This is a genomic window from Paenibacillus durus (assembly GCF_000756615.1).
GTDB lineage: Bacteria > Bacillota > Bacilli > Paenibacillales > Paenibacillaceae > Paenibacillus_AQ > Paenibacillus_AQ durus.
In genome coordinates this window covers 5,185,496-5,300,838 of record NZ_CP009288.1, presented here as the reverse complement: position 1 = coordinate 5,300,838, position 115,343 = coordinate 5,185,496, and the positions used below count along the sequence as shown (strand labels likewise).

The window sequence follows — 115,343 nt, the reverse complement described above, 5'->3', positions numbered from 1 at the left end:
CGAAACGGCTGGTTATCGCAAATATTCATAAGAAGGTCGGTTTGGAGCCGAAATGGTACTTGTCCGCTTTTCAAAATCTGCAAAATGTATTTATTGGCGTTATCTATAAAGAAGCTTTTAATGACGCGGAGCGGTTAAAAATGGTACAAACTCTGACCAAACTTTTGAATCTGGAACAGCAGCTCGTTCTGGAAGCCTACGAAAAAGAGAATATCAGAGAAAAAGAAGAGCAATACGAAACGGTAAAAAGTGAGTTGAAGCAGAAAATTGCCGAATTCAGCGGCGAATTGGTCGATCTCAGTATTGATACAAATGCAGCGATCGAGCAGCTTGTTACAAGCAGCAACGAAGTTAATAATTCATTCCAACGCACCGCTTTTTCAGCCCTTGAATCTCAAGAGAAAGCAAAAGACGGACGTGAGCTGCTAAGCAGACTGAACGGACAGATTGGACATATTTTTGAAAGAACGAATGAAATGGAACAATCGGTAAAAGAGCTTAGCCAATTTTCAAAGCAAATTCAGACGATCGTCGGAGCAGTCCAGGAAATTGCGGATCAGACTAAAATACTATCGCTTAACGCAACAATAGAAGCAGCAAGGGCGGGGGAGCATGGAAGAGGCTTCAGCGTAGTTGCCCAAGAGGTCAACCGGTTGGCGGAAGATACCAAGAGCACGGTTGTACACATCGGAGAATTAACGGCCAAATCCGGTATTCTGACCACACAGGTGGTGGAAGAAATCCGAAAAGTTCAGGAACTGAGTGAAAGCGGCAAGCAGCAATCGGATGAGACCAGCCAACTGTTCTCAGACATCTTGGACACGATGCAGAGCAGCACCCAGGAGATCGTAACGGTTGAAAAAGAGATCCAGACTCTGATCCATATTATAGAAGGAATCGGCTCGACAACTGCGCAAACAGCCGGATCGGCGGAATATTTTAAGTCAGCGACAGCCAATTTATAATCTAAAAAAACTATACAAAATGGCGCATGAATAAAATCATGCGTTGTTTTATTTTTTGCTTGCAATAGGCAGAAAGATTCTATATAATAATAAATGTTGTTCTGCGACGTTGCGATGATGTGAGAGGTTACTGACACACCCGGCTCCTTTGCCATGAAGCCAGTGGTCAGAAAATTTTCACGGAGTATGTCCGATAATAAATTGGGCGATAGAAGGAGGGACTAAAATGGCAAAGCAAAAAATTCGTATCCGCTTGAAAGCATACGACCACAGAATTCTTGATCAATCCGCTGAGAAGATCGTTGAAACAGCAAAACGTTCCGGTGCAGGTGTTTCCGGGCCGATTCCGCTGCCAACTGAGAAGCAAGTTATTACTATTCTCCGTGCGGTGCACAAGTACAAGGATTCCCGTGAACAGTTCGAAATGCGTACTCACAAGCGTCTGATCGACATTGTGAATCCAACGCCACAAACTGTGGATGCCTTGATGCGCTTGGATCTGCCGTCCGGTGTAGATATCGAAATTAAATTGTAATTCTTCTATTAGAAACAGGAAAAGAAAAGAGGTGTCAACATGAAAGGTATCTTAGGAAAAAAACTCGGTATGACTCAAGTGTTTACTCCTGAAGGTAACGTAATCGCGGTTACGGTTATCGAAGCGGGTCCTTGTGTGGTACTGCAAAAGAAAGACCTCAATACCGACGGGTATGAAGCAGTGCAGTTGGGCTTTTCCGATAAGAAAAACACCAACAAGCCTGAACAAGGTCACGCCCAGAAGGCAAATGCAACACCTAAGCGCTACGTTCGCGAAATTCGCGGTGTTGACCTCGGGGCACTCGAGGTTGGACAAGAGCTGAAGGCTGATGTCTTCGCAGAAGGCGAATTTGTTGACGTAACCGGAATTTCCAAGGGTAAAGGCTTCCAAGGCGTTATCAAACGCTGGGGACAAAGCCGCGGACCAATGGCTCACGGTTCCCGCTATCACAGAAGACCGGGTTCGATGGGTTCCATCCAAGCTAACCGCGTTCCTAAGGGCAAACGCCTGCCAGGACATATGGGTCATGATACGGTAACGATTCAAAAGCTTGAAATCATCAAAGTAGACGTAGAGCGCAATGTATTGCTGGTAAAAGGCTCCATTCCGGGACCTAAGAACAGCTTCGTGAAAGTTAAAGAAACCGTTAAAAAATAACTTTTGAAGAAAGGAGGAACATGAAATGCCAAAAGTAACACTTTTCAATATCAGCGGTAACGAAGTTGGTGAAGTTGAACTGAGCGACGCGATTTTCGGTATCGAGCCGAACACTCACGTGCTGAATGAAGCGGTTCTTCTGCAAAGAGCTTCCCTGCGCCGTGGTACACACAAAGTTAAAGGACGTTCCGAAGTTCGTGGCGGCGGACGCAAGCCTTGGAAACAAAAAGGCACAGGTCGCGCTCGTCAAGGTTCGATTCGTTCTCCACAATGGAAAGGCGGCGGCGTTGTCTTCGGACCGACTCCTCGCAGTTATTCCTGGAAACTGCCTAGAAAGGTTCGTCGTCTGGCGATCAAATCCGCTCTGTCCTCGAAGGTTATCGAGAGCAACATCATCGTGCTGGATAGCCTGACTCTGAATGCTCCGAAGACGAAAGAATTCGTAGCCATTCTGAACAACCTGAAAGTAGCTCAAAAAGCACTGATCGTAGCTCCTAGCTATGACGACAATGTGGCTCTGTCCGCTCGCAACATCCCTGGGGTGAAGTTTGTAGCGGCTGATGGCATCAATGTTCTTGACGTGCTGACGCACGACAAACTGATCATCACCAAAGATGCAGTTTCTAAGGTAGAGGAGGTGTTCGCGTAATGAAAGATCCTCGCGATATCATCAAACGTCCGGTGATTACGGAACGTACATCCGACTACATGAGCGATTTGAAATATGCTTTTGAAGTGGACATTCGTGCCAACAAGACCGAAATCAAGCAGGCTGTAGAGGCCATCTTTAAAGTGAAAGTCGTTGCTGTGAACACACTGCGCGTGCCTGGAAAGCTGAAACGTTATGGACGCTACTCCGGCTACACTCCGGAATGGAAGAAAGCCATCGTGAAGCTCAGCCCGGACAGCAAGCCGCTTGAGTTCTTTGAAGCGGTAGAATAATATCCTGTAAAGCAAGGAGGGAAACATAGTGCCAATCAAAAAGTACAAACCGACTTCTCCGGCAAGACGCGGAATGTCCGTGTCTACGTTTGAAGAAATCACAACAAACCAGCCTGAGAAATCGCTGCTGGCGCCGCTGAGCAAAAAAGCGGGCCGCAACAACCAAGGTAAAATTACGGTTCGTCACCACGGCGGCGGACATAAGCGTAAATACCGTATCATCGACTTTAAGCGGACGAAAGACGGCATACCAGGCAGCGTTGCTACGATTGAGTATGATCCGAACCGCACATCCAATATTGCCCTGATTCACTACGCTGACGGAGAGAAACGTTACATCATCGCTCCTAAAGGTCTGAAAGTTGGGGATAAGATCGAGTCCGGTCCTGCAGCGGACATCAAAATCGGCAACACTCTTCCCCTGGCTAACATTCCAGTGGGTACGGTTATCCACAACATCGAGCTGAAGCCTGGCAAGGGCGGCCAATTGGTTCGCGCAGCTGGTACGGAAGCGCAGTTGCTCGGTAAAGAAGACAAGTACGTTTCCGTGCGTCTCTCTTCCGGTGAAGTTCGCAGAATTCTGAGCGTATGCCGCGCTACAATCGGTTCGGTTGGCAATGAAGACCACGAACTGATCAAGATCGGTAAAGCCGGCCGTAGCCGTTGGCTGGGTCAACGTCCTGAAGTTCGCGGTGTTGTTATGAACCCGAATGATCACCCTCACGGTGGTGGTGAAGGACGCGCTCCGATCGGACGTAAATCGCCATTGTCTCCTTGGGGCAAACCGACTCTTGGATACAAAACGCGTAAGAAAAACAAAGCTTCTGATAAATATATCATTCGTCGCCGCACGAAATAAGACGCTTCAAGGCAAGCTTGAACCCGCGAAGCGTCAAATCGCGGCTTGAACATTTGATGAAGGGAGGATTCATACATGAGTCGCAGTTTGAAGAAGGGGCCTTTTATCGACGGCTACCTGCTGAAAAAAGTTGAAGACTTGAACGTTTCGGGCAAAAAAGTAGTCATCAAAACTTGGTCCCGCCGCTCAACCATTTTCCCTCAATTTATCGGACATACGTTTGGTGTGTATGACGGCCGTAAACACGTGCCTGTATACGTAACGGAAGATATGGTAGGTCACAAGTTGGGCGAGTTCGCGCCGACGCGTACTTACAAAGGCCACGCGGGTGACGATAAGAAGACGAGAAGATAATAACAGGTTCTCTGTTCGAGAGGAGGGAAAACAATGCAAGCAAAAGCGCATGCAAGATCGGTGCGGATTTCCGCTCGTAAAGCGAAACTGGTTGTTGACTTGATTCGCGGCAAGCAGGTGGGAGAGGCAATCGCCATCCTTCGCCACACTCCGAAATCCGCTTCCCCGGTAGTTGAAAAGCTGCTGAACTCGGCGATCGCCAATGCCGAGCACAACTATTCTATGGACGTAAACAACTTGTTTATTAGCGAAGTTTTCGTTAACCAAGGTCCAACGATGAAACGGTTCCGTCCGCGCGCGATGGGTCGCGCCAGCCGGATCAACAAACGCACCAGCCACATTACTTTGGTGGTATCTGAGAAATAAGGAGGGATAACGTGTGGGTCAAAAGGTAAATCCAGTCGGACTCCGGATCGGGATTATTCGTGACTGGGAATCCAAATGGTATGCAGGCAAAGATTTCGGAACACTTCTTCTGGAAGACGTCAAAATTCGGGAATACCTCAAAGGCAAGCTGAAAGATTCCGCTGTTTCCCGTATTGAAATTGAAAGAGCGGCTAGCCGCGTGAACGTTACAATTCATACTGCCAAACCGGGTATGGTTATTGGCAAGGGCGGCGCTGAAGTTGAAGTGCTTCGCAGCGCGGTTACACAAATCGCCGGCGGCAAAAAAGTGCACATCAATATCAATGAAATCAAACACCCTGAGCTGGACGCTATTCTGGTTGCCGAGAGCATCGCACAACAGCTGGAACGTCGCGTATCGTTCCGTCGTGCGCTTAAGCAGGCTATCCAAAGAACAATGCGTTCCGGTGCAAAAGGGATTAAAACTTCTGTTAGCGGACGTCTTGGCGGCGCCGAGATCGCTCGTACGGAAGGCTATAGCGAAGGAACAGTTCCACTTCATACGCTTCGTGCCGATATCGACTACGGAACGGCTGAAGCTCATACAACTTACGGCCGGATCGGCGTAAAAGTATGGATCTATCGTGGAGAGGTACTTCCTACGGCTAAGAAACAAGCTGCTAAGGAAGGAGGCAACTAATCATGTTGGTACCAAAACGTGTTAAGCACCGCAAACAACAACGCGGTCACATGAAGGGCCTGGCAAAAGGCGGCACCGAACTGAACTTCGGCGAATTCGGTCTGCAAGCTCTGGAGCCATCTTGGATCACTAACCGTCAAATCGAAGCGGCTCGTATCGCGATGACCCGTTACATCAAACGGGGCGGTAAAGTATGGATCAAGATTTTCCCTGACAAGCCGATTACTCAAAAGCCTCTCGAGGTTCGGATGGGTAGCGGTAAAGGTAACGTTGAGAAATGGGTAGCCGTAGTTAAACCGGGCAAGATTATGTTCGAACTCGGAGGCGTGTCGGAAGAAATCGCTCGTGAAGCGATGCGTCTTGCCTCTCACAAGCTGCCAGTTAAGACTAAGTTTGTGAAACGTGAAGAATTGGGTGGTGAAGCAAATGAAAGCTAATGAACTTCGCAACTTGACCACTGCCGAGATTGAACAAAAGATTGCTGGCTTCAAAGAAGAGCTTTTTAATCTGCGTTTTCAACTGGCAACAGGCCAACTGGACAACCCGACTCGGATTCGTGATGTGCGTAGAGAAATAGCTCGTGCTAAAACCGTTATCCATGAGAGAGTACTTGGGATCAGCTAAGTGAAACGGATGGAATGATCCGCATCAGGAAGGAGGCTAATTATGAGCGAAGAACGCAACGCGCGCAAAGTGCAAATCGGTAAAGTTGTCAGCGACAAAATGGACAAAACGATCGTAGTTGCCGTTGAAACTTACAAAAAGCATAATCTGTACCACAAGCGCATCAAATACACCAAGAAATTCAAAGCGCATGATGAGAACAATACCGCCCAAATCGGCGATACTGTAAAAATCATGGAAACTCGTCCGCTCTCCAAAGACAAACGCTGGAGACTGGTTGAAGTGGTGGAAAAAGCGGTTATCATCTAATGCGTCACATGACAGTTTGTCCGAAAGGAGGAAATATTAATGATTCAACCATTTACACGTTTGCATGTAGCTGACAACTCCGGTGCGAAGGAACTGATGTGTATCCGCGTATTGGGCGGTACTGGCCGTCGGACGGCAGCTATCGGCGATCTGATCGTTTGCTCGGTAAAACAAGCAACACCAGGCGGCGTTGTCAAAAAAGGTGATGTAGTAAAAGCGGTAGTTGTGCGCACGAAGCGCTCTGTACGCCGTAAGGACGGATCTTACATCGCATTTGACGAAAACGCAGCAGTTGTTGTAAAAGACGACAGAAGCCCGCGCGGAACACGTATTTTCGGACCAGTTGCCCGCGAACTTCGCGACAAGGATTACATGAAGATCGTTTCCTTGGCACCGGAAGTTATCTAATAAACTCCCCAAAAAGTGACGAGAAGCTCCGAAGCTGATACCGGGTACTTTTCGGGGGTCCCGATAGAGAACGTTTATAATCATGCTTGCAAAGGCTAGTCATAGGAGGTGTAACAAATGCCTAGAGTGAAAAAAGTTCTGGAATCCCATAACAACAAACTGCACGTGAAAAAAGACGATGTGGTTATGGTGATCAGCGGAAAAGATAAAGGCAAGAAGGGTCGCGTCATCGCTGCTTATCCGCGTAAAAACCGCGTACTGGTAGAAGGCGTGAATATGGTGAAGAAGCACCAGAAGCCTAACCAGCTAAATCCGCAAGGCGGCATCATCGAGCAGGAAGCTGCGATCCACGTATCCAACGTTATGCACATCGATCCGAAGAGCGGCAAAGTAACCCGTATCGGTTATAAAGTGCTGGACAACGGCAAGAAGGTTCGCGTAGCGAAAAGATCCGGAGAGATCATCGACTAATATATCGCTTAAGAAAGGAGGTTAACTCTTCATGGCAGCAAGAATGAAAGAACGTTTTCTGAACGAGATTACGCCGGCTCTGATTCAGAAGTTTAACTATAAAACGGTTATGCAAGTGCCGAAAATCGAGAAGGTTGTTATCAACATGGGCGTAGGCGACGCCGTGCAAAACTCGAAGGTACTTGATTCCGCTGTGAACGATATGCAGCTGATCGCCGGTCAAAAACCGGTAATCACGAAAGCCAAGAAGTCTATCGCCGGCTTCAAACTGCGCGAGAACATGCCGATCGGCGTTAAGGTAACCCTTCGCGGTGAACGCATGTACTACTTCCTGGATAAATTGTTCAACGTAACGCTTCCGCGCGTTCGTGACTTCCACGGTGTATCGACCAAAGCTTTCGACGGCCGCGGCAACTACACACTGGGTCTGAAAGAGCAATTGATTTTCCCTGAGATCGAATATGACAAGGTGGACAAAGTCCGCGGTATGGATATTGTAATCGTAACGACGGCAAAGACGGATGAGGAATCCCGCGAGCTGCTGGCTCAACTGGGAATGCCTTTCGCGAAGTAAGGTTCGGTCGTCCAATTCTCCGAAACTGTTTAGGAGGTGTCAGGCTAAAGTGGCAAAAACTTCGATGAAAGTTAAACAACAACGCGAGCCGAAATTCAAAGTGCGTGCATACACACGTTGCGAGCGTTGCGGTCGTCCACATTCGGTACTGCAAAAGTTCAAAATTTGCAGAATTTGTTTCCGTGAATTAGCTTATAAAGGCCAGATTCCTGGCGTGAAAAAAGCAAGCTGGTAAGAAGTTTATATACGGGAAGGAGGTTTACACCAAATGACTATGTCTGATCCTATCGCAGATATGCTTACTCGTATTCGTAACGCCAACATCGTGCGTCACGAAACCGTAGAGCTGCCTGCTTCGACATTGAAAAAACAAATCGCCGATATCCTGAAGCGTGAAGGCTTCATCCGTGATGCGGAATTTGTTGAAGATAACAAACAAGGGCTTATCCGTATTTTCCTGAAGTACGGTCCGCAACAAGAACGTGTTATTACCGGTCTGAAAAGAATCAGTAAGCCAGGCCTGCGCGTGTACACAAAGAGCAACGAGGTTCCACGTGTACTCGGCGGACTGGGTATCGCGATTATCTCCACTTCCAAGGGAGTTATGACCGATAAAGAAGCTCGTCAAGCAAAATCCGGCGGCGAAGTTCTCGCCTACGTTTGGTAATCACGTCACAAGATAAGGAGGTGCAACACACATGTCTCGTATTGGTCGCAAACCAATCACAGTGCCTAGCGGTGTAGACGTGACGGTTAACAACACTGTCATCACCGTTAAAGGTCCTAAAGGTACTTTGACTCGTGAACTTCACAAGGATATGAAGGTTACGGTTGAAAATAACGAAATTCTTGTTGTTCGTCCTTCGGACAACAAACTGCATCGCTCTCTTCACGGCACGACCCGCTCCGTTGTCAACAACATGGTAAGCGGCGTGACCGAAGGATTCTCCAAATCTCTGGAACTGGTTGGGGTCGGATATCGTGCAAACAAATCCGGAGATAAAATCGTTCTGAACGTCGGCTACTCCCATCCGGTTGAGATCACTCCGGAACCGGGCATCGAGTTCGAAGTTCCTGCCAACACGAAAATCATCGTTAAAGGCATCGACAAAGAACGCGTAGGCGCCTACGCCGCGAAGATTCGTTCCGTACGCGAACCTGAGCCATACAAGGGCAAAGGGATTAAATATGAGGGCGAACGCATTATCCGTAAAGAAGGTAAAGCCGGTAAGAAGAAATAAGCCGGCTGTCCTTGATTCTAAGATGCTTATTGCGTCTTAACGTGAAGCTGCCTTAAGGCAAACTGAAGGGAGTGAAAAGAAAGTCATGATTACAAAAGAGGACAAAAATAAAGCTCGTGTCAAAAGACACCTGCGTGTACGTAAGAAAATCGAAGGTACTACCGAACGCCCTCGCCTGAATGTGTTCCGTTCTTCCAAACACATTTATGCTCAACTGATCGACGATGTTAAAGGCGTAACGATCGTATCCGCATCGACGCTCGATAAAGAATTGAAAGATTCTATCGGTAATGGCGGCAGCGTTGAAGCTGCAAGCAAAGTCGGCCAACTGGTTGCCGAGCGCGCCAAAGCAAAAGGACATACCGCTGTGGTATTCGACCGTGGAGGCTACCTGTATCATGGACGGATTCAAGCGCTTGCTGATGCAGCCCGTGAAGTTGGTCTTGAATTCTAGAAACATTCTTAAAAGGAGGTTAACGACTTGCGTGTAGATCCAAACACTTTAGAGCTGACAGAAAGAGTTGTTCACATTAACCGTGTTGCTAAAGTTGTAAAAGGCGGACGCCGTTTCAGCTTCAGCGCACTGGTTGTTGTCGGCGACGGCAAAGGCTATGTCGGTGCGGGTATCGGTAAAGCCGGCGAAGTTCCGGATGCGATCCGTAAAGGCATCGAAGACGCCAAGAAAAACCTGATCCACGTTCCACTCGTCGGAACGACGATTCCACACTTGGTTAACGGACATTTCGGCGCTGGACGCGTATTGCTGAAACCGGCATCGCAAGGTACTGGCGTTATCGCTGGCGGACCTGTTCGTGCGGTATTGGAACTGGCTGGCGTAGGCGATATTCTGACAAAATCTTTAGGTTCTTCGAACTCCATGAATATGGTCAATGCAACTTTGGAGGGATTGTCCCGTCTGAAACGCATTGAAGAGGTCGCGAAACTTCGCGGCAAATCTATCGAAGAGCTTCGTGGTTAAGGAGGGGGAACGTCAATGGCTAAATTGCAAATTACCCTCGTTCGCAGCTTGATCGGACGTCCGGAAACACAACGTGTGACCGTTAAGACGCTAGGCCTGCGTAAACTCAATTCGTCTGTGGTTCACAACGATAATCCTGCAATTCGCGGAATGATCAAACAAGTGAGCCATCTCGTATCCGTAACTGAAATTGAAGGCTAAGTTGCCTTTTACCCATTAATAGACATAAGGAGGTGCAAACGATGAAGTTACATGAACTCGCTCCGGCACCAGGATCCCGTAAAGAACGCAACCGTGTAGGTCGCGGTACTTCCAGCGGTAACGGTAAAACATCCGGCCGTGGTCATAAAGGTCAAAACTCTCGTTCCGGCGGTGGTGTTCGTCCGGGCTTCGAGGGTGGACAAAACCCACTCTATCGTCGTCTGCCTAAGCGTGGATTCGTCAATCCTACCCGTAAAGAGTATGCGATTGTGAACCTGGAGGAACTGAACAGCTTTGCAGAAGGAACGGAAGTTACGCCTCAACTGCTGCTCGAAACAGGCGTTGTAAAGAACGCGAAGAGCGGTATCAAAATTCTCGGCAATGGAGAAATCACTGTAAAACTTACAGTTCAAGCAAACAAGTTCTCTCAATCTGCGGTAGAGAAAATCGAGGCTGCCGGCGGTAAAACCGAGGTGATCTAATGTTTAAGACGCTTAAGAATATATGGCATGTTGAAGATTTGCGCAAAAAAATCCTGTTTACCCTGTTTGTATTTATCATCTACCGCATCGGTTCGTTTGTACCGGTTCCCGGTGTGGACAAAACGGTTTTTGAATCGGCCGGCAACGAGGCTGGAAACGGCTTGATGAACTTGTTCAACACGTTTTCGGGCGGAGCGCTTAAAAACTTCTCCATTTTTGCGATTAGCATTTACCCGTACATTACCGCATCCATCATCGTGCAGCTTTTGTCGATGGATGTAGTGCCGAAATTTGCCGAATGGGCAAAGCAGGGCGAACACGGTAAGAAACAGCTGGCGCAAATTACCCGTTACGGTACGGTAGTGTTGGCTTTGATTCAGGGTTTTGCAACCTCTATCGGTTTTAACCGAATGTATGGTACGCAAATGATGCCGAATGCAACGATCGCCGACTATCTGCTCGTGGCAATTATTTTGACGGCAGGTACTTCATTTCTGATGTGGCTTGGTGAACAGATTACTGAGCGGGGTATCGGAAACGGGATTTCGATCCTGATTTTTGCGGGAATCGTCGCAGGCATTCCGGGATATTTTACGGCAACGGCGCAATCGAGTTTTATCCAGCCGGGGCAGACTTTCCTGAATATTCTTAAAGTCGTGGTCATTGCTATCGTGGTTGTGGCAATTATCACGGGCGTTATCTTCGTACAGCAAGGAATTCGGAAGATCCCCGTACAATATGCCAAACGCGTGGTCGGAAACAAAATGTATGGTGGACAAAATACGCACATTCCGCTTAAAATCAATGCGGCGGGCGTAATTCCGGTTATCTTCGCCGTGTCGCTGCTTCAATTTCCGGTTGTCCTCGCCAACTTCTGGTCGACACATGCCTGGGCACAGTGGGTTTCCCACAACCTCTTGATATCCGAACCGCTCGGTATGGTCCTCTATGTGATCATGATCATCGGATTTACGTTCTTCTACACGTTCGTCCAGATGAACCCGCAGCAAATGGCTGACAACATGAAGAAGAATGGCGGATACATTCCAGGTATTCGTCCAGGCAAAGCTACGGAGAAGTATTTAACCCGGGTAATGTCACGCCTGACGATGTCCGGTGCGCTGTTCCTGGCTTTGATCTCCATAATGCCGGTATTCTTCGGTTCTTTGTCCGGTTTGCCGAGGTCGGTGCAGATCGGTGGTACAGCACTGCTGATCGTAATCGGTGTGGCATTGGATACGATGAAGCAGATCGAGAGCCAATTGATTAAACGCCATTACAAAGGCTTCATTAACAAATAGGCGATAGGTTCCGGTGAAGCAGCTCATTTATAGACTTCCCGGCGCCTATTGTGCTGTTTCTTGCCTGGTGGCGATTCAGCTAAAGGGGAGAGACGTAAGGTGAATATCCTTTTCATGGGCCCGCCTGGGGCAGGTAAGGGAACACAAGCTGCCGTTATTGTAAAGGAGCTGGACATACCCCATATCTCGACGGGCGATGCTTTTCGTCTCGCGATTAAGCAGGGAACTCCAGTCGGTCTGAAAGCCAAATCCTTTATCGACCAAGGCTTGCTTGTACCAGATGATGTAACGATTGGAATTGTGGAAGAGCGGCTGCAGCAGTCCGATTGCGAAAAAGGTTTTTTATTGGACGGCTTTCCAAGAACTCTTTCGCAAGCGGAAGCGCTGGATGAGCTTCTTGCCCGCATGAATACTTCACTGGATCATGTTATTAATTTGAACGTGGATCGCGGATTGCTTCTGGCCCGTCTGACCGGACGACGGATTTGTAAGGTATGCGGTGCATCGTATCACTTGATTTTCAACCCGCCGAAACAGGAAGGCATCTGCGACATCGATGGCGGCGAGTTGTATCAGCGTCCGGATGACAATGAAGAAAGTGTTGGCAAGCGATTGGATGAGTACGACAACAAGACGGCGCCGCTGCTTCACTTTTACGAGAATAAAGGTCTTTTGCGTCAGGTAAACGGGGAAAACGAAATCGATGTCGTTTCTGCCGAAATTGTATCTTTACTGCGAGGTTAGTGTAATGATCATATGTAAGTCCGAACAGGAACTTGCCTTTATGAGAGAAGCGGGACGAATTGTTGCCGAGACTCACCGTCTCATGGCACAGGCCATCGAGCCTGGGATTACGACCGGAGAACTCGATAGAATCGCCGATCAATACATTCGCAGTCAAGGTGCTGTGCCGTCATTCAAAGGCTACAATGGTTTTCCTGCCAGCATTTGCGCTTCAGTCAACGATCAGTTGGTGCATGGATTTCCCGGCAAACGCAAACTGGTGGAAGGCGATATCGTATCGCTGGACATTGGAGCGCAGTACAAGGGATATCACGGCGATTCCGCCTGGACCTATGGGGTAGGCAGCATATCCGAAGAAGCCCAGCGGCTCTTGGATGTGACAGAGGGCTCCCTGTATGCAGGCCTTGAGCTGATTAAGCCGGATGTGCGCCTGTTTACAATCTCCCACGCTATTCAAAAATATATCGAAGAAGCCGGATTCTCGGTGGTTCGCGAGTATGTTGGGCATGGTGTTGGGGCAGAACTGCATGAAGAACCGCAAATTCCGAACTACGGCATTGCTGACCGCGGTCCGCGGCTTAAGGCAGGCATGGTGCTCGCCATCGAGCCGATGGTCAATGCGGGCAAACGTTATGTCCGAACGCTGGAAGATAACTGGACGGTCGTGACGGTGGACGGTTCGCTGTGCGCTCACTTTGAGCATACGGTGGCGGTTACGCCTGAAGGCATGGAAATTTTCACGAAACTGAATGCGTAGGTGATCTTTGTTGAATGCCGAGAGCAGCCCGCAGGTCGGTCAATTGGTGAAAATACTCAAAGGCAAGGAAGCCGGAGAGATTGCCGTGGTCATCGCTGTTGTGGACAGCAGGTTTGTGTATATTGCGGACGGAGACAAACGCAAGTTTGACGGACCGAAGAAGAAGAACATTCTTCATCTGGAGTTCACTCCGGTCGTCAGCAGCGAGGTTGTGAACAGTCTGAATGAAACCGGCCGGGTAACAAATGGAAAGCTGCGTTATGCAGTGATGAATTATGTGCGTTCCGCCGGAATAAGCGCTATGAAGAAAGGAGAATAGCTGTGGCCAAAGAAGATGTCATTGAGGTGGAAGGCACCGTCATTGAACCGTTACCGAATGCAACGTTTAAGGTTGAGCTGGAGAACGGTCATCAGATTCTTGCCCACGTATCCGGTAAGCTGCGGATGCACTTTATCCGTATTTTGACCGGTGACAAAGTGGTCGTACAGTTATCGCCTTATGATTTAACTAAAGGTCGTATAACTTACCGTAAATAGATCTGCTTTATGCAGAGCATGCACGTATGCTTTTGAAGCCAGTTTTACTACCTGTAAAACTGACGGGCGTTTTCGAACCTAGTTTTACTGCGTAAAACTTTGAGGAGGTAATAAGCATGAAGGTAAGACCTTCTGTAAAGCCCATTTGCGAGAAATGCAAAGTCATCCGCCGCAAAGGGACTGTAATGGTAATTTGTGAAAATCCGAAGCACAAACAAAAACAAGGTTAAAGAAGGGGGTGTAGCGTAAAATGGCTCGTATAGCTGGTGTGGATTTACCACGTGACAAACGCGTTGAGATCGCCTTGACTTATATTTTCGGAATCGGTAGAACGACTTCCCAGAAAATTCTTAAAGAAACAGGGATCGATGTTAATACACGTGTCCGTGATTTGACGGAAGATGAAGTCAGCAAACTACGTGAAACGATCGACAAATCGGTCAAAGTGGAAGGCGACCTGCGTCGTGAAATTTCCTTGAATATTAAACGTCTTACCGAGATTGGCTGCTATCGCGGTGTTCGTCACCGTCGCGGTTTGCCGGTTCGCGGTCAACGTACCAAGACGAATGCCCGTACCCGGAAAGGCCCGCGTCGTACGGTAGCAAACAAGAAGAAATAATAAGGGGGGATAAGAGACAATGGCTAAACCGAAAAAAGTCGTACGTACGAAACGTCGCGACCGTAAAAATATCGAATCCGGCGTGGCACATATCCGTTCCACGTTCAACAATACCATCGTTACCATCACGGATCCTCACGGCAACGCTATTTCCTGGGCAAGCTCCGGCGGCCAAGGATTTAAAGGTTCCCGTAAGTCGACTCCGTTCGCAGCCCAAATGGCAGCAGAAGTTGCAGCTAAGGCAGCTATGGAGCACGGCATGAAGAATGTTGAAGTTATGGTTAAAGGACCGGGCGCGGGCCGCGAAGCAGCCATCCGTTCCCTTCAAGCCGCAGGCCTTGAAGTTAACCTCATTAAAGACGTCACTCCGGTTCCGCACAATGGATGCCGTCCGCCGAAACGTCGCCGCGTATAGTGAATCAGCGATGTAAATGTGGTATAAATCCGGCACCATCTGCTAATAATGGTTGTTTAGGCATACTACATGATACACCTGATGGGGTGACAGTTTCATATAGGAGCGACGTTGAAGGAGGGTTACACTCGTGATAGAAATCGAAAAGCCGAAGATTGAGACCGTAGAAGCTAATGATGAAGGAACCTATGGGAAATTCGTAGTAGAACCGCTGGAACGTGGATATGGCACGACTCTGGGGAATTCGCTTCGCCGGATCCTGCTGTCCTCCCTTCCGGGAGCCGCAGTGACCTCGGTCCAAATTGACGGCGTTCTGCATGAGTTCTCCACCGTTCCCGGCGTAATGGAAGACGTGACCGAAATCATTTTGAACCTCAAAGCTCTTTCCCTGAAGATTCATTCAGACGAAGAGAAAGTGTTCGAGATTGATGCTGAAGGGGAAGGCGTCGTAACCGCAGGTGACATCCGTGCGGACAGCGATGTTGAGATCCTTAACCCGGACCTTCATATTGCAACGCTGGGACCTGGCGCGAGACTTCACATGCGTATTTTTGCAGGCCGGGGTCGCGGCTATGTCCAAGCGGACCGTAACAAGCGCGAAGACCAGCCGATCGGTGTCATTCCGGTAGATTCCATCTACACTCCGATTTCCCGTGTGAATTACACAATCGACAACACCCGCGTCGGTCAAGTGACCAACTACGACAAGTTGACGATGGAAATCTGGACAGATGGCAGCATCAGACCGGAAGAGGCCGTCAGCCTTGGAGCCAAAATTTTGAATGAGCATCTTGTTTTGTTCGTAGGTCTTACGGATGAAGCGAAGGATGCCGAAATTATGGTTGAAAAAGAAGAAGACAAAAAAGAAAAAGTGCTTGAGATGACAATCGAAGAGCTGGATCTTTCGGTTCGTTCCTACAACTGTCTCAAACGTGCCGGCATCAATACGGTGCAGGAGCTTACTACGAAAACGGAAGAAGATATGATGAAGGTCCGCAACCTGGGCCGCAAATCTTTGGAAGAAGTTCAAGAAAAGCTCGAAGAGCTCGGTTTGGGTCTTCGTACCGAAGAATAAGCGTAAGATTGACGAAGTAGAGGAGGGAAAAACATGGCATACCAAAAGTTGGGCCGTGATTCCAGTGCGCGTAAAGCATTGTTCCGCGACTTGGTAACGGACCTGTTCTTATATGAGCGCATCCAAACCACGGAAGCGAAAGCTAAAGAAGTTCGTACCATCGCCGAAAAACTGATCACGAAAGCGAAGAAGGGCGATCTGCATGCCCGTCGTCAAGTAGCTGCATTCGTACGCCGCGAAACTGCCGACGGAGAGCAGGATGCAATCCAAAAACTGTTCGCTGAAATCGCACCGCGCTATACGGAACGTCCAGGCGGATACACTCGTATCCTGAAGCTCGGACCTCGTCGCGGCGACTCGGCACCTATGGTTTACCTTGAACTGGTAGACCGTGCTTAGTTAATAGTAGCAAGCTTGATTTCCCGATTGCCCCTGTTATTCATCTCTTATTGGAGAAGGGTAGGGGATGATCCGTGTTATTGTATCAGTGGAATATGGCCCGGCTCTTCTTTAGGAGAGGCGGCGTCATGTCCCGGCTCCTACCGACGGCGTGATCTACCGGATATCTGCATAGGTGTCCGCCAGTCGTGCAGTAAACCGCGGAAATCCGCTTGTTCAATGGAAGGAGCTCCCGAAGGGGCTTCTTTTTTTTGGGAGGAGAGCCGAAATGCGCAATCTATTCATGAAAGTCACCTATGACGGTACGAACTACGACGGCTTTCAGACTCAGCCCGGAGGCAATACAGTTCAGGATAAGCTGGAACAGGCTATTGCCCATCTGACAGGTGAAGTGTTGAAGATTACCGCTTCCGGACGTACGGACGCCGGCGTTCACGCATATGGACAGCCGTTTAATTTCGAAACAGCCTCGTGTATTCCGCTTGAGCGTTGGTGTCTGGCGCTGAACGCGCGTCTGCCGGAAGATATCGTGGTTACGGAAGCGCACGAAGTGCCGCTCTCTTTCCATTCCCGCCGGGCAGCCAAGCGGAAGACCTATCGATACACGATCAATGGCAACCGGTTCCCGGATCCGTTTCAGCGGCGTTTTCAGTTTCATCATCCCGTAGCGCTTGATGTGAAGGCCATGGAGGAAGGACTCGTCCCTCTGGTCGGTACCTATGATTTCACCTCCTTCGCATCGCGGAAATCGACGAAGACCTCTCATGTCCGTACGATTTATGAGGCGTATATGGAGATTGACCGAAGCATGTGCAGGCCCGGCTCGTCCGATCAGGGAGTCATTCACACTTACATTACCGGCAGCGGGTTTTTGCAGCATATGGTACGGATCATTATGGGGACGCTTATTCAAGTGGGAGAGGGCAAACGCAAACCGGAGACCATAGCGGACATTCTGGCGGCATGCGACCGGGCGGCCGCCGGCCCGACCGCAGTGGCCAAGGGATTGGCGCTTTGGAATGTAAGCTACCAGGATGTAGAATGAGATTCACGTAATTTTACTGAAAAAAAAGACAATTTAATGATCGAAAAACTCTTGCACTTGGTATGGTTATCCTGTAAAATAAAAGTTGTGTTTTCTTGATGGCTATCCCACAGCCCCGATCAAGAAAGCCCTGAAAATGCTTTACCCAACAACCAAAAATGTAATTTCGATGAGAAATCAGATATACGAGATTTTCGTACGAGAACAAGGAGGAACTATTCATGCGTACCACCTACATGGCGAAGCCGAACGAAGTTGAACGCAACTGGCATATTATTGATGCCGAAGGCAAAACACTCGGCCGTCTGGCAAGTGAAGCCGCTGCTTTGATCCGCGGCAAACACAAACCGCAATTTACCCCTCACGTGGATACTGGCGACTTCGTCATCGTTATCAACGCCGAGAAGATTCATTTGACTGGCAAGAAACTGCAAAACAAGAAATACTACCGTCACTCGCTGCATCCGGGCGGTCTGAAAGTAACCACAGCTGAAACCTTGCTGAACAGCAAACCTGAGCGTGTAATTGAATCCGCCGTTCACGGCATGATTCCGAAGACCCGCCAAGGTAACGCGATGAAGCTGAGATTGAAAGTTTATGCCGGCGCCGAGCATCCACACGCAGCACAAAAACCTGAAGTTTACGAACTTCGCGGATAAGAATAAGGGAGGACAGTTTCATGGCACAAGTACAATACTATGGGACAGGTCGTCGTAAACATTCGGTAGCACGTGTTCGCCTCGTACCGGGTGAAGGACGCATTGTCATTAACAAACGCGACATCAACGAATATTTTGGTTTGGAAACACTCAAACTGATTGTTAAACAACCTTTGACTCTGACTGAAACACTGGGCAGCTACGATGTTCTGGTTATCGCTCACGGCGGCGGAATTTCCGGCCAAGCCGGCGCAATCCGCCACGGCATTTCCCGCGCTCTGCTGAAAGCAGATCCGGAATACCGTTCTTCCTTGAAGAAAGCCGGATTCCTGACTCGTGACCCACGTATGAAGGAACGTAAGAAGTACGGCCTCAAAGCCGCTCGTCGCGCTCCTCAGTTCTCGAAACGTTAATTCCCCTTGTGTATCAAGGAATTCAAGCCTCTGGCCCTCGCAGCCGGGGGCTTTTATATTAGATTACCAAGCTCCTACAGTACGGTAACTGAATCACCCAAGCAAATTTTTTTAAATTTATAGGGAAATGTCATTTTGCAATGTTTTAATGCTGAAATATCATTGACATCCCATGGGAAAGTTATATACTTATTTCATATTAACTTAGTTGGAATTTAATCTAAAGTTTTATTTTGGGATGGAGGAATATGCAATGAATTTGCTTGAAAAAGAAGAGCTAATCAAAGTGAAGGCTGAAGAATTAGAGCATGCCACGCCGGAGGAGATTATTCGCTGGGCGGTGGAAACTTTTCCAAATATAACGTTTGCCTGCAGCTTTGGAGCCGAAGACGTTGTGTTGGTTGATATGCTGCAGAAGGTAAGTCCATCTACCGATATTTTCTACTTGGACACGGATTTTCACTTCCAGGAAACCTATGAAACTAGAGATAAGATCGAAGCGAAATATAACTTGGAATTTGTACGGGTATCCCCACAAATCACTCCTGAGGAGCAAGCCCAGCAGTATGGCGAGGAACTTTGGAAAACAGAACCGAACCAATGCTGCAATATCCGCAAAGTAGAGCCTTTGACGCGGATTCTGTCCAAATACGATGCATGGATTACCGGTATTCGCCGCGACCAGGCCCCAACTCGCGCCAATACGAAGAAGATCGAATATGATTATAAATTCGGTCTGGTAAAATTCAATCCGATTGCGGACTGGACGAGCGAAGATGTATGGAACTACATCCGAAGCAACGACGTGATCTATAACCCGCTGCATGACCGTCATTTCCCAAGCATTGGCTGCGAGCATTGCACGCGCGCCGTTATGCCTGGTGAAGACCCGCGTGCGGGACGCTGGTCCGGCTCCGATAAGACGGAGTGTGGGCTGCACAAGTAAGACATATTAATCGTTACAACAGAGAAGGGAAGAAAATAGATGACTGCAATCCTTCCGCATGGCGGAACGTTGATTAATCGGATAGCTGAGGGCGAGGAGAGAGAACGGCTGCTTAAGGAAGCGGCAGGATTCAAGAAGATACCCATTAATACATGGACGATTTCCGATTTGGATTTGATTGGCGTCGGCGCATTTTCGCCGCTGACCGGTTTTCTGAACGAAGAGGACTACCATTCCGTAGTTAAGAATATACGTCTTGCGAACGGAACGGTGTGGAGTATTCCGATTACACTGTCTCTCAGCGATGAGGAAGCTGCCGCTTTGGCGATCGGCGAGCGAGTGGCTTTGGTCGGTGAAGAGGACGGCGTAACATACGGGCTTCTGGATGTCGAGAGCATTTACAGTGTCGATCAGCAGGTTGAAGCGCAAAATGTATTTAAGACAACCGATCCGGAGCACCCGGGCGTAAGTAAGCTGCTTGCCCGTAATGCAACTTATGTCGGCGGTTCGATTACCGTACTGAACCGTCCGCAGCCGGAGAAATTCGGAGAGTTTTATTTTGATCCGGCGAAGACCCGTAAAATTTTTGCGGAAAAAGGCTGGAGAACAGTTGTAGGCTTCCAGACCCGGAATCCCGTTCACCGAGCGCATGAGTACATTCAAAAGTCTGCAATGGAGATTGTAGACGGACTGTTCCTGAACCCGCTGGTGGGCGAGACGAAGTCGGATGATGTGCCGGCAAATGTCCGCATGAAGAGTTACCTGGCCCTTCTTGAAAATTATTATCCGCAGAACCGGACGTTCCTTGGCGTATTCCCGGCAGCCATGCGTTATGCGGGTCCGCGTGAAGCGATTTTCCATGCCATGGTCCGCAAAAATTACGGCTGCACCCATTTTATCGTAGGCCGTGACCATGCCGGTGTCGGCGATTATTACGGCACGTATGAAGCGCAGGAGATTTTCTCGAACTTCACTGCTGAAGAACTGGACATTACGCCGCTGTTCTTCGAGCACAGCTTCTTCTGCAAGAAATGCGGAAACATGGCTTCAAGTAAGACATGCCCTCATACCAAAGAAGATCATGTAGCTTTGTCGGGTACCAAAGTTCGCGCTATGCTGCGTGAAGGAGTATGCCCGCCGCCGGAATTCTCCCGGCCGGAGGTTGCCCAAATCCTCATTGAAGGCATGAAGGAAGTTACAACCTCATAAGATCATGGATTAAAGGTACTATTTGACCCTCTTGTCCCATATAGATGAGTAGAATCTATCGGGACGAGGGGGTTTTTTAATATGTCCGGCCGTAAGAGTAAAAAGGTCTCGGTCTGGATCTCTTGGAGCGGCATGAAAAAGGGAATTTGGGGTATCGCCCTTATGGCCCTGCTGCTGGGCATTATTTCTTATGATATGCCTACCGCGAGAACGTGGAACTACTGGAGCCTGCCGCTGTCCGGCAAGGTCATTGCGATTGACGCGGGACATGGCGGTCCCGACGGAGGAGCAGTCAGCCGGGAAGGCTTGATTGAAAAAGATATTAATTTAGCCGTCTCGCTCTATTTACGCGATTATCTGCAGCAGGCAGGCGCCGTCGTTATCATGACGCGTGAAGGCGATTATGATCTTGCCGGATCGGACACAAGGGGCTATGCCAAGCGCAAGACAGAAGACCTTAAACAGCGTGTCAGAACGATTGAGGATAAGAGAGCCGATCTTTTTATAAGCATACACATGAACAGCATGCCTTCAAACCGCTGGAGCGGCGCCCAAGTCTTCTACTATCCGAATCATACGGGCAACGAAGCACTGGCCAGGCTGGTACAGGAAGAGATCCGGACAACGCTTGCGAACACGGACCGAACCGCGAAAACGGTAAATACCGTATATCTGCTGCAGGCACTGCGAATACCATCCATTTTAGTTGAGGTGGGATTTTTGTCTCACCCGCAAGAATCGGTTCTGCTTGGCGACGACCTGTACCAACGAAAAGTGGCGACAAGCGTTTACAGAGGCATTCTGCGGTATGAAGCGGGCGAACAGGCGAAGGACTACTCTTCCCCTAAACGGTAATGCTATAATAGACAGAAATGAGATCCGGTCAATAAACTGCCGGCTACAGAACAGGAGTGTTTTCCAATGCTGTCCAGGGAACAAATACAAGAATTACTGCTGCCGATTACCGACCCGGAAACCGGAAAAAGCCTGGTAGAACAGCAGTTGATCCGCGATATTATGATTAAGGAGGACCATATTTCTTTATCGTTGGTATGCCTCGAAACGGATGAAACAAAGCGGATGGAGCTTGAGCAGGAGGTGAGGGATCGTCTGCGGGAAGGCGGCGCTGAGAATGTCCATATCCGTTTGCGGGACGCAACCGACCATGAACGGTCTTTATTGAGCCAGAGAGAGACAGCCGGCGGTGAAGAGAAGCTCAAAGGTCACGCGGCGGGTCTGGAAGGGCTTGAGCTGCTGAATGAGAACTCAGGTGTTCATTTTATTGCCATAGCGAGCGGCAAGGGCGGAGTCGGCAAATCGACGGTTACGGTTAATTTGGCTGCTGCTCTCGCGCGAAAAGGCAAAAAGGTCGGTCTGATCGATGCTGACATTTACGGCTTCAGTGTTCCGGACATGATGGGAATCGAGGAAGGGCCAGTCGCCCGAGACGGAACGATTATTCCTGTTGAGCGCTTCGGTGTGAAAGTGATGTCGATGGGCTTTTTTATCCGTGAAAATAACCCGGTGATCTGGCGCGGTCCGATGCTGGGCAAAATGCTCCGCCAATTCTTCAGCGATGTCGCTTGGGGAGAGCTTGACTATATGCTGCTGGACTTGCCTCCGGGAACGGGCGATGTGGCGCTTGACGTCCACCAGATGCTGCCGCAGAGCAAAGAGGTTATTGTGACCACTCCTCATGCAACAGCGGCGTTTGTGGCGGCGAGAGCGGGCTCTATGGCGCTGCAGACGGATCACGAAATTCTCGGAGTTATTGAAAATATGGCTTATTATCAATGCTCTGCCTGCGGCCAGAAAGATTACATCTTTGGTCGTGGCGGGGGAGCAAAATTGGCTGAAAACCTTCATACGAACCTGATCGGGCAAATTCCGCTTGGAGCGCCGGACAACCATGTCTCCGACCCCGATTTCTCACCATCTGTCTATAAAGCAGGAACGGATACTGCGCGGTTGTTCGACGAAATTGCAGATCGGCTTATCATCAAATGTGAGTAAATAATAATAAGCCAGGCCCCTACATTAGGAGCGCCTGGCTTATTAGCGAGCTCAAGTCCGTTATATCCTGTCCTCAAAGATTCGCCTTCGTCCTTATTCTTATTGCTATTGTCCGCTGCCTCCACTATCTCCGCCGCCACCGCTATCTCCACCACCGCTATCCCCGCCTGAACTTTCCTGGCCGCCGCTTTTTTTCTCAACTTTTGGCTGAAGCTCTTCCTGAACGACGGTTTTAAGCAGTGCAAGCACTTCCATCCGGAACAGAGGATTTTGCATCGTTTCCTGCATTACAGTCATTGTCTGCTTCCGATAATCCGGTGTTTTGGTAAGATCAAGGAACATTTTCATCATTTCGGGAGATTTCATGATTTGGGCAACCGATTTCTGATAAGTCGGGTCTTTGATCAGTTGAAGGTGCAGCTGCTTACTCTGGGAGCTGATAGCTTTGGCAAAATCCCCGGCAAACTGCGGGTCCGTCATAATTTTCTCGATTTCCTTCTGATACTCGGGAGCTGTAATTGTATCCTTTACGGCCAGACGAATCTGCTCATTTGTCTGCGGCAGCATTTTCATGCTCATTGTACCGTTCCCGCCGCCCCCGCCACCGCCTCTACTGGGTGTGGAGAGTGCTTCCTCAACCGCCTTTTTACCTTCTTCACTTTTTAATATATCGACGACCATTGTTTTCATTTCCTTGTAGCTGAACTGTTGTGACGAAGAGCCGCTCTGCTCGCTTCCGCAGGCCGTCAAGACAAGAATTAGGCCGAGGGCAATTCCGCTATTCCGTAATACCGCCCGTCTCATTGGTGCCGTCCTCCTTTTTTGGGGATACTGATATGTAGTAGTATGCCGTAGAGAAAACACATTTATGTTGCGGCGGTCATGGTTTTTTGTCGGCAACCTTGGTAAAATAAATCTGTCACGGGGGTGAGCGGCCTGAATATTAGGAAATGGTTTCATCTGTTCTGGACAACGCTGTTGGTCGGTTCCGCAGGAGCTGTCGCAGCCGGGCTGGCCCTTCAGGGAATCGGCGGCGCCGTTCCATTCACAAGCTTAACGGACTTCTTCCTTTATGCGCTTATCTTATTTGGCTACGGGATGCTTGTAAGCGTCTACTCTCAGCTTGGTTTTTTTGCGTATTTGATTCTGAACTATATGGGATTTGGCGTGTTTCCACGAAAAATATGGCAGTACATACAGCTCGCGCTGGCGGTTATCGCCTTGTTTGATTTAATTTTTCTCCGTTCGTTCGTCGGGGGGGAGCGGAGCCTGATATCCGATTTGACTCTAGGGCTTTCCATTTTGATAGCAGCTATTGCTGTTGCTTATTTCAAAGTGCGGGATACCAACGCTTCAGCCTGGATTCCGACGTTCTTCTTCATGACCGGCATTACCATCGTGGAAATGATCGGTGTGCTGCGGATTGGTGTGGATAATGCAACCTTATTTATAGTGGTTCCTCTGATTGCCTGTAATGCATTCCAAATTTTGCGACTTCACCATATTGTGCGGCCGGCTGCCGAATCATCCGGATGAACTGCCTATACTCCGTTCCTGAGGGATCAGGAAGCGGGGTTATTTGTGTAAGGTTCGATTGAGTTTCGGTGGATGGGGTTAAACAAAAAGAAAGACCTTGATACGTTTTGGGAGGGGTATATGTGAACATCGACCGCTATATGATAAAAGACACAGACGGCAAAATACTGCCCAAGCTTAACCCCGACGAAACGGGAGGCTTCACAAATAAAGAAGAGGCCGAGGCGAAAATGGGTCCACTAAAGGAACGGCTTGCCGAACTCCAGGACATTTTTTTCGCTCAAAAGAAGCATGCGCTGCTGATCGTCCTTCAAGGAATGGATTCGAGCGGTAAGGACGGCACGGTAAAACATGTTTTTTCGGGAATCAATCCACAGGGTTTTACGGTGACCAGCTTTAAAAAGCCGACCCTGGATGAGTCGGCCCATGATTTTTTGTGGAGAGTGCATAAACAGACCCCGGCAAAAGGATATATATCAGCCTTCAACCGCTCCCATTATGAAGAGGTACTCGTACCCCGTGTTCATGGAGGTCAGGATAAGGCTGAAACCAAACGCCGCTTTCGCCACATCCGGCATTTTGAAGAGATGCTGACGGAGGAGAACACGATTATCATCAAGCTTTTTCTTCATATATCGAAGGATAAACAGCTGGAAAAAATCCAGGAGCGGCTCCAGGACCCGGCCAAGCATTGGAAGTTCGATGTCAGCGATCTCGAAGAACGGAAATACTGGAACGATTATCAGGAGGCTTACGAAGATATTTTTAAAGAGACTGCTAAAGATAACGCGCCATGGTACTGGATTCCGGCCAATCACCGCTGGTTCCGCAACTATTTGGCATTGAACATCGTAGTTAAGACACTGGAGAAGCTGAAGCTCTCTTATCCCAAGCTGAACACGCTGACTCCAGATATTTCCGAACTGATTTCCCCGCGGCATTAATCGGCCGAAAGTCCCTGCCCACAAAAAGGATTACAGACCAGCGGCATCCTCCAGACGATCACTAAGCCACGCCGAGTCCCTTACTTCCTTGCCTTCGGTGCTGCCTTGGCTGATTAGCTCGGAGACGGTCACAAATTCATAGCCTTGACTCCGGAGTGCATCGATAATTTGAGGCAGTGCCTCATGGGTTTGCTTGCAGGAGTCGCTGGCATGGAGCAGCACGATATCACCGGGATGAGCTTTGCTGGTCACGCGCTTCACTATATTTTCTACGCCGATATTTTTCCAATCAAGAGAATCGGTATCCCATTGGATGACTTTATAGCCGAGGTCGTTTGCCACCTGCAGGACTCTTTTGTCAAAATCACCGTTGGGCATGCGGATCAGCTTCGGTTCTTTCCCGGTTAATTCATTCAGAATCGTACCTGCTGTCGTAATCTGAGTCCGAATTTCCTCGCTGCTCAGCGTGCTGTAATTGACATGCTTGTGGCCGTGGCTGCCAATCTCATACCCTGCATTTTTAATATTCGCCACAATGTCCTGATGGGTCTTGCTCCATGGGGAAGACAGGAAGAACGTAGCTTTGTCGACTTTCTTGTCCTCCAGTACTTTAAGAATGGGCCCCGGACGTTTTTCTCCCCAACTGATATCAAAGGTCAGGGCGATCAGCTTTTTCTCCGTAGGCACACTGTAAATGGCGGAAGGAGGCGATTCGGAAAAGACGGTAATATTGCCACGCTCTACATAAATGACTCCGGCAGCAAGCAAAGCAGCGGCGCAAATATAGAAGAAACGCTTTATTTTTTTGCCGCTGAATACATAGAAGGAATTCATTCACTCAAGACTCCTCTCCCATACGAAAGCTTGTTTGTTATAAATGTATGCTCGTACGGAAAGGTTATGACTTGGTATAAAACGAAACTCCTAGGAGGTAAGACATGTTCTCTATATTTACTTTTGGCCGTGATATCTACACAATACGCAAGGCGCTCATGCTCTCATGTCTGTTATTCATAGTCGGCGTTGCAGCCGGATGGATTGGAACGGGCAGTCTGGAACGGCTGCTGATGCAGCAGCTACGGGGACTGGGCAGCATTAGTGAAAAATTACGGGACTCATCCAATCCGCAGTTGAGCTTTTTTGTGTTTATCTTTTTGAACAATAGCATTAAAGGTGTTCTGATAATTTTTCTGGGAGCCTTGTTCGGCATTCTTCCGGCTATCTTTCTCTTGATCAACGGAGCAGTTATCGGTTATTTGGTGCACACCTTTGTTCTTCAGGGAAGGGATGTATTCGAACTGATTGTCAAGGGGCTGCTGCCGCATGGGATTATTGAAATCCCCGCCATCATTATAGCTTGTGCTTTCGGCCTTCAGTTTGGCGCTAACGTGGCGGCAAGCATGGTGAGAAGAACCCGAAGCGGGGGAGAGTGGCCATCCTTTATGCGCCAGACACTGACGGCGTCTATTTGGATCGTTATATTGCTGCTTATTGCAGCGGTCATTGAGAGCACGGTAACTTTTGCGCTCTTATCATAAAATTTCGAATAATTGCGCATACCAGTAAAACGCAAGAACGCAAATTCAGGGTAATGAACAGTATAAATAAAATATCAGTTTTTATAGGAAAAAAATATAATTATGGTTATTATTTGGACACTTCGGTTAATCTAGTGTAAGCGGTAGTTCAAGCCGAATCTCCGGTTTAATCAGAGTAAATAAAGGAGGCCAAGCATATGTTGGGTATGTTGTTCAACGAAAAAGAATGCAAAGAACTGGACTATGTTTTGCGTAAAGAGCTGGACGAAATGCTGCTCGACCTAAGCGATCAACGATTGGATCAAAATATCAGGCATGCTATTGCCAACAGATACAAAACTGTTTTTCGCATGTATGCTCGTTTCGCACCGCAAAAGGAACTTTCCAAATACGCTTGGGGCGGCCGCTCTTCCCAAATCAAGCATTAATAAAAAGCGGATGTTTAATAAATAAAAAAAGGGTTGACTAAAGAGGAGGCGGCGTGATACATTATATCTCGCGCTCCTTTTTGTTATATTAAGAAGCCGCAGGCAAGAAAAAATGAGAAAAAGTTTTTTCGAAAAAGTACTTGCCAAACAGATAGACAGTATGATATATTATAAAGGTCGCCGCATGAGACGCGGTGATGTACTGAGAGAGAAATTGATCTTTGAAAACTGAACAACGAGTGAGTGGGAATTCGCTTCAAGCGAGTTCCAAAATTGAGAATGCAAATTCTCGTCAGATGTTTCAAATTGAGCTAATCGCTCTTTCAATACTTTATTGGAGAGTTTGATCCTGGCTCAGGACGAACGCTGGCGGCGTGCCTAATACATGCAAGTCGAGCGGAGTTTCATCGGAAGCTTGCTTCCGATGAGGCTTAGCGGCGGACGGGTGAGTAACACGTAGGCAACCTGCCCCTTGGACTGGGATAACTACCGGAAACGGTAGCTAATACCGGATAATTCCTCTTAGCTCCTGCTGAGAGGCTGAAAGGCGGAGCAATCTGTCACCAAGGGATGGGCCTGCGGCGCATTAGCTAGTTGGTGGGGTAACGGCTCACCAAGGCGACGATGCGTAGCCGACCTGAGAGGGTGAACGGCCACACTGGGACTGAGACACGGCCCAGACTCCTACGGGAGGCAGCAGTAGGGAATCTTCCGCAATGGGCGAAAGCCTGACGGAGCAACGCCGCGTGAGTGATGAAGGTTTTCGGATCGTAAAGCTCTGTTGCCAGGGAAGAACGTCTTGTAGAGTAACTGCTACAAGAGTGACGGTACCTGAGAAGAAAGCCCCGGCTAACTACGTGCCAGCAGCCGCGGTAATACGTAGGGGGCAAGCGTTGTCCGGAATTATTGGGCGTAAAGCGCGCGCAGGCGGCTGTTTAAGTCTGGTGTTTAAACCATGGGCTCAACCTGTGGTCGCACTGGAAACTGGACAGCTTGAGTGCAGAAGAGGAAAGTGGAATTCCACGTGTAGCGGTGAAATGCGTAGAGATGTGGAGGAACACCAGTGGCGAAGGCGACTTTCTGGGCTGTAACTGACGCTGAGGCGCGAAAGCGTGGGGAGCAAACAGGATTAGATACCCTGGTAGTCCACGCCGTAAACGATGAGTGCTAGGTGTTAGGGGTTTCGATACCCTTGGTGCCGAAGTTAACACAGTAAGCACTCCGCCTGGGGAGTACGGTCGCAAGACTGAAACTCAAAGGAATTGACGGGGACCCGCACAAGCAGTGGAGTATGTGGTTTAATTCGAAGCAACGCGAAGAACCTTACCAGGTCTTGACATCCCTCTGAATCGTCTAGAGATAGGCGCGGCCTTCGGGACAGAGGAGACAGGTGGTGCATGGTTGTCGTCAGCTCGTGTCGTGAGATGTTGGGTTAAGTCCCGCAACGAGCGCAACCCTTGACTTTAGTTGCCAGCAGGTGAAGCTGGGCACTCTAGAGTGACTGCCGGTGACAAACCGGAGGAAGGTGGGGATGACGTCAAATCATCATGCCCCTTATGACCTGGGCTACACACGTACTACAATGGCCGGTACAACGGGAAGCGAAGCCGCGAGGCGGAGCCAATCTTAGAAAGCCGGTCTCAGTTCGGATTGCAGGCTGCAACTCGCCTGCATGAAGTCGGAATTGCTAGTAATCGCGGATCAGCATGCCGCGGTGAATACGTTCCCGGGTCTTGTACACACCGCCCGTCACACCACGAGAGTTTACAACACCCGAAGTCGGTGGGGTAACCGCAAGGAGCCAGCCGCCGAAGGTGGGGTAGATGATTGGGGTGAAGTCGTAACAAGGTAGCCGTATCGGAAGGTGCGGCTGGATCACCTCCTTTCTATGGAGAATCGTTTCCCGTAGCGGAAACATTCAAATGCGGAAGCTTGACTTCCGGCAACGCTCACTCGTTGCTCAGTTTTGAGAGAGCAAACCTCTTTCAAGCGTTTGGTGGCGATGGCGGAGGGGTTCCACGCGTACCCATCCCGAACACGACCGTTAAGCCCTCCAGCGCCGATGGTACTTGGACCGAAGGGTCCTGGGAGAGTAGGACGCTGCCAAGCGCAACCTTATGGGTTTCCCATAAGAGTATATGCAAGACTAAGGGCCTTTAGCTCAGCTGGTTAGAGCGCACCCCTGATAAGGGTGAGGTCGGTGGTTCGAGTCCACTAAGGCCCACCACTAATAATTCCATACCTTTTTATGGGGCCATAGCTCAGCTGGGAGAGCGCCTGCCTTGCAAGCAGGAGGTCAGGAGTTCGATCCTCCTTGGCTCCACCAATTGTATCACATGCAACAATCTTGATCCTTGAAAACTGGATACCGAAACGAAAATTGCGTTTTAGAACATCTTTTAGCTGAACTTGTGTCAAGCGATTGATCAAGTGAAGTAAGAGTGCTTAGTTGGTTAAGCTAGTAAGAGCACACGGAGGATGCCTAGGCGCCAGGAGCCGATGAAGGACGTGGCGAACAACGAAAAGGCCTCGGGGAGCTGTAAGCAAGCTTTGATCCGGGGGTGTCCGAATGGGGAAACCCGGCTGTGGTAATGCACAGTCACTTCTCTCTGAATTCATAGGAGAGCTAGAGGCAGACCAGGGGAACTGAAACATCTAAGTACCCTGAGGAAGAGAAAACAAGAGTGATTCCGTCAGTAGCGGCGAGCGAACGCGGAACAGCCTAAACCGAAGAGCTTGCTCTTCGGGGTTGTGGGACGTCTCACATGGAGTTACAAAGGAACGGTTTAAGCGAAGAGGTCTGGAAAGGCCCGCTAGAAAAGGTAAAAGCCCTGTAGCTGAAAAGTCGTTCCCTCCGAGACGGATCCCGAGTAGTGCGGGGCACGTGAAACCCCGTATGAATCCGGCAGGACCATCTGCCAAGGCTAAATACTCCCTGGCGACCGATAGTGAAACAGTACCGTGAGGGAAAGGTGAAAAGCACCCCGGAAGGGGAGTGAAAGAGTACCTGAAACCGTGTGCTTACAAGAAGTCAGAGCCCATTTTAGGGGTGATGGCGTGCCTTTTGTAGAATGAACCGGCGAGTTACGTTTAACGTGCAAGGTTAAGGCGAGGAGCCGGAGCCGCAGCGAAAGCGAGTCTGAATAGGGCGACTTAGTACGTGGGCGTAGACCCGAAACCGTGTGATCTACCCCTGTCCAGGGTGAAGGTGCGGTAACACGCACTGGAGGCCCGAACCCACGAACGTTGAAAAGTTCGGGGATGAGGTGGGGGTAGCGGAGAAATTCCAATCGAACTCGGAGATAGCTGGTTCTCCCCGAAATAGCTTTAGGGCTAGCCTCGGTGATTAAGAGTAATGGAGGTAGAGCACTGATTGGGTGCGGGGCCCGCAAGGGTTACCAAGCTCAGTCAAACTCCGAATGCCATCTACTTGTCGCCGGGAGTCAGACAGTGAGTGCTAAGATCCATTGTCAAAAGGGAAACAGCCCAGACCATCAGCTAAGGTCCCCAAGTGTGTGTTAAGTGGGAAAGGATGTGGAGTTGCACAGACAACCAGGATGTTGGCTTAGAAGCAGCCACCATTGAAAGAGTGCGTAATAGCTCACTGGTCGAGTGACTCTGCGCCGAAAATGTAACGGGGCTAAACACACCACCGAAGCTATGGCTTGATGCTTGCATCAGGGGTAGGGGAGCGTTGTATGCGGGTTGAAGGTTGACTGTAAGGACAGCTGGACTGCATACAAGTGAGAATGCCGGTATGAGTAACGAAAAGATCAGTGAGAATCTGATCCGCCGAAAGCCCAAGGTTTCCTGAGGAAGGCTCGTCCGCTCAGGGTAAGTCGGGACCTAAGGCGAGGCCGACAGGCGTAGTCGAAGGACAACAGGTTGATATTCCTGTACCACCATAATCCGTTATGAGCAATGGGGGGACGCAGGAGGGTAGTGACGCGGACTGATGGATGTCCGTCCAAGCAGCGAGGCTGGTGTATAGGCAAATCCGTACACCGTAAGGCTGGGCTGTGATGGGGAGCGAAAATTGTAGTAGCGAAGGTCATGATCTCACACTGCCAAGAAAAGCCTCTAGCCAGGAGAAGGTGCCCGTACCGCAAACCGACACAGGTAGGCGAGAAGAGAATTCTAAGGCGCGCGGAAGAACTCTCGTTAAGGAACTCGGCAAAATGACCCCGTAACTTCGGGAGAAGGGGTGCCTCGGTAGGGTGAATAGCCCGAGGGGGCCGCAGTGAAAAGGCCCAAGCGACTGTTTAGCAAAAACACAGGTCTGTGCGAAGCCGCAAGGCGAAGTATACGGGCTGACGCCTGCCCGGTGCTGGAAGGTTAAGGGGAGCGGTTAGGGGTAACCCGAAGCTGTGAACCGAAGCCCCAGTAAACGGCGGCCGTAACTATAACGGTCCTAAGGTAGCGAAATTCCTTGTCAGGTAAATTCTGACCCGCACGAATGGCGTAACGACTTGGGCGCTGTCTCAACGAGAGATCCGGTGAAATTTTAATACCTGTGAAGATGCAGGTTACCCGCGACAAGACGGAAAGACCCCATGGAGCTTTACTGCAGCTTGATATTGAACTTGGGTACGATCTGTACAGGATAGGTGGGAGCCTTGGAAGCCGGAGCGCCAGCTTCGGTGGAGGCGCCGTTGGGATACCACCCTGATCGTATCTAGGTTCTAACCTGGTACCCTAAACGGGTACGGGGACCGTGTCAGGCGGGCAGTTTGACTGGGGCGGTCGCCTCCTAAAGTGTAACGGAGGCGTCCCAAGGTTCCCTCAGAATGGTTGGAAATCATTCGAAGAGTGCAAAGGCAGAAGGGAGCTTGACTGCGAGACCTACAAGTCGAGCAGGGACGAAAGTCGGGCTTAGTGATCCGGTGGTACCGCATGGAAGGGCCATCGCTCAACGGATAAAAGCTACCCTGGGGATAACAGGCTTATCTCCCCCAAGAGTCCACATCGACGGGGAGGTTTGGCACCTCGATGTCGGCTCATCGCATCCTGGGGCTGAAGTAGGTCCCAAGGGTTGGGCTGTTCGCCCATTAAAGCGGTACGCGAGCTGGGTTCAGAACGTCGTGAGACAGTTCGGTCCCTATCTGTCGTGGGCGTAGGAAATTTGAGAGGAGCTGTCCTTAGTACGAGAGGACCGGGATGGACGTACCGCTGGTGCACCAGTTGTTCCGCCAGGAGCATGGCTGGGTAGCTACGTACGGACGGGATAAGCGCTGAAAGCATCTAAGCGTGAAGCCCCCCTCAAGATGAGATTTCCCAGTATGTAAGACCCCTTGAAGACGACGAGGTAGATAGGTTGGAGGTGGAAGCACGGCAACGTGTGGAGCTGACCAATACTAATCGGTCGAGGGCTTATCCAAATTCACCCCACAAAGTGAAGATGAGGCTGACGAAGCTGATTCCGAGTACTTTGCGGGGACCCCGGAATGGGGAAGACGCAATGTTTCGTTTCGATCCAGTTTTCAGGCGATCAAGCCTGCCGTTTGGTGGCGATGGCGGAGGGGTTCCACGCGTACCCATCCCGAACACGACCGTTAAGCCCTCCAGCGCCGATGGTACTTGGACCGAAGGGTCCTGGGAGAGTAGGACGCTGCCAAGCGGACAACCATTCCCTGATAGCTCAGTTGGTAGAGCACTCGACTGTTAATCGAGTTGTCACAGGTTCGAGTCCTGTTCGGGGAGCCATGCTCTCATAGCTCAGTAGGTAGAGTGCATCCATGGTAAGGATGAGGTCACCGGTTCGATCCCGGTTGAGAGCTCCATATCTGTTCGGCCCGTTGGTCAAGGGGTTAAGACACCTCCCTTTCACGGAGGTAACAGGGGTTCGAATCCCCTACGGGTCACCAACTACTTCTTTGCCGGGGATGAGAATCCCGAATGGTTCGCCTTAGCATTGACATCGTTAGGAATACATCGCAGTCGACTCGCTTGCGAGGCGTATCCCCTACGGGTCACCATTATTATTAGTTTTTGGGGTTGAGAGACCCGCAGGTTTAATTAACTCAAATGGATTGCCAACATATGGAGGCTTAGCTCAGCTGGGAGAGCATCTGCCTTACAAGCAGAGGGTCGGGGGTTCGATCCCCTCAGCCTCCACCATATCCTTCTGATTATTCGAGGATTATATGGGCATTATATAGGTATCCAGTATTGGGGATTAGCCAAGCGGTAAGGCAACGGACTTTGACTCCGTCATGCATAGGTTCGAATCCTATATCCCCAGCCATTTATATGAGCCATTAGCTCAGTTGGTAGAGCACCTGACTTTTAATCAGGGTGTCGAAGGTTCGAGTCCTTCATGGCTCACTTTTAAGTAACTTGCGCGTGTGGCGGAATTGGCAGACGCACTAGACTTAGGATCTAGCGTCTTTGACGTGGGGGTTCAAGTCCCTCCACGCGCACCATTTAAATGCGGACGTGGCTCAGCGGTAGAGCATCGCCTTGCCAAGGCGAGGGTCGCGGGTTCGATTCCCGTCGTCCGCTCCATATTTTGCGCCCTTAGCTCAGCTGGATAGAGCGTTTGACTACGAATCAAAAGGTCGGGAGTTCGAATCTCTCAGGGCGCGCCATTATATTAACGGGATGTAGCTCAGCTTGGTAGAGCACCTGGTTTGGGACCAGGGGGTCGCATGTTCGAATCGTGTCATCCCGATTTTTTCACCTTTGCGGGTGTAGTTCAATGGTAGAACTTCAGCCTTCCAAGCTGATAGCGTGGGTTCGATTCCCATCACCCGCTCCAGTTTTTAAACAACTACATAAGCAACATTTATGAAGAACAGACACTCTTACTTTGGTAAGAGTTTTTTTGTTTTTGCCTAGCTATGTAATGCTGTTAACGGCAGTGAGAGAGCGTCCATTAGTTCTCGGGCGAAATGAACGTGATGAGAATGTATGATGTGATGAGAATGTATGTTTGGTTCAAGGCTCCAAAAAAAAGCCGACTTCCGGCGGGATGCCTAGACGTGAATAATAGCTCTCCAGCGACTCATCCTGCTCGGGAGAGGCGGCGGCGGTTAACAATAGAACGGCAAATCGATTAGCCTGACGTTCCAGCTTGCCCGGGGCGAAATAAGAGCTCTCCTCCAAAAAGAACCGGTTAATGCCTTTATGTAGCCGGTCATGGCCCAATTCATGCGCACAAACAAATCGCTGCCATTCCAAGGACAGCTCATTATGAATGACAATAAATCTTCTTCGAAGCTTGCGATAGTATAGCCCTTTGGTTCCTTCGCCCAGGTTCATGAATCGGACATGGATACCTAAAGCCCGGCATAGCTCAAACGGACAGTTGGTTTTATATTTTTTTATTAGCTTTTTGACCAGTTCATCCATTATCTTCACCTGCAGCATAGGTATTGGTTAAGGGCATTAATCATCCGATTTGTCTGGTTTGGAAGTTGGCTTGCGTTTATTCATCTGCTTGGCTTCCCAGAATAAGCCTGTCAGCACGTCTTTTATTCTTTGTCTGTCGTCTTTGTTAAGCGGAACTCCGTCAAACATCAGCTCTCCGTCATCCTCCAGCATCTTTTTGAAATCGCGTTTGTCCTTGCTGGTCGCCCATTCCGGTATCGCTTCAGTCATTTGTTCATATTCCTGTAAATATCCTGCCCGCTCCATAAGCTCCTCATAGGAGGCATTCATGGCTTCTGCCAGTCTGCGCAAGGTTGCTGGCTTGGGTACGCCGCGCAGCCCGTTCTCGATGCGTGAGATCTGTGAACCGCTGATACCGGCAGCCACAGCCAATTGGCTAAGGGTAAGACCTTTGCTCTCGCGCAGCCGTTTTAAATATAATCCAAATTCATGTTCCATCCCGCAACACTCCTTGTCATGCAATTGTCTGCTGATATTACTATAATCTATTTTTGCCAAAAGGTAAATAAAGTAATAATAATTTTGCCATAAGACAAGGAAACGGGAGGTATTATGGGATTATCGGCGCGAAATGGCTGAAAACCGGATTTTACGAATACCAATGCGAAGTGGTATATTATAGAAAAATGCGAACAAGATGCGAACACAGAACATTCTATCACATTTTTCATTTGCATCTGAAACAAATTTCTAGAAAACCGTTAAAGGAGCGCTACACGATGATGAATCTATCTTCCTTGCCTGAACTTGACCGGCGCCAAACTCAAATAGCGATTGAAAGCATGCTGGAGAAATACCGGATATTCAAAACGATTACTTTTGAGGCGAGAGAGGCTTCCACTACGTATTCTTACACGGAACGTTTTCATGGACCGACGCATGTTATTGCAGATCCGACCGCTTCACTCGCTGCGCATAATGTGGACGTGCCTGCGGCCCGGAGGGCCTACTGTGCCGCCGTGGAATCGGTGGTAGAGAGACTGGACAGCCGGGAACAGCAGCTGGTTCGCGAAAGGTATTTGAGAAGGGATGAGGTATTCGATTATACGGTTTACAATCATGTATTCGACCCGCCCGTCAGCAAGGATACTTATGTTAAAATCCGGACGCGCGCTTTTTATAAAATGGCTCTGGCTTTCAAGGAGCTGAACATGCTGTCACTGGGTCCGATGCTCAAAGCGGCGTCCAAAACGAAAAAGGCAAGCACCGGCGTGCTTTCAAATATCCGATAATAGGCCAAGCGAATAGTAAGTGAGAAGGAGATTGTCCGAAAAGGGCGGTCTCCTTTTTGTCTTACCATGTGCTCCTCTCAAATTTACTGCGCCCACGACAGATAGGGACCGAACTGTCTCACGACGTTCTGAACCCTTGGAAGGGTTCAATAAGAAGGGATGTATTCGCCACCGAAAAAACGCCTTTTTTCATCGCAATCTTCTTCCGAACTTCGCCCTAATGCCGTCTTCATGCGCTAAAAAAGGAGATATGATTATACCATGGCAAATGAAGCGAAAGAACACCGCGGGAGCATGAATGCTTCAGCAGAAGCCGCAGTTACACCTGTAGAGCCAAGAGAGCGGTGAAAGTTTCTTTCGGTCATTGCCCAAACAAGCGGATGTCATCCCAAAGGATGATGTCCGTTTTGCTTATCGGGAAAAGACGGGAGGGGATGAAGGCATAGGTAAGCATGGGATTACAGAAAGAGCACGGCAATAACCGGCAGACGGCCGGGGCAAGAAAGGAAGGCAATGATGTCTGTACAGCATTTGCGGAGCTGCATTACGGCTGCGCTGGAGCAGCGTTTTGCGGACATTCCCGTTATTTCAAGTGACGATCCGCCGCAGACGCCGGGCTTTCGGCTGTTTCTGGTTTCGGCGGCATATGACCGGCAGCGGGAAGACCGATATGCGGCGGTGTACCGCTTTGGTATCCGCTATGAAGGCGTTCCGGTATCGGAGGCGGAGGTTATGGCGGACGCTTTGCGTGATGCTCTTACCCTTGTACAAGGAGACGGGGTGAGCTACCGCAGTGTACGGCAGACCTGGACGGCTGGAGCGGCAGGAGAAGCGGATCTGTTCACGGCAGAGTATTCGCTGTACCTGCAAAGCGAGCGTCCTGAAGCAGTGACAATGGGTCAATTCACAGAGGAAGGAAGATTGAAATGAGCGCAATAAATGAGAACAATATCGTATTTGGCAAAACACAGATCCTGGAGTCGGCGATTTTTACGCCAAGGGAAAAGGATGCGCTTGACGTGATTTTGCAGCAGGATCAAAGCTACACGCTGGAACAGGCTAGACAAGAGCTGGAGCTCTTTTTAACGAAGGAGGTTATCTAATGGCTGGAGGAACATGGACAACGCAAAACAAGGTACGTCCCGGGGTGTATGTGAATGTATCATCCCAATCGGGCGTAATCGGAAAAATGGGAGAACGCGGCACCGCCGCACTGGCTCTGGCGCTCTCTTGGGGGCCTGCCGGTCAGATCATCGGCATTACGCCTCAGGAAGATATCGCCAAGCTGCTCGGGTATGACTGGACGCATGAAGCGCTGCTTCCGGTACGCGAAGCACTCAAGCGGGCGGGTAAGCTGCTGCTCTACCGCCTGAATACCGGCGTCAAAGCGGAGGCAACAGCCAGTGGTTTAAAGACAACGGCTCAATATGGCGGAGAACGCGGCAATGATCTGTCGTTCGTAATTGCAAGCAATATCGAGGACCCGGCCAAGTTCGACGTAAAGACACTGCTTGATGGGGCGGAAGTGGACAGGCAGACGGTCGCCGCCGCAGCCGATTTGCTGGATAACGCCTATGTCACGTTCGAGGCGAACGGGCCGGAGGGACTGACAGCGTCTGCCGGAATTCCGCTTACGGGCGGAAGCAACGGGACGGTGACCAATCAGAACCACAGCGATTTTCTGGCCGCGCTGGAGGTACAGGATTTTCAAACGGTCGGTCTGGTCTCGCAAGACAACTCGCTTAAAGCTCTCTACACCTCTTATGTGAAACGGCTGCGCGATTCCGAAGGCAAGAAGGTGCAGGCTGTTGTGTCGGATTACGCTACCGCCGGTTATGAAGGGGTCATCAGCGTAAAGAACGGCGTAGTTTTAAGCGACGGCACCGTAGTGGACAAGACGAACGCGGTGGCATGGACAGCGGGAGCGACCGCAGCGGCTGCGGTAAATGAATCACTGACCTATCAGGCCTATGATGATGCGGTGGATGCCGATGTCCGTCTGAGCCATTCCGAGACGACAGCGGCGCTCTTGAATGGTGAACTGCTCTTTACTTACAACGGCGCAAAGGCGGTGGTCGAGCAGGATATCAATACGCTTACGGCGTTCACACCGGCAAAAGACAAGGCTTTTTCGAAGAACCGGGTTCTCCGTGTACTCGACGGTATTGCGGTTGATCTGAAGCGTATTTTTGAAACCTACTTTGTTGGCAAGGTATCCAATAATGAGGACGGCCGAGCGCTGTTCTGGTCGCAGTGTGCCGCCTATATGAACGATCTCCAGGATATCGGAGCCATTGAGAACTTCAACGCGCAGACCGATATTTCCGTCGTTGCCGGCGCCGACAGCGATAGCGTAGTGCTGGAAACGGCTGTAAAACCGGTGGATTCGGTAGAAAAAGTATATCTGAAAGTGAAGGTGGTTTAAGATGGCGTTCTTGAAAGCTAGCGATACGATTTCCGGTCAGGAAGGCCGCGCCTATGCGGTGATCGGCACCCAAATCGAAGAGATGTTCTATGTGAAAAAGCTGGAGGCTACGGTCGAGAAGCAAAAAGCGGAAGTCAAAACACTGGGCCGCCGCGGCGTCCAGCATAAAGCGACGGGGTGGTCGGGAAGCGGTTCGATGACCATTTTTTATATGACCAGCCGTTTCCGTCAAATGATGCTTGATTATATGAATACGGGCGTTGACCAGTATTTCGATATCGAAGTCATCAACGAGGACCCTTCGTCCAGCATTGGCGCCCAGCGGATCAATCTGAAGGGGGTCAACCTCGACAGCGTCATTATGGCTTCGCTCGATACCGAGTCGGACGCGCTGGAGGAAGAGGTCAGCTTCACGTTCGAGGATGTAGAGATTGGCAAGCCGTTCGGTTCGGTGTCTTAAGCCGGCATTTAAGCGTATCATATTAGTTTGCTCACGGGGGAGGGCGGTGTCTCAGCGCCGGCTCCTGCCCTCGGCGGGCCACAATCATCATAGGAGGATTGGAAAATGAGTGAATTTAGTTTGTTTTTTGCACAAAATGTAAGCTGTGACACGACCGAGGAATTTATCGTATCCACGCGCTTTAAAGATAAGGACGGCAAGCCCGCGGCCTGGAAGCTGCGCAGCATGACGGAGGACGAGAATCAGGAATGCCGGAAGGCGGCCACCCGGAAGATCAAAGGCAAGAACGGCGTCTACACGCCGGAAATCGATGCCAATGATTATATGGCCAAGCTGATGACGGCGAGCGTCGTATATCCCGATCTGAAAAATGCGGAGCTGCAGCGTTCTTACGGCGTGCTGGGCGCGGAGGCGCTGCTGCGCAAAATGCTTCTGCCCGGCGAATTCGCCGCTCTCGGCGAGCGGGTGCAGGCGCTTAACGGCTTCGGCACGGATATGAACGAACTGGTGGACGAAGTAAAAAACTGATTAACGAGGGCGACGGAGAGGCCAATCTGGCCTACTACGCCCTCCATGAGCTGCATATTTTGCCCCATGAGCTTATGGCGCTCTCTGTCCGCGAACGGGCCGCTATCTATGCGATGATCGCCGTCCGGGTGGATAAAGAAAAGCGGGAGCGCTCAAGAGGCAAAGGAAGAAAGAGATGAAGGGGGTGGATAGATGAATAACGAGGTAACAAGCACCGCATTGGTGCCGGTACGCGCGCTGACGGTCTGGCGTAACGTGAACGCGGAATGGGAACGGCTCAATCAGAACTTTGAAAGAGCAGCTTATACGCTGAACGACCTTCAGAAAATACTGGAGCGGATTTACGAAGAAAAGAACAAGTCCTTTGTGGAAGGCTTTATGCAGGCCCAGGAAGCGGCGCGGAAGCTCTCTGAACAATCGGGAAGCGCGGACGGCGGCGGCGACGCTGCGAAGGCGAAAAAGGGCTTTATGGACAAGCTCGGCGATGTGCTGGATATCCTGAACATTAATACGTTCGAAGTAGCCAAATATTTTGGCGAAAAGGCCGCAGCCCGTCTCTTTTCCAGAAACCAAGCTGCCTCGGGGGCATCAGTGGGTGGAGCCGGGGGAGGCGCCGCCACAGCCGGAGGAGCGTCCGCATCAAACGGATCGGATAAGGGCGGCTTTTTGTCCAAAACAGTCAGCGCTTTGAAGGGCTTGGATGTTGCTTCTGTCTTTGACAAGGCGAAATCGATGGGTGAGAAAGTGATCAAGGGCGCGGCAACGGATGATGATAAGAAGAATTGGAAAACGCTCCAGGATAATATAGACGGAGCTTATGCATTGATGGGGCAAAAGGCGCTTGTGGCGCTGCGACCTGCGCTTGATGCCCTGAATAATGCTTTTAAATCAGATCAGATGACGGCTGCGATCAATCTCATGGCGAATCTCTTCTTAGTCGCGGCAACCGCCATTTCGATGGTAGTGGATGGCTTGATCTATATGGGCAGCGTTATCCAGCAGAACTGGTCGGTTATCGGTCCGATCTTGGCGGCAATCGCCTTTGTCTATCTGGCTGCCATGATTGTTCAGGTGTATTCGCTCGCAGCCGCTTGGCTTGTGGCCAACTGGCCGATTCTGCTTATCGTCGCCGCGGTCGCGCTGCTGATTTATATCCTGATGCAGTCGGGCGTTACCGTAGGGAAGTTGTTGTCGCCATTGCAACGGGCTTCGGCTGGCTAAAGGGTTTTATCGAGAACATTGTTATCGGTTTGTATAACACCTTTATTATTTTTGCGGACTTCTTCCGTAATCTGTTCATTGACCCCAGCTTTGCCGTGAAGAAATTATTCTATGATCTGGCGATGAACTTTCTGAACTTCATTTATCAAATGGCGCTGGGGACGGAGAACTTTGCCGGCGGGTTTGTGAAGGTGATCGCTTCGGCGGTGAACAAAGTATTAACCAAATTCAAAGACGTAACGGATTTTCTGAGCAATATCCCGGGATTTGAAAAGCTGGCCAATGTAAAAGTCAATCTGCTTGACCCGGAAGACCCGCATGTATTCAGCGGCATGATCGATAACGTGCGGAAAATGATACCGGAGCCTGTAAGCGATAAGCCGGTTATAAACAGCCAGAAGAAGGCTTTTGTCGATCCTTCCATTGCCGCCAAGCAGTACGGCCGGGTAGGAAAAGATATGGTGGACAAATTCAGCACCAAGGTAAAGGAATTAAAAGATGATACCCATACCCAGAAGCAGCCGAAAATGATTCAAAGTCCGGGGCAGGGCAATATGAACAACCTGGGCAACATCAACAACGTTGACCGGGTTGGAGAGGTCGGTTCCGTCAAAAATACCGTGGATATTTCCAGCGACGACCTGGCTATGCTGCGGGAACTGGCCGAAATCCAGGCTATCCAAAATTTTGTCGAGCTTACGCCAACGGTGCAGGTAACAACTGGAAATATTAATAACGCCGGAGATATCGACTCGATTATCAACAAAATCAATCAAAAGCTAAGCGAGGAGTTCGTGTCGACCGCACAGGGGGTGTATACATGAATACGCACCAGGAGTACGGTTTTTTTCTCAGCTACAACAATATGGAGGATATCTTCCGCCTGCCGGTCAATCCCGAGACGCTGGAAATCAAGGAAGTGGGTGAAGGTAAAAGCTATACCATTATCGATTTGGGTGAAATCAACGCTATTTCCTATCCCAAGCTGACCGAAATTACGCTGGAAAGTATCTTTCCGGCGCAGCGCTATCCTTTCGTCCTCGTGCCGGAGACAGGGAAGAACCGGTTGCTTAAACCTTTTGAATATGTGGAGATGATCAAAAAATGGATGACGAGCCGCAGGCCGATCCGTTTTGTTTTTTCCGGTCTGGAGACGCGGGAGTCGGCTCAAACCAGTGATTTACCCGTGAGCATGGCCATGAGCATTGAGAGCTTCAACTGGAAGCTCAGCGCCGGTACTTCAGGAGATATCGAATATTCGCTCTCGCTGAAAAAGTATGTGTTCTACCAGGCGGCCCCCGTAAAAGTCGTTAAGGGAGCGGCCAAAACGCAGCAGCAGAGAGCAGGCGACCGCAAAGCCCCGGCTGTCTATAAGCTGAAAGCGGGCGACAATCTGTGGAGAATCGCGCAAAAGGTGCTGGGCGACGGAAGCAGGTGGAAGGAAATCCAGAAGCTTAACGACATTCCCGACAGTGAGCTGAGGAAGCTTCCGGTTGGCAAGACGATCAAGCTGCCTTGACGCATCCCGGCTATTTTTACAGTAGGAGAGGAGGAAGCCATGGAACTGCTGGTCAAGAACAAGGAAGGAAGGATCTGGGATATAGCTGGGATCGCCTCGGACATTTCCTGGAAAACCGCCCGCTCCGGGAAGCCTTCTACACTGGAACTCACACTCCTGAACGGGGGGATTTACCAGCATCCGAAATTTGCAATCGCTAATGGCGATATTGTGCAGTTCCGTAAGGACGGGGTCAATGTTTTTTACGGATTTGTGTTCAGTCTGGAGACCGGCCAGGACCGGCAGCTCAAGCTGACGGCCTACGACCAGATCCGGTATCTGCTCGGCAACGGCAGCTATGCCCTCGAGAACGTAACTGCTACCGGCGTCATTCGCAAAATCGCGGGCGATTACGGACTCAGGACCGGCGTGCTGGAAGAGACGGAGTACGTTCAGCCGTCTTTAATTGAAGACGATAAGAAGCTGCTCGATATTATTATGGGGGCGATCGAATCCGAGCTTCGGCAGAAGGGGCGGCTGCTGGCCTTTTACGATGATTTTGGCAAGCTTACGCTGCGCGGTCCGGAATCCATGCTGCTGAATGTGGCGCTCGGAGCGGGCAGCCTTTTATATGACTATTCACTCAAGACGAGTATCGACGACGAGACGTATAACACAATTATTTTGTACAAAAACAATGAAGAGACAGGGAAACGCGATTTCTATCCGGCCAGCGACAAGGACAATGTCAAACGGTGGGGGATCTTGCACTTGTCCCAGAAGGCGGACGACAATGCGAACGCGGCGCAAATCCGGGAGAAGGCGGAACAGCTGCTGAAGCTGCATAACCGGGAAAAGATTAGTCTTTCGGTACAGGCCATCGGCGATTTGCGCGTGCGCGCAGGCAGCTTCATTTATGTGCTTCTGGACGAGCTTAAGGTGCAGCTGTTTCTGGTCGATCAGTGTACCCACAATCTGTCCGGGGGAGAGCATACCATGTCTCTTGATATCAAGGTGGTGTAAACCGTGTTGGATATTATTAAAAAAGCAAGCCTTGGAGCGGTGGACAGCAGCAATCCGGTGGCTTTTTTTTATGGAACGGTAATTACGGGAGCGCCGCTGCAAATCCAGATCGATCAAAAATTTATTTTGCCCGGGAACGCGCTCGTTCTGCCCGAATCGGTCATGGAGAGCAAAATCCCGCTGGATGGCGGGGAAGTCGTGCTGCGGCGGGGGCTTGAAGCGGGCGACCGTGTTCTGCTGCTGCGCATGCAGGGCGGCCAGAGCTATGTCGTGCTGGATAGGCTGGTGAAGTCGCCATGATTCCCGAAGCGGGACAGTCCGGTTACATTACAGAGCAGGCGGATGGGGAAGCGAGTGAATCCCCGAGCTTAACCTATGGCATCGACTGGAAAAAGGGGCGGATTACCGGCTATGTGGACGGTCTGGAGGCTCTAAAGCAGGCGGTGGATAAGGCGCTGCGCACGCTCCGCTATGAACAGCTTATTTATAGCTCCAATTATGGAACGGAGTGGAATCTGGTGCTGGGGCAGGACCGGCTGCTCGCTAGACCGGAGATTCGGCGGGTTGTGACGGAAGCGCTGCTTCAGGACGACCGGGTTGAGGGAGTGAATCAGCCGGAGGTTTCGTTTAACGGGGAGAATGTGTCAATTAACGTTACGGCGAGGTCGCGCTACGGAGATATCCAAATCAGAAAGGAGCTGAATGCAAATGGCTGATCAGACATTCGAGGCGATTCTGGAGCGGATGCTGGATCGAGTGCCGGAAGAGCTGGACAAAAGAGAAGGCAGCATCATTTATGACGCCTTGGCTCCTGCGGCTGCGGAACTGGCCCAGATGTATGTCGAGCTTGAGCTGAATACGAATCTGTTCTTTGCCGACACGGCTACGGGCGAGTTTCTGGAACGGAGCATCGTGTGGTCGGGCATCACAAGACGTCCGGCAAGCCCGGCCGAAATTCAAGGGGCGTTCTATGCGGACGGCGGCGGAGGGTTGGACATTCCGCTCGGCAGCCGCTTCTCACTCGATCAGTTGAACTACACGGCGGCGGAGAAGCTGTCTCCCGGAAATTACCGGCTTACCTGCGAAACGGCCGGAACGGCGGGAAACCGTAATTCCGGTGCGCTCCTGCCCATCGACTATATTCCGCAGCTGTCACGGGGCGAGACGGTTCGCCTGCTAATCCCCGGAGAGGATGCGGAAGACGACGAGACGCTGCGGCAGCGTTATTTCGATTCGGCCAGGCGTCCGGCGACAAGCGGCAACAAGGCCCATTATGCGGAATGGGCGCTGCAAATTCCGGGCGTGGGCGGCGCGCGCGTATTTCCGCTGTGGAATGGTCCGAAGACGGTGAAGGTAACGATTACCGACGCGGAGAAAAAACCGGCCTCCACGCTGCTTGTGGATCAGGTGCAGCAATATATCGACCCGGCTCCGGGGCAGGGGGAAGGACAGGCGCCCGTCGGAGCGGTGGTTACGGCAGCTTCGGTTCAGGGAAAGACCATAACCGTCTCCGCTGAGGTCTCGCTGGCTCCCGGATATGAGCTGCAAGAGGTGAAGGAGCGATTTCAAGCCGCTCTTGAGAACTACCGCAAGGAAAAAGGATTTACCGCGACGTATATCAGCCAATCCGTCATCGGCGCTCTGCTGCTTGGCACCGAGGGGGTTGCGGATTATGCAAACCTGCTGCTGAGCAGCGGAGCGGGCAATGTGACACTTGGAGCCGAAGAAGTGCCGCTGTTCGGCGCTGTGACGTTGGAGGTGCAGAATGGCAGCTAATGAGTTGTTTACTGACCTCATGGATTATTTGCCGGACTATTATCGAGGCATCCTGGAGATGGAGACGGTGCAGGGCGTTCATACCGCAGAGTGCGGGGACGCCTGGTCTGCTCTGGAAGACCATCGAGGTCAGCTTAATGTAGATACGGCAACCTGGATGCTGGACCGCTGGGAGAATGAGCTGGGGCTGAACATCGACCGGACCAAGACTTACGCCGCACGCAGGGAACGAATCACAGCGAAGCTGAGAGGGGCGGGGACGACGACGCCGGACATGATCCGGCGGACGGCTTCCGCTTTTTCCGGGGGAGAGGTTGAGGTCGCGGAGGTTCCGGGCGAGTACAGCTTCGAAGTCCGATTCGTCGGCACGCTCGGCATCCCGGCCAATCTGGACGACCTCATTCAAATCATCGAGGAGATCAAGCCGGCTCATCTGGCTTATTCCTTCCAATACACATTCACCTGGTGGACCGCGCTTAAGGCGCTGACATGGAGCGAGGCGCACACCAAGACCTGGGAGGACTTACGAGTATATGAATAGGAGTGTGACTTATGCGAACGACTAATAACCTTGGTTTGAGAAAACCGGAGGGCACCGATATTGTAGACATCGCCGACCTGAACGGCAACATGGATACGCTGGATTCTGCGGTGAAGAGCCTGCAGGACCAGACAGCCGCCTCGGTGCCGCTGACTCAGAAGGGAGCGGCGAACGGTGTCGCTACGCTGGACGCTTCGGCGAAGCTGCCCGCCGGGCAGCTTCCGGCAACTGCCGTAACTACAACTTCCAGTACTTTAACCTACTATGTTAGTACATCGGGCAGCGATAGCAACAGCGGATTGACAAGCTCAGCGCCGTTCAAAACCATCCAGAAAGCTATTAATAGCCTACCTCTTGTGATCAATAATGATGTAACAATCAGTATTGCTGCTGGAACATATAACGAGGATGTTTCTATATATGGAATTATCGGAAAAGGGCAGCTATCCTTGCTTGGTGTAGATGCATCAACCTTTGTAAAATCAGTTACATCCGTTAGATCTCATTATGTATATATTTTTGGACTTACCGCAACAACTACGAGCGGAGTAGCTTTTTATTCGGCGGGTACGTCGTATACTTTATTTTCAAACTGCCGGACGACTGCTGGAGCGAATGATGGGTTTAACGTAGCCTTCGGGCGTGCCATAATTTACAACTGTGTTATCTCCAATGTAGTAAGTGCTGCCGTTTCAGCTAACAACTCGACTATTACAGTTGATACCTGCTCAGGAACGGGTAATGGCTATGTTCTTTACGGAGATAATTCTTCTGTCATTTACACAAAGGGTACTTTGCACAGTGGGGCGGGTATGTATGGAGGGCCATCATTATCTGTGAATCCGTGGGGAGATAATACAACTTCATCTAGACCGCTTGTTTGGGCTAATCGAAGCAGCATCCAGAGTATTTCTGCTGGAGTATGGACTAGGGTTGTTAATGATGTGGTAATTGGGAACCAGCTTAACGGTTATAACCCGCCAACAGGCGTATTCACATCCCCCCAATCCGGATGGTATAGGATCAGTGCGCAGATATATCTTCTTGGAGCACCTTCCAACTCTCAATATATGATCCGTTGTCTGCAGAATTCATCCGTGGGTTATCATATGGACCTTAGAATACCTCCTTTTAGCTTTGATACCATACTGAATGGCGAGGTTATGCTTTATCTTGGATTCGGGGACACACTCGAAATTCAAGCGTACGCAGGATCGGCGGTAAATGTACAACCTGGAGGAGACGCAACCAGACTAGAAATTATAAGAATAGCTTAGAATTCCGAAAGGAGGAAACGAAATTGAACATAACATTAACGCTGCAGCATTTATACCACGGCGCGGACCCGATACGCGATTTTGAAGTATGGGACGACAGTGACGGCAAAGGCCCATACATCGCCGTCTGGAACCTGGATGCCCCGCAGCCGACCGAAGAGGAACTGCAAGCCGCCTGGGAAGCATATCAGAAAGCTGAAGCAGACAAGCTGCCGGCGGAGCTAGGCGAGCTGGAACAGCTGCGTAAGGAACTCGCGGATACCAAGGCTGCTCTGGAAGATACGAACGGTAAGCTGAAAGCCGCTGGGGAAGAGACAACGAATGTGCAGCTTGCGCTGGCCGAGATATATGAACAGCTGCTGGCGCTAAAGGAGGGGAACCCTAATGGCTAAAGTATACGCGGACTTGATCCGCAAGGGCTTAAAGACGGTGGATGAAGTCCCGTCACCCTTACAAGAGGAAGTGCGCCAAATCATCGTAATGGCATGAAGTATTGCTTTCACGGCATAAATCATTCATGACCTAAAACACGCATGACGCACACAAGCATGACGCACAAGCGTTATTCGCCCCCGCCTGACGGGGGTTTTTTACATTAATGAAAGAAAGGGACGGGAAAATGGAACAGGGAGACATTGCGCAACTGGAGAAGCTGCTGCCGTTGGCGGACAAATACGGGCTCGCTTATGTCGTGGCGTTGATTCTGATGATTGTAGTGATTATGCTGCTGCGGGCGATCGCCAAAGGAAGCTTGGTGCCCCGGGAGCTGCTGGATAAGGCTGAGGAGGATCGCGACCGGCTGCAGGCGATTCTCGATAAGGAACGTTCCGATTTCATGCAGCCGACGCTCGATGTGCTCAAAAAATTGAAAGTCGATCAAACGGAAGACAGGGGGGCTTAAAGCATGCGGTTTCCATGGATTTGGCGCTTTTTTCTCCCCCTGCATGCGGAAAAAGAAAGGGAGCTGCGGCAAGCTTCCACCCGTGTTACGCTTACTATCAGCCGCTACCGTGACACTTCGCGGGAGATACAGGAAGAGATCGGGCGCAACCGGTTCGCCCAATACTTGATTTATGATCGAGGGGATGCCCATGAAAGGAATTGATATCGTTCTGCTCGTATTGTACAGCACCGCTATCGGCTGTTCGCTGTATATTATTCATCGCCATAAAGCTTATTTTTTCGAACGTTTCCGAAAGGGCGTGGTCAGCGTGTTCATGCTGGCGATGCTCTTTTTTCTACTGGCGTATACTGTCAAAATGCTGATTGTGCTGGCGGCCCATTTTGCGCAAATATACGGACTCTTCACTCCGGAGCTTGAGACCTGGCTCTTGTATGGCTGGACGCTCACCCAGCTTGGAACGACCGCAGGATTGATTGCCTTGGCTGCGCTGACGTATTCAGGCAGGTACGACCAATTTATCTATTTCAGACGGATTGACCGGAAAGGAGAAGGGCATGCTGACTCTGACACAGGTTCAAAATAAATCATCGGCCAGACTGGCCGGTCTAAATCCGGCTGTGCATTCGGCGGCTGTGGCGCTGATCCAGCGCTGCTATGCCTGCGGCATCCCCATCCTCATTACCCAAGGGCTGCGCACGCTGGCCGAGCAAGAGGCGTTATACGCTCAGGGGCGCACCAAGCCGGGGACCGTTGTGACTCATGCGCGCGGAGGCTACAGCTACCACAATTACGGGCTTGCGGTTGATTTTGCGCTGCTGCTGCCGGATGGAAAGAATGTATCGTGGGATATGCTGCGCGACGGCAACGAGGATCGGATTGCGGACTGGCGGCAGGTTGTGCAAACCGCCAAAATACTCGACTTCGAGTGGGGCGGCGACTGGAGCGGGTTTAAAGATTATCCCCATTTGCAAATGACATTTGGACTGGCTTTGGATCGGCTTCGTGCCGGAGAACGGCCTTCTGGGGCTGCTATGGCAGCCGTAAATGATCTTTTGAAGAAAAATGAAGCCATAAAAAAGGATGATAAAGCTGTCGTGGCGGTTCATGTTAACGGCGTCAAGGCAGCCGACGGTATGCTTGATAAAGGCATTACCTATGTTCCGGCGCGTATGCTCGCGGAGGCGATTGGCGCCAAGATAAGTTATGATCCGACAACGAGAACGGTAGACATTACGCTCCCTGGCGAAAAAAACTAAATTTTTTTCAAATGAATTTCAGTCTTCTCAATGAATAAGTTCCCCAAATGTAAGCCCTATCTCCGGTATTTCATACGTATTTTAGAACGATACCAGCTATTTTCTCGATAATTTAATAAAAATGTAAAAAAATATACCTGTATAAATAATCATATTGATGTATAATCTTAAAAGACTATAGTGCTTTACCGTGAAAGATAGTTGGAGATTTTCGAATCGTTTTATTGTATGATATGAGGAAAGCTCAAACATGACCTGTGATGAGACATTCATACGGAAGAAGGATGGGGGGAACAGCATGACCGAACTTACGACTACCGCAAGCAAAGTCAATTCGAACAATCTGCTGCGGAGAGACGTACGGTTCCTGGGGAACATTTTGGGCGAAGTCTTGGTACATCAAGGCGGTAATGAATTGCTGGAGATCGTGGAGAAGATTCGTGAGACCAGTAAGTCATTGCGCTCAGTTTGTTTGCCTGAACTGCACAGCGAATTTAAGGAGTTAATCGACTCCCTGGATCCGGAGAACCGGCATCAGGTAATTCGGGCATTTGCCATTTATTTTCAATTGGTGAATATTGCCGAACAGAATCACCGGATACGCCGCAAAAGAGACTATGAGCGCTCGGCGGGTGAGACCGTACAGCCTGGTTCTATAGAGAGCGCTATTCAGGAGCTGAGAGAACGGGACTTCTCCCCTAAAGAAGTGTGGGAGATTGTTAACGGCCTGTCGCTGGAGCTCGTCATGACTGCCCACCCGACAGAGGCGATGCGCCGCGCGATTCTTGACATTCACAAGCGGATTGCCGACGATGTTACGGGCCTGGATAACCCGACACTGACCTTTAGGGAACGCGAGCAGCTTCGTGAGAAGCTGTTGAACGAAGTCATTACCTTATGGCAGACGGATGAACTGCGCGACCGCAAGCCCACGGTGCTTGATGAAGTGCGCAATGGAATGTACTACTTTCACGAGACGATTTTTCATGTGCTGCCTGATGTCTATCAGGAGCTTGAACGGTGCCTTAGCAAGTATTATCCGGGACAGAACTGGCATGTTCCGACTTATCTGCGGTTCGGTTCCTGGATCGGCGGAGACCGCGACGGTAATCCTTCGGTTACGTCCTCGGTAACTCTCCAGACGCTGAAAATGCAGCGCATATTGGCGGTACGGGAATATCAGCGGATTATGCGCGAGCTGATGCAGTATTTAAGCTTTAACACAAGCATTGTAAAAGTGACGCCGGAACTGCTGGAGTCCATCGCCAAAGACCGGGCGGCTATTAAACTGGACCGCTTCGATGCTTGGCGCAACGATAACGAACCATATCGGATCAAGCTCAGCTACATGATTTCGAAGACGCAGAACGTGCTGGACGAGGAAAAAAGAGGAACGTCGGAGTACTATACTTCACCGGCAGAGCTCATACAAGACCTGAATATCATTGACCGAAGCCTGCGGCATCACTTCGCTGATTATGTGGCGGACACGTATATTAAGAAACTGATCCGCCAGATGGAGTTGTTTGGCTTCCATACGGCGACGCTCGATATCCGCCAGCACAGCAAAGAGCATGAGAACGCCATGACGGAAATTCTGGCCAAGATGGACATTACGCCGGATTATTCCAAGCTGTCTGAGCAAGAGAAGATTGAGCTTCTGGAGAAGCTGCTCAACGATCCGCGGCCGCTGACCTCCCCTTATCAGGAGTACAGTGAAGGAACCGAGGAATGCCTGGAAGTTTACCGGACGGTATATAAAGCACAGGCGGAGTACGGCAAGCAGTGTATTACCAGCTATCTCATCAGTATGGCTGAGGCGGCGAGCGATATTCTGGAGGTTATGGTATTCGCCAAGGAAGTGGGACTGTTCCGCCGCGACGCTGACGGAACTGTTGTCTGTACATTGCAGGCGGTGCCGCTGTTCGAGACGATCGATGATCTTCACGAGGCGCCGGATATCATGCGTACAATCTTCAATATGCCGATCTACCGCCAGGCGGTTGCGGCAATGAGTGATTTGCAGGAAATCATGCTTGGTTATTCCGACAGCAACAAAGACGGCGGCGTGGTAACCGCCAACTGGGAGCTGCGCGTGGCGCTGAAGGGGCTCACGGCTATGGCAGACGAATATGGCGTCAAGCTGAAGTTCTTCCACGGCCGCGGCGGAGCGCTCGGCAGAGGCGGAATGCCGCTGAACCGCAGTATTTTGGCTCAGCCGGCCTCTACCATCGGAGGCGGCATTAAGATTACCGAGCAGGGAGAGGTTCTTTCCTCACGGTATGCCATGAAGGGGATTGCCTACCGCAGTCTGGAGCAGGCGACTTCCGCGCTCGTGATTGCGGCAATTAACGCAAGAACCCCGCATAGCGATCTTTACGATAGCAAATGGGAAGAGATCTGCAGAGAAATTTCGGAGGTTTCGCTGAACAAATATCAGGATTTGATCTTCCGCGACCCGGATTTCCTGAGCTTCTTCAAGGAGTCTACGCCGCTTCCGGAAATCGGAGAGCTCAACATCGGCTCCCGTCCGTCCAAGCGCAAGAACAGCGACCGGTTCGAGGATCTGCGGGCGATTCCGTGGGTATTCGCCTGGACCCAGAGCCGTTTCCTGCTGCCGGCTTGGTATGCTGCGGGAACGGGGCTGCAAAGCTTCTATCAAGGCAAGGAAGAGAACTTGAAAATCCTCCAGCATATGTACGGGAATTTCTCCTTCTTTACGAGCCTGATCGATACGCTGCAGATGGCGATTGCCAAAGCGGATCTCACTATCGCAAGAGAATACGCGGAGATGGGCAAGAATACAGAGGCCAACCAAAGGATTTACGGACAGATCGAGGAAGAATTCCGGCTGACCTCGGATCTAATCCTGAAGATAACCGGCCAGCAGGACATTTTGGATAATGTACCGGTCATTCAGGAGTCGATCCGGCTGCGCAACCCTTATGTCGATCCACTCAGCTATTTGCAGGTGCAGCTGTTGACCGAGCTAAGAGCGCTGCGGGATAAGGATCAGGACGACCCTGAGCTGCTGCGCGAAGTGCTCCTTACGATCAACGGAATTGCCGCAGGTCTTCGTAATACCGGCTGATACCGCGATCTGGTTCATTTCATAAAGATTCCAGCCTGTCTTCCCTTGCGTGGAAGACAGGCTTTTTTGCATACTGCCTATACCTGGAAATACCGAGATAAAGCCTTGATTTTTAACCGTTGTTGAATTACGATTTAAATGCTTGTTCCGTGAATATAGTGGATTACGACATACCAAGGGCGGCAAGTCTGGGGGAGTTAACTGGTGGAGAATTTGGAAGGCAGGTTGACAAAGCTCGCCTTGAAGGGCGACCAAAGAGCATTTGCCGAACTTGTCGAATTATATAAAGACAGAATCTATCATCTGGGCTACCGGATGCTGAATAACCGCCATGAAGCGGAGGATATTGTCCAGGAGACGTTTTTGCGCGTCTACCGGAATCTGGACCGATACGACGATAATCAGAAATTCTCGACATGGATTTACCGGATTGCGACCAATCTTTGCATCGACCGCCTGCGCAAGCGCAGGCCGACTTATTCGCTGGATGCCGAACTTAGCGATCAAGAGGGAACCGACGGCTACTCTCTTATTCCAAGCGATAATGTAACGCCCGAAAGCGAGCTCCTTGTTTCCGAGACGCAGAGAACGATCTATGAGGCGATTGACGAATTGCCTGTAAAATACCGCTCGGTCATGATCTTAAGGTATTTGCAGGATTTGTCGCTTCAGGAAATCAGCGATGTGCTGGATATGCCAGTTACGACGATTAAGACCCGGGTACATAGGGGCCGGGAATTTTTGCGGAAAAAATTGGGCCCGAGATTATAAAGAAACCAATTATTTTGTGAAACGCATGTTGACCTTGGCGCGTATGTAATTTAGCAAGTATTGTGTACCCGATTTTGTTGGGTAATTAAATAGCACTGATGAAAGGATTGGCTCCTATGGAATGCAAACTGGCCGTCTCTATGATGCATGATTACTTGGATGACGACTTGCCCGGACAGCAGCAGCGGGACTTGAAGGAGCATCTTCTATCCTGTCCGGACTGCCGAGCGAAATTCAAGGAATTGGAACAAACCGATATGCTGCTTTTTTCCCTTATGCACCAGAGTCCCGTTGTTTCTGATGATCTTGTGGGACGTGTTATGGGCGCGCTGCCGCCTTCCAAGAAGGAAAGACGGTTTATTGCCTGGATAAAGAAGCATCCCGCGCTTACCGCGGCCTCGGTGTTTCTGCTGGTCATGCTGATGAGCTCTGTCACCTTATGGAAACAGGATGGACAGCTTGTCGTGAAAGGCACTGATCTCGATCAGGTGGTGATCAAGGGAGATACCGTAATCGTTCCTTCCGGCAAACGGGTTTCCGGCGACCTTACTGTAGAGAACGGTAAGACTCAAGTGTACGGGGAAGTGAACGGAAATGTGACCGTTATTGACGGATCACTGTACCAGGCATCGACCGCCCACATTTCGGGGCAAGTCAAGAGCATCGACCAGGCATTAAGCTGGTTCTGGTATAAAGTCACCAATATGTTCTCCGATGTTGCCTACCGCTAATGCGAAAGGCGGCCTGGACATAACGGACTGCCGCGCCTCTTTTTCTCGGAAAAGACGGCGCTTTTTTGGTGTGTTTATCCCATAAAGTTGAAACTGTGCGTGGAACTTCGAACTTTTTCTGATAAATCGCGGGTTATTCGGTCTGTTTAAGCGTAAACTTGCAACATGGGCGTGAACGTTATAACCTAGATATGTTACAGAATTAACAGATAATTTACATAAACCCAGCTAATATGAATTGACGGGGGTTTTACGGAATGAGTTATTTTACGGACCTTACCTGGAAAGATTCTATTAAAGACATTATCGATATACTGATCGTCAGTTATATTATATATAAAGTGCTCAACATGGTTCGCGGCACCCGTGCGATTCAGCTCCTGAAAGGGATTCTGGTACTCATTGTCATCTGGGCGTTCAGCACGCTGTTTGATCTGTATACGCTGAAATGGCTGATGAATCAAATGTTCACCTTCGGTGTGCTGGCCGTATTTATTATCTTTCAGCCGGAGCTGCGGCGCGGTCTGGAACAGCTGGGAAGGGGCAAGTTCTTTGGCCGGGCGGCGGAGAACGATGAGGAAGTGAGCAAATTAATCGGCGAAGTGATTAAAGCCGTGAATTATTTAGCTCGCAGAAGAATAGGGGCATTAATCGTTTTTGAGCGGGCAACGGGCCTTAACGAATATAAAGAATCCGGAATTCAGATGAACTCCATTGTAAGTTCAGAGCTGCTGATCAATATTTTTATACCCAACACACCGCTGCATGACGGCGCGCTTATTATGCAGAGCAATCAGATCGCGGCGGCAGCCTGTTATTTACCCTTGTCCGAGAATCCGTTCATCAGCAAAGAGCTCGGAACCCGGCACCGTGCGGGCATTGGAATTACCGAAGTGACGGACGCGGTGTCCGTCATTGTCTCGGAGGAGACGGGCCAGATCTCACTGGCGATCAATGGTCAGGTGGTTAGGGATATCAAAGAAGAGTCGCTGATTTCCAAGCTTTACGAAGAGCTGCGAACTCATTCGGCTCTCTCGGAGAAGCGTAACGTCTTCTGGAAATGGAAGGGGGGCGGGACGAATGGATAAATGGATGAACAACAATAATTTCAACAAGATTCTTGCTCTTGCCTTTAGCATCATTCTGTGGGCAATGGTCCATATTGACAGCGCCCCTACCGCTCAATCTACCGCCCGTCTGGAATCCAAGATCATCGAGAATATCCCTATTCAGATGACGGGGCAGGATGATGATAAATATGAATATTCCATGGACGCGGATAGCGTGACGATGGAAGTCATGGGGAAAAGAAGCGATATCACCTATATGTTCTCCGACGCCTATAAAGTAACGATCGATTTGAGCAAAGCGGAGCCGGGAACGAGTGAAATACCGCTGAAATACTCGCTCCCCCGTGGGGTGGAGCTGATTTCAATTACCCCTAAGGAAGTTCATGTCCATATCGAACAACGGATCACGAAATCATTTCCTGTAACAGTTGTCGCCAAAGGGATTCCTGCGCAAGGCTATCAGCCCGGAACACCGGTGGCAGATCCCGGGGCGGTCAAGGTTACGCTTGGTGCCAGTGAGATGGCCCGTGTAGCGAAGGTTCAGGGAACGGTTGAACTGAATGGCGCGAATGAGACAGTAACGGAAAAAAGGATGAAGCTCACGGCCTACGACGCAAACGGCAAAGAGATTAAAGATGCGGTGATTGAGCCTGCAACTGTGTCTGTAGAAGTTCCGGTTACGCTGCCCTACAAAAGCGTACCGCTGAAAATCGGATATACCGGCAGCCTGCCGGATTCGCTTGTGCTGTCAAAGGTAACGCCTGAGGTGGACAGTGTTGTAATCTATGGGCAGGAAGCTGCGCTGGCGTCCGTCGCTTCATATGAAGCCACGATTGATCTTGATTCCATTAACGGCGCCGGAACGTCCACGCTCAAGGTGGATCTCAAGCCGCCTGACGGCATCCAGGATATCGCTCCGCAATCTGTCAATGTCACGGTTGTGGCTTCTGAAATGGCAGAACGGACGTTTCAGGATATACCCATAACGCTGGAGGGAGTACGCAGCGGACTGTCAGCTTCGGTTACAAGTCCTGCGGAGAGGACCATTTCCCTTACCCTTTCCGGGGCAAGCCCACTGCTGAACCAGTTGAACAAGGACGATATTAAAGCGGTCGCGGATTTAAGCGGTCTTAGCGCGGGGAACCACGTGGTGCCGTTGCAAGTATCGCTTCCGAGCTTTATTGAGCTGAGCAATGAGCAGAGGCCGTCAGTGACAGTTCAACTGTACAGTCCAGCTTCCTCAGCTTCTCCATCAGCCACTCCGGCCAGCGGGTCCGCAGCTACACCGGAACCAAGCACGGAGCCCGACTCCGGCGGCGGAAGTGTAGATGAACCGGCTGCGAGTGCCGATAATGGAGCCACGGAGGAACCGACTCCGACAGCTTCCCCGGATGGTGCCGTTAATACGAGCGAAGATAGCGTACCGCCAGCGCAAGCGCAGTAAAGACATTAATTTAGTGCCCGTTGTTAGGTTACAAGTAGACAAGACCTCGCTTCTAGAGGCTCGCCAGAACACAGGGAAACCCGAACTCATATATTATGAATATTAAGCTGCAGCAGCATAGCAAAAGGAGAAAAGAAATGGGAAAGTATTTTGGAACTGACGGTGTGCGCGGAGTCGCCAACCGCGAATTGACAGCAGAGATGGCCTACAGCATTGGCCGCTGCGGAGGATATGTGCTTACCGCCAACGTGGAGAAGCCTAAGGTGGTTATCGGAATGGATACGCGGATCTCGGGTCCGCTGCTGGAGTCGGCGCTCGTAGCCGGTATGCTGTCAATCGGTGCGGAGGTTATCCGTCTTGGCGTTGTGACGACGCCTGCCGTTGCCTATATTACACGTCTCTTGAAGGCGGATGCGGGCGTTATGATTTCGGCGTCCCATAATCCTGTAGAAGATAATGGCATTAAGTTCTTCGGCGGCGATGGCTTTAAACTGTCGGATGAGACAGAACTGCGCATCGAAGAATTGATGGACGCCAAGACCGATGAGCTTCCGCGGCCTGTAGGGTCGGGTCTTGGAACGGTGAAAGAGGATTTTGAGTCCAAGTATCTTTATTTGGATTTCTTAAAGACGACGATTTCCCACAGCTTCAAGGGCCTTAAGGTTGTGCTGGACTGCGCGCATGGCGCGGCATACGAGCTGGCTCCGAAGCTGTTCCGTGAGCTTGGCGCTGAAGTGATTGCGATTGGTGCGGAACCGGACGGACTAAATATTAATGACGGCTTCGGCTCCACGCATCCCCAGAAGCTTCGCGAGGAAGTGCTGCGTCTTGGCGCGGATTTGGGACTTGCCTTTGATGGCGACGCCGACCGCCTGATCGCTATTGACGACCGGGGCGAAGAAGTGGACGGCGACTTTATTCTGTGCATTTGCGGCGACGCGATGAACCGTGCGGGCAAGTTGAAGGATGGAACGATCGTTTCGACGGTGATGAGTAACATCGGCTTTTACAAGGCTGCTGAGAAGCTGTCCCTTAAGACTGCGAAGACGGCAGTGGGTGACCGCTACGTTATGGAAGAAATGCGCCGAGGCGGTTACAATCTGGGCGGCGAGCAGTCGGGCCATGTGATTTTCCTCGATTATAATACAACCGGCGACGGTATTTTGACTGCCATTCAGTTGGTGGATACATTGATGGCTTCCGGCAAAAAGCTTAGCGAGATGAAAAAAATGATGACCAAATACCCTCAGGTTCTTGTCAATGTGCGCGTACAGGATAAGAGAAATTATCCGAATAATTCCGCCATTGAAGCAGCCATCATGGATGTAGAAGACAAGCTGGGCAGTAACGGCCGGGTGCTTGTCCGTCCGTCCGGAACCGAGCCGCTGATTCGCGTGATGGCAGAGGGTCCAGTCAAGGAAGATCTGGATCTGTTTGTGGGACAAATTGTGGAAGTTGTGCAGCGAGAGCTGGTATAAAACGGGCCTCTGAACGAGTGGATTGAGACGGCGTTTGATTAGATTTTTTTGCTGATAATGACCTTGCCTTACTAAATCCGGCCTTTGCGGCATACACTGTGCAGGGGCGGATTTTTCTGTAAATTTCAAAGGAATCTTCATTATGGCTGATTGGTTAATTCATTTGCAAAAGCGGGACGACGTGCATATAATAGACTATGTTCATTATTCGAGAAGGAAAGCGGGGGTCGTGAGGTTACGTATTATAAGCGCCAGAGCTTGAACCTGCGCGGGGGAGAAGGAACAGCTATTAACGCCTATATAGGCCAGAGCTGATCCCGATCACAGCAAACTCAAGCTGACGAGGTGGAGGTGTTCGAAATGTTCGGCGGGGACCTCCCGGTGAAGCGCCAGAGCCGTAAACAGAAACGGAAATCGAACAGGGCAACCGTTCAGACAACGTTTTTGTGGGCGCAACTCAAAAAGAACTTATTCATGGGTGTGCATCTAATGTGGAACGGAACAAATCTGCTCGTGGCAGAGGAAAAGACTGTGCATTTCCGGAAATAAGTCAATGTGACAGGTTATTTTGTTGAGAATCGGACAACAGAATATTTGCTTTTTCTCAGGGCATGCCGCACGGCACGTTTCTTTCCTCACGCCGCCTAAATTATAATCCAATGGACGGAGGAAATTATTTATGTGTGGTATCGTGGGATATATCGGCAATCAGAATTCTCAGGGGATCTTGGTAGAGGGCTTGAAAAAGCTGGAGTACCGGGGGTATGATTCGGCAGGCATTGCTGTGTTCACTAAAGACGGTCTGCAAATCGTGAAGGCACTTGGCCGCTTGGCGAACCTGGAGTCTAAACTGGAAGATTCTCCGCTTGTCGGCAGCGCCGGCATCGGTCATACTCGTTGGGCGACGCACGGTAAGCCTTCGGACGCCAATTCCCATCCGCATACGGATGAGAGCCATAAATTCTCGGTCGTTCATAACGGCATTGTCGAGAATTATCTGGAACTGAAAGAAGAACTGATGGCCGGAGGATGCCATTTTTCTTCCGAAACCGACACCGAGGTTATTTCACACCTCATCGCGCGCGAGTATGAAGGGGATATCGTCAAAGCTGTGCAAAAAGCGATCAAATTCATGCGCGGTGCGTTTGCGCTGGGAGTCCTGACCGAATACGAACCGGATAAACTGGTTGCTGTACGTCAGGCAAGCCCGCTCATTATCGGTCTTGGCGAAGGGGAGAACTTTATCGGGTCCGATATTCCGGCTCTGCTGGAATACACCCGTAACGTATATATTTTGAACGACGGTGAAATGGCCGTACTTACAAGAGATGCTGTCGAATTAATGACCATTGAGGGGAATTTTATTTCTCGGGAAATGATTACTGTCGATTGGGATGCCGTAACCGCAGAAAAAGGCGGCTTTGAGCATTTTATGCTGAAAGAAATTTATGAGCAGCCGAAGGCTTACCGCGACACGATGCTCGGCCGTATGAACCCCGAAGGAACCAAGGTGATTCTGCCGGAGCTGAAGCTCACAAATGAGCAAATCAAGAACATCAAGAACATTCAGATCGTAGCCTGCGGCACCGCGTATAACGCCGGTCTCGTCGGACGCAATCTGATCGAATCGCTGGTTCGCATTCCGGTCGAGAACGATATCGCATCGGAATACCGCTATCGTTCGCCGATCGTATCGCCGGAGACGCTGGTTATCGTAGTCAGTCAATCGGGTGAAACGGCGGATACGCTGGCTGCACTGCGCGAAGGTCATGCCAATGGTGCTCATGTGCTTGCGATCACCAACGTAGTCGGCAGCTCCATCGCCCGCGAAGCGGATGATGTGCTCGTAACCCTGGCGGGACCGGAAATTGCTGTAGCTTCGACTAAAGCCTACACTTCACAGATTATCGCCTTCGGTTTGTTTGCTCTGTACCTGGCTGATGTGCGCGGCACGCAGTCTGAAGCAGAAGTAGCCCATATTTTGGCGGCTATGCAATCATTGCCGGAGCAGGTGGAAGCCATCCTGGAGAAGAAAGACGCGATCAAAGCATATGCCGAGCAAATCGCGAAGCATGATCACTTATTCTACCTTGGCCGCGGCGTGGACTACGCAGTTGCCCAAGAAGGCTCGCTCAAGCTGAAAGAGATCTCTTACATTCATTCCGAAGCCTATGCGGCAGGTGAATTGAAGCACGGAACTCTGGCACTGATCGAGGAAGGCGTTCCGGTTATCGCGCTGGCGACTCAAGAATCCGTTCTGGAGAAGACCGTCAGCAATATCAAGGAAGTGAAAGCCCGCGGCGCAGACGTGCTGGCGATCACGCATGAAGAGCATGTCACCGACCTGCTGAAATCCGTCGACCAGGCCTTTGCCATTCCGAAGACCTTGCCGATGCTGACCGCCGCCCTGTCCGTAGTCGTCCTCCAATTGCTGGCTTACTACGCTTCCCTAGCCCTTGGCCATGACGTCGATAAGCCAAGAAACCTGGCGAAGAGCGTGACGGTGGAGTAAGGGGAATAAAGGATAATTGAACTTGTGTCTGGTGATAAAAAAGTTTGGAACCAGTAATAAAACTCGTGAACCGCTTTGTCAGTCCCGATGAAATTATATTCATCGGGACTTTCTTTCTGAATGGGGTGATACATATCGAAACAATCGGTAGCAGATTAAAAATGATAAGAAAGCTCAATAAGATCAATCAGGTTGATTTTGCTACTAGAATTGGAATATCTCAGGCTACGCTAAGCGAGCTGGAACTAGATAAATATAAGCCTTCAGTAGACACACTATTAGCAATTGCTGAGGCATTAGATACGAATGTTAAGTGATTGTACGAGGGGGAGAAGCTACGGCGGATAAAGCGTTTGGAATCACGAGTATCAGTGAGAAAGAGGCCGAATTACTTTCGCTTTATGAGAAGTTATCAGCGGATACTGGAAGAACTACCGGAAGAATGGACTGCAAGGTCTCGAATTAGGTGAATATCCGGGTGGCTCCAAGCGACTTTCGGATGAGCAAGAGGAACAGCTAAAGCAAGTCATCGCGGAGAAACGTCCGGCCGATGTCGGCTATGAAGCGAAGTATACCTGGACATTAAAACTCATTCGAGGCTAGATTCTTCGGGAATATGGCGAAGACTACACGCTCAAAGGCGTCTCCAAAATGCTGAATCACGCTGCCTGAGCTCAAAGATCAGTTAGATCAATGAAAAGTGGATCACTTGCTATTTGAAGACGAGTCGGCTATTCGGGCCTATCTAGCCTTACAGTACAATTGGTTTCCGAGAGGACAGCAGCGAAAAATCAAGACGTATGGCCAGCATCAGGGTGCCAAGCTGTTCGCAGTGATCGATTACGAAACCGGCCATGTCCTTCACCGGGAAGAAGAAAAGTTGAATGCGAAAGCGTTCCAACGCTTCTTGACCGACATTTTACAGACGTATTCCGGCAAGGTCGTGGTTGTGCTGGATAATGCCCACATTCATCATGCCGATGAAACTCAGCCTTTTCTCAAGGAATACGCCCGATTGCAACCGCTTACTTCTTCAGGTATAAGATTTTCAGTTCAACTTACATAGTATCAATTATTTCTTATCGACTCATCATACTTGTTATTCACATATATATCTAGTTGGGACATATCCTAAATAAATGATTGTATCCCAAATAGTTCTATGGGAATAAATAGATGATTGGTATAATAGACCTATAATATTAGTTTTGGCCTTGTTATCTGGCTGCAAATAAACAAAAAATGCTGGACTTAGTCCAATTAATGTTGTACAGGAGGAGAAACTTCATGTTTTTAGCGAGAGCTCAAGTGCATTCGTTTAAATCTATTGATGACAGTAGGGAAGTATTGATAGATCCAAATGTTACTATACTTGTTGGCCAAAATGAGTCTGGTAAAACGGCATTTTTACAAGCCCTTCATAAATCTGCCTCTGTAGAAGCGAATATTAGTTTTAATATTACTGAGGATTACCCTCGTAGATATTTAAATGCGTATGAGAAGGAGCATGAAAGTAATCCTGCAGTTGTTACAAGGCTAACATATACTTTGGATTCAAAAGAAATTGAGACTATTAATTCTGACATTGGTTTCGAGTTGCTAAGGGAATTATCTTTTACGCTCAATTATACATACGATGAGGACTACACCATTTCTCTTAATGTACCCGAAGGTTTGTTTTTACAGTATCTTATACAAAACTCTAGAGTTTCAGTTGAAGTTAGAGAAGCTCTTTCTAAGGTAGATACCTTAAAAACACTAATTGAGCAACTGCAATCTCTTGATTTAAATGGGGAAGAAAATGAATTTCTTGAATCAATAAATAAAAAGTTCAATTCAAGTAAAAGTACAAGTTGGAGTAATTTACTAGCATTATATATTTGGAGAATACATTTAAAACCATGTGTACCTCGTTTTCTATATTTTGATGATTATAGGGTGTTACCAGGAAAAATTAATCTTCCAGAGTTACAAAGAAAAGTAGAAGTGAGTAAGAATGATGCTAATATCTTAAAGGATGAGGACAGGACTGCTCTTAGTTTGTTAAAAATGGCAGGAGTTGAACTATCTGAACTTAATAATTCTATAGGGTATGAAAATATTAAAGCTAAACTTGAATCTATTTCAAATTTGATTACTGATACGGTGTTTGAATATTGGAGACAAAATCAAGAATTAGATGTAGAGTTTGATATTCGCCAAGACCCCAAGGATCAAGCTCCATATAATAATGGGAATAACCTATATATTCGGATAAAAAATCGAAGACATCGTGTAACGGTTCCTTTTAATCAAAGGAGTAAAGGATTTATTTGGTTTTTTAGCTTTATTGTTTGGTTTGACAGTATTAAAGAACAAATGGACATTAATAGAGATTTAATTCTATTGCTTGATGAACCTGGTCTGAGTTTACACGCTCTAGCTCAAGCAGATTTCTTAAATTATATTGATGATTTAACAAAGAATCATCAAATTATTTATACCACTCACTCACCTTTTATGGTACCTAGTGACCGTCTACATCAAGTGCGAATGGTAGAAGATAAAATAAAAGAAGGGACGAAGGTTACAAGTAATCTCTCCTCCTCCGACCCCAAGACTTTATTTCCTCTGCAGGCTGCATTAGGTTATACGATTGCTCAAAATCTATTTATTTCGAATAAAAATTTACTTGTTGAAGGCCCAGCTGACCTAGTATATTTAAAGTTTTTCTCAGCATTTCTTGAATCAAAAAACAAAACATATTTATCCTCTGACATTACTATTATTCCAACGGGAGGGCTAGATAAACTTGTAACATTTATTGCGCTTTTGGGGGCAAATGATCTAGAGCTTGCTGTGCTTCATGATTACAGCAACAAACCAGATTCAAGAATCGAAACATTAGTTAAAGACAAAATAATCGCTAATAAATATATTTTAAACTACGCTATGTTTAGAAATTCAAAAGGGGCTAATTTGCAAAGTACTGATGTAGAGGATATGCTTTCTCCCAAACTGTACCTCTACATGTTTAACACTGCATATAGTAAAGAACTTAATGGACAGGAGATACTAGAATCAGATTTGCCTGAAGGAGAAAGAATTGTTGATAGAATTAATAGATATTTGAAAAACAATTCAGTGTTATTAAGGCCTAGTGGTGGTTTTAATCACTATTTAGTTGCTAATCACTTAGCTGCAAAGCCACCTGCTGCTAGTAAAGTTGATTCAAAAACTATCGAGCGATTTGAGAGACTATTTGAGAGAATTAATCAACTATTTGAGATATAAACGAAATAAAATACAGGAAGGTAGAACTTAAATGATTGAGGGATATATTAAATGGTATAACTTTATCAAAAAATATGGATTTATAAAGGTGGATAGTGATGAGGATGATTTATTTTTCCATATGTCAGAATTTCAAGATAGATCTATATCGATTAAAGAAGGACAAAGAGTATTATTTGAGAAAGTATTAGAAGATCGAGGAATTGCTGCAAAAAATATTCGGCATTTGGCCGAAGAAACGAATAAGAATCTGGATGAATTAGATGATAATTCTGACTCAGAAGTAATTATCACACCCGGTAAAAATGCTTTCTTAAATATAAAACACTTTACTGATGAGGAAAAAAAGATAATTAATGGATTAAGTAGATTTTTTTATGTTACAAATGGTGGAGGAACGATATATTTAGGAGTCACTAGCGAGTACCGGTACTTTCTTATAAAGCCAATTAATAAATATCAAGAAATGTTTAATTTGAATCGTGAAATTATAGTTATATTTAGTCCTTATCCTGTCTTCCAACCGAGAACATTAGACGCCATAGATATTGCATTTAAAAAACATACGCGTCTCCGAATTGATAGAATATGTAGTGTTGTGGTAAGTAAGGATACGAGCATTGAAACAAAACTGTATGAGATCTTGAGTAAAGATACAGAAATGCAAATTATTATTCCTTTCTCATATTCTGAACTAACCAATGATTTTAGCGAAGGGTTTATCATTAACAGAATCAAAAAACACTTTTATGAACGTGATCTTTTTGAATTTGAGGCTCCAATAAAAAAACAATTATATTTCTTTGGTAGAACAGATGTTGTACATTCATTATTGAATAGACATCTTTCAGGTGAACACTCGGGTGTATTTGGGTTAAGAAAAACGGGGAAAACTTCTATTTTATATGGAGTTGATAGAGCTTTAAAAAGAGAAAACGGTAAATCAATTTGGATTGATTTTCAGCATCATCACTTTAAACGATGGAATCGTTTATTGTACGCCATCATTTCTACAATAATTAGTGATCACAATATAGATCTAATTCGAAGTGAAGATGACTATAGTGAAGAAAAAGCACCTGGTTTATTTGAGTCTGATATGCTGTATTGTTATAAGTCAACGGGGAAGATATTGATTTTTTTTGATGAAATTGAACACATAACTTTCAGCATCTCTATATCTGATCATTGGAAAGAAGGACGAGACTATATAAAATTCTGGCAAGTTATTAGATCTTGTTCTCAAAAATATCCAGAGCTTTTTACTTACATTATTGCAGGCACAAACCCTAAATGTATAGAAACAACAAGAGTTGCTGGTGTAGATAATCCTATCTATAGCCAATTTGATCCTGAGAGTTACATTAAAGCTTTTGATACTAAAAGTACAAAAGAAATGGTTAATAAGTTAGGCGGATACATGGGTCTTGAGTTCGATGATATTGTTTGCGCGGCACTAACTCAGGATTATGGCGGACATCCATTTCTTATAAGACATGTATGTAAGACAGTTAATCAACTAATAAAAGAAAACCATACACTATCGAAGCCATTAAGGGTAAACAAAACAATTTACGACCAATCTAAAAAGGTATTTGAAGAGAAGTATGCTGAACGATACTATGAAATGATATTAGAAGTATTAAAGGAATTTTATTACGATGAGTATCAAGTATTAGTATATCTAGCTTTGGGTGATTTCGAGAATTTCTCTAAATACGCCCAGCGATCAAATAACTACACTAATCATCTACTTGGTTATGGGATTATTGAGAAAACAGGAGAGTATTATGGTTTCAAAATCGAATCTCTAAAAGAGTACATAATTAAAAGTAACCAATATCAGAAGTTAAATATGAATACCGAAGAAAAGAGAAAAGAAATTGATGAACGGCGCGGAAGAATCGAACCTAAACTAAGACAAATAATATACAATCAGCTTCGTTTTACCTACGGAGAAGCAACAGCTAAAAACAAAGTTCTAAATAACTATAATTATGATCAAGCTAAAAAGGCAAAGTATTCAGTTTATCAATACAAGGAACTATTTGATCCTAAAAAAGTTGTTACTACATTATCAGATTTAAAAAATATTATACTAAATAATTGGGATCCCGGTTTTAAAGGTGTATTTGATACGGACAAAAACAAGTTAAAAAATAGAATGGAAGCAATAATAGAGGTGAGGAACTATTCCTCGCATTCAGCAGATATTTCAGAATCGGAAATGCTAAGTTTTCGAGGGGCAATGTCTTGGATTGAGGAATTAGTTGAGAGTTATTTCGGTATTTGAACTCTGCTCTGAGTCTAATACTTTTTTCATTTGGGTTCTTATTGGTGGAAGTTTAGTCTATCCTGAAATAACTGTATTTCATCATCTGATGGCGTCCGTTAGCGATATAAGCGTCTAAAACTTATTTTTCAATAGCTGACGATTTTCTGACTCGAAAACTGTATTAAATCAATAACTCCAGTCTACAACTTTATTTTCTTCGAATAAATTGAACTTGATAACAAGCAAATAAAAGTCCTTTGCCAGCAATTAAACTCGAATTGAGCAACCAAACTATCAAAGCCGAGGAGATTCAGGATAATTTCCTGACATCTGATCGGCTTTTTCTTTTGTTGCAGGGGATAGGAATTAGGGTAGAGGGGGGAGGAAGATATTGGGTCTTTCTCGAATAATATCTTAAGGATATGACTTTATTTTTGTTACATTACTGTCAATGAAAACAATGAGCTGCATAGAAATTGATAACCAGACTACTTCAAGCGAGCGGAAAGCCGAGCATTTTTCAAAAGGAACCTCTCAAATGTGGACGGACGATTATATATCCCGCCAACTGTTGGCGTCACATTTAGATCCGATGTCGGATGCAGCTTGCAGGAGACCCGAAGTAATCGATTCAACCGTTCAATAGATAGATCATTACTTATGCTGGCAGGATCATGCCAAAGAAATTCTTGACCTGGGGTGCGGGCCTGGGCTATATGCACAGCGATTGGCGAAATTAGGGTATTCTGTAACGGGCAATGATTTTTCAAAATTGTCTATTGAATATGCCAAGCAACAAGCAACCATGGGGAACTTTGCGATTTCTTATGTAAAAGAAGACTATATTTCGTATGACTATCCCAATCCATATGACATCATCGTAATGATTTACTGTGATTTTGGCGTTATCGACGAATCGAGCAGGGATACGTTACTTACGAAGATCTATGCAGCTTTAAAACCTGGAGGAGCATTTGTTTTTGATGTATTTCGCCCGCAAAGGTACATGAACCATAAAGAAACAAAAACATGGAGTATGGCAAACGGAGGGTTCTGGAGGCCCGGTCCCCATTTAGGTTTAAATTCAAGTTATTGGTATGAAGACTCGGGCTTCCATTTAAGTCAATATCATTGTTGATGAAACCAGCCGTTTTGAGGTATATAACATCTGGGATAAAACGTACACAAGGGATGAGATATCCTCCATTTTACTGAAATATGGATTTGTTGACCTGGAGTTTTATAATAACTTCTCCGGCGATCCTTTTACTGAAGATAACGATATGCTTTGTGTCTTGGCAAGAAAGAAGTGAAATATTTTTACTGTTCCTCCAATGGTTATAACGGTTTTACAGGAACACATATTTCGCAAAAATGATGGTTAATCATTTCACCAGTGTATCTTTCTATAATCGGTTTGTTGTCCATTTGATATCCGCTGTTTTGTAAGGCTGGAATAATATCCGCCCATGCTTGTTGAATATCCTCCGTTGTATGTTTGACTTTGAAAACAACATAAACTCCCCCGGTAAATTCACTTTCGCAAATGGAATCATCCATTGGATAATCCTTTGAAATGACGATACATGCATCATATCTACAGTGTTCAGGAAGTGTTGTTTCAGGGTGATCTTGCGGAATGCCGAGTATGATTGACGATTCAGTAAGCAGATTTTTCTCCTCCGCCCATTTTTTTAACTTCTTCATAGCTTGAGTATTGGCAGGTCCATAGGGACCAACTTGCCGCACATAGGCGATGCGATAATTCGGGAGGGTTTCAACTGTAATATTCATGGTTTCGTGTTCCTTTCTCTATTCATATTCAATACATTTCGAATGCTATCATGATATAAAAATAAATACATTCCCTTTTTGAAAAAAAGACAAAATAATTCACTAACTGGATATTATGTGGAATCAATGTAACCCGTTATCGCTCTACATCGTATTACTCCCAAGGAGGCGATGGTGCAATGGAGCTTTATTTTAGAGATAATTTTTTTAATGCGGGTGTTACGGAAATTCTTAATGAACAGGAAGAAAGTATCGGTCAGATCGACTTGAAAAGTGCTTTTGGCTCGGCGATCGATGTATATGGGCACAATGGACAGCTGCTGTACAAGGGGAGTTTTCCGCTTTTTTCAGGCAAATGGGAGGTTACCGATGCCAGCGGGGGACAGGTAGGCGTTTTGCGAAGCAGATTTGCATTGTTCACCAAGAAATTCACATACGAAACCGAAGGACGAGGAAGTTACGAGGTAACCTCTCCGGCATTTTCAAGGGAATATGAGGTGTCCGATGAATCGAAGATTGTGGCCTATTTTAAACAAGTGAATGGTTGGTTTGCTTCAGGCGCTTATGTTCTGAACAATCAGAGCGATCATTTAGATACTTACGAGCTTGTGGCGGTGATTATGGGAATGCATGAAATTCAGAAAAGGCACCGCGATGCGGCCAATAGTGGAACCTAATCGTACTTGGGGCTGAAAAAATAAAAGACCAGGGAACATTTCGATATCTCCTGGTCTTGAATCAACCTTGCCTATGAGGGCCGCTATTTAGTATTAACTCTTTTTTCGCTTAATTTCTTTACGAATTTCTCGATTCGATCGAATCCCTCATTAATATTCTCCACGGAGGTCGCATAGGACAGTCTCACATAGCCTTCGCCCATAGCTCCAAAACAATCTCCAGGGGACACAACGACATGCTGATCCTTGAGGAGCTCGATTGCAAATTGATCTGAGGTTAGGCCCGTTTCTTTAATATTCATGAATACGTAAAATGCGCCCTTCGGCATGAGGCAGGACAAGGTATCGATGCTGTTGATCCGGTCGACCATGATCTTTCTACGCTGTTTATATTGCTCATTCATGTAGGTAAGAGCGTCTTGGGGTCCCGTCAGGGCTTCGATCGCTGCATATTGTGCTGGAGTGTTCACGCATGATAACATGAACTCCTGGATTTTTTGCATTTGAGAGATGACCTGCTCCGGACCCAGACAATACCCAACTCTCCACCCGGTCATGGCGTAGGATTTGGATACGGAATCAACAATAATGGTTCGTTCTTTCATGCCGGGAATACGGGCGATATTGAAAAATGCTTCTTCATCATAGGTAAGATACTTGTACACCTCGTCAAAAATCACATATAAATCATGCTCCATGGCAATCCGCGCGATCATTTCTATCGTTTCCCGGTCAGCCACGGCTCCCGTTGGATTGGATGGCGTATTCAATAGAATGGCTTTGGATTTGGGGGTTATCGCTGCTCTTAAACCTTGTTCCGTAAAGTTGAACCCTTCTTCTTCGTACACCGGAACCGTCACCGGAACGGCATGATTCATTTCGATCATTCCATAATAATTGGTATAGCACGGGTCACTGACGATGACCTCATCTCCGGGATTCGTAAGGACCAGAAGGGACAGGTAAAGCCCCTGCATACCCCCAACGGTAATCATAATTTCATCCAGCGGATTGTAACTGACTTTATCAAAATCTTTAAAATGCGCGCTTACCGCTTCACGTAGAGGAAGAATACCGGAATTGGGCGTGTAATGCGTGTGCCCGTGATCCATCGCTTTTTTTGCAGCGTCAATAATATGCTCTGGAGTATCAAATTCAGGTTCGCCTATGACAAAACTAATCACATTGTCCAAGCCTTGTGCCATATCGTACATTTTTCTGATTTTAGCCGGTTCGATGTTTGCGATCTTTGACGATAATTCTTTCATTCAAAATCTCCTTCCGCCACCCTTTATCTAGGGATTGAAACCGCTCCTTCCACACCTTTTTGCAGGTGACCGTCTAAATATTCGACCCCAATGGAGTCTAAGCCTTCTTTTAGTGCCGCAATCATTTCGTCTTTCTTGTCTGGCAGCATTCCGTGAACGGGGATTACATTGGAGGTATGGAGACCGAAGAAATAGGTATGGTCCAGGTTCAATCCGCTTAACATTTCGATTTCCTCTTCAATATTTTGGCGCAAGGTGTTTTCTATAAAAAGCCCTTCATTGACTTCTTCATCAAGCGGGCTGCCGGGATCCACATGTAAAGTGGCAATAAAGATCAGCTTTGGCTTAACTTCATTTAGCAATTTGCTGTTTGCTATTGCATTTTCACGTGTTTTTTCGCTGCCGGCTCCTCCGATGATAATATTTACACTAAAGTCTATTCCGGCATCGGTTAAACGCTGTAACTGCACTTTCGCTTCATCCACCGTAAACCCTTTATTAAAATGTTCCACGACCTCCGGCATCCCGGATTCCAGGCCAATATTGAGGTCATTAATCTTTAAGGCTCTTAATTCTTTAAGCTCTTCATCGGTTTTATTTATGATGTTATTAACGGAGGCATACATCGCTATGGTCTCCACTTCGGGCAGGATTTCATTTATTTTAACCGCAATCGATTTAAGCCGGTCTGCACTCAGGGCAAAAGGGTCGGCATTGACTAAAAATATACGGTTGACCTCAGGATACATTCGTTTGGCTTCCCATAAATCATGCTCAATTTGTTCCATCGTTTCGACATGAAAAGGAACATCGCTATACATGGTGCAGAAGCTGCACTCATTATGGCTGCATCCTACAGTAACTTGCAATAAGAGCGAGTTCGCTTCAAAAGGCGGACGGTAAACGGGGCCGGTATATTTCATTTTCACTTCTCCTTTTTGTACATAGAGTTTATTTCTATAAGTTTACAGCGGCAAAAATATTTAAGGTAGTACGCACTTTAAAGTACGTATCTCAAGTGAATTGACGGTGTTTAGGTGACAAACAAAATTTTTAATTGGTAAATTTTTAGTCTGGATTTATACTGAAAAAAAGAAGTGCAAAAGAACTATAAGAAATCACGAAACAAGTGATTGACCAAAGGCAAACTCGTTCGAAAGGCGGGGGCGCAAAGCCACGGGTCTTCCGTTATAGAAACTATAACCAGACAGCCGGGTTGCTCAGAGGCTTGTTTTTTTGCGTGTTCTTACAGCAGAAGAAAGGAATGGTTCAACGAAAATGAGACGAATCTTTTGGAGTGTACTTGTGGTCTGGATGCTCGTTGCATTAACAGAAATGGAAACAAGGGGGATGACTGCTAGTGCGGCAGCAGGGCTGAACTACACATGGAAAGACGAGGTGACGAAATTCAAAGTCGGACCTGTCGATTTCGGGGATCTCCAGGATGCTGAACTCGCCGGCCGTTACTTAACTTGGAGTGTAACTCAAGATTACTATGAATCAATTTACGCATTAAATTTGGACAACGGAAACACGCAAAGATTGACTACCGATAAGGCCCACAAATATAACCCGGTTATAGCGGATACCATTCAAGGTCCTATGGTTCTTTGGATTCAGAGTAATGAACTCCAGGGAAGTGATATATGGGGCTACAATTTAAAAAGTAAGGAAAAAAAGAAACTGGTTGATGGCGGGTCGTCCCACCTAACGGAATCCGTCGGTGATGGAAATTATCTGGCATGGGTTAATAATTACGAAATCCATGTTCTTAATTTGACAACCGGAGAGTCGCAGAAGATCGAGGAAGGGAGTAATCCCCAGCTTGGTAAGGGCCGGCTTATCTACCTGTACCATTCTGATGAAATTAGAGCCTATAATCTGGAAACCAAGAGTAAAAATGATTTTTACGGAGCGAGCTTTCCATATGATTATTCGTTCAATGGCAAATACATTTTGCTTAAGACCAAACTCAGGGAAAATCAGGGTTATGTTGAGCTGAACGCAACTACTCCGTCTGAGAAGGGAATCGTCCTGCAAAAAGATTCTCCTTTCAAATTGTCAAAAGTATTCACAGGGTTGTCCTATGGCCTTTGGGTTGAAAAAGGAGAGGGGGATAAAGCGAAGGTAACAGGTGTGGACCTTTTGCATAAGGAGTCCTTTTCGATACCGCTGGAAGCGACATACAATCATGTACTCGGACTCTCCGGCGATACGCTGATTTATTTAAATAAAGGCGGTTTTATCGTCAAAAGAACCATCATTCCTCCGAGTACCCGTGCAGACCGGAATGCAGAACCGATTCATGTCGTTATGGATGGGGTGGAGGTTCCCCTACGTACGGCGCCAATTTCGCTTAATAATAGCACCTATGTCGAGTTTCGTTCCCTGTTCGAGCGGATGGGGTTCGGCATTAAATGGGATAACAAAACGCGCCAGATCATGGGCACCAAGGGAAGCCTGGTAATTAAACTGACTATTGGCAAGAAAGAAATGGTTGTTAATGGAAAAGTTATTAAAACCGATTCTGCGCCGGTTACTCGGAACGGTACAACCTATGTTCCTCTTAGACTTATTGGTGAAGCGGCTGATCGTAAAATAAGCTGGAATGGAGCAAAGCAGACGGTGTACATCAGCCTGAAAGATACCAAGGATACCCTTTATAATGAAGATGGCACCATTCGGTATCATGGCGGACTGGTAGGCGGTATCCGTGAGGGGTATGGAACGCAATACAACGAATACGGACGTGTTTTCTATGAAGGGGAATGGAAGAACGATAAAATGCATGGCGAAGGGAAAATGTACTATCTTTTCGCTGACGAACTGTTTTTCGAAGGAACGATGAGAGATGGAATGCAGGTCGAGGGTACCGAATATTACCCCGGCGGAGGACTTCGGTACAAGGGTTCTTACAATGGAGCGCTGCACTGGGAGGGGCAAGAGGTTGTTCTGAATCGAAGTACAGGCGAATATCTCGTCGTAGAAATAAGACAGGGACGGCGAGAAGGAAAGGCAACCTGGTATTACGCCAATGATGAGGTTAAAATTGAAGGAGATTTCGCGGAAGACCGGTTCATTAACGGCACACTCTATGATCCCGAGGGGAATGTGCTGTACCAAGGCGGATTTGACGAATGGGGTGAACCTTTAAAGGAATAATAACAGTCCTGACGAAGTTATTTTCATCGGGACTGCTGCGAAACTTAATATTAATCCCTCTGAGCCAACCTTCGGGTTGGCTCTTGTGGTCTTTGAAACATTCTTACGGTCAAAGAAACCGGAGTCCGTTCACCATCGCTTGAAGATGATCTTGATCCGCCCAGAGGATGAAGTACGGATAGGTGCTGCCGTTAATGACTACAGGCTGCGGATATACAGCGATGAACGCGGATTGCTGCCGTAACTCCGGCGCTTGATCCGGGGAAGGAAAGATATAGCAGGCTTCCTGACCCTGCACTCGTCCCGGAACGATCCGCGGCGAAGAGCCGTATGGCATTAACCGGTGATACGCTTCAGCGCGGCACAGTTCTGGAAACGGCAGATCGCTGGCTATAGCCGAGATTTGGAAGAAACCGTCGGCGCCCTCGTACCGGGTCTCGCTCACCGCTTGCCACGCGGCAGGATAGGGGAAGCTGACCCGGTACGCTGCACTGCGGAACTGTGCGTAGTTATCCGCTGGAACGGATGCGTAGGACCATTGTACGGAGGTGATGGCGCCTGTTCCGGAAACAACACGGATTGGTGCGGGATGATGGATATCGACGATCCAAATCTCATTGGATAAGCCCGTTCCTCGGCAGCCGGACAAGTAAGCGATGGACTCGCTGCCAGGGGACCAGGTGACGGGGGTGGCAAAGCAATCGGAGACGGCCAGAATTTGCTGGCCCCCACCTTGCGGACGCTCGGTCCGGATGGTGGAGAAGTAGCCTTTGCGTTCGGCGAAATCGGTTGCGCTGTACGCGATGGCGGCGCTGCCCGGAGCCCAGGCCGGGAAATAATTTTTCGCTAATGGCCCGCCAGTGAGCTCGGTTACGTTGCACAATTTAAAAAGGACGTTGTCTGGACGCATGCTCAAGGTCCTGAACAACTTGAAGCAGCACCAGCTTCAATCATGGTCATGACAAGTAGGGGTGAACATTATAGCACTCGGGATCAAGTCCCACGGGCAGGAACGTTCGACCCGACTACCTTAATCCTCAAAGCAAATGCAAAAAGGATTAACCATAAAGAATTGGCTGGCCTCATAATACGGACTGGAAGGATAGTTGAAAGAAGGATTTTTTTTGAAAAAATAGAATTAGTCAATGAAGTATCTATTCATGAGGAGATATGCTATGACCCTAGAAGAAGCTTTTGAAGAAATAAAGTAAGTAGTCGATGTACACAGAGCATTCCTAAACAAAGCACGACCAACTGAGTGGGAAGTTTCAGAAGAACTCCAATTATGGTTAAGGGGTTAGGTGCCTCTCTTGATTGATGCGAGGCTGATTCAGAACGAGTCGATGTATTGCGTAAGAAACAGGTTGGATCTATTGAACTTAAGAACATCAATTTTATGCACCTACTTACAGCCCCCTTTTGCAATAACAACTGGGCTCGAACAAAGGAGTTTGTACGGTTGGGTGAGAGGTACGGGCACCTCGATCTGTTCATGTTTAATTATTTGGACAACAGCACCAGGGGTAATTTGCAGGGAAGCCTATTCAACGATACCGTCATTAAACAACCGAATCCACTGCCGATTTATTCGCTGTTTAATTGTATCACTTCATCTTGCGGCAGCGGTTTTATTTTATCCATTCGCTGTAGTTACAGGATTGACGTTGAGCAAGTCAGAGCTGCTTTTCACGAGGCGGCATGTACGGAATATAAACGAGAGGGGATTAAGTGAGCGATGATGCCTGCAAGCAGACCAACCCCGAATTTGTCTGATGTTTTGGGCAGCAGCCAATGTTGCTTGCCGTTATTTTCGAATAACAGGGATCAAGGCGGACCAAGGGGAGAACAAGCTTATCAGAAAATCCGTTTAGAGAAAAGACAGATCAAAGAAATTACAGAATTCGTTCACAGGCACAAGCTTTGCATGCCTTCTTTTCTAACGGCTATATGGTCCGTACTTCTATCCCATTACGCCAATCAATACGATGTGCCCGTGTTGTATTCCGTGATTTCAGACGAAATCGAGGACGAGTTCCACCGACGCTACCCGCTCCTAATAAACATTCAAAAAGAAGACCATCTTCTCCGGTTGGTACGCAAGGTAAAGATGCAATTGGATGATCGTAAAAGAAGTGGCAGCGCTTGGAGCGAAACGTTGACGCAGCAAACCGAAGGAAGCTCTCCAGCGTTGGGATCCGGGGATTTCTTCAATGTCGGCATCTTAGAGACGCATGGAAGGAGCCGGCTTCCGGGCGCCAAATCGAAGGCGTCAATCTCTCCGTGCGGAATGGATCGGCTGGAGATCGCACTCAGCTATCGTCATAGTCTCAATGAATTGGAATGTGCGGTTCAGTATGATGGCTGGCGTTTCGGCAAAATGCAGATTATTAGGCTCGCTGGGCATTTCCGGGTATTGCTGACGAACGCATTGCATTTACCAGACAAGCCCATACTTTCCCACCCGATGCTGACCGCAAAGGAATGGAAGCAATTCATCCGATGGAATGATACGGACATGACGTATCCCGTGCATAAAACCGTATATCAATTGGTAGAGGAACAGGCAGCCAGAACACCGGAAGCGGTCGCATTGGAGTTTCGTCGGCAGAAGTTGACCTATTCCGAATTAAATTGCAGGGCCAACCGAATCGGCCGGGTTATTTTGGACGCGTATCGGATGGAAGAGCAGGGCGATCTACGGCCCGGCACGTTGATTGCCATCGTCATGGACAGAAGTGCGGATGTGATACCGGCAATGCTAGGAGTAATGAAGACGGGAGGGGCTTACCTCCCGGTCGATCCCCAATATCCCGAGGAGCGCATTCGATTTATTTTGGAAGACGCTCAAGCCAAAATAATAATTACAAATAGCAAATTGGCCGCTAAGCTGAAGCCGTTGACCTCTCAAATCGGCGTGGAAGCGCCGTCTATTATTTCTGTTGATGAATGTCTTGGGCATCCCAATGGTTCCGCTGAAAATTTGAACATTCGGGTTAAGCCGGACGATCTGGCATACGTCATCTATACGTCCGGTTCCACCGGAAAACCGAAGGGTGCGCTCATTGAACACGCCGGACTTGTCGCGTTGATCCCTTACCTTGTCGAGAAGTTTGGCGTAGTTGCGGATACGAGGGTGATGCAGTTCGCTTCCATCAGCTTTGACGCGTCGGTTTACGAATGGATTGGAACGCTAACGGTCGGAGGGACTCTTGTTGTCCTATCGGAAGAGGAGCTGCCTCCCTATGCCGATATTTCGGATGTACTCGAAGAAAAAAATATTCACATTGCCATGCTGCCGCCGTCCGTCTTGAGAGCGATGAATAAGCGGGACTTGCCCGGCTTGCGAACAATCGTATCGGGCGGGGAGGCTTGTACGCCGGATATCGTGAAGTATTGGGGAAAAGATCGGTTATTCATGAACGCCTACGGCCCGACCGAAGTGACCGTTCTTTGTTCCGCCGCTCCATGCCGACCGGGAAGAAAAATTACGATCGGCCGGCCCGTTTATAACAAGCGGCTTTTTGTATTGAATCCGTTCGGCAATCCTGTTCCGGTTGGCGTTCCCGGCGAACTGTGGGTTGGCGGCGTCGGGCTTGCCAGAGGATACCTGAACCGTGAAGAGTTGACCAAAGAACGCTTCATACACAAAGAGATTGTTATGGGCGATGAGTATTATCTACAGATCGGAAGGCTATATAAAACCGGAGATATGGTGAAATGGACAACGGGCGGGGAATTGGAGTTTATTGGACGCTGCGACGATCAGATCAAGATTAGAGGCTATCGCATTGAGTTGGGGGAAATCGAACATCGGCTCCGCGAATATCCCGGTATCAGTCAATGTCTGGTCCGGGCATGGCAAGACGGGAATTATCAGAAATTGTCGGCTTACTATATCTCCGGCAAAAAGCTAAAAGAGGCCGATCTGACGCAATACTTGACATCCGTTTTACCGGCCTATATGATTCCGTCCTACTTTTGCCGTCTGGACGCGTTTCCTCTGAATACAAACGGCAAAGTGGACCGGTCGGCGCTCCCCCATCCTAACGAGGCTTTGATTCCCTCTTCAGAAGAGGCGGCGGAAGCGGGCGAACACGAAATGGAAAGGCGGCTGCTGCGGATTTGGCGCCACCTGTTAAAACGGGAAAGTATCAGCGTCAACGATCATTTTTATGCCGTCGGAGGAGATTCGATCCTCGCTATTCAAACGATATCCATGGCCAGGGATCAGGGTATTATTGTTACTCCCAGACAAGTTGGGGAGCATCCGACTGTGAAGGATTTGGCCACCGTGGCCGCTTGGGTAGACGGCGAGAAGCAGACGGATCGTGCCGTCGACTTAGCGGGCGAATTTGGGCTGACGCCGATCCAACACTGGTTTTTCAAGCAGCGGTTCGAAGAGCCGAACTATTTCAACCAATCCCAAATGATTTTGCTCAACCATTGCGACCCTGCGAAACTGGAGGTTGCCTTGAACCGATTGGTCCGGCTGCATCCGGAGCTTGCGGCGGAAATCATAACGCGTGACCATACGTATGTGCAGCGCTACCGTATGGATACCGTCGCTCGGCTTGCCTCTTACACCATCCAACAGACAGATTGCCCGGATTTGGAAATTTCAGGTATTTGCGAGAAGTGGCATAGCCAACTGAATTATGAGTCGGGAACCATGATTCGTGCCGGTGTGATCGAAGGACACCCCGACGGCAAAGCCCGTCTGTTTATTACGGTTCATCATCTGGTCATGGATGGGGTCTCCTGGAGAGTTTTGCTTCAAGAATTGTATCACTTGTATCACGGCGCCGAGCTGCCTCCGGTTCCAAGCCCGTACAAAAAGTGGCAGGCCGCGATGATGGATTATGCAAAGAAAGAGGATATTCTTGATCATTTGAACTATTGGACCGAAGTGCAGACCCGATCCTCCGCGTTCCTATTACCCGTGGACCATTGCGCGGATAACAGAAGCAGCGCCGAGTCTTCAGAGTTTGTCGCAACGATGTCGCCAAGCGAAACGCAACGGCTGCTGCAACAGTGCGCCCATACTTACCATACGCAGATCAACGATCTGCTGCTCACCGCTTGGTCGCTGACTCTGTCCACCTGGTCCGGGCAGGAAACGGTAGCTTTCCGGCTGGAGGGTCATGGACGTGAACACTGCGTATCCGACATGAATCTGACCAGGACCATCGGTTGGTTCACCTCGATGTTTCCCGTATGTATCCGGGTTTCAGCCAACCGTTCTTTAGGAGAGACGATCAAATCCGTCAAAGAGCAGCTGCGCCGTATTCCTCATCGGGGCATATCCTATGGGGCCCTGCGGTACTGCCATCCGGATCAGGCGATCCGAACCGCATTGACAGCTTCCGAACCGCAGGCGCTGTTCAACTATTTGGGTCAGTTCGATCATGCCGAAACAGGGGAGGAGAACGAATGGCTAAGTTTCACGAGCGATGCGGCACAAGATCGTAGTTCACCGCGGAACCACGGAACAAGTCTTTTGGAACTCAACAGCTCCATCGTTCACGGCCAGCTGCATTTGTTCATGAAATATAGCAGACGTCATTACGAAGAAGCGACCATTGCCCGCTTGACGGAATCCTTCGTCTCCCGCCTGCTTTCCATTATCGAACACTGCAGACGGAAGGAACACGAAGAGTTTACACCAAGCGATTTTCCATGGGTTTCCCTTGAACAAAATTCGCTGGATCGGATCGTAAATACATACCATGCGCAATATGGCCTGGATAAAATCATGCCGCTCAGTCCGCTGCAGGAAGGTCTTATCTTCCATTATTTGGATCACCCATCCTCCGATCAATACTTCGTACAGGTCAGCTGGAAATATGAAGGGAGGCTGGATGTAACCCGTTACCGGGAATCGTGGCAGCGTATCATTGCCGAAAATGATTGTTTACGGACGTGTTACGTTTGGGAAGAGTTGGACGAGCCGGTACAGTGTGTTGTTCAAGACGCGGAAGTGGATTGGACGGTGTTGAATATCAGCTCACGACCTCCAGATCGGCGTAAAGAGTACCTCGAACGGTGGCTAACGCTGGATCGTGACCGGCGCTTCGACCTGCGCCGCCCTGCATACCGCCTTGCGCTGATTCGGAGCGCTTCAGAGGAATGGACTGTTGTCTGGAGTTACCACCATATTTTGTTGGACGGATGGAGCCTTCCGCTGCTGCTCAATCGGGTTCACGAAATATATGAGTGCGGCTTGCAAAGCATGATGCCTCATCGCGGTCCGTCCCTCTCCTTCGAAACTTACATTCGATGGCTGAAGGTTAAGGATCGGACGGAAGCCGAGTCATTCTGGAAAGCTTATTTGGCTGACGTTACCGAGCCGACCCGGCTGCCGATGGAGAAAAGAAGCATACGATTTGATGCGCACCAACCAATCCACAAGCAGCAGACCGAAACGCTTCATATTGATTCAAACTTTACCGGGCGCATGGCGGCATTTGTGCAGCAAACGCAAATATCACTGAATACCTTGGTCCAGTTCGCTTGGGGAAAAGTATTGCAAGTGTATCATGATGTGGATGTAACCGTATTCGGTATGGTCGTATCCGGCAGAGGGTCCGACCTTGCAAAAGCGGACCGCATCACCGGGTTGCTGATTAATACGCTTCCCTTGGTTATGCATTGGAATACGGAACAAACCATTGCCGACTATGTAAAAGAGCTTCATCAAACCATTCAAAAGCTAAACGATTACTGCTACGTCAGCCTGAGCGAATTGAAAAACTGGAGTTCCTTACACGGCCATGCGCTGTTTCACTGCATCGTCGCATTCGAGAATTATTTGAATGACTATCGGCAGCCGGCAAATGAACTGAAAATGTCAGCGATGGAGGAACACGAGAAAACGAATTACCCGCTGACGATCACCATCGCCAACGACGGAGATCGGATCGTGATCAAGCTCATTTATGATGCCGATCGGCTGAATCAAGAAACGGTTCGCCGGTTTTCGGAGCATCTGCGCATTGTTTTGCAATTTTCGGTGGAATATCCGGATAGCGTAGTTGGAGACATTGGTTTATTAGCCAAAGACGAATATGATCGGATCGTCTACGATTGGAACAATACGTTCACAGAGTACCCAAGAGAGAGTTCTATTCCTGAGCTGTTCAGGGAACAGGTCCGGCTCCGACCTTCCCAACCGGCGGTGGTCACATACGACCGGGTCATTTCTTACCGTATGCTAAACCAAATGTCCCAGCACGTTGCGAACTTGCTGGCGGAAGATGCACAGGTTCGTGAGAAGTTCATCGGCGTGTGCTTGCCGCGCTCTTTTGCGTTTGTCGTTTCAATCTTGGGGATCTTGAAAGCGGGATGTGCCTATGTTCCAATCGATCCCGATTTCCCGGCAGAAAGAACGCGCGAAATGATCCGGGACGCCGGACTGGATACGATCATCACTTCACGTGTTGGAGCGGAAAGCATTGCGGAAGCCTGTCAAGGAATCCGCTTAAACCTGATCTGCACCGATGATTTCGATAAGGTTCAACATAAGGGGGATGAAGAGGAGGGGGCCGATACTGCCGCCGCTTGCGATCTTGCCTATCTTATGTATACATCCGGTTCGACGGGCAAACCGAAAGGTGTCATGGTAGAGCACCGCAGCATCGTCCGCCTGGTGAAAAATACCAATTATTTCCCGTTTTCCCCGGACATCAAGCTGCTCTATACCGGTTCGCCTGTTTTTGACGCTTCCACGTTTGAAATTTGGGGAACGCTGCTGAACGGGGGCCGTCTGTTTGTTGTTTCAAAAGACGATCTTATGAACGTCCGCCTACTAGAGCAGCGAATAAAAGCATGGGGCATTAATGCGTTATGGCTTAGCGCCGCATTATGCAATCAATGGATTGAAGAAAACGAAACAATGTTCGTCGGACTCCAAAGGCTGCTCGTAGGCGGAGAAGTTTTATCGCCAAAGACTATAAACCGTATCAGACTGGCTTATCCGACACTTTCAATCCTCAACGTATACGGTCCAACGGAGAACACCTCCTTTTCGACGAGCTACCCGATCGAACGGGCCTTTGAACGCGATATCCCAATCGGTAAACCGGTGAGTAATACGACCTGCTATATTCTGGACAAACAAGGCCGTGTTCAGCCTGTCGGAGCAGCCGGGGAAATATACGTGGGTGGGGACGGCGTCGCCCGGGGATATTGGAGGCAAAGCCAGTTGACACGGAATGCATTTGTTCCGAATCCGTACACTTCTATCGAAGATCGCGAAAGAGGAAGAAATTTGGTTCTGTACCGGACAGGAGATAGAGCGAGATGGCTTCCAGACGGTAACATCGAATACATCGGACGGAACGACGACCAGTTGAAGCTTCGCGGCTTTCGGATTGAACCCGGAGAAGTCCAGTTCCGTCTTAGCTGCTATCCCAACGTCAAAGAATGCCTGGTAGTCGCCCGTGAGTTCCATGGAGACATGCGGTTGATCGCTTATTATACGTCCGAACAGGATGAGTGGGGAGATCAGCTTCAAGCCTTTATGGCCGAAGTCCTTCCTTCTTATATGCTTCCTTTTCGTTACGTTCGGCTAGATTCGTTTCCGTTAACGGTTAACGGGAAAATCGACCGGAAAAGACTTCCTCTGCCGGAAGTCGGCTGCCGTGAAAAAGAAGCCGACCTCGGTTTCAAAACCGAGCTAGAACAAATGATGGGAGAAATCTGGTGCAGTGTACTGAAGCTTGAGCACGTCAGCAAGGATGAAGATTTTCACGCGTTGGGGGGGCACTCGCTTCATGCGCTGCGCATAGCCAGCTTGTTGCAAAAGAACGGTTATCCGGTTACGGTCAACCAAATATTCCGGGAACTGACTATTGAACGTTTGGCCCGCTCCTTGAGCGGAAGGCCTTCGGATGCGGCTTCCGCCGCTTGGCCGGTAACGGAAATTCCATCGAGGCATGCGTACCCAAATGACGGATTTCCGCTGTCAGCTGTGCAAAGACGGTTTTTTAAAAGAGACTTGACGAACTTCAACATGTTTAATGTGCCTTACCTGGCTTTGCTCAAGCAACGCATTTCGGAGCAAGCGATGAACCATGCGCTGCAGATTCTAATCAATAAACATCCGGCGTTACGGTTGACATTTGCCAAACTCGATAACGGGGAATGGTATCAATATGAGCAGGAAATCGAAGTGGAACGGACTTTTACTTACGTGGATCTTCGAGAGGCCGCGGCGCCCCATGACACCTTCATATCGGATTACTGTTCGAACCTTCAGCATGGATTTGACATCGGGGTCGGCCCTTTATGGAAAGCCGTGTTGTTTGACCGCTATTGCGGCGGAAGTCAGCAGGTACTGCTGCTCTTGTTCCATCATTTGATTTTTGACGGTATGTCGATGAACATCTTTCTCGATGAATTAAGACATTTTCTCATATCGGAAATTGGGACCGATGAGGCGTTGGACAGGGAAGCGGGAAGCAGTTACCGGGATTGGTGTCTGGCGCTAACGCAATACGCGGCAGAAGGTATTTCGTCCAAGGCGTCAGACTACTGGAGGAACGTTGTAGAAGGGGGCAAGTCTCTGCAGGTCGACAGGAAATCGGAGGAATGGCCCGTTCATCGTCATATGGCAACGATAACGTATGATTTGCTTGAAGGCGAGGAGCATATAAGCTTATTGAAAGCATTGGCCGGACAGCGGCAAACCACACCGCTCGGAATCGTGTTAACGGCATTGTCCCGGGCTTGTTTCAACTTGAAAAAGCAGTCGGACCTACTGCTGCATCTGATGTCATATCAACGCGAGTCCTTTTTGCCGAACATCGCGATTTACCGTACGATCGGTTTTTTTGCCGGGGCTTATCCTGTACGAATACGAATCCGGGAAGAAGAGTTCGCGGAGAATAACGGGACTCTGCTGGAGCACATCAAGCAGACGCTGCAAAATGTCCCCTTGGAAGGAATGGACTACTTTACTTTGCGGCATATGCTTCCGGATCTTCATCTGGAAGCGGAACCGTTGGTTGATGTAAGTCACATGCTGTTTCACTACCAATCGGAGGAAACGGCTTGGCAATCCGACGATTTCTACGAGCCTTTAACCATTCCTTGCGGAAATACCAATGCGCCGAACAACCCTTCTGCTTACTGGTTAAACATGACGGCTTGCTTGAAGCGAGACAGCCTAAATTTGACTTGCTATTATAGTTCGCTGCACTATGAAGAACAGACCATCGTCAGGCTGGTACGTCTGTTTTCCGAACATCTACGCCACTGCGTCAGTATGCGCACACGCCCACAATTACAGTAGAAGGGAGTTTCCAGTCATGAAAATTTATGAATTCTGCCCCTTTTTCAATGAAAATCGGGTGGCGGATATTAAAGTGAAAGAGAATGCCCGCTGGATCGACGAGCTCCATGTGATTGAAGCCAACAAGACATTCAGCTATTCGGATAAGCCTCAAAACTTCAATCCGGCTCATCTCGGCCCGAAGGTGATCTATCATCCGATTCATGCTGATGACCTGTTTCGTAAACCGGAGGGGCACCAATTGTACTTCAACCCGAGCACTTGTCATGCAGCTAACTTTGACCGATGGTATTGGCGTTTGCTCAGCTACAATAGCGCGTTTCATAACGAAGCATGCCAAAGAAATATGTGCTCCTACATCTTGCGTGAGTGGGTGGAGGATGACGATGTGATCATTCTGGCTGATTTCGACGAGATTATCGATAGCCGGCTGGCGGACCGGATTGTCTCGGAAGTGAAGAGACGTCAAATTATTACCGTTAAAATGTACTATTCCGTATTTTTTCTGAATCTATTTTGCCACTCTAATCATGGCGCTCCTCACTGGAGCTATCGCGTCTTCGCGATGACCGGCCGTTTTTTCAAAAGCATGCCTTACTCATCGGATTATCTTAGGAAGAAGGGGATTGCCGAAGGGTTGTATAAAGACATCTTTTGCCTGGAAGAACCTGTCGGATTTCATCATTCATGGCTCGAATATCCCAAAACCGCACTCCCCAAGCTTCAAGCGTTTGCGGCCAATGTAAAGGACAAAAGTATAGTGAATGAGGATTATATCAAGCAGTGCCTGAACGATAAAAAATTGTACTATCTCGATACTGAACTATACGTTGATAACCATAAAGCGTTCTTGACCGCTCTTCAAGAAATTCAAACGGCTGATCTTTGGTACTGAGCAAGTTTTTTATAGCTCCAGCCCTTATTTTTCTGTCTAACTTAGTGTAGCCGATCCACATTCTACCTATCCAAGAAATCGCAAGCCGTTTACCATCGCTTGAAGATGATCTTGATCCGCCCAGAGGATGAAGTACGGATACGTGCTGCCGTTAATCACAACAGGCTGCGGATATACGGCGATGAACGCCGATTGCCGCCGAAACTCCGGCGCTTGGTCCGGGGAAGGGAAGATATAGCAGGCTTCCTGACCCTCCACTCGTCCCGGAACGATCCGCGGCGAAGAGCCGTATGGCATTAACCGGTGATAAGCTTCAGCGCGGCACAGTTCTGGAAACGGCAGATCGCTGGCTATAGCCGAGATTTGGAAGAAACCGTCGGCGCCCTCGTACCGGGTCTCGCTCACCGCTTGCCACGCGGCAGGATAGGGGAAGCTGACCCGGTACGCTGCACTGCGGAACTGTGCGTAGTTATCCGCCGGAACGGATGCGTAGGACCATTGTACGGAGGTGATGGCGCCTGTTCCGGAAACAACACGGATTGGTGCGGGATGATGGATATCGACGATCCAAATCTCATTGGATAAGCCCGTTCCTCGGCAGCCGGACAAGTAAGCGATGGATTCGCTGCCAGGGGACCAAGTGACAGGAGTCGCAAAGCAATCGGAGACGGCCAGAATTTGCTGGCCCCCACCTTGCGGACGCTCGGTCCGGATGGTGGAGAAGTAGCCTTTGCGTTCGGCGAAATCGGTTGCGCTGTACGCGATGGCGGCGCTGCCCGGAGCCCAGGCCGGGAAATAATTTTTCGCTAATGGCCCGCCAGTGAGCTCGGTTACGTTCCCTGTACTGATTTCCGCCACGTAAATGATGGAAATGCTTGCGCCGGGAGAGGTGAAAAGAGAGTGGGAGCCGCTCGGGGAGAGCCTTACATCGTTCTTAGGGCTGAGTGTATCGTGCGTAATTTGGCGCTGGCCGGTTCCGTCGACTTGAATCTCATAAAGCTGATCGTTCCCCGTGCTGTCCTGAGCTGCGAATAAGAGTTTGTCGCCGGAGGGAAACCCCTGCACATGCTTGGCGCCGGAAACGGGGAGCGTTCTGGCGAAGAAGGCGGCCAGCTCATAGAGCACGATCCGTCCCTGCTTCGTGTAGCCAATCTGCTTGCTGTCCGGGGACCAAGTAAGAGTGGTATAGGGCTCTAATTGATCGATCTGCATCAAGGTTCCCTGCAGCACGTCCAAGATGAAAAGGACGCCTTGCTTCCCGATAAACGCAATCCGGCGATTGTCGGGCGACCAATACGGCACGGAATGGGCATCGGCCTGCTGATTTCCAACCGCTGTGGATTGGCCGCTCAATGGATCGAATAGCCAAACATCATATTCGCCGCCAAAGTTTGAAACATAGGCAAGCCGGCCGATTCCGCCCGGAGGAGCATAAGGGATGATAAGGCGCATGCCCACGTTGATCAAGTCAGAAGACAGCCCGTTCGCTTGGCGGATCAGATCCGGTCTTCGGACACCGCCTGTCATTACATTGTATCTGCCAGCCAATTCGTATAGTGTATCCCCGGGCTGCACCACATAGTAAGGGACGCCCGGCGGAATTGTCAGTATTTGATCAATATAGATCGTATATGGCGGACTCAGCCGGTTGGCTTCGATAATAACAGTCATAGGGACGCCGTACATTTGGGCAAGGGAGTAGACGGAGTCACCGGATCTAACCAGAACGGTTGTCACGCCGGACGGAACCGAGAGCTGCTGACCGGGGTAGATCGTATAGGGAGACGAGAGGTTGTTCGCCGCGATGAGCGCAGGGACAGGCACTTCCCACCTCTTGGCGATGGCCGACACGGAATCTCCGGGTCTCACGGTATAAAACGTCTGCACGAGGATGACCTCCTCCTTAAACCTTTTGTAACAAGTGTATTCGGAGGATGGCTTTTGCAGAAGAACGGTAAGGGAATAATAAATCAGCTGAAGCAGACACTAAAGGGGCAGTCCGTGGGTTATATAATAAGTAGATAGTAAAATATCCTAATGAAAAATGGAGATACGATGACAGAGAAAAACACAATCATTGAAACAGGATGGAACTTCGACAACAGCTATGCCCGTCTGCCGGAATCATTTTTTACCAGACAAGACCCAACTCCTGTGCGCTCGCCGAAGCTGGTCATCCTTAATGATTCGTTGGCCGCCTCTCTGGGGTTAAACGTTCAAGCGCTGCGTAGCCATGATGGCGCAGCGGTGTTTGCCGGCAACGAGGTTCCCGAAGGCGCTGACCCTCTTGCTCAAGCTTACGCAGGGCATCAGTTCGGGCATTTTACCATGTTAGGGGACGGCCGGGCTCTGCTGCTTGGCGAACAGATCACTCCCGGCGCCGAGCGGGTAGATATTCAGCTAAAAGGTTCAGGCCGAACGCCATACTCCCGCCGAGGCGATGGCCGGGCGGCGCTTGGGCCGATGCTGCGCGAATACATCATCAGCGAAGCGATGCATGCGCTTGGCATTGCGACCACCCGGAGCTTGGCCGTGGTGACAACCGGTGAGTCCATCATCCGCGAAACCATGCAGCCCGGTGCGATTTTAACCCGAGTGGCTGCAAGCCATCTGCGCGTTGGCACCTTTCAATACGCTTCAAAATGGGGCTCTGCCGAGGACCTCAAAGCCCTGGCTGATTACACGCTGCAAAGACATTTTCCGGAAGCTGACATAGATGAGAACCGCTACCTGGGCCTGCTTCGGGAAGTGATCAAGCGTCAGGCTTCGCTGATTGCGAAGTGGCAGCTCGTTGGCTTTATTCACGGGGTGATGAATACCGACAACATGGTCCTTAGCGGAGAAACCATAGATTATGGTCCTTGCGCCTTCATGGATACGTATGATCCAGAAACGGTATTCAGTTCCATTGACCTTCATGGTCGCTATGCCTATGGCAATCAGCCGCATATTGCCGCGTGGAATCTCGCGAGATTTGCCGAGACGCTTTTGCCGCTGCTGCATGAGGACGAAGGAGAGGCTGTCAAACTGGCCGAGGATGCGATTGCGGATTTCTCCGAATTGTATCACCGGAATTGGCTCGCGGGAATGAGGGCCAAGCTGGGGATTTTTAACGAAGAGCCGGAGGATGAATCCCTGATTGAAGATCTCCTTAATATGATGCAAAAGAATCGTGTGGACTACACCAATACCTTCCGCGCATTAACATTTGATAAGCTGGAGGATACGGTCCTGCACGGCACTTCGGAATTTACTCAGTGGCATGAGCGGTGGCAGGCGAGACAGGGCAGACAGCAGGAACCCAAAGACTCCTCGCAACAGCTGATGCGAAGCAGCAATCCCGCGCTGATCCCGCGCAACCACCGGGTGGAAGAGGCATTGGAGGCTGCGGTGCAAGGAGACTACAGCGTGATGGAGCGTCTTCTTGATGTTCTTGCGAGACCCTTTGCGCATTCCCCCGAACAGGTTGATTATTCGGCGCCGCCGGCGCCATCCGCCTGTCCTTACCGAACCTTTTGCGGCACCTGATACAAAGCATTAGACCAACGAATAAGAAAACTTTATAATCGTGTTACAGAAGAGGGCGGACAAGTTGGCCCTTTTTTCTATGACCTTTTTAAAATTGGAGGATGATGCCGTTTGGATATTAGGATGATTCAAAAAGAGCAAGCTTGGCAGCTGCGTCATGAGGTCATGTGGCCGGAAAAGGATCTCGATTATGTAAAGCTTAAAGATGATGATGAGGGGACTCACTTTGGGCTTTTTGAAGGGGAGCAGTTGATTGCGGTTGTGTCTCTTTTTGTTAATGGAGAAGAAGCGCAGTTCCGGAAATTCGCAACGTTGATCTCTCACCAAAATAGGGGGTATGGAAGCAGACTTCTGTCCTATATGCTCGGGGAAGCCGAGCGCGCAGGCGTAAAGCGGATTTACTGCAATGCCAGGAGCGGCAAAGTATCGTTTTATGAGAAATTTGGATTTACTGTAACAGAACATACCTTTACTAAAGGCGGTAAGGATTATATTGTAATGGAACGGTTCTTCGGGGCTTCCTGAAAAATATCATACATAAAGGAGAGGTTAACGATGTACGAACATCTTGTCTTATTTAAGTTAAACACAAACGTTACACCCGCCAAACAACAGGAACTGCTGGATCAATTGCTCTCGTTTCGGGATCGTATCCCGGGTATATCCGATATCAGTGCAGGCATTAACGTAACGGAAGAAACGGACAACATTCACGGCTACACGCTCGGACTACGGGTCACATTCGATAACCTGGAGTCGCTGCGCTCCTATGGACCGCATCCCGCTCATCAGGAATTTGTGAAATCGCTGGATGGTCTGTTGGAAAATGTTATCGTGGTCGATTATCCGAAGGTTTAAGTAGGGAAAGCGTTCAGGTTACGGTGTTAATGGATTTGTGGAGGTGGCGGCTTGGCGTACATACGATTGATTGTTTTGGTTTTGGCGTTCGAAGTGTTTATAACGGCTGTAGTTGGCCTTGGCATTTATGTCGGGTTTTCGGTATTTCCATTCTCTCAGATGCCGGTAACGGCATCGGGTGCTGCTGCGCAGACGGGCGGGTTTCACGCGACCATCCCGCTCTATATGCCTTCTCTCTCGGATTTGAAAGTCCCTTACACGCAGCTTCAAGCCGGGAAGCCGGTATGGGGGATAACGGCAATTCTGGTGTCGGCGGCGGTGTTGGTGGTCCAGAGCTTTATCAGAGGCATGTACCTTGGCGGTCTCAAAGGGTGGGTCCAGAGCCAAAGGGCGGTCCCGCTGATCCAGTGCGGACGCCGGTATTTCAAGGATATGCTGGGATGGTCGGTATTTCAGACCGTCTTGGGCGCGGTGACCTTTTTCCTGGCGGCGGTCTTTTTTCCGCTTGGGATCATCTTGATCATTGCCTTGCTATTCTATGCGCTTACGCCTTATCTGATCGTTCTTCAGGACCTCTCTCTCAGTGAAGCCTTTGCCGAGGCGCCGGGCCTGTTCCGGCGTTATTTCAGGACGCTGCTTCCGCTTGCTATGTTAGCCATGCTGTGCACGCTGATTATCAGCCTGCTGCGGTCTCTGCCGCAGCCTATGGGGTATGCGATACCATTGCTCGCTTATTCAGTGATTGGAACCCTGCTGATCGCCGAGCTTATGAGACGGCTGGTAGGGAAGCTGCGGGATGATGGTGAAACGACTCCGCATCTGCCCTTCGGGGAGGCCCGAAATGGCCGAGTATCAACCTATATTACCGTTCTGCTCGTACCGGTGCTGGTCACGGCGGGTGTTCTATCGGCTTCCGGCCGGCACCTCAGCGCGTTTGATTTTGGCGGTAAAATGCGGCTCGCCGGCATCTCTTACAATACGAATTTCTCTGATGTCTTCTATGCGTCGGAGCAGAGCTATACGGCTTACGAATGGCGTACAGGGGATTACCGCATTGACATGCGGCTTCCAGACCTGTCCGGCGGGCGGACCCCGAGGGAGTTGCGAGGCATTGCCGACATAAATTGGCTGGTTAATGAGGAAATCAGGACTGTATATGGAAATACGACTAATATTAGCGTGCAGCCGTTCACGCGCAAGAGCCGGCTGATGTACCGGCTTGTCCGGGAGAAAGCGCAGGACGGCAGCTTTTACTACTCCAGCTTGAATGGCTCCGCGTCGATCCTGCCTGGAGGGGAGCGGCCCCGTGAGCCGCTGTCTGTCCAAATGATGGTAAGCGGGAACGGCAGCAACATATTTGTACTGCAATACCCGACGCGCTTCGGATCAACAGAGGTATTCCGTGTTTCGGATAACGGGCGGTATCTGATCCCAGGTACAAGCCAGATCAATCCGATGGATTTTCACGCATACTGGTTCACCGCGGAACAACGGAAAGAGGAGGTGTTTGAGCTGCTCGCCGCCAAAAACAAAACCAATTTCCTGGCAACCCTTAACCGGGCATACCTGCCGCTCGCTGCGGCTATGCAGGAAGGAGACGGGCGTATGCTCGTTAAAATTCTGGAGACGATGCGGACGGCCGGAGTACACGTAAACGCGCCAGAGTGGGATGAGCGGAAGTGGACCTATTACTTACGGAGCCAATACGAGGGCGCCAGTGTACGGAGAACGCTGGAGTTTATGACGAAGGCCGGCGTTCAGGGGAGCTATGAGAGCTGGGAACTAGCGGAGAAAAGCAGCGGGGAAATGGGCGTCTACCGATTCGAAGTGCCGTTCCCGGCCGGGACGGTGCCGATTACTTATGAGGAATCCAAGGAAAATGGCAGGCTGGTGTCAGTTACTGTCTTCAAATAATGGAAAAGGCTGCTTCCCCATCATTCGACGTGAGAGCAGCCTTGCTGCTATTTAACTTTCATTCTTGGGGATACCATTTAAACTTGGGACGTAATCGGCAGCTTTATGGTTCCTAAGTGTCTGAGGTTCTTCAGTGAAATGATCGTTATTCTGCTGATTGTGTTTCTTATCCGCATGATTATCTGCGCGGTCGTATTTGGGATCGGCGCTATTTTTGGGCATGACATTCACCTCCATCTTCTTGCACATAGTATGAGGAGGGGGCTTGCATTTTATTCCCAGCGGTCCTGAACTTACGATGCCCCGTGTGACTATAATTCTTCGCTGTGCTCCCTAACATAACGTTCCTACTCCCGCATCACTACATAGAGTTATTCCATGACATCTAAAAGGACAATGTTGTAAAAAGGTTCCGTTGATATAATAAATGAAAGCAGCCTGGCGCCGGAGCGGACAGGTAATAAATAATGTGAAATCGAGGTGAGCGGGATGGCGGCTGGAGCACCTGTCAAACTTGCCCAAACGGCTCAACACGAAGGCAGGCCCCAAATCAGACCCCGGGAGCGATTGGTTTATTTGGATCTGATTAAAGTGGTTGCCATTTATTTGGTTTGTTTTTATCATTTCAACGATCTTCCTACCGATGTTCTGGCCAACCCTTCTTTTTTCACGTATTTAAATTATGCTGTAAAAGGCATGGCCAGTGCCGGGGTTCCGCTGTTCTTTATGGTAAACGGGGCGCTGATGCTGAACAGAAGCTATAATCTCCGCAAGCACATACATAAAATCATCATGATCTGCATTCTGACGGTAGTTTGGGGCATTCTTACCCTGGCTATCCTAATTCCGATCAACGGCGACAGCTATACGCCAGTTCAGTTTGCCAAAGCCTTGATCGAATGGAAGATGTTTAGAATAAACCATCTATGGTTTCTGCAGACGCTGGTCTGTCTGTATATCCTGTTTCCCTTGATTAAAGAAATCTATGACAAAGATGACAAAGGGCCGCTTTACTTTTTCTTCGGTACGGCTTTTCTGCTTACTTTCGGGAATGTTCTCCTCAGTAATATTGCCAATACGGCAGAATGGGTAATGAAGGTCAATTATTTGGAGAAGAATTATAACTTTTTCAATAAATTCAATGTATTCAACGGCTTCTATGCTTTTTCGATCGTGTACTTCATCTTAGGCGGCTGGCTGCAGGCCAAGCTGCAGGATAACCGTTTCCGCAGGCCCGGCAGTCCGGTGTTGACGGGGATCATTCTGACCGCTCTGATTGTGCTGCTCGGATACGGGATAATCATGAGTCAGTCGAACGGGGAAGTATTCGATACGGTTTTTGACGGGTACGATACCTTAATGACCCTTATCGTTACCGCAGGTCTTTTTATCCTGTCCTCCCGCTACAAACAGGGCAAATCTCCCCGGCTGTCTAAGGGAATGGAAGTCATCGGCTCGAATACGCTGGGGATTTATTTCATTCATGTCATTGTCGGCTGGTTTACGCTTCCTTACTATAAACTGCTGCCCTTTAGTACGAATTTGCTTGCCAACCTGATCTATGGAGCCGCCGTCCTGATTCTTTCCCTTGGAGTTGTGCTGCTGCTGAAAAAGATTCCTGTCGTGAAGCTGTTATTCCGGCTGTGACACACAGCCGGCGGCATTGGCAGGGTCAACTTGAGCTTGAATGGATCCGGACGCTTACTCGGAAAGCGGGCGAGGATCTAAACTCGTCTTGCGTACAATCCGTACATATTCACGCGGAAGAAAGGGCATACTGACAGGAGCAGGTACAGCGTCAGTTGCGGAGCGGGATCTATAGCTTTCATGTGCAGTGTAACCTTGCGTATGAACATGGAAATCACTCCTTTGTACGAAGGATTCCCTGTAAGATGATCGGGCATACCGTTATTTTCTGTAAGAATCTCTTTACAACCCCCTCTGCGATCGATATAATCTATATTAATTGTATATTCGTTAACTAGGAGGAGCCTGCCAATTGCGGGCTCTTTTTGCGTTTTTCTGGGAAAACTGAAGCAGGAGGCGTAGAAAATGACTGTGGAACAGAACAATGAAAGTATCATGGTGTGTGTCCATTACGGACCGCACGGCCAGCGTTTAATTCAAAGAGGAAGCCGATTGGCCCTGCTGCTCAGAGCCCCTTTAACCGTACTTACGGTGGACTCATCCAGGGATTATGAGTACAACGCGGATAGGGAGCGGTATTTCTCGGCATGGGAGAAGCTGACCAAAGAGGTTGGCGGAGAATTTCTGATCCGTAAATGCCTTGGAAGAAGGACGGCGGATGTCATTGCGGAAACGGCCCGAGAGAGGGGAATCACACAAATCGTTATTGGACAGTCCGGCCGGACCCTGTGGGAGGAGATAACCCAAGGCAGCTTTATTAACGATTTGATTGAGCAGCTTGGTGCTATTGATCTTCATATTGTAGCCGTTCAGCGATATCCCGATATGTTGGAGGAAACCCATGAGAAGGGGATTCCGGCTTTTCTGGTGAAGCAGGGGGAGATCTATGTGCTTAGTGAACAGGAAGAGGGAAGAGAGACGATCAATGGGATATTTTTCCGGGAACTGCACACGGATTTTAATAATGGGCTGTTCAAAACGGTGACGAATGGCGAACCGCAGTACCTAAGAATTGTACAGGGTAAATGGGTAAAGCCGCATTAGTTCAAGATTCATAAAAAATAATGTCTGTATAGGAGGAGTGCTCGTCTGTGCTGCATGCTGCCATTTTGATTCCATTTTTGCTGGCTGCCTTGATTCCGCTTGTCAAGCGTCTATTGCGCATTCATCCGGGTTGGATGGTTATACCGATTCCGGCTGCGCTGTTCCTGTATTTTCTAACGAGAATTCCCGGCGTGCAGGAAGGAAACTACACGCGGGAGAGCGTACACTGGATGCCTTCGCTGGGTATCGATATTTCGTTATATCTGGATGGCCTCAGTCTTTTGTTTACCTTGCTGATTACCGGTATGGGCGCTCTAGTGATCTTGTATTCCATCTATTATCTGAACAAAACGGAAGCGCTCGCCCGCTTTTATATCTATCTGCTCATGTTTATGGGAGCGATGCTTGGTGTCGTTTTGTCTGATAATTTAATGGTGCTCTACGGATTTTGGGAGTTAACCAGCATTACGTCTTTTCTGCTGATCGCCTTTTGGCACCGCCGGGAAAGATCCCGTTACGGTGCGCTGAAGTCGATGCTTATCACCGTCTTTGGCGGGCTGGCGATGTTCGCCGGGTTCAATCTGCTCTATGTGATGAGTGGAACATACAGTATTCGCGAGATGACCGGCCAGGTACAAATGCTGGCCCAGGAGCCGCTTATTATTCCGGCGATGCTGCTGATTTTGCTGGGAGCCTTCACGAAATCGGCGCAATTCCCGTTTCACATCTGGCTGCCCGATGCCATGGAGGCGCCGACTCCGGTCAGCGCCTATCTTCATTCGGCCACGATGGTGAAGGCGGGGCTGTATCTGGTTGCGCGGCTTAGCCCCATTTTCGCCGGAGAGTCCCTTTGGTTGTGGTTGGTCTCCCTCACGGGTCTAATCACGCTCTTATACGGATCATTCAAAGCGATTAAACAAACCGATTTGAAGGCCATGCTTGCCTATTCCACCGTCAGCCAGCTTGGGCTGATCATGTGCCTGCTTGGACTCGGCTCAGCCGCTTCGCTGGCTTCCGGCACGGAGGAACCGCTGTTTTATGCTTCGGCGACTGCGGCGGCTATTTTCCATTTGATCAATCATGCCGTGTTTAAAGGATCTCTGTTTATGGTTGTAGGTATTGTCGATCATGAAACGAATACAAGAGATCTGCGCAGGCTTGGCGGATTAATGTCCCTGATGCCAGTCACGTTCTCCGTAGCGGTGATCGGGGCATTCTCCATGGCGGGACTGCCTCCGCTTAGCGGCTTCTTAAGCAAAGAAATGTTCTTTACAGCCGTACTGAATATTCGGGAGTTCGATGTTCTGGATGGACACTCGTGGATGATCCTGTTTCCAGCGGTTGCCTGGATCGCGAGCGTGTTCACCTTTGTTTACAGCATGATCCTGGTTTTTAAGACATTTACCGGAAAGCTTAAAGAAGACAAATTGGATAAAATACCGCATGAAGCGCCGCTTGGCCTGCTGATTTCCCCGGTGGTTCTGGTTTCATTGGCTGTGGTATTCGGCTTCTTTCCAGGACTGCTGTCTTATTCATTAATCGAGCCGGCCATGGCCGCCGTCCATAACGGATTACTGACGCCAGAGGAAACGTTTAGCGTCTCTATCCATTTCTGGCACGGCTGGACCCCTGAGGTCTTCATGACGCTGGGCGTTATTGCGGCCGGTACGCTGTTGTTCAGAGGATACAGCCGATTGCGGATGCTGGACCGCGAATGGAACACACGAAATTTACTGAACCGTATGTATGATGGATCTCTTCGATTGCTGGAGCGCGGCTCGGGCCGCTTTACAAATCTTTATATGACCGGCTCCAACCGGCACTATCTGCTCTATATCTTCAGCTTTTTTATCATTGCCTTGGCGAGTGTTATGCTCGGCGAAAAGGGCATATCGCTGGGAATGAACCATTATGCTCCGCTGTCCTTCTATGAAATGGCCGTCATTGCCGTTATGCTGCTGGCAGCGGTTACCGTACCTTTTGCCAAATCCCGGGTCAATGCGGTTCTGTTCACCGGTGCTGTCGGCTATATGGTGACGCTGCTGTTCGTCATCTTCCGCGCACCCGATCTTGCTTTAACGCAAATGATTGTGGAGACTGTTTCAGTCATTCTGTTCCTGCTTTGCTTCAGGTATCTTCCGAAGTTGAGCAAGGAAAAAGCGCCCATGCGCTTAAAGTTGCCGAATCTCATCATTGCCGCGGGCGTCGGCATAACAATGACCTTTATCGCGCTGGCAGCTATGGGAAGCAGTCCGTTTGCTCCCATCTCGGAGTTCTTCCTTAAAGAAAGCTATTCCTTGGCAGGAGGCAAGAATGTAGTCAACGTTATTCTGGTTGACTTCCGGGGCTTCGATACCTTATTCGAAATCATGGTGCTGGGGATTGCATCCCTCGGGATCTTTGGCCTGATCAGCCTTAGAATGGAACCCGGAAATTTGGCGTACGCCGGGGCCAAACCCGGAAGACCGGCTTATCCTTTCAGGAGCAATGATGTAATCCTGCAGACGATGTCCAAGGTCATCGTGATCATTATTATCACCTTTTCGGTCTATCTGTTCTTTGCCGGACACAATCATCCCGGAGGAGGCTTTATTGCCGCGCTTATGGCTTCGGCCGCTCTTATTCTGTTGGCTATCGCCTTCGGGATGGATACAGTACGCAAGGCGATGCCGGTGAATTACCGTATGATTACAGCCATGGGCCTGCTCATTGCTATTCTTACAGCCGCAGGTTCTCTCGCTTTCGGAGCACCATTCCTAAGCCATTCCTTTGGCCATTTCCATTTGCCGATTATGGGCGACACCGAGCTGGCTACAGCCGTGCTGTTTGATCTTGGCGTTTATCTGGCTGTGGTCGGGGTGACCATGAGCATTATTTTTACAATAAGGGGGGATGAGTGAAATGGAATTAATAATGGCCGTTGCGGTCGGGATTTTATTTATGATTGGAGTATATCTGATTCTGTCGAAGAGCCTTCTGCGCATAATCTTGGGCACGTCCTTGCTAACACATGGCGTCCATCTGCTTCTTCTGACAATGGCCGGACTTAAGACAGGCGCAGCGCCGGTGCTCAGCGATAAAGCAGAAGCCTATGTTGATCCCCTGCCGCAGGCGTTAATTCTAACCTCGATCGTGATCAGCTTTGGAGTCAGCGCCTTTTTCCTCGTCCTTGCTTACCGGGCGCACCAAACTTTGGGAACGGATGATATGGACAGCATCAAGGGGGATAAACCATGAGCAACCTGTTGGTATTTCCGATTTTAATCCCTCTATGTACCGCTGTTCTGTTGATTTTTCTGAAGGAGAAGGTTCAGCTCCAGCGTTTCATCAGTATAGTCAGCGCCCTACTTAATATCGCGATTGCAATCGTTTTGGTTTCCCGCATTCGTGCGGACGGAATTCAAACTCTGCATATGGGAGGCTGGGCGCCGCCATACGGGATTGTTTTTGTGGGGGATATGTTCGCCGCGCTGCTTGTGCTGACCGCAGCAGTGACAAGCTTCGGGATTCTTCTCTATTCCTTCGGCGGCATTGAGACCGAGCGGGAGAAGGCTTACTACTACGTCTTCTTCAATTTTCTGTTTGTTGGCGTATACGGCTCTTTTCTTACAGGAGATATTTTTAATCTGTTTGTCTTCTTTGAGGTCTTGCTTATATCGTCGTATGCCTTAATCTCCCTTGGCGGAACGAGGCTTCAGCTTCGGGAGTCATTGAAATATCTGCTAATTAACATCGTGTCATCCACACTCTTCGTGGCGGCTGTAGCTTACCTGTACGCTGCAGCCGGCACACTCAATATGGCACATTTGTCGCAGCGTGTTGCCGAGGCGGGACAGGGCGGCGTGCTGGGTGTGATTGCTGTTTTGTTCCTGATTGTATTCTCCATAAAGGCTGGCCTGTTTCTGTTCTTTTGGCTGCCGGAATCGTACAGTGCTCCTCCGTCAGCCGTAAGAGCGTTGTTCGGCGCGCTCCTGACCAAAGTGGGACTCTATGCGGTTCTTCGTACGTTTACACTGATATTTATTCAAGATCCGGGAGTAACCCATACGTGGATAGCCTGGATGGCAGCGGGTGCCATGATTCTGGGCGGACTGGGGGCCGTCGCTTATAACGATATTCCGCGCATTCTTAACTACAACGTGGTGATAAGTGTGGGCTTTGTCGCTTTCGGCCTGGCAGCGGCCAACGGGGATTCGCTGAACGGCGCAGTCTTTTATTTGCTTCACGATATGCTGTCCAAGGGATTATTGTTTATTCTCGGAGGGATGGTGATCACAATAGGGGGAACGGACCGATTGAAAGATATGGGGGGCCTCATCAAACGTTATCCCCTAATCGGCTGGATGTTCTTTACGTTGGCGCTTGCGATTGTGGGGATACCGCCACTCAGCGGTTTTGCCGGCAAAGTGCTGCTCATTCGCGGCGGGCTTGACGCCGGCATGCTCACGTTATCCCTGATCGGTCTCGGGTCCAGCTTCCTGGTCTTGTACTCGCTAATCAAAATATTCAGGCTGGCTTTTTGGGGAGATGAGCCTGAGGGAGAGCGTTCAAGGGTTAATCTGAAGGGCGCGGCCGCCGTCTCGGCTGCACTGCTCGTTCTAATCATCCTTATGGGAACTCAGGCGGAATGGGTCTATTCCTATGTGTCGCAGGCCGGCGACGTGCTTGCCCATCCCGAACTTTACATCGAAGCCGTAATGAAGGAGTAGATGAAGATGGCCTTGCAAATTATACTCAACCTGATGATTGCCTTCCTGTGGATGCTGCTTAATAATGATTGGTCCGGCTCCCGTTTCACAGTGGGATTGCTGCTGGGCGCTGCCGTACTGCTGCTTCTGCGGAGGTTTTGGTTCGAACCCTTCTACCTTAAGCGGGTGTGGGCCATTCTGAAATTGCTTCTGCTGTTCATGCGGGAGCTGGTAGTATCCAGCTTTACGGTCATGAGACATATTCTTCGTCCGAAGCTGACCATTCGTCCGGGAATCTTTGCCTATCAGACTAGCCTTACATCGGATTGGGAGATTACCCTTCTCTCATGCCTGATATGTCTGACACCGGGAACGCTGACCCTCGAAGTATCCGGAAGCGGGCAGACCCTCTATATCCATGCAATGGATATAGAGGATGCGGACCTGCTCTCCGAGCAAATTAGAGGCACATTTGAACAAGCGATCAGGGAGGTGACACGGTAATGGTTTCAGCCCTTCTGACGGCTGCGCTGGTCATTCTCTCATTAGCCGTATTAGCCTGCACTTACCGCTTGATCAAAGGCCCTACCCGTCCTGACCGGATTGCCGCACTGGATACGATAGGCATTAATGTTCTGGCTATGATTGCGGTAATTTGTATGCTGCTGAGAACACAGGATTTTATCGAGATTATCCTTGTTATAGGTATTCTAACGTTTATAGGAACAGCGGCTTTGGCCAGATATATCGAAAGAGGTGTTGTGATTGAACGCGGAGATGATGAACATGGCCGGTGAACTGCTTATCGCCGTTCTGGTGCTGTTTGGCGCTCTGTTCTGCGGGCTAAGCGCGTTTGGATTGGTCCGTCTGCCGGATGTATATTTACGCTCGCACGCGGCAACCAAGAGTGCGACCCTCGGCGTGCTTTGTGTTCTCGCAGGGGCCTTTCTTTACATGATGTTCTATGTGGAGGTTGTCAGCTTCAAGCTGCTTACCGCCATTGTGTTCGTCTTCATCACATCACCGGTAGCAGGACATTTAAACGGAAGAGCTGCCTACCGTTCGGGTGTTAAGCTGTGGGAGAACAGTATTCAGGACGATATGAAGCCGGTATTGGAACGAGAAATGCACTCTGGAAATCAAAAATAAATGCCACAGGAGCCCTGAATATGTTTTTAAAAGGTTGGTCGATGGTTACAGGTAAACTCAGCTTGACTTCCTCGAGGATTATACTGCTGGGTTTTGCTATTCCAATATTTTTAGGTGCTTTATTACTTGCTTTGCCGATATCATCTTCAACGGGGAATAGTGTGGGTTGGTTGAACGCATGGTTTACCTCGACTTCAGCCGTATGCGTAACTGGACTGGTTGTTCTCGATACGGGTATGGCCTTCTCTCCCTTCGGACAAATTGTGGTTCTATGTTTAATTCAAATTGGCGGATTGGGATTTATGACATTTGGTGTGCTGATCGCCGTTGTAATGGGGAGAAGGATTGGATTAAAAGAGCGCCTGCTCATCCAGGAATCAGCGAACTCAGTTACTACGCAAGGGGTTGTCCGTTTATCACTTAGCATCTTCCTTATTGCTTTTATTGTTGAGACTCTTGGAGCCGCATTGTTAACCATTCGATGGACAGATGAACTAGGGCTGACAAGGGCGATCTACTACGGGATATTTCATGCTGTCTCAGCATTTAATAATGCGGGATTTGCGTTGTGGCCCGATAGCTTGAGCCGCTATGTTGGAGATCCATTAATTAACCTGGTAATCACTTCTCTATTTATCATCGGGGGCATCGGGTTTACTGTGATTCTGGATCTTTACCGAAAGAGACGGTGGAGAGACCTTGCCTTTCATTCAAAAGTAGTTGTAATTACATCCGGACTCCTTTGTTTAGTTGGCTTTCTGGTAATATTCGTAATTGAACTCTTTAATACCAGAACGTTTGGCGGGCTATCGTGGACCGAACGACTCTGGGCCGGATATTTTCAGGGTGTAGTTACTCGGACGGCTGGATTTAATTCGATTGACGTTGCCAGTATGATGCCTGCTTCCCAGTTTTTCATGATTTTTTTAATGTTTATCGGGGCATCCTCCGGGTCGACAGGCGGAGGCATCAAAACAAGCACTTTCGCTGTACTGGTACTAAGCATTATGGCAACAGTGAAGGGGAACGAAGATGTGCAGCTTTTAAAAAAACGCATATCTCAAAAAATGATATTCAGAGCACTGGCAGTTATGACTATTTCCGTGGGAGTAGTAATTGCAGCTGCATTTCTCTTAACGATTACAGAATATCGGCTGCATAAAGACTTTTTAGTGCTGCTATTTGAAGCAACATCTGCATTCGGAACGGTAGGGATGTCCATGGGATTAACCCCTGAACTTTCACCCTTAGGTAAATTGGTCATTATTATTACTATGTTTATTGGCAGACTCGGCCCATTAACCTTGGCTTTTGCGCTAGCACAGCGAAATAAGAAGCAAAAATATCGTTATCCAGAAGAGAAACTGCTAATTGGTTAAGGATTTTCATCCTAAGGGGGAGATATCATGATTCAGGTGGAGGACCTTTATTATACCTATCCCGGCCAGCAGGAGCCAGCTCTTTGCGGACTTAACTTCAGGATACCGCAGGGGGAGGTGTTTGGATTTCTAGGTCCATCCGGGGCGGGCAAGAGCACGACGCAAAAGATATTAATCGGAGTCTTAAAAAAATATCTGGGCAGCGTAATGGTTATGGGCACAGAAATAAGGAATACCGGGCCGGAATATTTCGAGCAAATTGGAGTAGCCTTCGAATTTCCGAATTTCTATTCGAAGTTTACGGCAATGGAAAACCTGAAGCTCTTTCGGTCACTCTATGCGGGACGTACAGAGGAACCGATGCATCTTTTGAAGCAGGTTGATCTGGCGGACGCCGCCAACATGAAGGTTTCCCAAATGTCGAAAGGGATGAAGATGAGACTGAATTTCTGCCGGGCACTCCTGAATGACCCCAGTATCCTCTTTCTGGACGAGCCGACTTCCGGGCTCGATCCTGTTAATGCCAAACGGATGAAGGATCTAATTCTGGAAAAGAAAGCAAATGGGAAGACGATAATCATAACAACACACAACATGCAAGCCGCGGAGGAGCTCTGCGACCGGGTCGCTTTTATTGTAGACGGTCAGATCAAGCTGATTGATTCTCCCCGTGAGCTGAAGCTTCAAAAAGGAAACAAGCGAGTGCGGTTAGAGTACCGCCATCAGAATGGGATAAGTCTTGCAGAATATTCTCTGGATGGTATTGGAGAGAATGAGCAATTTTTGCGGCTTATCCGGGAATATCCCATAGAAACGATTCATTCAATGGAAGCTTCACTGGAACAAATATTTATTGAGGTTACCGGGAGGCAGCTGACATGAGATTCCGGGCTGCGTTTGCCTTTGACATCCGCTTTCAATGGCGCCATGGCTTCTATTGGGTCTATATCGTTGTCTGTGCGTTCTATTTGGTGCTGCTGCATTTTATTCCTGATGGATATCGGGAGAATGTAATCGTATTGTTAACGTTTAGCGACCCAAGTGCACTCGGTCTTATTCTAGCGGGAGGGATTGTGCTGCTGGAAAGGGATCAGGGTATCCATGATCCTCTATTTGTCACTCCAATTCGTGTTAGGGAATATTTGCTCTCAAAAGCAGGTTCATTATCCGTGTTGTCTTTGTTGGCAGCTTGGGGTATACATGCAGCCGCAAGCGGAATTCCGGAATCTCCGTTGGCTTTCTCGGTTGGAATCATCTTAACATCAAGCTTTATGACGCTTCTGTCAATTGGAGTTGTGGCTCGCTGTCATAGCATTAACAGCTTTATTCTACTTTCTCAGGCGTATGCGCTGCCGTTTGTGCTTCCGCTGCTTGGTTATTTGAATATATGGAATTCCAAGCTCTTTCTGGTGCTGCCGACCGAAGGGACATTGAGATTGCTGAATGGGGCATTTTCAGCTATATCGACAACCGATTATTTGTATTCCTTATGGATATTGCTAATTTGGAATGCAGTAATCTATGTATGGGCAAAGCGGTCCTGTGAACACCATGTTCTGATGGCAGGGGAGGGACGGGGAAATGAATAAATATCGGTCGCTTCTTATCCATGATATTCGCCATGCCGGTCTGGACCCGGTGCTGATGACAGGATTCTTAGCTCCTATGGCTCTTCTTGTTATTTCGCGATATATATTCCCGATTGTCGCAGTTTGGCTTATGAGCAGCTATTCGTTGGATATATATAACTACAGCAGCTTTACCGCAGTTTTCCTGGTTATGACTGTCCCAATGCTTACAGGCATGATGACCGGGCTGCTAATGCTTGATGAACGCGATGAAAATATCATTTCCTATTATGCGATTACGCCGCTGATGCGCAGAGGCTACATGCTATACAGATTAATTCTGCCATCCATGCTCTGTATCTTGCTTTCATCCTCCTATTTAATCTTCTCGGGACGATCTGAAATTCATTCGGGAATAATCTTCATACTCCTGTTATTAGCCATTGAAGCACCTTGCTACACCTTGTTCCTTGCAGCCTTTGCTGCCAATAAGGTGGAGGGATTGGCTTTAGCCAAGATAGGCGGATTACTTATAGCAGGGCCTGCGGCAGCTTATTTTGTACCAGGTGCATGGCAGCTTCTGGGAGCATGGATTCCTACGTATTGGCCGGCTGAAGCGTTTTTTGCTATAGAACAAGGCAGACCTTATACTGCTATTGCGGATTTTGGCGTTGGGCTTATATTTCATTTGGCGCTTCTGTGTGTTATGGTCAAAATATTTGTTAAAAGAGTCGATTAAAGAACAAAGCAAGAGTGCGTAAATTCTACACACTCTTGCTCATTCGTTCACCGGCTACAGACCCAGCTTCTGCCCTTTCTCCAGACGCTGTATCTGCTGTTCTCCGGTATCCGCCAGCTCTCTGAACTGATTGATGGTTTCACGCATTTTGGGAAGGGCCTCCTGCTTGTAAGTGCTGATAGAATCTAGAGCGGACAGCACGTCGGTGAAAGCCTGCTTTAAAGTGTCTACCGAAATACTCGTTTCCAGAGACTGCTTATGGATCGCCGCGCCTTGATCTTTCAGCATTTTGGAGGTGCCGCTTATCAGATCGTTAGTGGTTTGGTTAAGAAGCTCAATCTTTTTCAAGACAATTCTTTGATTGTAAAGCGCGCTGGCTACGGTAACCGAGATTTTTAGGGCGGAGATCGTGACATTTCGGGCTCTGTCCACCCCGCGAATCAGCTCTTTATTATTTCGGATTACCACTTCGATCGCCATGATCCCCTGTTGATTAACCACCTGCATTTGCTGCAGGTCCATCACGCGCTGACGCAGCGGAAACAGCACTTCTTCTTTAATGAACCGGATTTTATCTTCCGACTCATTACGTGATTTTGCCGCTTCAATCTGAGACTCAATTTCTTCATCCATCAACATGCCAAGCTGGATTTCCTTTTGCAGCTTTTTAGTGAGCTCCCGAAGCGCCTGCTGTTCAAACTCCAAAGTCGTATTATCATTCTTTAATACAGACTTGCCCTTATCCAAAGAAGTAATAATGTCCGAAATGACAGCATCCGCCTTTTGATACTTGGCAAAGTAGCTGCGCAATGGGTTAAAGAACTTGCCCAGAAATCCGCTTTTGGCAAAATCCACAACACTCGGGTCTAAATCCTTCAACTGGAGCTGCAGCTCGGTTAACCCCTTGGCGACTTGACCGCCTTCATCGCCCGTTCTGGATAGGTTCCCCACAGACACCTGCAAAAGAGAATTTTTCTCCGACGATGACCGCATCGTATTTATGCCGAAATTATCAATGGATTGCAGGATCTCTTTCCGCTTCTCCAGTGAATCAATATCCAGTTCAAGGATCGTGGAGACATTGTTTACCGCCAGCTCCTTTAGCTGGGCTACTTCCTCGGGCACAGGCTTAACCTGCTCCTCAATAGCCGACTTAATCTTCTCCGGATTGATGACTTCCATTGAAAATGACATGGTAACCCCTCCTAGAATAGATTTTACATTTGAACGTTGAGCAAATTACCGATCTTATACACAACATCGTCTGTATCCGCGTTGATGCTGGCCGCCTCATTAATACTTGAAATGCTTTGAAGCGCCTTGATATTCGCATTGTAGCCTATCGTGTATACCGGAATCTTGAAGGTCTCAATTAACCCCCGGATATCATCGAGCGAATGCCCTTCATTCGTTTCCCCGTCGCTTAAGACAAAGATCACAGGTTTAACATCAGGGTTAGCCGCCAGCTCATCCCGAAGCATTTTCATTGCCACCACAATACCGTCAAAAGTAGCTGTGCCGCCGCCGGCCTGAAGGCTGTTGACTGCTCCAACAAACATAGACTGCTGATTCGCGTCGTACTTCGCAATCGGAAGGTTGATTGAAACTTCACTGGAGTAAGAAACAAAACCAATGCTGTTGTCTCTGCCGAGGTACTTTTGACCTCTTAATAACGACTCTTTCAACCGGTTTAGCGGTTCGCCATCCATACTCCCGGACACATCGGCTACAAATACCGCCGCAATCGGTTTATTCCCGTTCTTCTTTTCCTTCCACAACTTTTGAGCAGAGGATAGGAGAGTACCGTCAACCGCATCAAGCTCTGAATGGTAATCCTTAAGACCATTGAATCCTTTGTCCTCAGCTAATTTCTGATACTTATCCTGCTTCGCGAACTCCGCAAACTTCTTAATCATATCCAGTTTATCTTGAGGCAAATTCCCCAAAGCGTACAGCGGACTGTCATGCCTTACCCCAAAAGGAGTGAATACATAGCCGCTCTTCAGATCCGGCGCATTGACATAGGTTTGGTACTCCAGGACAAAAGCATCAAGCATCCCCGTCTTAGCCGCATCACGCATTTGTAAAGTTGTGGATGCGATAAAAGGGACATTGGCCTGGAATCGCTCAAACCCCTGAACCGCTTTTTCTCCAAGCAAATCAGAGCTGTCAAAAGTCTGAAGGGTAGTCACCAGAAAGTTTAAACCCGTAGAACTGGCGAAAGGATCGGTGTACCCCAAAGCCAACTCGTTATCCGCTATAGCGTCTGTAACCGTCTTGACGTTTAAAGAACCGTACTTATCCACCAGCTCATCATATTTTTTCTTGGTTGATACAATACCAGCTACATTGCCGACAAGACGCTTAGATATAAGCTGAGTTTGGATACCTTGCGCTTTAACCATTTCTCCCCAGAGCTCATTGGAAGGAGTGAAGGCATCCGGCACATACTTGCCCGACTTTATGTAATCTGCGGCTGTTCCCGAAGCAATATTACGGATTTTGACAGAAACAGGCTTCCCATTCACCACAATATTGGACTTATTGAAATCTGTCGCTACTTCATTCAACCACCCGTCAACACCAGTCCCTGATTTCTCTGTGGAAGAGAAAATCTCTACGAAACTGTCCGTTGTGTTGGCCACCGAAATAGGGAACTTGGAGATATCGGGCAATGAATCGCCGACAGTCGCAGGATCAAGATCGATCTGACCCTTTATTGGCTCTGCGGCAGTTAAAGAAATGCTTTTGTACAGTTTATCCAGTTGCTTGGCTGCGCCTTCTGCAGTTACCTGTGTCTCGGTTTTGCCTAAATTGGATGTTAAACTGATCCCAAAATACACAAGAACAAAAACGGCCACTGCGATAACCCCTAACACCATGAACGCTTTACCTTTTCTAGCCATGCTCATCTCCCTTTCATTGCTTATAGAACTTGGTCTGCTTGATCAATGCATCCATTTCCTTCATGCAGGGCATATCCTCAATATTTTGATAATCTGTGCTGTCCAATTGAGAGATCTCCAGCAGCAGCTTGTCTAACTTCAGCAGGATTTCTTCATTGGCGCCAAGATATCCCGTTACGGAGGCTAAGTACTCATTGTTTAGAGCTGTTTTTTCTTGGACCAATTTATTGGAAAACTGCGTGAGTTTTTTCTCACTAGTGAAAGTGGAGAACTCTGAAGCATCGAATACACTAAGCTTATTCAGGATACCCCTGATATTCAGGTAAAAAAGTTGTTCGACCGCATCAATGACAGAATGGAACTTCTTGTAGCTTAGTTCTGCTTGATCAAATCTTTGACCAAGGACATCTGACAAGGTGGTTTTCTTCTTCTCTATTCGATCCAACTGATCCAGGGCGAGAGCAATATCCTTCTTTAACCCCTTTGCATTTCTGTAATGGTTAAGCGCTGCTATATAGTCCTCATGCGATTTCATGTTTTTTACAGGCGCCAGAACAGGAGGTTTAAAAAGTAGAGCATAACTCCCGTACAGCAGCACAAGGAAACTAATAACCAGTAAGGTTACTCCTGAGGCTGTCTCAAGAGGACTTCCACCTCCGATTTCCACTCCTAATAAACCTGGTGATAAAATTACAATATCCAAGACTGCAACTCCGGCAATAAGCCCCAGCAGCTTCATCAATCTTGAGCTGTTCAAAAGACGCACCTCCTTTATTTATGATAACTTACTTCCAGTATTTAGGGCTATGATTTCATTAAAGGTATACCATTGAATACGCCCGTGACTTCAGATAGATGCATAATTTTCCCCTTAAATAAGAGCGTGTGATAAAGAGGGTTGGATTTTTTCGGTGGGAAATAGGGTTGTGTTATCCTAAGATTAGGAACGGTTGCAGTATTGGAATAACTTAAAATGGGGGGGATGTGCCGTGTCAATGGAAGTACGGAAGCTTAAAGCGCTAGGCCAGTTTCTGAGATCGCGCCGGGAGCGGATACAGCCTGCCATGGTTGGTATCAGCGGGAAGTATGGCCGCAGAAGAACTCCAGGTCTTCGCCGGGAAGAAGTTGCCGAGTTAGCTGAAGTGAGCACGACCTGGTATACGTGGTTGGAGCAGGGCCGGGAAGTTCGTGTATCTAAAGATGTTATCGAAAGAATAGGAAGAGCACTACTGCTATCGCCGGAAGAGCACCTGCACCTTAAGCGGCTGGCAAATTATGATCGGATGACCGACCCCAGCGCATCACCAATGAATGGAATAGACACGGGGCTGCGGCAGATTGTCGAACAGATTCGTTATCCTGCCATTATCGCCACATTCCGGACAGATGTATTGGTTTGGAACCGTATGGCTTCTATATTTTTAACGGATTTCGATTCGCTTCCCAAGGAAGAATGCAATATGACACGTCTTGTATTCACCGATTCTTCTTTGCGCCAGAACATAGCCAACTGGGACGAGTTCGCCAGGTACGGCTTAGCGATCCTCCGTTCTTATTACGACCAGCATCCGGATGATCCTGTGCTCGAGGAATTCGTTCAAGGACTATGTAACGACAGCCCATTATTCGCAGAGTTCTGGCAGCTGCATGATGTGCAGGATAAAAAGGCCGTCCGATTTGAATTAAACCATCCCGAGGCTGGACCGCTAACCTTTACACTGAATTCTTTCAGTCATATAAACGGCAATTCCGATATCCACCTCTGTGTCTACACTCCCGAAGAGGGTACATTGACCGAACAGCATATGTTGGAATTTACCGGGCAATCCATCCTTTAACTGGGCGCCAAACCGTTCTTGCAGCAGCGTTCTTTTTCGTTATCCTATCAAATTGTATACCCGTATAATTAAACACTGTCTGCCTTCTTCTGCGCGAATTAAGATAGTTTCAACCGGTAGATTTGAAGGAGGCAATAGGTAATGAAAGCGATGGTTATAGACGGATTTGGCGGTGCAGAAAAATTACGGCTCATGGAATTGCCCGATCTCAGTCCAGCTCCCGGGAATCTCACGATTGACGTGGCTTATGCAGGCGTTGGATACGCGGACATATTGTTGCGCCGGGGCGAATTCGGTTCTTCATTCTCAATGCCGCTTGTACCTGGACTCGAAGTGTCCGGATATGTTCGAGCGATTGGGGAAGGAGTAGAAGGCTTTTATGTCGGTCAGCCCGTTGCATCGATGACGCTGCTGAATCTTGGGGGCTACGCGGCAATGGCGAGTGTAAGAGCTTCGCTGACCGTACCGCTGGATACGCTCGGTTCGGAGCTTGACCTGGCAACAGCAGCCGCATCCATCGTCAATTTAACGACCGCCTACATGGCGATAAAAGACGTGAACCGGATGCAGGCGGGGAGTACCGTGCTCATTCACGCTGCTGCCGGAGGGCTTGGAAGCTTTCTTAGTCAAGTAGCAAAGCGGCTGGGAGCAAAGCATGTGATGGGTACGGTCGGCAGTACCGGGAAATTGAAGCTTGCCGAATCTCTTGGTTATGATGAGCTCTTTCTCCGGGATGAATTTGTTGAACGTGTTCTTCACGCGACAGGGGGAGCAGGCGTTGATGCCGTCTTCGATCCGGTGGGAGGAGAAGCACGCTCCCGCAGTCTCCAAGTACTTAGCCCTCTCGGACAATTGGTCGTTGTGGGGAATGCGAGCGGTGAACCGGACATGCTTCAATCAACGAACGGTTTATGGATCAACAATCAAGCGATTGCCGGGTTTTCGCTCGGCGGGTACGCTGAGACCGCTCCGGACAAGGTAGGAGCAGCGGCGAAGGAAGCGCTAGGCATGCTGGCGCGCGGTGAGCTTCACTCCGAGGTGTCAGGCGTTTATCCATTGGAACAGGTAGCGGAGACACATCTCCTTTTGGAGAAGAAGAATACCATTGGAAAGATCGTTTTGAAGATTCAATAATCAAGGTGCCAGGGGTCGGAAAATACAAACAGCAAGCCTCCAATCAAACGGAGGCTTGCTGTTTTGCTTCTATAATATATTGGAAATCCTAGAGGCGGCCTACGTTGCGCCAGCGGACAGGCTGGCGATATTGGTCAAACGGGATTCATCGACGGTGACGCCCAGTCCGAAGCCTTCGGGAACCGATACAGCTCCGTTCGACACCGTAAGCGCGCCGGCGGGATCGTCTTCGGGACGGACCCGCTGGAATCCCCATACTTCAAAGTGGCTGGCGCGCGAAGCCGCCGCGATTTGCAGCAGAGCGGCGGTAGCGAGCCGACCCTCGTCCATCTGCCCGAGCATATACGGGATGCCGAAGGATTCGGCGACCGCCATCATCCGCAGCAGATTGGCGACAGACCCCGCCTTGACGAGCTTCAAGTGAACAATATCGGCCGCGCCCTCGGCGGCAATCCGGGCGACATCCGCGCAGGTGCGGCAGCTCTCATCGGCCACAACGGCGGCCCGTGTCTGCTGCCGGACCTGTTTCAGACCGGAGAAGTCGTCAGCAGGCACGGGCTGCTCTACCCATTCCACACCAAGCGCTTCGAGTTCCCTCAAGCGGAGGGACGCTTGCTTGGGCGTCCACCCCTGATTGGCATCGACACACAGAAGAACTTCTCCGCCAAGCCCGAGTGAGTCGATGACGGCTCTGGCCCGCCGCACCCGTTCAAGATCAGCGGCCCGGTCCGGGCCGACTCTCACCTTAATGGTCCGAAAGCCGTCCTGCAAATACCGGACCGCTTCCTCCTCAGCTTCATCCGGTGTGCCGAAGGCGATCGTGGCATCGCTCGGGATGGAATCCCGCAGCCGTCCCCCCAGCAGATCGGCGACGGACACTTTCAACTGCTTGCCCATGAGATCGAGCAGGGCAATATCTACCGCGGCGCGGGCCGCGCTGTTGCCGTTAATCAGCTTATCGAGCTGGGCGTTGATCCTATTTCTGTTCATCACGGGCTTTCCGAGCAGTGCGGGGCCCAGTGTATGCGTAAGAACCGCCGCCACCCGTTCGGGCGTATCGCCGGTAACATATTCGCAGTTTCCGCGCACTTCGCTCCAGCCGGTAACGCCGGAATCGGCTGTAATGCGCAGATAGATTTCTTTTAGATGAGTGACGGTTCCGGAAGAAGAATGAGTGAATGGGGGAGAGAGCGGGAGGTCACATCTGAACACATCAATTTGTGAAATAAGCATACCTACACCTCGTTTTTTCATTCGGCAGAGAAGAAAATGATGTTATGAAATCTAACGCAATTAAAGGTTTTGATGCAAAAAATGGATGAGAAATTGATATTTGATCAAATATCACAGTAATTATAGTCACATAAAATCTTATTTTGCAACTAAAATATCGACAAAATATCTATATTTTCGACTTCATGTCAGTTATTTCGACCTTGTGACAGGAATATTTACAATTTGAGATATTTTTATTGACAGTTTGTCGAATTGCCCCTTACAATGTGACCTATATCACAGGTAATCATTGATCGTTGATATTTGATCAAATATCCGATCTTGAAATTTTAGAAAGGAGATGCTGAATGATTGAGTAGAATCCCAACCTTTGTTACCGCGTCGGAGCATGTGTACTCCGTTCTCAAGCAGTGGGTGTTATCCGGCGAATTGGCTCCTGGCGAGAAAATCGACCAAGATGCTGTCGCTGCCCGTCTCGGGGTAAGCAAAATGCCCGTCCGCAGCGCGCTGGACAAGCTGGCAGCCCAGGATCTGGTTCTGCTGCATTCACACAGGGGCGTAACGGTCACCCCATTGTCGGCGGAGCATCTCGAAGATATTTATCTGGTCCGTTGTAATCTGGAAGGCTTGGCCGTACAGCTTGCGACAGAGCTGCTAACGCCGGAGGATGCTGCCGTCCTTAACGGCATGATTCAGAAGCAGGAGGAACTGGCCAATCACCACAGCCTCGACACCGAAGCCATTCTGGCCGCCAACCGCGAGTTTCATATGTTCATTTACAGTCTTGCACAGCGTCCTGTGCTGTTGTCGATCATTGAACGGTTATGGGAGCAGAGCGAACGATATCGCCGCATTCTTTTAATCCAGCCCGGAATGGTTGACGGTTCTCTTAACGAGCATCGCCGGCTGGTGGAGCTCATGACCCTCAAGCAGGCGGAGGAAGCCAGCCGTTATCTAGTCGAACACAATCGGAAGACCCAGCAAGTTGTACTGAGTGTAATGCAAAACAACCAGAACTGATGAGGAGAGATTAACGTGATGATGAAGAACACCAAGATGCTTGTCTGTGCGATGTTGGTATTGGTGGTTGCGGTGTTGAGCGCATGCTCCGGAACAAACAGTGCAAACGGAGGGCAGGCCTCTGCACCGGCCGAAAGCAGCAAGCCGCAAGAGACGGCAGCCGCAGCCGCTCCATCTTTTTTGGTTGAAAAAGGGTTCCTGACCTATGGCACGGCCGCAACGTTTCCTCCTTTCGAATACATGGTGAACAATGAATTCACCGGCTTCGATATTGAACTGGGACAAGCGATTGCGAAGGAGATGGGCGTAGAGGTCAAGATCCAGTCCATGAACTTCGACGGCCTGATTCCGGCCCTGCAGGGCAAACGGATCGATATCATCAATTCCGCCATGTATATCAAGCCCGAGCGGGAAGAGCAAGTAGACTTCATCCCTTATATGGGTCTGGCCGATTCGATCGTCGTGAAGAGCGGCAATCCGAAGGGGATCAAAAGCTTGGATGATCTGTCCGATCTGACGGTTGCCGTCACACGCGGAGCTGTCGAGGAAATCAACGTCCGTGAACATAACGAAAAACTGAAGCAAGCCGGAAAGAAAGAAATTAAAATTTTGGCGCTACCGACTGCCAATGACGCCGTCCTTGCAACCGAGCAGGGCCGTGCCGACGCATTCCTTCACTCTTCTCCCGGAGCGGCTTACCTGCAAGAGGAGAAACCGGGCGTATTCGAAATCGCCGGCTCCTTCGGTGCGGATACGAAGATCGGAATCGCTGTTCGCAAGGGCGACACGGAAACGAAGACAGCCATCGAAGCAGCGCTGAAGAAAGTCGTTGAGAACGGAACCTATACACAATTGATGGAAAAATATCATCTGCCTGCTGAAATGAGCTACTTCAAGTGATATCCGTCACCTAAGATAATCATAGCCGTCAGATTCGCGTGAACGCTTTTTACCCCGCGAATCTGACGGAAGCTGTAAAAAGGAGGTTTAAGAATGGAATTATTGGAAGGCGTTTGGGCGTATCTGGGTTCCCGTGCTTTTCTGGATGGAGCCGTAAATACAATGAAGCTCACGCTGGTGTCGCAGATTGTCGCCGTCCTTCTTGGATTCATCATTGCCCTTGCCAAAATGTCAAGGTGGAAGCTTCTGCAGGGCTTGGCGGCTTCGTATATATGGATTTTTCGCGGGATTCCCGTGTTGGTGCAGCTGATCTTTGTGTACACCGCGCTGCCCCAGTTCGGGATCAGGCTGACCGGGTTCCAGTCGGCATTCGTCGCACTCGCGCTTAATGAGGCAGCTTATATGGCGGAAATCGTGCGTTCCGGTCTCGCATCGGTCGGCAAAGGGCAGCACCGGGCGGCTAACGCCCTCGGAATGAACAGCTGGCAGCGGATGAGATACGTCGTTCTTCCCCAGGCGTTTCGCGTCATCGTCCCGCCGACAGCCAACCAGTTCATCGGCATGCTGAAGACCTCGGCGATGGCCTCGGTCGTAGGCTATACCGATCTGCTGCTGACCGCTCAGCAGACCGCCAGCGCCAACTTCGATTATGTCGATACGCTGATTGCGGCCGTCATTTACTACCTTGCCTTTACGGCGCTGTTCACGCTCGTGCAGACATACCTGGAGCGGCGGATGGATATTACCCGTTCGCGAACCCGCAAGCCCCGGCTGTTCTCGCTGATGAAGCGAGGGAAGTCAATCTTATAGCTTGAAAAACGGAAAGGAGGTCGAACATTGTGCTGCAAATCGAGCAGGTGTCCAAGCAATACCATGGTGATCCGATCCTAAAAGAGGTCTCTCTTGATATCCGCGAGGGTGAACGTGTGGTTATTATCGGACCTTCCGGTTCGGGCAAGTCAACGCTGCTGAGATGCATGGCGGGGCTTGAACCCATCGACGGCGGACAGATTCTGTACAATGGACAGGATGTGGGGGTATCGCGGCATGTGCGGGCGGAGATCGGCATGGTTTTTCAATCGTTCGATCTGTTCCAGCACCTGAACGCGATCCAGAATATTATGCTGGCTCCGAAAGTAGTGCGCAGGGAAAAAGAGCATGAGGTCCGGGCGCGCGCAGTTCAATTGCTGGAACGGGTACGTCTGAAAGACCGGGCCGAGCATTATCCCGAACAGCTGTCTGGGGGGCAGCAGCAGCGCATCGCGATTGCGCGGGCGCTTGCCATGAATCCGAAGCTGATGCTGTTCGACGAGCCGACCTCAGCGCTTGATCCCGAGATGACGGCCGAGGTTCTGGACGTGATCTCGGATCTCGCCAGAGACGGCATGACCGTCGTCATCGTTACGCATGAGATGGAATTCGCGCGCCGGGTAGGCGACCGCATTATTTTTATGGACCAGGGAAAGGTTGTCGAAGACCTGCCTTCATCGCAGATGGAAGAAGCCGGCAAGCATCCCCGCCTGGCGCAGTTCCTTAACCAGATTACCCAGTACTGACGGGACAAAGTCTGTGTATCAGCTGTTTGAAATGAGGAATTCAGGCTTTAAAGGGGGGAGAGGCTTGGCAACCGTTAAACTGGCGCTGGTGCAGTTCGAAAGCGCACTGATGGATGTTGCCGCGAATGTCAGGAGAGGTCTGGAGTTCGTTGAACAGGCCTCTCGGCAGGGCGCCGATCTGATCGTGTTCCCGGAGCTGTGCATCACCGGATACAATACCGACGTGATCGGCGACCGCTATCATGAGCTGGCCGAGGATACCGGCGGTCCGACGGTTCAGGCATTCCGGGAAGCCGCCCGAGCGCATAACATTAACATCGTGCTTGGGATGGCACTGAAGCTGGACGAAGGAGGGACCGCCAACGGCGCCGTGATTATTGACCGAACCGGAGCCGTCGCGGGTACGTACAGCAAGGTTCATCTCTGGGAGGACGAGCGAAAATATTTTGAACCCGGTGACGTTTGTTCACCGTATGAGCTTGATTTCGGCAAGCTCGGAGTCCTGATTTGTTACGATGCGGGGTTCCCGGAGGCTGCGCGTACCCTTGCTCTGCAAGGGGCGAAGCTGATCGTGACTCCATCCGCTTTTTCGATTGAAGACAAGCACAGATGGGACATTTATTATCCGGCAAGAGCGCTTGAAAATACCTGCTTTGTGGCAGGCATCAATGGCGTGGGCGGCGATCTGCGGTTGTTCGGCAACAACAAGCTGGCGAATCCGAAGGGCGAGCTCATCGTCAGCGGCCATTTGAATGAAGAGGACATGCAGGTGCTGGAGATCAATCTGGATGAAGCGGACGAATGCTCGAAGCTCACACCCTATTTAAGAGATTTGAGAATGGATACTTACGGCTATCAGGCTTGACAACGATGAGTTCAGGGAAAGGGGTAGACGATATTGAGCGCCATATCATTGGTATTTTCCAGGGATGAATTCGATTCCCGCCTTCAAAATGTACAACGCGAGCTTGAACTCAAGGGGCTCAGCGGCATGCTGATTCACACCCCTGAAAATATTTTTTATCTAACCGGCTATCAGAGCCCGGGCTATTATATGTACCAATGTCTGGTCGTGCCGGCTTTCGGCGATCCGGTGCTTGTGCTCCGACGGGGCGAGTTGTCCAACGTTCAAACCTACAGCTGGCTGCCTGAAAGCCAGGTCAGAACCTATGACGACACGAACGACCCGGTTGCGTTGACCGCAGATACGGTCAGAGAGATCGGCATCGCACCCGGAGCAATCGGCCTGGAGACGGGCTCCTGGTTCCTGCCTGTCCGCAATTACCAGAAGTTTGAGAAAATGCTTGGCGATTTCCGTCTTACGGATGCCCAGGGCACGGTGGAAGGGCTGAGAGTGATCAAGTCCCCGGCGGAGATCGCTTACATTCGTGAAGCCTGCACGGTGGCCGACCGTTCGATGCAGGCCGGGCTGGATGCAATCCAGGCGGGGGTGAATGAAGACGAGGCTGCCGCAGCGATGTTCTCCGGCATGATCTTGGCCGGGGGCGAGTATTTGGGGATGGAGCCGTTCATCTCCTCCGGTTACCGTTCGGGCAACATGCATGCCGCATGGGGGCACAAGGTCATCGGCGACGGCGAGACGCTCCTGCTGGAAGTGGCGGGCGCACGCAACCGGTACCATGGGGCGCTTATGCGGGCTGCCTATACCGGTACGCCAACCGATGAAATCAAGCGGGTGACCGAGGTGTGCATCGCTTCCTTGAACGCCGCGATTGAAGCTGTTCGTCCGGGCGTTACCGCCGGAGAGGTTGACGAAGCCTGCCGGGGAACAATTGAGCGTGCCGGACTGTATGAGCAGTTTCGCAAACGCACCGGCTACTCGATCGGCGTCGCTTTTGCGCCGGACTGGGGCGAAGGCCATATTATGAGCCTTCAGCGGGACGATGACCGCGTGCTGCTGCCGGGCATGATATTCCACATCCCGCCGGCGCTTCGCGTTCCGAACCGCTACGGCGTCGGATTCAGCGAGACGATTCTGGTGACGGAAACCGGCTGCGAAGTGCTGACCAAGCTGCCGCGCGAGCTGACCCTGGCGAAGGGGGTTAACGCATGAGCGGACAATTCGCTGGGAAGACCGCGCTGGTAGCGGCGGCAAGCAAGGGGCTTGGCCGCGCCGTGGCGTTCGAGCTGGCGCGCGGCGGGGCGAAGGTGGCGCTGTTCAGCCGAAATGGCGCGGAGGCTAAAGACGTGGCTGCGGAAATTACCGCCGAAACGGGAATGCCCGCGCTCGGCGTTCAGGCCGACGTCTGCTCCGCTTCCGACCTGTCCCGCTGCGTGGAAGAAACGGTCTCCGCTTTTGGCGGGCTGCATGTTCTGGTCACCAACGCGGGCGGCCCTCCTGCCGGGAATTTCGAGTCGCTCAAAGAGGAAGACTGGCAGTACGCCTATGAGCTGAACGTGCTGAGTGTGGTCCGTCTCGTCCAGGGCGCGCTTCCGCATCTGAAGGAACAGGGCGGCGCCATCGTCAATCTGGCTTCGTCCTCGGTCAAGCAGCCCATCCCCGGGCTGACGCTCTCCAATGTAATGCGGACCGGCGTGGCCGGACTCGGCAAGACGCTGGCGGAGGAGCTTGCCCCGTATGGCATCCGGGTGAATACGGTGGCTCCGGGGCGGATCGACACGGACCGGGTTCGTTCTCTGGACCGGATACGGGCGGACAAGGCTGGGGTTACCCCGGAAGCGATAAAGTCGCAGAGCGAGAAGCAGATTCCGCTTGGGCGTTACGGGCAGCC

At 49.3% G+C, this 115,343-nt stretch carries 119 protein-coding genes, 13 tRNA genes, 4 rRNA genes and 1 riboswitch (2 of these 137 running past the window's edge); of the genes, 122 read left to right on the top strand and 14 right to left on the bottom strand.

Features of this window, described 5'->3' with window-relative positions; translation table 11 throughout:
• From PDUR_RS23475 to PDUR_RS23290, 39 genes are all read left to right on the top strand, one after another.
• A protein-coding gene (locus PDUR_RS23475) for a globin-coupled sensor protein (protein ID WP_042208398.1) crosses the window boundary here: on the top strand, positions 1-965 show its 3' portion. The gene continues 385 nt to the left of window position 1, outside the view; the window shows 965 of its 1,350 coding nt (coding positions 386-1,350); its start codon lies off the left edge, out of view; it ends in the stop codon at positions 963-965.
• Between the two features lie 226 nt (positions 966-1,191).
• Complete coding sequence (gene rpsJ, locus PDUR_RS23470) at positions 1,192-1,500, top strand: 30S ribosomal protein S10 (protein WP_006676490.1); 309 nt, start codon at positions 1,192-1,194, stop codon at positions 1,498-1,500.
• A gap of 39 nt (positions 1,501-1,539) precedes the next feature.
• The gene (gene rplC / locus PDUR_RS23465) at positions 1,540-2,157 is read left to right on the top strand and encodes a 50S ribosomal protein L3 (RefSeq protein ID WP_042208397.1); all 618 of its coding nucleotides are present in this window, start codon (positions 1,540-1,542) and stop codon (positions 2,155-2,157) included.
• 25 nt (positions 2,158-2,182) lie between these two features.
• Entirely contained in the window at positions 2,183-2,806 is a 624-nt protein-coding gene (rplD, locus tag PDUR_RS23460) for a 50S ribosomal protein L4 (protein ID WP_042208396.1), read from the top strand.
• A complete protein-coding gene (gene rplW, locus PDUR_RS23455) occupies positions 2,806-3,099 on the top strand; it encodes a 50S ribosomal protein L23 (protein ID WP_025336673.1) in 294 nt (97 codons plus the stop codon). The genes rplD and rplW overlap by 1 nt, the downstream gene beginning before the upstream one ends.
• Before the next feature lie 28 nt (positions 3,100-3,127).
• A complete protein-coding gene (rplB, locus tag PDUR_RS23450; RefSeq protein WP_042208395.1) occupies positions 3,128-3,958 on the top strand; it encodes a 50S ribosomal protein L2 in 831 nt (276 codons plus the stop codon).
• 75 nt (positions 3,959-4,033) lie between these two features.
• The gene (rpsS, locus tag PDUR_RS23445; protein WP_025336671.1) at positions 4,034-4,312 is read left to right on the top strand and encodes a 30S ribosomal protein S19; all 279 of its coding nucleotides are present in this window, start codon (positions 4,034-4,036) and stop codon (positions 4,310-4,312) included.
• Positions 4,313-4,345: 33 nt separating this feature from the next.
• Positions 4,346-4,678: a 50S ribosomal protein L22 gene (gene rplV, locus PDUR_RS23440; protein ID WP_025693028.1), complete on the top strand. Its 333-nt coding sequence runs from the start codon at positions 4,346-4,348 to the stop codon at positions 4,676-4,678.
• A 13-nt stretch (positions 4,679-4,691) separates the two neighbouring features.
• Positions 4,692-5,357: a 30S ribosomal protein S3 gene (gene rpsC / locus PDUR_RS23435; RefSeq protein ID WP_025694127.1), complete on the top strand. Its 666-nt coding sequence runs from the start codon at positions 4,692-4,694 to the stop codon at positions 5,355-5,357.
• Between the two features lie 2 nt (positions 5,358-5,359).
• Positions 5,360-5,794, top strand: a complete 435-nt coding sequence (gene rplP, locus PDUR_RS23430) for a 50S ribosomal protein L16 (RefSeq protein ID WP_025693030.1) — start codon at positions 5,360-5,362, stop codon at positions 5,792-5,794.
• Positions 5,784-5,981 (top strand): 50S ribosomal protein L29, encoded by a 198-nt coding sequence (gene rpmC, locus PDUR_RS23425; RefSeq protein ID WP_025693031.1) that lies wholly within the window; start codon positions 5,784-5,786, stop codon positions 5,979-5,981. The genes rplP and rpmC overlap by 11 nt, the downstream gene beginning before the upstream one ends.
• A gap of 42 nt (positions 5,982-6,023) precedes the next feature.
• Positions 6,024-6,290 carry a 30S ribosomal protein S17 gene (gene rpsQ, locus PDUR_RS23420; RefSeq protein ID WP_036589437.1) on the top strand — a complete coding sequence of 89 codons (267 nt, stop codon included), beginning with the start codon at positions 6,024-6,026 and terminating at the stop codon, positions 6,288-6,290.
• Positions 6,291-6,329: 39 nt separating this feature from the next.
• A complete protein-coding gene (gene rplN / locus PDUR_RS23415) occupies positions 6,330-6,698 on the top strand; it encodes a 50S ribosomal protein L14 (protein ID WP_019908234.1) in 369 nt (122 codons plus the stop codon).
• Positions 6,699-6,815: 117 nt separating this feature from the next.
• A complete protein-coding gene (rplX, locus tag PDUR_RS23410) occupies positions 6,816-7,169 on the top strand; it encodes a 50S ribosomal protein L24 (RefSeq protein ID WP_081754722.1) in 354 nt (117 codons plus the stop codon).
• A gap of 31 nt (positions 7,170-7,200) precedes the next feature.
• Positions 7,201-7,743, top strand: coding sequence for a 50S ribosomal protein L5 (gene rplE / locus PDUR_RS23405; RefSeq protein ID WP_036589430.1), 543 nt, complete (start codon positions 7,201-7,203; stop codon positions 7,741-7,743).
• 49 nt (positions 7,744-7,792) lie between these two features.
• The gene (locus PDUR_RS28350; protein ID WP_036589425.1) at positions 7,793-7,978 is read left to right on the top strand and encodes a type Z 30S ribosomal protein S14; all 186 of its coding nucleotides are present in this window, start codon (positions 7,793-7,795) and stop codon (positions 7,976-7,978) included.
• Between the two features lie 33 nt (positions 7,979-8,011).
• The gene (gene rpsH / locus PDUR_RS23400) at positions 8,012-8,410 is read left to right on the top strand and encodes a 30S ribosomal protein S8 (RefSeq protein ID WP_025694125.1); all 399 of its coding nucleotides are present in this window, start codon (positions 8,012-8,014) and stop codon (positions 8,408-8,410) included.
• Between the two features lie 31 nt (positions 8,411-8,441).
• Positions 8,442-8,984 (top strand): 50S ribosomal protein L6, encoded by a 543-nt coding sequence (gene rplF / locus PDUR_RS23395; protein WP_025336662.1) that lies wholly within the window; start codon positions 8,442-8,444, stop codon positions 8,982-8,984.
• An 85-nt stretch (positions 8,985-9,069) separates the two neighbouring features.
• Positions 9,070-9,438: a 50S ribosomal protein L18 gene (gene rplR, locus PDUR_RS23390; RefSeq protein WP_042208394.1), complete on the top strand. Its 369-nt coding sequence runs from the start codon at positions 9,070-9,072 to the stop codon at positions 9,436-9,438.
• 27 nt (positions 9,439-9,465) lie between these two features.
• Positions 9,466-9,963, top strand: a complete 498-nt coding sequence (gene rpsE / locus PDUR_RS23385; RefSeq protein WP_042208393.1) for a 30S ribosomal protein S5 — start codon at positions 9,466-9,468, stop codon at positions 9,961-9,963.
• Positions 9,964-9,978: 15 nt separating this feature from the next.
• On the top strand, positions 9,979-10,164 hold the full coding sequence (rpmD, locus tag PDUR_RS23380; protein ID WP_042208392.1) for a 50S ribosomal protein L30: 186 nt from the start codon (positions 9,979-9,981) through the stop codon (positions 10,162-10,164).
• Positions 10,165-10,205: 41 nt separating this feature from the next.
• The gene (gene rplO, locus PDUR_RS23375) at positions 10,206-10,646 is read left to right on the top strand and encodes a 50S ribosomal protein L15 (protein ID WP_025693036.1); all 441 of its coding nucleotides are present in this window, start codon (positions 10,206-10,208) and stop codon (positions 10,644-10,646) included.
• Positions 10,646-11,947, top strand: a complete 1,302-nt coding sequence (secY, locus tag PDUR_RS23370; RefSeq protein ID WP_042208391.1) for a preprotein translocase subunit SecY — start codon at positions 10,646-10,648, stop codon at positions 11,945-11,947. Before rplO ends, secY begins: the two co-directional genes overlap by 1 nt.
• Positions 11,948-12,046: 99 nt before the next feature.
• Positions 12,047-12,691, top strand: a complete 645-nt coding sequence (locus PDUR_RS23365) for an adenylate kinase (protein WP_025700278.1) — start codon at positions 12,047-12,049, stop codon at positions 12,689-12,691.
• Positions 12,692-12,695: 4 nt separating this feature from the next.
• The gene (map, locus tag PDUR_RS23360; protein ID WP_042208390.1) at positions 12,696-13,448 is read left to right on the top strand and encodes a type I methionyl aminopeptidase; all 753 of its coding nucleotides are present in this window, start codon (positions 12,696-12,698) and stop codon (positions 13,446-13,448) included.
• A gap of 10 nt (positions 13,449-13,458) precedes the next feature.
• Positions 13,459-13,767 carry a KOW domain-containing RNA-binding protein gene (locus PDUR_RS23355; protein WP_042208389.1) on the top strand — a complete coding sequence of 103 codons (309 nt, stop codon included), beginning with the start codon at positions 13,459-13,461 and terminating at the stop codon, positions 13,765-13,767.
• A gap of 2 nt (positions 13,768-13,769) precedes the next feature.
• Positions 13,770-13,985, top strand: a complete 216-nt coding sequence (gene infA, locus PDUR_RS23350; protein WP_006212898.1) for a translation initiation factor IF-1 — start codon at positions 13,770-13,772, stop codon at positions 13,983-13,985.
• 116 nt (positions 13,986-14,101) lie between these two features.
• On the top strand, positions 14,102-14,215 hold the full coding sequence (rpmJ, locus tag PDUR_RS23345) for a 50S ribosomal protein L36 (protein ID WP_003322638.1): 114 nt from the start codon (positions 14,102-14,104) through the stop codon (positions 14,213-14,215).
• 20 nt (positions 14,216-14,235) lie between these two features.
• Positions 14,236-14,604 (top strand): 30S ribosomal protein S13, encoded by a 369-nt coding sequence (rpsM, locus tag PDUR_RS23340; RefSeq protein ID WP_025693041.1) that lies wholly within the window; start codon positions 14,236-14,238, stop codon positions 14,602-14,604.
• 19 nt (positions 14,605-14,623) lie between these two features.
• Positions 14,624-15,019: a 30S ribosomal protein S11 gene (rpsK, locus tag PDUR_RS23335; protein WP_025693042.1), complete on the top strand. Its 396-nt coding sequence runs from the start codon at positions 14,624-14,626 to the stop codon at positions 15,017-15,019.
• 130 nt (positions 15,020-15,149) lie between these two features.
• Entirely contained in the window at positions 15,150-16,094 is a 945-nt protein-coding gene (locus PDUR_RS23330) for a DNA-directed RNA polymerase subunit alpha (protein WP_025693043.1), read from the top strand.
• 33 nt (positions 16,095-16,127) lie between these two features.
• Complete coding sequence (gene rplQ / locus PDUR_RS23325; RefSeq protein WP_025693044.1) at positions 16,128-16,493, top strand: 50S ribosomal protein L17; 366 nt, start codon at positions 16,128-16,130, stop codon at positions 16,491-16,493.
• A gap of 268 nt (positions 16,494-16,761) precedes the next feature.
• Positions 16,762-17,538 (top strand): tRNA pseudouridine(38-40) synthase TruA, encoded by a 777-nt coding sequence (truA, locus tag PDUR_RS23320; protein WP_042208388.1) that lies wholly within the window; start codon positions 16,762-16,764, stop codon positions 17,536-17,538.
• A gap of 221 nt (positions 17,539-17,759) precedes the next feature.
• The gene (gene rplM, locus PDUR_RS23315) at positions 17,760-18,197 is read left to right on the top strand and encodes a 50S ribosomal protein L13 (RefSeq protein ID WP_025693046.1); all 438 of its coding nucleotides are present in this window, start codon (positions 17,760-17,762) and stop codon (positions 18,195-18,197) included.
• Between the two features lie 20 nt (positions 18,198-18,217).
• Positions 18,218-18,610: a 30S ribosomal protein S9 gene (gene rpsI, locus PDUR_RS23310; RefSeq protein ID WP_025693047.1), complete on the top strand. Its 393-nt coding sequence runs from the start codon at positions 18,218-18,220 to the stop codon at positions 18,608-18,610.
• A gap of 253 nt (positions 18,611-18,863) precedes the next feature.
• A complete protein-coding gene (locus tag PDUR_RS23305) occupies positions 18,864-19,556 on the top strand; it encodes a phosphoadenylyl-sulfate reductase (protein ID WP_042208387.1) in 693 nt (230 codons plus the stop codon).
• Positions 19,557-19,595: 39 nt separating this feature from the next.
• On the top strand, positions 19,596-20,765 hold the full coding sequence (gene sat, locus PDUR_RS23300; protein ID WP_042208386.1) for a sulfate adenylyltransferase: 1,170 nt from the start codon (positions 19,596-19,598) through the stop codon (positions 20,763-20,765).
• Positions 20,766-20,846: 81 nt separating this feature from the next.
• Entirely contained in the window at positions 20,847-21,620 is a 774-nt protein-coding gene (gene cwlD, locus PDUR_RS23295; protein ID WP_042208385.1) for an N-acetylmuramoyl-L-alanine amidase CwlD, read from the top strand.
• A gap of 66 nt (positions 21,621-21,686) precedes the next feature.
• A complete protein-coding gene (locus PDUR_RS23290; RefSeq protein WP_042208384.1) occupies positions 21,687-22,778 on the top strand; it encodes an Mrp/NBP35 family ATP-binding protein in 1,092 nt (363 codons plus the stop codon).
• Between the two features lie 105 nt (positions 22,779-22,883).
• Here PDUR_RS23290 and gerD read toward each other — a convergent pair whose 3' ends face one another.
• Positions 22,884-23,582: a spore germination lipoprotein GerD gene (gene gerD / locus PDUR_RS23285; RefSeq protein WP_042208383.1), complete on the bottom strand. Its 699-nt coding sequence runs from the start codon at positions 23,580-23,582 to the stop codon at positions 22,884-22,886.
• Positions 23,583-23,705: 123 nt separating this feature from the next.
• On the opposite strand from gerD, the gene PDUR_RS23280 reads away from it, so the two are divergent.
• Together PDUR_RS23280 and PDUR_RS23275 are read left to right on the top strand one after the other, a co-directional pair.
• Complete coding sequence (locus PDUR_RS23280) at positions 23,706-24,314, top strand: KinB-signaling pathway activation protein (RefSeq protein WP_330217223.1); 609 nt, start codon at positions 23,706-23,708, stop codon at positions 24,312-24,314.
• Between the two features lie 122 nt (positions 24,315-24,436).
• Positions 24,437-25,258: a PPK2 family polyphosphate kinase gene (locus PDUR_RS23275; RefSeq protein WP_156130591.1), complete on the top strand. Its 822-nt coding sequence runs from the start codon at positions 24,437-24,439 to the stop codon at positions 25,256-25,258.
• Positions 25,259-25,288: 30 nt separating this feature from the next.
• Here PDUR_RS23275 and pdaB read toward each other — a convergent pair whose 3' ends face one another.
• Complete coding sequence (pdaB, locus tag PDUR_RS23270) at positions 25,289-26,092, bottom strand: polysaccharide deacetylase family sporulation protein PdaB (protein ID WP_042208382.1); 804 nt, start codon at positions 26,090-26,092, stop codon at positions 25,289-25,291.
• A gap of 104 nt (positions 26,093-26,196) precedes the next feature.
• On the opposite strand from pdaB, the gene PDUR_RS23265 reads away from it, so the two are divergent.
• The 19 genes from PDUR_RS23265 (at position 26,197) to PDUR_RS23175 (ending at position 33,981) form a co-directional block, all read left to right on the top strand.
• Complete coding sequence (locus PDUR_RS23265) at positions 26,197-26,796, top strand: stage II sporulation protein M (RefSeq protein ID WP_042208381.1); 600 nt, start codon at positions 26,197-26,199, stop codon at positions 26,794-26,796.
• Positions 26,797-26,993: 197 nt separating this feature from the next.
• The gene (locus tag PDUR_RS23260; RefSeq protein WP_025690203.1) at positions 26,994-27,224 is read left to right on the top strand and encodes a hypothetical protein; all 231 of its coding nucleotides are present in this window, start codon (positions 26,994-26,996) and stop codon (positions 27,222-27,224) included.
• A 331-nt stretch (positions 27,225-27,555) separates the two neighbouring features.
• Positions 27,556-29,110, top strand: a 16S ribosomal RNA gene (locus PDUR_RS23255).
• A gap of 106 nt (positions 29,111-29,216) precedes the next feature.
• Positions 29,217-29,333 (top strand): 5S ribosomal RNA (gene rrf / locus PDUR_RS23250).
• 41 nt (positions 29,334-29,374) lie between these two features.
• Positions 29,375-29,451: transfer RNA gene (locus tag PDUR_RS23245), tRNA-Ile, on the top strand.
• A gap of 23 nt (positions 29,452-29,474) precedes the next feature.
• A tRNA-Ala gene (locus tag PDUR_RS23240) sits at positions 29,475-29,550 on the top strand.
• Positions 29,551-29,675: 125 nt separating this feature from the next.
• Positions 29,676-32,602 (top strand): 23S ribosomal RNA (locus tag PDUR_RS23235).
• A 122-nt stretch (positions 32,603-32,724) separates the two neighbouring features.
• Positions 32,725-32,841 (top strand): 5S ribosomal RNA (gene rrf / locus PDUR_RS23230).
• Together the 16S, 23S and 5S rRNA genes with 13 tRNA genes alongside form the textbook arrangement of a ribosomal RNA operon.
• Positions 32,842-32,851: 10 nt before the next feature.
• Positions 32,852-32,927 (top strand) — tRNA-Asn (locus tag PDUR_RS23225).
• Position 32,928: 1 nt separating this feature from the next.
• Positions 32,929-33,004, top strand: a tRNA-Thr gene (locus PDUR_RS23220).
• A gap of 9 nt (positions 33,005-33,013) precedes the next feature.
• Positions 33,014-33,088 (top strand) — tRNA-Glu (locus PDUR_RS23215).
• Between the two features lie 177 nt (positions 33,089-33,265).
• Positions 33,266-33,341: transfer RNA gene (locus PDUR_RS23210), tRNA-Val, on the top strand.
• Positions 33,342-33,393: 52 nt separating this feature from the next.
• A tRNA-Gln gene (locus tag PDUR_RS23205) sits at positions 33,394-33,468 on the top strand.
• A gap of 7 nt (positions 33,469-33,475) precedes the next feature.
• A tRNA-Lys gene (locus PDUR_RS23200) sits at positions 33,476-33,548 on the top strand.
• A 14-nt stretch (positions 33,549-33,562) separates the two neighbouring features.
• Positions 33,563-33,646, top strand: a tRNA-Leu gene (locus PDUR_RS23195).
• A gap of 7 nt (positions 33,647-33,653) precedes the next feature.
• Positions 33,654-33,728 (top strand) — tRNA-Gly (locus tag PDUR_RS23190).
• A gap of 6 nt (positions 33,729-33,734) precedes the next feature.
• A tRNA-Arg gene (locus tag PDUR_RS23185) sits at positions 33,735-33,811 on the top strand.
• Between the two features lie 9 nt (positions 33,812-33,820).
• Positions 33,821-33,894, top strand: a tRNA-Pro gene (locus PDUR_RS23180).
• Between the two features lie 13 nt (positions 33,895-33,907).
• Positions 33,908-33,981 (top strand) — tRNA-Gly (locus tag PDUR_RS23175).
• A gap of 179 nt (positions 33,982-34,160) precedes the next feature.
• On the opposite strand, the gene PDUR_RS23170 is transcribed toward PDUR_RS23175, so the two are convergent.
• Together PDUR_RS23170 and PDUR_RS23165 are read right to left on the bottom strand one after the other, a co-directional pair.
• On the bottom strand, positions 34,161-34,574 hold the full coding sequence (locus PDUR_RS23170) for an ImmA/IrrE family metallo-endopeptidase (protein WP_042208380.1): 414 nt from the start codon (positions 34,572-34,574) through the stop codon (positions 34,161-34,163).
• A gap of 36 nt (positions 34,575-34,610) precedes the next feature.
• Positions 34,611-35,051: a transcriptional regulator gene (locus tag PDUR_RS23165; protein WP_042208379.1), complete on the bottom strand. Its 441-nt coding sequence runs from the start codon at positions 35,049-35,051 to the stop codon at positions 34,611-34,613.
• A 284-nt stretch (positions 35,052-35,335) separates the two neighbouring features.
• On the opposite strand from PDUR_RS23165, the gene PDUR_RS23160 reads away from it, so the two are divergent.
• The 33 genes from PDUR_RS23160 to PDUR_RS28345 all read left to right on the top strand — a co-directional run bounded on the left by PDUR_RS23160 (position 35,336) and on the right by PDUR_RS28345 (position 66,537).
• Positions 35,336-35,845, top strand: a complete 510-nt coding sequence (locus PDUR_RS23160; protein ID WP_042209651.1) for an ArpU family phage packaging/lysis transcriptional regulator — start codon at positions 35,336-35,338, stop codon at positions 35,843-35,845.
• Positions 35,846-36,358: 513 nt separating this feature from the next.
• A complete protein-coding gene (locus PDUR_RS23155; RefSeq protein ID WP_156130587.1) occupies positions 36,359-36,775 on the top strand; it encodes a phage tail terminator family protein in 417 nt (138 codons plus the stop codon).
• Positions 36,772-36,948, top strand: coding sequence for a hypothetical protein (locus PDUR_RS28960; protein WP_156130585.1), 177 nt, complete (start codon positions 36,772-36,774; stop codon positions 36,946-36,948). The genes PDUR_RS23155 and PDUR_RS28960 overlap by 4 nt, the downstream gene beginning before the upstream one ends.
• Positions 36,948-38,270, top strand: coding sequence for a phage tail sheath family protein (locus PDUR_RS23150; RefSeq protein WP_042208377.1), 1,323 nt, complete (start codon positions 36,948-36,950; stop codon positions 38,268-38,270). The genes PDUR_RS28960 and PDUR_RS23150 overlap by 1 nt, the downstream gene beginning before the upstream one ends.
• A gap of 1 nt (position 38,271) precedes the next feature.
• Entirely contained in the window at positions 38,272-38,730 is a 459-nt protein-coding gene (locus tag PDUR_RS23145) for a phage tail tube protein (RefSeq protein WP_042208376.1), read from the top strand.
• Positions 38,731-38,835: 105 nt separating this feature from the next.
• A complete protein-coding gene (locus PDUR_RS23140; RefSeq protein ID WP_042208375.1) occupies positions 38,836-39,258 on the top strand; it encodes a phage tail assembly chaperone in 423 nt (140 codons plus the stop codon).
• A 192-nt stretch (positions 39,259-39,450) separates the two neighbouring features.
• Positions 39,451-40,479, top strand: coding sequence for a hypothetical protein (locus tag PDUR_RS23130; protein ID WP_042208374.1), 1,029 nt, complete (start codon positions 39,451-39,453; stop codon positions 40,477-40,479).
• 29 nt (positions 40,480-40,508) lie between these two features.
• Positions 40,509-41,303: a hypothetical protein gene (locus tag PDUR_RS23125; RefSeq protein WP_042208373.1), complete on the top strand. Its 795-nt coding sequence runs from the start codon at positions 40,509-40,511 to the stop codon at positions 41,301-41,303.
• On the top strand, positions 41,300-41,998 hold the full coding sequence (locus PDUR_RS23120) for a LysM peptidoglycan-binding domain-containing protein (protein WP_042208372.1): 699 nt from the start codon (positions 41,300-41,302) through the stop codon (positions 41,996-41,998). The genes PDUR_RS23125 and PDUR_RS23120 overlap by 4 nt, the downstream gene beginning before the upstream one ends.
• Before the next feature lie 39 nt (positions 41,999-42,037).
• Positions 42,038-43,000: an XkdQ/YqbQ family protein gene (locus tag PDUR_RS23115; protein ID WP_042208371.1), complete on the top strand. Its 963-nt coding sequence runs from the start codon at positions 42,038-42,040 to the stop codon at positions 42,998-43,000.
• Between the two features lie 3 nt (positions 43,001-43,003).
• On the top strand, positions 43,004-43,300 hold the full coding sequence (locus tag PDUR_RS23110; RefSeq protein WP_042208370.1) for a DUF2577 domain-containing protein: 297 nt from the start codon (positions 43,004-43,006) through the stop codon (positions 43,298-43,300).
• On the top strand, positions 43,297-43,716 hold the full coding sequence (locus PDUR_RS23105; protein WP_042208369.1) for a DUF2634 domain-containing protein: 420 nt from the start codon (positions 43,297-43,299) through the stop codon (positions 43,714-43,716). Before PDUR_RS23110 ends, PDUR_RS23105 begins: the two co-directional genes overlap by 4 nt.
• Positions 43,709-44,776 (top strand): baseplate J/gp47 family protein, encoded by a 1,068-nt coding sequence (locus PDUR_RS23100; protein WP_042208368.1) that lies wholly within the window; start codon positions 43,709-43,711, stop codon positions 44,774-44,776. The genes PDUR_RS23105 and PDUR_RS23100 overlap by 8 nt, the downstream gene beginning before the upstream one ends.
• Positions 44,766-45,317 (top strand): putative phage tail protein, encoded by a 552-nt coding sequence (locus PDUR_RS23095; RefSeq protein WP_042208367.1) that lies wholly within the window; start codon positions 44,766-44,768, stop codon positions 45,315-45,317. The genes PDUR_RS23100 and PDUR_RS23095 overlap by 11 nt, the downstream gene beginning before the upstream one ends.
• A gap of 11 nt (positions 45,318-45,328) precedes the next feature.
• Positions 45,329-46,594, top strand: a complete 1,266-nt coding sequence (locus tag PDUR_RS27520) for a DUF1565 domain-containing protein (RefSeq protein WP_052410365.1) — start codon at positions 45,329-45,331, stop codon at positions 46,592-46,594.
• Positions 46,595-46,617: 23 nt separating this feature from the next.
• Positions 46,618-46,986, top strand: coding sequence for an XkdW family protein (locus tag PDUR_RS23085; protein ID WP_042208366.1), 369 nt, complete (start codon positions 46,618-46,620; stop codon positions 46,984-46,986).
• Positions 46,979-47,083, top strand: coding sequence for a CD1375 family protein (locus PDUR_RS29555; protein ID WP_218918426.1), 105 nt, complete (start codon positions 46,979-46,981; stop codon positions 47,081-47,083). Before PDUR_RS23085 ends, PDUR_RS29555 begins: the two co-directional genes overlap by 8 nt.
• Before the next feature lie 109 nt (positions 47,084-47,192).
• Entirely contained in the window at positions 47,193-47,495 is a 303-nt protein-coding gene (locus PDUR_RS23080) for a hypothetical protein (RefSeq protein WP_025695680.1), read from the top strand.
• A gap of 3 nt (positions 47,496-47,498) precedes the next feature.
• Positions 47,499-47,699: a hypothetical protein gene (locus PDUR_RS23075; protein WP_042208365.1), complete on the top strand. Its 201-nt coding sequence runs from the start codon at positions 47,499-47,501 to the stop codon at positions 47,697-47,699.
• Complete coding sequence (locus PDUR_RS23070; protein WP_042208364.1) at positions 47,686-48,081, top strand: hypothetical protein; 396 nt, start codon at positions 47,686-47,688, stop codon at positions 48,079-48,081. The genes PDUR_RS23075 and PDUR_RS23070 overlap by 14 nt, the downstream gene beginning before the upstream one ends.
• The gene (locus PDUR_RS23065; RefSeq protein WP_042208363.1) at positions 48,053-48,754 is read left to right on the top strand and encodes a M15 family metallopeptidase; all 702 of its coding nucleotides are present in this window, start codon (positions 48,053-48,055) and stop codon (positions 48,752-48,754) included. Before PDUR_RS23070 ends, PDUR_RS23065 begins: the two co-directional genes overlap by 29 nt.
• Before the next feature lie 298 nt (positions 48,755-49,052).
• Complete coding sequence (gene ppc, locus PDUR_RS23060; protein WP_042209649.1) at positions 49,053-51,845, top strand: phosphoenolpyruvate carboxylase; 2,793 nt, start codon at positions 49,053-49,055, stop codon at positions 51,843-51,845.
• A 204-nt stretch (positions 51,846-52,049) separates the two neighbouring features.
• Positions 52,050-52,616 (top strand): RNA polymerase sigma factor SigW, encoded by a 567-nt coding sequence (sigW, locus tag PDUR_RS23055; protein ID WP_042208362.1) that lies wholly within the window; start codon positions 52,050-52,052, stop codon positions 52,614-52,616.
• Positions 52,617-52,732: 116 nt separating this feature from the next.
• A complete protein-coding gene (locus tag PDUR_RS23050) occupies positions 52,733-53,347 on the top strand; it encodes a zf-HC2 domain-containing protein (RefSeq protein ID WP_042208361.1) in 615 nt (204 codons plus the stop codon).
• 257 nt (positions 53,348-53,604) lie between these two features.
• A complete protein-coding gene (gene cdaA, locus PDUR_RS23045) occupies positions 53,605-54,435 on the top strand; it encodes a diadenylate cyclase CdaA (protein ID WP_042208360.1) in 831 nt (276 codons plus the stop codon).
• Positions 54,428-55,861: a CdaR family protein gene (locus PDUR_RS23040; protein ID WP_042208359.1), complete on the top strand. Its 1,434-nt coding sequence runs from the start codon at positions 54,428-54,430 to the stop codon at positions 55,859-55,861. Before cdaA ends, PDUR_RS23040 begins: the two co-directional genes overlap by 8 nt.
• Before the next feature lie 137 nt (positions 55,862-55,998).
• Positions 55,999-57,339 (top strand): phosphoglucosamine mutase, encoded by a 1,341-nt coding sequence (gene glmM, locus PDUR_RS23035; RefSeq protein ID WP_042208358.1) that lies wholly within the window; start codon positions 55,999-56,001, stop codon positions 57,337-57,339.
• 679 nt (positions 57,340-58,018) lie between these two features.
• Positions 58,019-59,851 carry a glutamine--fructose-6-phosphate transaminase (isomerizing) gene (gene glmS, locus PDUR_RS23025; RefSeq protein WP_042208356.1) on the top strand — a complete coding sequence of 611 codons (1,833 nt, stop codon included), beginning with the start codon at positions 58,019-58,021 and terminating at the stop codon, positions 59,849-59,851.
• 44 nt (positions 59,852-59,895) lie between these two features.
• Positions 59,896-60,168 carry a helix-turn-helix domain-containing protein gene (locus PDUR_RS23020; protein ID WP_042208355.1) on the top strand — a complete coding sequence of 91 codons (273 nt, stop codon included), beginning with the start codon at positions 59,896-59,898 and terminating at the stop codon, positions 60,166-60,168.
• Positions 60,169-60,560: 392 nt separating this feature from the next.
• The gene (locus PDUR_RS23015) at positions 60,561-60,917 is read left to right on the top strand and encodes a transposase (RefSeq protein WP_052410364.1); all 357 of its coding nucleotides are present in this window, start codon (positions 60,561-60,563) and stop codon (positions 60,915-60,917) included.
• 221 nt (positions 60,918-61,138) lie between these two features.
• Complete coding sequence (locus PDUR_RS23010) at positions 61,139-63,124, top strand: AAA family ATPase (protein ID WP_042208354.1); 1,986 nt, start codon at positions 61,139-61,141, stop codon at positions 63,122-63,124.
• 31 nt (positions 63,125-63,155) lie between these two features.
• A complete protein-coding gene (locus PDUR_RS23000; protein ID WP_052410363.1) occupies positions 63,156-65,417 on the top strand; it encodes a cold shock domain-containing protein in 2,262 nt (753 codons plus the stop codon).
• A 628-nt stretch (positions 65,418-66,045) separates the two neighbouring features.
• A complete protein-coding gene (locus tag PDUR_RS28345) occupies positions 66,046-66,537 on the top strand; it encodes a class I SAM-dependent methyltransferase (RefSeq protein ID WP_081949628.1) in 492 nt (163 codons plus the stop codon).
• A 200-nt stretch (positions 66,538-66,737) separates the two neighbouring features.
• On the opposite strand, the gene PDUR_RS22995 is transcribed toward PDUR_RS28345, so the two are convergent.
• Positions 66,738-67,193 (bottom strand): AraC family transcriptional regulator, encoded by a 456-nt coding sequence (locus PDUR_RS22995; protein WP_042208353.1) that lies wholly within the window; start codon positions 67,191-67,193, stop codon positions 66,738-66,740.
• A gap of 179 nt (positions 67,194-67,372) precedes the next feature.
• Between PDUR_RS22995 and PDUR_RS22990 the strand changes: the two genes are divergently transcribed.
• A complete protein-coding gene (locus PDUR_RS22990; protein ID WP_042208352.1) occupies positions 67,373-67,870 on the top strand; it encodes a hypothetical protein in 498 nt (165 codons plus the stop codon).
• Between the two features lie 83 nt (positions 67,871-67,953).
• On the opposite strand, the gene PDUR_RS22985 is transcribed toward PDUR_RS22990, so the two are convergent.
• Positions 67,954-69,138 carry a pyridoxal phosphate-dependent aminotransferase gene (locus PDUR_RS22985; protein ID WP_042208351.1) on the bottom strand — a complete coding sequence of 395 codons (1,185 nt, stop codon included), beginning with the start codon at positions 69,136-69,138 and terminating at the stop codon, positions 67,954-67,956.
• A 23-nt stretch (positions 69,139-69,161) separates the two neighbouring features.
• A complete protein-coding gene (locus PDUR_RS22980; RefSeq protein WP_042208350.1) occupies positions 69,162-70,061 on the bottom strand; it encodes a radical SAM protein in 900 nt (299 codons plus the stop codon).
• Positions 70,062-70,270: 209 nt separating this feature from the next.
• A riboswitch (cyclic di-GMP riboswitch) is annotated at positions 70,271-70,362 on the top strand.
• Between the two features lie 126 nt (positions 70,363-70,488).
• On the opposite strand from PDUR_RS22980, the gene PDUR_RS22975 reads away from it, so the two are divergent.
• Complete coding sequence (locus PDUR_RS22975) at positions 70,489-72,300, top strand: copper amine oxidase N-terminal domain-containing protein (RefSeq protein WP_042208349.1); 1,812 nt, start codon at positions 70,489-70,491, stop codon at positions 72,298-72,300.
• Positions 72,301-72,409: 109 nt separating this feature from the next.
• On the opposite strand, the gene PDUR_RS22970 is transcribed toward PDUR_RS22975, so the two are convergent.
• Positions 72,410-73,210, bottom strand: coding sequence for a TolB-like translocation protein (locus tag PDUR_RS22970; RefSeq protein WP_052410362.1), 801 nt, complete (start codon positions 73,208-73,210; stop codon positions 72,410-72,412).
• A 1,245-nt stretch (positions 73,211-74,455) separates the two neighbouring features.
• Here PDUR_RS22970 and PDUR_RS22960 point away from each other — a divergent pair.
• Together PDUR_RS22960 and PDUR_RS22955 are read left to right on the top strand one after the other, a co-directional pair.
• Positions 74,456-82,591 carry a non-ribosomal peptide synthetase gene (locus PDUR_RS22960; RefSeq protein WP_233277424.1) on the top strand — a complete coding sequence of 2,712 codons (8,136 nt, stop codon included), beginning with the start codon at positions 74,456-74,458 and terminating at the stop codon, positions 82,589-82,591.
• A 16-nt stretch (positions 82,592-82,607) separates the two neighbouring features.
• Positions 82,608-83,486 carry a glycosyltransferase family 17 protein gene (locus tag PDUR_RS22955; protein WP_042208346.1) on the top strand — a complete coding sequence of 293 codons (879 nt, stop codon included), beginning with the start codon at positions 82,608-82,610 and terminating at the stop codon, positions 83,484-83,486.
• A 66-nt stretch (positions 83,487-83,552) separates the two neighbouring features.
• On the opposite strand, the gene PDUR_RS22950 is transcribed toward PDUR_RS22955, so the two are convergent.
• On the bottom strand, positions 83,553-85,373 hold the full coding sequence (locus PDUR_RS22950; RefSeq protein ID WP_042208345.1) for a LysM peptidoglycan-binding domain-containing protein: 1,821 nt from the start codon (positions 85,371-85,373) through the stop codon (positions 83,553-83,555).
• 168 nt (positions 85,374-85,541) lie between these two features.
• Here PDUR_RS22950 and PDUR_RS22945 point away from each other — a divergent pair, with 168 nt between their 5' ends.
• The 4 genes from PDUR_RS22945 to PDUR_RS22930 all read left to right on the top strand — a co-directional run bounded on the left by PDUR_RS22945 (position 85,542) and on the right by PDUR_RS22930 (position 89,786).
• Positions 85,542-87,014, top strand: a complete 1,473-nt coding sequence (locus PDUR_RS22945) for a protein adenylyltransferase SelO (protein ID WP_042208344.1) — start codon at positions 85,542-85,544, stop codon at positions 87,012-87,014.
• A 111-nt stretch (positions 87,015-87,125) separates the two neighbouring features.
• On the top strand, positions 87,126-87,539 hold the full coding sequence (locus PDUR_RS22940; protein ID WP_233277423.1) for a GNAT family N-acetyltransferase: 414 nt from the start codon (positions 87,126-87,128) through the stop codon (positions 87,537-87,539).
• A gap of 30 nt (positions 87,540-87,569) precedes the next feature.
• Positions 87,570-87,872, top strand: coding sequence for a Dabb family protein (locus PDUR_RS22935; protein WP_042208343.1), 303 nt, complete (start codon positions 87,570-87,572; stop codon positions 87,870-87,872).
• 51 nt (positions 87,873-87,923) lie between these two features.
• Positions 87,924-89,786, top strand: a complete 1,863-nt coding sequence (locus PDUR_RS22930; RefSeq protein WP_042208342.1) for a hypothetical protein — start codon at positions 87,924-87,926, stop codon at positions 89,784-89,786.
• A 51-nt stretch (positions 89,787-89,837) separates the two neighbouring features.
• Here PDUR_RS22930 and PDUR_RS29270 read toward each other — a convergent pair whose 3' ends face one another.
• The gene (locus PDUR_RS29270) at positions 89,838-90,008 is read right to left on the bottom strand and encodes a hypothetical protein (protein ID WP_169744938.1); all 171 of its coding nucleotides are present in this window, start codon (positions 90,006-90,008) and stop codon (positions 89,838-89,840) included.
• A gap of 354 nt (positions 90,009-90,362) precedes the next feature.
• Between PDUR_RS29270 and PDUR_RS22925 the strand changes: the two genes are divergently transcribed.
• The 12 genes from PDUR_RS22925 (at position 90,363) to PDUR_RS22870 (ending at position 102,000) form a co-directional block, all read left to right on the top strand.
• Positions 90,363-91,433 (top strand): acyltransferase, encoded by a 1,071-nt coding sequence (locus PDUR_RS22925; protein WP_169744937.1) that lies wholly within the window; start codon positions 90,363-90,365, stop codon positions 91,431-91,433.
• A 405-nt stretch (positions 91,434-91,838) separates the two neighbouring features.
• The gene (locus PDUR_RS22920) at positions 91,839-92,477 is read left to right on the top strand and encodes a universal stress protein (protein ID WP_042208340.1); all 639 of its coding nucleotides are present in this window, start codon (positions 91,839-91,841) and stop codon (positions 92,475-92,477) included.
• A 47-nt stretch (positions 92,478-92,524) separates the two neighbouring features.
• Positions 92,525-95,377 (top strand): Na+/H+ antiporter subunit A, encoded by a 2,853-nt coding sequence (locus PDUR_RS22915; protein ID WP_042208339.1) that lies wholly within the window; start codon positions 92,525-92,527, stop codon positions 95,375-95,377.
• Position 95,378: 1 nt separating this feature from the next.
• Positions 95,379-95,714, top strand: coding sequence for a Na(+)/H(+) antiporter subunit C (locus tag PDUR_RS22910; protein ID WP_042208338.1), 336 nt, complete (start codon positions 95,379-95,381; stop codon positions 95,712-95,714).
• Positions 95,711-97,186, top strand: a complete 1,476-nt coding sequence (locus tag PDUR_RS22905; RefSeq protein WP_042208337.1) for a Na+/H+ antiporter subunit D — start codon at positions 95,711-95,713, stop codon at positions 97,184-97,186. The genes PDUR_RS22910 and PDUR_RS22905 overlap by 4 nt, the downstream gene beginning before the upstream one ends.
• A 6-nt stretch (positions 97,187-97,192) precedes the next feature.
• Entirely contained in the window at positions 97,193-97,669 is a 477-nt protein-coding gene (locus PDUR_RS22900; RefSeq protein WP_042208336.1) for a Na+/H+ antiporter subunit E, read from the top strand.
• Positions 97,669-97,962 (top strand): Na(+)/H(+) antiporter subunit F1, encoded by a 294-nt coding sequence (locus tag PDUR_RS22895; RefSeq protein WP_042208335.1) that lies wholly within the window; start codon positions 97,669-97,671, stop codon positions 97,960-97,962. Before PDUR_RS22900 ends, PDUR_RS22895 begins: the two co-directional genes overlap by 1 nt.
• Entirely contained in the window at positions 97,946-98,314 is a 369-nt protein-coding gene (gene mnhG, locus PDUR_RS22890) for a monovalent cation/H(+) antiporter subunit G (RefSeq protein WP_042209641.1), read from the top strand. Before PDUR_RS22895 ends, mnhG begins: the two co-directional genes overlap by 17 nt.
• A gap of 20 nt (positions 98,315-98,334) precedes the next feature.
• Positions 98,335-99,693, top strand: coding sequence for a TrkH family potassium uptake protein (locus tag PDUR_RS22885; RefSeq protein ID WP_042208334.1), 1,359 nt, complete (start codon positions 98,335-98,337; stop codon positions 99,691-99,693).
• Between the two features lie 27 nt (positions 99,694-99,720).
• Positions 99,721-100,575 (top strand): ABC transporter ATP-binding protein, encoded by an 855-nt coding sequence (locus PDUR_RS22880; RefSeq protein WP_042208333.1) that lies wholly within the window; start codon positions 99,721-99,723, stop codon positions 100,573-100,575.
• Positions 100,572-101,282, top strand: coding sequence for a fluoroquinolone export ABC transporter permease subunit (locus tag PDUR_RS22875; RefSeq protein WP_042208332.1), 711 nt, complete (start codon positions 100,572-100,574; stop codon positions 101,280-101,282). The genes PDUR_RS22880 and PDUR_RS22875 overlap by 4 nt, the downstream gene beginning before the upstream one ends.
• On the top strand, positions 101,275-102,000 hold the full coding sequence (locus tag PDUR_RS22870) for a hypothetical protein (protein ID WP_042208331.1): 726 nt from the start codon (positions 101,275-101,277) through the stop codon (positions 101,998-102,000). Before PDUR_RS22875 ends, PDUR_RS22870 begins: the two co-directional genes overlap by 8 nt.
• 54 nt (positions 102,001-102,054) lie before the next feature.
• Here PDUR_RS22870 and PDUR_RS22865 read toward each other — a convergent pair whose 3' ends face one another.
• From PDUR_RS22865 to PDUR_RS22855, 3 genes are read right to left on the bottom strand one after another with little or no spacing between them, the layout of a single operon-like run.
• Entirely contained in the window at positions 102,055-103,194 is a 1,140-nt protein-coding gene (locus PDUR_RS22865; protein WP_042208330.1) for a toxic anion resistance protein, read from the bottom strand.
• Positions 103,195-103,217: 23 nt separating this feature from the next.
• Positions 103,218-104,906 (bottom strand): vWA domain-containing protein, encoded by a 1,689-nt coding sequence (locus tag PDUR_RS22860; protein WP_042208329.1) that lies wholly within the window; start codon positions 104,904-104,906, stop codon positions 103,218-103,220.
• A 13-nt stretch (positions 104,907-104,919) separates the two neighbouring features.
• Positions 104,920-105,672 carry a hypothetical protein gene (locus PDUR_RS22855; protein WP_330217222.1) on the bottom strand — a complete coding sequence of 251 codons (753 nt, stop codon included), beginning with the start codon at positions 105,670-105,672 and terminating at the stop codon, positions 104,920-104,922.
• Positions 105,673-105,901: 229 nt separating this feature from the next.
• Here PDUR_RS22855 and PDUR_RS22850 point away from each other — a divergent pair, with 229 nt between their 5' ends.
• Together PDUR_RS22850 and PDUR_RS22845 are read left to right on the top strand one after the other, a co-directional pair.
• On the top strand, positions 105,902-106,744 hold the full coding sequence (locus PDUR_RS22850) for a helix-turn-helix transcriptional regulator (RefSeq protein WP_042208327.1): 843 nt from the start codon (positions 105,902-105,904) through the stop codon (positions 106,742-106,744).
• A gap of 141 nt (positions 106,745-106,885) precedes the next feature.
• Positions 106,886-107,878, top strand: coding sequence for a quinone oxidoreductase family protein (locus tag PDUR_RS22845; RefSeq protein ID WP_042208326.1), 993 nt, complete (start codon positions 106,886-106,888; stop codon positions 107,876-107,878).
• Between the two features lie 99 nt (positions 107,879-107,977).
• Here the strand turns inward: PDUR_RS22845 and PDUR_RS22840 are convergent, their stop codons facing one another.
• A complete protein-coding gene (locus PDUR_RS22840; protein ID WP_042208325.1) occupies positions 107,978-109,111 on the bottom strand; it encodes a mandelate racemase/muconate lactonizing enzyme family protein in 1,134 nt (377 codons plus the stop codon).
• Between the two features lie 354 nt (positions 109,112-109,465).
• Between PDUR_RS22840 and PDUR_RS22835 the strand changes: the two genes are divergently transcribed.
• From PDUR_RS22835 to PDUR_RS22805, 7 genes are all read left to right on the top strand, one after another.
• The gene (locus PDUR_RS22835; RefSeq protein ID WP_051499538.1) at positions 109,466-110,134 is read left to right on the top strand and encodes a GntR family transcriptional regulator; all 669 of its coding nucleotides are present in this window, start codon (positions 109,466-109,468) and stop codon (positions 110,132-110,134) included.
• An 18-nt stretch (positions 110,135-110,152) separates the two neighbouring features.
• Positions 110,153-111,034, top strand: a complete 882-nt coding sequence (locus PDUR_RS22830) for an ABC transporter substrate-binding protein (protein WP_233277596.1) — start codon at positions 110,153-110,155, stop codon at positions 111,032-111,034.
• Between the two features lie 93 nt (positions 111,035-111,127).
• On the top strand, positions 111,128-111,844 hold the full coding sequence (locus PDUR_RS22825; protein ID WP_042208324.1) for an amino acid ABC transporter permease: 717 nt from the start codon (positions 111,128-111,130) through the stop codon (positions 111,842-111,844).
• 29 nt (positions 111,845-111,873) lie between these two features.
• A complete protein-coding gene (locus PDUR_RS22820) occupies positions 111,874-112,590 on the top strand; it encodes an amino acid ABC transporter ATP-binding protein (RefSeq protein WP_042208323.1) in 717 nt (238 codons plus the stop codon).
• Between the two features lie 64 nt (positions 112,591-112,654).
• Positions 112,655-113,455 carry a nitrilase-related carbon-nitrogen hydrolase gene (locus tag PDUR_RS22815; protein WP_052410360.1) on the top strand — a complete coding sequence of 267 codons (801 nt, stop codon included), beginning with the start codon at positions 112,655-112,657 and terminating at the stop codon, positions 113,453-113,455.
• 33 nt (positions 113,456-113,488) lie between these two features.
• Positions 113,489-114,664, top strand: a complete 1,176-nt coding sequence (locus PDUR_RS22810) for a M24 family metallopeptidase (protein WP_218918424.1) — start codon at positions 113,489-113,491, stop codon at positions 114,662-114,664.
• Positions 114,661-115,343: the 5' portion of an SDR family oxidoreductase gene (locus PDUR_RS22805; protein ID WP_042208322.1), read on the top strand. The gene runs 103 nt beyond the window's last position; only the first 683 of its 786 coding nucleotides appear in the window; the start codon lies at positions 114,661-114,663; its stop codon lies off the right edge, out of view. Before PDUR_RS22810 ends, PDUR_RS22805 begins: the two co-directional genes overlap by 4 nt.

Coding starts and splice junctions, on each gene's coding strand:
- rplD (WP_042208396.1), top strand. CDS start 2,183: ATGCCAAAAGTAACACTTTTCAATATCAGCGGTAACGAAGTTGGTGAA.
- PDUR_RS23065 (WP_042208363.1), top strand. CDS start 48,053: ATGCTGACTCTGACACAGGTTCAAAATAAATCATCGGCCAGACTGGCC.
- PDUR_RS22840 (WP_042208325.1), bottom strand. CDS start 109,111: ATGCTTATTTCACAAATTGATGTGTTCAGATGTGACCTCCCGCTCTCT.
- PDUR_RS28960 (WP_156130585.1), top strand. CDS start 36,772: ATGAGCGCAATAAATGAGAACAATATCGTATTTGGCAAAACACAGATC.
- PDUR_RS23100 (WP_042208368.1), top strand. CDS start 43,709: ATGGCTGATCAGACATTCGAGGCGATTCTGGAGCGGATGCTGGATCGA.
- PDUR_RS23075 (WP_042208365.1), top strand. CDS start 47,499: ATGCGGTTTCCATGGATTTGGCGCTTTTTTCTCCCCCTGCATGCGGAA.
- PDUR_RS23155 (WP_156130587.1), top strand. CDS start 36,359: ATGATGTCTGTACAGCATTTGCGGAGCTGCATTACGGCTGCGCTGGAG.
- PDUR_RS22895 (WP_042208335.1), top strand. CDS start 97,669: ATGGTTTCAGCCCTTCTGACGGCTGCGCTGGTCATTCTCTCATTAGCC.
- PDUR_RS23140 (WP_042208375.1), top strand. CDS start 38,836: ATGAGTGAATTTAGTTTGTTTTTTGCACAAAATGTAAGCTGTGACACG.
- rplQ (WP_025693044.1), top strand. CDS start 16,128: ATGGCATACCAAAAGTTGGGCCGTGATTCCAGTGCGCGTAAAGCATTG.
- PDUR_RS22825 (WP_042208324.1), top strand. CDS start 111,128: ATGGAATTATTGGAAGGCGTTTGGGCGTATCTGGGTTCCCGTGCTTTT.
- PDUR_RS23165 (WP_042208379.1), bottom strand. CDS start 35,051: ATGGAACATGAATTTGGATTATATTTAAAACGGCTGCGCGAGAGCAAA.
- secY (WP_042208391.1), top strand. CDS start 10,646: ATGTTTAAGACGCTTAAGAATATATGGCATGTTGAAGATTTGCGCAAA.
- PDUR_RS23080 (WP_025695680.1), top strand. CDS start 47,193: ATGAAAGAAAGGGACGGGAAAATGGAACAGGGAGACATTGCGCAACTG.
- rpmD (WP_042208392.1), top strand. CDS start 9,979: ATGGCTAAATTGCAAATTACCCTCGTTCGCAGCTTGATCGGACGTCCG.
- sat (WP_042208386.1), top strand. CDS start 19,596: ATGACTGCAATCCTTCCGCATGGCGGAACGTTGATTAATCGGATAGCT.
- PDUR_RS22830 (WP_233277596.1), top strand. CDS start 110,153: ATGATGAAGAACACCAAGATGCTTGTCTGTGCGATGTTGGTATTGGTG.
- PDUR_RS23160 (WP_042209651.1), top strand. CDS start 35,336: ATGAATCTATCTTCCTTGCCTGAACTTGACCGGCGCCAAACTCAAATA.
- PDUR_RS22845 (WP_042208326.1), top strand. CDS start 106,886: ATGAAAGCGATGGTTATAGACGGATTTGGCGGTGCAGAAAAATTACGG.
- rpsH (WP_025694125.1), top strand. CDS start 8,012: ATGACTATGTCTGATCCTATCGCAGATATGCTTACTCGTATTCGTAAC.
- PDUR_RS23010 (WP_042208354.1), top strand. CDS start 61,139: ATGTTTTTAGCGAGAGCTCAAGTGCATTCGTTTAAATCTATTGATGAC.
- PDUR_RS23115 (WP_042208371.1), top strand. CDS start 42,038: ATGGAACTGCTGGTCAAGAACAAGGAAGGAAGGATCTGGGATATAGCT.
- PDUR_RS22970 (WP_052410362.1), bottom strand. CDS start 73,210: ATGCGTCCAGACAACGTCCTTTTTAAATTGTGCAACGTAACCGAGCTC.
- rpsS (WP_025336671.1), top strand. CDS start 4,034: ATGAGTCGCAGTTTGAAGAAGGGGCCTTTTATCGACGGCTACCTGCTG.
- rplF (WP_025336662.1), top strand. CDS start 8,442: ATGTCTCGTATTGGTCGCAAACCAATCACAGTGCCTAGCGGTGTAGAC.
- PDUR_RS22910 (WP_042208338.1), top strand. CDS start 95,379: ATGGAATTAATAATGGCCGTTGCGGTCGGGATTTTATTTATGATTGGA.
- PDUR_RS23305 (WP_042208387.1), top strand. CDS start 18,864: ATGAATTTGCTTGAAAAAGAAGAGCTAATCAAAGTGAAGGCTGAAGAA.
- PDUR_RS22850 (WP_042208327.1), top strand. CDS start 105,902: ATGGAAGTACGGAAGCTTAAAGCGCTAGGCCAGTTTCTGAGATCGCGC.
- PDUR_RS23050 (WP_042208361.1), top strand. CDS start 52,733: ATGGAATGCAAACTGGCCGTCTCTATGATGCATGATTACTTGGATGAC.
- PDUR_RS23070 (WP_042208364.1), top strand. CDS start 47,686: ATGAAAGGAATTGATATCGTTCTGCTCGTATTGTACAGCACCGCTATC.
- cwlD (WP_042208385.1), top strand. CDS start 20,847: ATGTCCGGCCGTAAGAGTAAAAAGGTCTCGGTCTGGATCTCTTGGAGC.
- PDUR_RS22875 (WP_042208332.1), top strand. CDS start 100,572: ATGAGATTCCGGGCTGCGTTTGCCTTTGACATCCGCTTTCAATGGCGC.
- PDUR_RS27520 (WP_052410365.1), top strand. CDS start 45,329: ATGCGAACGACTAATAACCTTGGTTTGAGAAAACCGGAGGGCACCGAT.
- cdaA (WP_042208360.1), top strand. CDS start 53,605: ATGAGTTATTTTACGGACCTTACCTGGAAAGATTCTATTAAAGACATT.
- PDUR_RS23145 (WP_042208376.1), top strand. CDS start 38,272: ATGGCGTTCTTGAAAGCTAGCGATACGATTTCCGGTCAGGAAGGCCGC.
- PDUR_RS22975 (WP_042208349.1), top strand. CDS start 70,489: ATGACTGCTAGTGCGGCAGCAGGGCTGAACTACACATGGAAAGACGAG.
- PDUR_RS22935 (WP_042208343.1), top strand. CDS start 87,570: ATGTACGAACATCTTGTCTTATTTAAGTTAAACACAAACGTTACACCC.
- PDUR_RS22905 (WP_042208337.1), top strand. CDS start 95,711: ATGAGCAACCTGTTGGTATTTCCGATTTTAATCCCTCTATGTACCGCT.
- PDUR_RS23265 (WP_042208381.1), top strand. CDS start 26,197: ATGTTCTCTATATTTACTTTTGGCCGTGATATCTACACAATACGCAAG.
- rplC (WP_042208397.1), top strand. CDS start 1,540: ATGAAAGGTATCTTAGGAAAAAAACTCGGTATGACTCAAGTGTTTACT.
- map (WP_042208390.1), top strand. CDS start 12,696: ATGATCATATGTAAGTCCGAACAGGAACTTGCCTTTATGAGAGAAGCG.
- rplM (WP_025693046.1), top strand. CDS start 17,760: ATGCGTACCACCTACATGGCGAAGCCGAACGAAGTTGAACGCAACTGG.
- rpsM (WP_025693041.1), top strand. CDS start 14,236: ATGGCTCGTATAGCTGGTGTGGATTTACCACGTGACAAACGCGTTGAG.
- PDUR_RS22880 (WP_042208333.1), top strand. CDS start 99,721: ATGATTCAGGTGGAGGACCTTTATTATACCTATCCCGGCCAGCAGGAG.
- rplN (WP_019908234.1), top strand. CDS start 6,330: ATGATTCAACCATTTACACGTTTGCATGTAGCTGACAACTCCGGTGCG.
- gerD (WP_042208383.1), bottom strand. CDS start 23,582: ATGAGACGGGCGGTATTACGGAATAGCGGAATTGCCCTCGGCCTAATT.
- PDUR_RS22900 (WP_042208336.1), top strand. CDS start 97,193: ATGGCCTTGCAAATTATACTCAACCTGATGATTGCCTTCCTGTGGATG.
- rpmC (WP_025693031.1), top strand. CDS start 5,784: ATGAAAGCTAATGAACTTCGCAACTTGACCACTGCCGAGATTGAACAA.
- rpsK (WP_025693042.1), top strand. CDS start 14,624: ATGGCTAAACCGAAAAAAGTCGTACGTACGAAACGTCGCGACCGTAAA.
- PDUR_RS22885 (WP_042208334.1), top strand. CDS start 98,335: ATGTTTTTAAAAGGTTGGTCGATGGTTACAGGTAAACTCAGCTTGACT.
- rpsI (WP_025693047.1), top strand. CDS start 18,218: ATGGCACAAGTACAATACTATGGGACAGGTCGTCGTAAACATTCGGTA.
- PDUR_RS22860 (WP_042208329.1), bottom strand. CDS start 104,906: ATGGCTAGAAAAGGTAAAGCGTTCATGGTGTTAGGGGTTATCGCAGTG.
- truA (WP_042208388.1), top strand. CDS start 16,762: ATGCGCAATCTATTCATGAAAGTCACCTATGACGGTACGAACTACGAC.
- rplW (WP_025336673.1), top strand. CDS start 2,806: ATGAAAGATCCTCGCGATATCATCAAACGTCCGGTGATTACGGAACGT.
- PDUR_RS29270 (WP_169744938.1), bottom strand. CDS start 90,008: ATGCCCAAAAATAGCGCCGATCCCAAATACGACCGCGCAGATAATCAT.
- rplO (WP_025693036.1), top strand. CDS start 10,206: ATGAAGTTACATGAACTCGCTCCGGCACCAGGATCCCGTAAAGAACGC.
- pdaB (WP_042208382.1), bottom strand. CDS start 26,092: ATGAATTCCTTCTATGTATTCAGCGGCAAAAAAATAAAGCGTTTCTTC.
- PDUR_RS22985 (WP_042208351.1), bottom strand. CDS start 69,138: ATGAAAGAATTATCGTCAAAGATCGCAAACATCGAACCGGCTAAAATC.
- rplE (WP_036589430.1), top strand. CDS start 7,201: ATGGCAGCAAGAATGAAAGAACGTTTTCTGAACGAGATTACGCCGGCT.
- PDUR_RS22870 (WP_042208331.1), top strand. CDS start 101,275: ATGAATAAATATCGGTCGCTTCTTATCCATGATATTCGCCATGCCGGT.
- PDUR_RS23120 (WP_042208372.1), top strand. CDS start 41,300: ATGAATACGCACCAGGAGTACGGTTTTTTTCTCAGCTACAACAATATG.
- glmS (WP_042208356.1), top strand. CDS start 58,019: ATGTGTGGTATCGTGGGATATATCGGCAATCAGAATTCTCAGGGGATC.
- ppc (WP_042209649.1), top strand. CDS start 49,053: ATGACCGAACTTACGACTACCGCAAGCAAAGTCAATTCGAACAATCTG.
- PDUR_RS23290 (WP_042208384.1), top strand. CDS start 21,687: ATGCTGTCCAGGGAACAAATACAAGAATTACTGCTGCCGATTACCGAC.
- PDUR_RS23105 (WP_042208369.1), top strand. CDS start 43,297: ATGATTCCCGAAGCGGGACAGTCCGGTTACATTACAGAGCAGGCGGAT.
- rpsQ (WP_036589437.1), top strand. CDS start 6,024: ATGAGCGAAGAACGCAACGCGCGCAAAGTGCAAATCGGTAAAGTTGTC.
- PDUR_RS22945 (WP_042208344.1), top strand. CDS start 85,542: ATGACAGAGAAAAACACAATCATTGAAACAGGATGGAACTTCGACAAC.
- PDUR_RS22980 (WP_042208350.1), bottom strand. CDS start 70,061: ATGAAATATACCGGCCCCGTTTACCGTCCGCCTTTTGAAGCGAACTCG.
- PDUR_RS22920 (WP_042208340.1), top strand. CDS start 91,839: ATGACTGTGGAACAGAACAATGAAAGTATCATGGTGTGTGTCCATTAC.
- rpsJ (WP_006676490.1), top strand. CDS start 1,192: ATGGCAAAGCAAAAAATTCGTATCCGCTTGAAAGCATACGACCACAGA.
- rpmJ (WP_003322638.1), top strand. CDS start 14,102: ATGAAGGTAAGACCTTCTGTAAAGCCCATTTGCGAGAAATGCAAAGTC.
- PDUR_RS22995 (WP_042208353.1), bottom strand. CDS start 67,193: ATGAATATTACAGTTGAAACCCTCCCGAATTATCGCATCGCCTATGTG.
- rplV (WP_025693028.1), top strand. CDS start 4,346: ATGCAAGCAAAAGCGCATGCAAGATCGGTGCGGATTTCCGCTCGTAAA.
- PDUR_RS23150 (WP_042208377.1), top strand. CDS start 36,948: ATGGCTGGAGGAACATGGACAACGCAAAACAAGGTACGTCCCGGGGTG.
- rplR (WP_042208394.1), top strand. CDS start 9,070: ATGATTACAAAAGAGGACAAAAATAAAGCTCGTGTCAAAAGACACCTG.
- rplX (WP_081754722.1), top strand. CDS start 6,816: ATGCCTAGAGTGAAAAAAGTTCTGGAATCCCATAACAACAAACTGCAC.
- PDUR_RS23170 (WP_042208380.1), bottom strand. CDS start 34,574: ATGGATGAACTGGTCAAAAAGCTAATAAAAAAATATAAAACCAACTGT.
- PDUR_RS22990 (WP_042208352.1), top strand. CDS start 67,373: ATGGAGCTTTATTTTAGAGATAATTTTTTTAATGCGGGTGTTACGGAA.
- PDUR_RS22865 (WP_042208330.1), bottom strand. CDS start 103,194: ATGTCATTTTCAATGGAAGTCATCAATCCGGAGAAGATTAAGTCGGCT.
- PDUR_RS23260 (WP_025690203.1), top strand. CDS start 26,994: ATGTTGGGTATGTTGTTCAACGAAAAAGAATGCAAAGAACTGGACTAT.
- glmM (WP_042208358.1), top strand. CDS start 55,999: ATGGGAAAGTATTTTGGAACTGACGGTGTGCGCGGAGTCGCCAACCGC.
- mnhG (WP_042209641.1), top strand. CDS start 97,946: ATGAACATGGCCGGTGAACTGCTTATCGCCGTTCTGGTGCTGTTTGGC.
- PDUR_RS29555 (WP_218918426.1), top strand. CDS start 46,979: ATGGCTAAAGTATACGCGGACTTGATCCGCAAGGGCTTAAAGACGGTG.
- PDUR_RS22955 (WP_042208346.1), top strand. CDS start 82,608: ATGAAAATTTATGAATTCTGCCCCTTTTTCAATGAAAATCGGGTGGCG.
- PDUR_RS23040 (WP_042208359.1), top strand. CDS start 54,428: ATGGATAAATGGATGAACAACAATAATTTCAACAAGATTCTTGCTCTT.
- PDUR_RS23000 (WP_052410363.1), top strand. CDS start 63,156: ATGATTGAGGGATATATTAAATGGTATAACTTTATCAAAAAATATGGA.
- rplP (WP_025693030.1), top strand. CDS start 5,360: ATGTTGGTACCAAAACGTGTTAAGCACCGCAAACAACAACGCGGTCAC.
- PDUR_RS23095 (WP_042208367.1), top strand. CDS start 44,766: ATGGCAGCTAATGAGTTGTTTACTGACCTCATGGATTATTTGCCGGAC.
- PDUR_RS23130 (WP_042208374.1), top strand. CDS start 39,451: ATGAATAACGAGGTAACAAGCACCGCATTGGTGCCGGTACGCGCGCTG.